Below are 115,343 nucleotides of genomic sequence, written 5' to 3'. Positions count from 1 at the left end.
AAATTTTCTTTTACCTCATCAGCTTTTCTCAGTGGTCTCTTGGTTGTTTTAGCAATCTATGGCAAATTACAACATGTGATCAGTCAACAACTTTACCAAACTGCTACTAATGAGTTTTCACATCTCGGTTTATTGATTGCCATCGTTGTAGTCGTTATTGTTTTACTGCTCTTTTATCTAGCTTCAGTGCTCGTTTTGATCTCACAATATTATCATTTTCAAGTCACTGAAACCGATAATAACTTTGAAATGACACGTGGATTTTTTCAAACTAAAAAAACTAGTCTTTCACGCAAACGGATCCAAGCAGTCATCATTAAACAGACTTTACTGCGAAAATGGTTGCGGATTGCAACGATCCAATTGGTGATTATTTCTAACTCAAGTCAAGGTGATACCGAAAAGAATATCGTTGTCATGCCGGTGATCAGCGTTTCAAAAATAGATGACTTCCTGCAACAATTCTTCGCGGATATCCCCATCACTAAAATTGATTCCAAACCACTGTCGTGGACTTTTTATTATAATCTGCGTAATGCCACGATTTTTACCTTAATAACTACTGGATTAATTATCTGGTTATTGCATAGGCTAATTTGGCCTTGCATGATTTTAATCATCATCGAATTACTTGGCTGGTATATTCCAGCAATTTTAACTAGCCAACGTTCTAAAATAAAAGTCGAGAAAAACTTTTTGATTGCGCAAAATAATCATTTCATGACGAAAAACTTAACATATATACCTAAAAATACTATCCAATTTCTTGAACGCCGAACGAGTATCTGGCTAAAGAAAAAACAATTAGCCGGCTTGACTGTCTATATTCGCTCTGGCAATGCCCAACACAAATTAAAAGTCGATTATATTTCAGCAAATGAGATAGATCTGGTACTTAATTGGTATAAGAATTAATCGCACAAAAAGAGTCCCAATCTCTGATCAAAGTCAGAAATTGAGACTTTTTAATTAACGATTTTTATTTTTCCAAATCAGATAATTGTTTGAAATCTTCATCGCTCAATTGGACGTTACCAGCACTAATATTGTCTTCCAAATGTTCAGTTGAACTTGTACCAGGGATTGGCAGAATATTGTCAGAGCGTTTCAACAACCACGCCAAAGCGATTTGAGCTGGTGTAACGCCGTACTTTTCAGCAATGCCACTCAAAGGACTGTCTGGTTTGGCCAAGTTACCAGTATTTAGTGGGAATCATGGCAAGAACGCAATACCTTGGGTCTTACAATAATCGACGATTGCATCGTCACCTTTGTGATGACCAACATTGTACATATTTTCAACAGCATCGATCTTAGCAACTTTTTGAGCCGCCTTTAATTGTTCAAGCGTTACTTGACTGATACCGATATGCTTGCTCTTACCTTCAACTTGCATCTTCTTCAGTTCACCGACTTGCTCTTCCATTGGATAGTTTTTATCGATCCGGTGCAAAAATAAAAGATCTTCATGATCACGATGGAATTTGCACAATGACAATTCAACTTCTTGACGTAGAAAGGCTGGTGCCCCAAGTGGAATCCATTTTTCAGGACCAGTCCGAACTTGTCCAACTTTGTCAGAAATAAAGATCTTATCGGAATCAGGATATTCCTTTAAAGCTTTGGCTAAATAATTATCAGCATTCCAAGGACCATATGAGTCCGCTGTATCAATAAAGTTAACCCCGAGATCAAATGAGTGTTTGATCATCACAACAGCCTGATCTGGATCTTTATATGGACCTCAGACCCCAGACTCCAGGACCAGTTAGTTTCATCCATTATTAAAAAAACTCTCCTTGCATAAAAAAATCCATGTAAAAATATCGTTACTTTTTACATGGATCAATTCAATGCATTTTGTTTTTTGATACAAACATTTGCTACAAAAGTTATTGAGGAAATAGTTCAACCATCTTCATGTCAACAGTTACTGACACTATCGAAAATAAAGAGACTATTTGCTATCATTGTCACCACGATTAAGGTCAAGTACAGACATAAAGGCTTCTTGCGGTACGGAAACTTTACCAACTTCCTTCATCCGCTTCTTACCAGCCTTTTGCTTGTTCAACAGCTTATCACGACGAGTTCTATCACCACCATAGAGCTTAGCAGTGACATCCTTTCGATAAGCCTTCACGTTTGAACGGGCCACGATCTTATTGCCAATTGCAGCTTGAATTGGAATCTCAAACATTTGACGAGGAATTACTTCTTTCAAACGAGCTACGATGTCACGGCCACGTTTTTGAGCAAAATCTTTATGGACGATGAAACTCAAGGCATCGACCGGTTCGCCGTTCAACAAGATATCCATCTTAACCAATTCACTTGGTTCATAATCATCGACGTCATAATCAAGTGAGGCATAGCCTTTAGTATTTGACTTCAAATCATCGAAGAAATCAAAAATAATTTCTAGCAATGGCAACTTGTAGATCACATTGACTCGATACTTATCCAAATAATCCATCGTTACGAACTCGCCACGTTTTCTTTGGCAAAGTTCCATCACTGGACCAACATAGTCTTCAGGGACCATTATCTCAGCTCTAACGAATGGTTCCCGGATTTCCTTAATGTCAGTTGCATCGGGCAATTCAGCTGGGTTATCAACGATGATCTCCTCACCGTCAGTCTTTGTAACATGATAATCCACCGATGGTGAAGTCGTGATCAAATCAAGATCAAAATCACGTTCCAAACGTTCCTGAACAACATCCATATGCAATAAGCCTAAGAAACCAACCCGGAAACCAAAACCTAGGGCTTGAGAAGTTTCTGGTTCATATTCCAGTGCCGCATCATTTAGTTGCAATTTGTCCAAAGCTTCATGTAAATCTTCATACTTGGCATTATCGACTGGATAAAGTCCAGCGTATACCATTGGTGTACTCTTTCGATAACCAGTCAAAGGTTCGTCAGTTGGATTGTCAGCCAAAGTGACTGTATCACCAACTTGCGTATCCTTAACGGTCTTGATTGAGGCGGTAATATAGCCAACATCACCAGCCATCAAGTAATCACGTGTGACGGCCTTAGGAGACATTACACCGACTTCGGTTACTTCAAAGGTCTTCTTATTACTCATCAATTCAATCGTGTCTCCGACCTTAACAACGCCTTCTCGAACACGTACGTCTAACACAACGCCACGATAGCTGTCATAAACTGAATCAAAGATCAAGGCTTTGAGCGGTTTATCAAGGTCACCTTCTGGAGCTGGCACATCTGAAACGATTCTTTCCAATAATTCATCGACACCAACACCGGTCTTAGCACTCATCATGACAGAAGACTCAGCGTCAATTCCGATCATTTCTTCGATTTCTTCTTTAACAACATCTGGCTGAGCTGATGGCAAATCGATCTTATTGATCACTGGTACGATCTCTAGGTCGTTATCAATGGCTAAATAAGCGTTTGCTAAAGTTTGAGCTTCAACGCCTTGGGCAGCATCAACTACTAATAAAGCTCCTTCACAAGCTGCTAAAGAACGGGAAACCTCATAGGAGAAATCCACGTGTCCTGGCGTATCGATCAGATGAAAGATATAAGTCTTACCATCTTTGGCCTCATACTCAAGCTCAACAGCATTTAATTTAATTGTAATTCCACGTTCACGCTCCAAATCCATATCATCCAAAATTTGGGCTTTCATCTCACGTTTTGAAACGGTTTTGGTTCTTTCCAAAATTCGATCGGCAATCGTTGATTTACCATGATCAATATGCGCTACGATAGAAAAATTACGAATTCTTTTTTGTCTTTCTTTTAACTTATCGAGATCTAAATCCATAAATTATTCCCTTCTATCAGAAATTTTCAGCTCTAAGTTTTTGGTTGGGTCAAACCACTTTTAGAGTTTTTCTCATTCAGTCTATTTTACACTATTGTACGCTCTTGTTCTAGACAACAAAAAAGAAGAAGCCTATGCCTCTTCTTTTTTACTATTCGCCTTTAAAAGCGTCTCTTACTTTATTGAAAAAGTTACTATCTTTTTCTTTAACTTTGTCACCACCAGCAGCTGCAAAGTCCTTCAAAGCACTTCTTTGTTCACTAGAAAGTTTTCTAGGTGTCACAATGTTGACGGTAACTTTTTCATCACCGATACTCTTGCTATTCAAAACTGGAGCACCTTTCCCACGCAATCTAAAGGTCGTTCCGGTTTGAGTTCCACTTGGGACAGTCAAATTGACTGGGCCATGAACTGTATTAACTTTGATTTCGTCTCCTAAAGCTGCTTGTGGGAAACTGATGTTTACTGAAGCGTAGATGGTTGAACCATCACGTCTAAATTCCTTACTTGGTGCAACGTGGAAGACGATGTACAAATCACCATAAGGTCCACCGTTAGTTCCAGCCTCACCTTGACCCTCTAAACGCATTTGTTGGCCATCTTCAACTCCTGCCGGTACAGTAACTTTAAGTTCATGCTTTTCATTTACCTTACCTGAGCCGTGGCAAACGTTACATTTTTCTTTGATTTCTTTACCAGTACCGTTGCAGACATCACAGACAACTCTAGTACGCATACGACCAAGTGGAGTTTGACGATCAACCTCAACATAACCTGAACCGTGACATTTTGAACATGTTTCGGGATGAGTTCCGGGTTTAGCTCCAGAACCACCACAAGTACCACATTCTTCTTCACGATTATAGGAAATATTAGTCTTCTTACCAAAGACACCTTCTTCAAACGTCAAGTCCATACGATACTGTAAGTCTGAACCTTGTCTTGGGGCATTAGGGTTTGAACGAGTAGCACCGCCACCGCCGAAGAATTGGCTAAAGATATCTTCGAAACCACCGAATTGATCTCCAGCTCCTCCTCCGAAGCCGCCAAATCCGCCTTGACCACCATTCATACCGGCAGAACCATATTGATCATATTGAGCACGTTTTTGCGGATCTTTTAATAATTCGTAGGCTGCATTGACTTCCTTAAACTTCTCTTCAGCATCAGGGGCTTTATTCAAGTCAGGATGATACTTCTTAGATAGTTTCCGGAATGCCTTTCTTATTTCGTCATCAGAAGCGTTTTTATCAACGCCAAGTACGTCATATGGATTTTTATCTGCCATTAAATCACCTTTATATAATAAGAGTTAAATCCTATTCCTATTTAACGCTCAAAAGAGCAGCTATGTTTTTACTATACCATAACTGGTTTTAGTAATTAAACCACTGCTCTTTATCACAATTATTTCTTGTCTTTATCAGGATCTACTTCAGAGAAGTCGCCATCAACGGTATTGTCATCGCCTGACTTCTTACCATCAGTTGAGTTGTTGTTACCGTCATTGTTTGCACCGTTAGCTTGTTGAGCCTCTTGTGCTTGTTGATAAAGTTTAACTGATAAGTCTTGAACGATCTTATTCAAGTCATCCCGTTTCTTCTTCATGTCTTCAAGGTCGCCTGAATCTTGAGCTTTCTTCAAAGCATCACGAGCATCTTGGGCTTTCTTGATTTCATCGTCAGAAACTTTACCTTTAACGTCTTTTAGAGTCTTGTCAGTTGCGAATAATGTTTGTTCAACATCGTTCTTAACATCGACTTCTTCCTTACGTTTGTTATCTTCTTCTTCGTGTTCCTTAGCTTCTTTCATCATCTTGTCGATTTCTTCATCGCTCAAGCCTGATGAACTCTTGATAGTGATCTTTTGTTCCTTGTTAGTACCCATATCCTTAGCTGATACGTTAACAATACCGTTCTTATCAATATCGAAAGTAACTTGGATTTGTGGTACGCCACGAGGAGCTGCAGGAATATCTGTTAATTGGAAACGACCCAAAGTCTTGTTGTCAGCAGCCATTGGACGTTCACCTTGAAGAACGTGGATATCAACGGCGCTTTGGTTATCAGCAGCAGTTGAGAAGACTTGTGACTTGCTTGTTGGGATAGTTGTATTTCTATCGATCAACTTAGTGAAGACGCCACCCATTGTTTCGATACCAAGTGATAGTGGTGTAACATCAAGTAGAACAACGTCTTTAACATCACCAGAGATAACACCACCTTGGATAGCAGCACCCAAAGCAACGGCTTCATCAGGGTTGATTGAGTGGTCAGGTGTCTTGCCAGTCCACTTAGCAACTGCATCTTGAACAGCAGGGATACGTGTTGAACCACCATTTAAGATAACTTTGTCAATGTCAGAATTTGTCAAGTTGGCATCCTTCAAAGCATTGTCAACAGGGATCTTAGTTCTTTCAACAAGGTCTGATGTCAATTCGTCAAACTTAGCACGTGTCAAAGTTTCTTCCAAGTGAAGTGGGCCATTAGCACCAGATGAAATAAATGGAAGACTGATTGATGTTTGAGCAACACCTGACAAGTCCTTCTTAGCTTTTTCAGCGGCATCCTTCAAACGTTGTAGAGCCATCTTGTCTTGAGATAGATCAACGCCATTCTTTTCTTTAAATTGAGCAACTAACCAATCGATGATCTTTTGGTCAAAGTCATCACCACCAAGGTGTGTATCACCATTTGTTGAAAGTACTTCGAAGACGCCATCGCCTAATTGAAGTACAGAAACATCAAATGTACCACCACCAAGGTCATAAACAAGGATCTTTTCATCACCCTTGTCATTGTCAAGACCATAAGCAAGAGCAGAAGCTGTTGGTTCGTTAACGATACGTTGAACATTCAAGCCAGCGATCTTACCAGCATCTTTAGTTGCTTGTCTTTGTGAATCATTAAAGTAAGCTGGAACTGTGATAACAGCATCAGTAACTTTTTCACCTAAGTAATCTTCAGAGAACTTCTTGATGTGTTGCAAAATAAATGCTGAGATTTCTTGTGGTGTGTAAGACTTGCCAGCAACTGTTACTTTGTAGCCAGCTTCACCCATGTGACGCTTGATTGATGAAACAGTATCTGGGTTAGTGATTGCTTGACGCTTTGCAACTTCACCAACTTGGATTTCACCATCTTTAAAAGCAACAACAGATGGTGTTGTTCTAGCACCCTCGGGATTTGTAATAATCTTTGGTGAGCCACCTTCAAGAACGGCTACAGCAGAGTTTGTAGTACCTAAATCAATACCAATAACTTTAGACATAAACCTAAACCTCTTTTATTTTTTTAATTAATTAACAAATTTTTTATTGTGCGACAACGACCATTGCAGGACGGAGTACACGATCTTCTAATTTATAACCCTTTTGAAGCACCGAAACGACTGTGTCTTTTGCATGCTTATCATCGGCTGGTACAGTTTGAACAGCTTGACTCAAAGTTGGATCAAACTTCTCACCCTCATTGTCAATCGCCGTTACATGGTTATTTTCTAAGGCTTTGACCATGTGTTCATGTACCATCTCAATGCCCTTCTTCAATTGCTTGCTGGCATCGTCGTCAGCTTCAACTTGAAGCGCACGTTCAAGATTGTCCAAAACGGGAAGAATCTCTGTTGCCAATTTTTGACCGTCATACTTCAGGATGTCAGCGACTTCCTTATTATGACGCTTAGTCATATTTTGCATTTCAGCTTGACTTCTCAAAAGATTATCCTCTAAATCAGAGCTCTTCTGTTTGAGATCAGCAATTTCTTTATCCTTAGGATCAACTTTTTTAGCTGCTTCCTTTTTGGACTTATCTTCAGCTGGTTGCTTTGTTTGGGTTGCTTCTTCTTTAGAAGTCTTCAAATCTTGATCTTTTTCTTTGTCTGCCATTACTTCCTCCTAAAATTTCAAGAATCATCATACCTTGAATAATAATCAATTAGTCGTTTGGCTAATTCTACTCTGAACTCTCCGAGTAAACCAATTAATTGTGAATAATGCATCGTGGTTGGACCTAACAGGGCAATAACCCCTTTACCATGATGACCGACATCGTAATTAGCGGTAATGATACTGTAGTTCTTCAAAGCATCGCTGCCTAATTCACTACCTAACCGCACTCGAATACCGTCATCAGTAATACTTGGATCGATCAACTTCCGCAAGTCATTACTCTGATTGATGATCGAGAACAACGACTGAACTTGCGATAAATCAGCATTATCAGCGTAATTCAAAAGATTCAACTGTCCGTCAACGTAATACTTCTCTGAACCGGCCTTCTTGAAAAGCTGATCCATCATGTCCAACAAACCATCAGTCGAATACATGTATTCCGAAAGTATGGCTGGAACATCATTGTGAAGCATCTGGATAACTTTAGGTAAAGGCTGACCCACTAACTTATCATTGACGATATTGACAATCTTTTCAATTATCGAAGTATCAAAATCATCATCAATTGTATAAATATTATTCTCAACATTATTATCACTTGTGACAATAATAGCCATAAGTTGATGTGGATTCAAAGGCACGATTCTAAATCCTGTTAAGAGGATCGAACTGCTCTCTGGACCTAATGTGATTGCTGTGTAACTGGTCAGATGAGATAAAATTTTGGCAGATTGTTCGATGATATCATCAATCTGGTGATATGTTTTACCAAAATCTTCGTCAATTCTTTTCGCAATATCTGATGGAACGCTTGTTGGTTGAACTAAGTGATCCAGATAATAGCGATATCCCATTGCTGAAGGAATTCTACCCGAAGAAAGATGGGTCTTCTCGAGATAACCTACTTCTTCAAGTACTGCCATTTCGTTTCTGATTGTCGCAGAACTTACATGAAAAGGTAGTTCATTCATCAATGTCTTCGAACCAACCGGCTGGCCGGTATCTGTAAATATGCGCACGACTTCTCTCAAGATTGCATCTTGACGTTGTGATAGCATTATACCGTCCTCCTTTTTAGCACTATTCGTACCTGAGTGCTAACAATGTAAAATATAACAATCTATCCTAATAGTGTCAAGTATGCACGCTCATTTTTCGCAATTATTTCACAAATTATTTTCAACCGTAAATGATTTAGAAAGAAATAGCATCTCATCCCAATAAAAAACCTCTGGTTCAATTTAGAATCAGAGGACCTTTTGATTATTTCAATCAATCTGCAAAGCCTGGATAGAATTGGTTTGATCTAGTTTCAATTGTTTAACAAGACCCTCAGCGTTTTCAAACTTTACTTCGCCACGCAGATATTTTACCCATTCGAGCTCAACTTTTTGGCCATAAATATCTTGATCAAAGTCAAAGATATTCGTCTCGATTGTCACGCCCGTATTTTCTTTAAAGGTGACATTGTATCCCACCGAGGTCATCGCCTGATACCAATGGCCAGCCACTTTAATTCTCGTGGCATAGACGCCAATTTTTGGCACTAACTGTGGACCTGAAATTTCCAAGTTAGCGGTTGGAAAACCTAATTGACGGCCTCGTTGCAAGCCATGGATGATAACCCCTTGATTCTGATAACGGTAACCTAAAAATTGATTAGCTGCGTCAATTTGCCCACTTTCAATGAAACTCTTAATAGATGTCGAGCCGATCTTTTTCCCATCGATCAATTGTTCAGGAACCGTAACTGTTTCAAATCGTCCTTGAGCAAAGTCAGGCAAGGTTTTCATATTAGCACGGTCTTTTTTGCCATACGTATAATCAAAACCTGCTACAACATACTTAGCTTTCAATCCGAGCATATACTGGTCCACAAAGGCCTGGGGCTCTAAATGGGCAAAATCATCGCTGAATTCGACAAAATAAAGTGCATCTACACCTAATTGCTCAACTAATTCAGCTTTTCTGGACATGGTTGATAAATATTTAAAATTTTTCTCATGTTGGTAAACTGTGCGAGGTGAGCGGTCAAAAGTCATTAAGACTGCTGGCAAGTTTTTTTCACGTGCTAAAGCTACACCCGTTTTAATGACCTTTTGATGCCCCAAATGTACACCATCAAAGAAGCCCATTATTAAGACAGTGTCGCTTTTGGGACGTTGCTGTTCCAATAAAGGATGTTTAACGTTTATTATTCGCATTTTTTATCTCTTTTTATTTATTATTCAATAACATTAAATCAGGAATCCACATATCTCTTACTTTATCATACTTGTAAAGGGCTTTCGTAATTCCATTTCGTTGAACTCGCAATTGTTGAGTCTTATCAGCTTCTACTTCTAAAAAGCCGCCATGTAAGACCCTAACTTCCCATTCTTCGTCAGTTAATTCGTGTTGAGGGACATCCTTTAAGACTTGGTCAATTGAACGTAAAAAGCTGTAATCATTATTGTCGAGCATCGTTGAAATTTGGCCAATTGTAAAAGTCTCGTCGAGACTGATCCCGGCACTCTTAACTCGCGTTAACTGCGACATATAAGCCGGCATTTCTAAAAGGTGACCGAATTCCACTGCCAAAGTTCTCACATATGTACCTTTAGAACACTTGACGTGAAACTTTACCGTCTGGTACCCAGTTGTGGGATCAAAAATCGGTTCATCCAAAATATGAAAATCATAAATATGAATCTGTCGCTGGGGACGCTCAACTTCAATGCCAGCACGGGCATATTCGTATAATTTCTTGCCATTGACTCTAACCGCAGAAAACATTGGTGGTATTTGTACTAAATCACCAGTCATTTTTTTAAAGGTCTCATTTAATTGCTCAACACTGAAAGGTTGCACCAGTTTCTTTTCTTCAACAACCTCACCCTCTCGATCTTCAGTCGTAGTTGATTTGCCTAAGGTGATCTGACCAACATATTCCTTAGGTGAACCAGTCAAAGTATTGACTAGTTTAGTAGCCTGTCCCACACAAATTGGTAAGACACCGTCAACAAGTGGATCTAATGTCCCGGTGTGTCCAATTTTTCGCGTGTGCAATAATTTTCTTAATTGATAAACGTAATCAGAACTAGTCTGCCCGATTTCTTTATTTAAAGGAATTACTCCGTCCATAACAATCTCCGTATCTGTCTATTCTCTTCAATAATCTTACTAGTTTTCAACTCAAAAAGGTAGATAAACCAGAATCGATTTATCTACCCATTTTTTAATTAAACATTACCGATTTGCTTCGTCTTGATGCATTTTAGCAATCAACTTATCGATTTTTTCACCATAACGAACTGAATCATCTTGTTTGAATTCTAGTTCAGGAACTTTATACAAAGTTAATTTTTGACCTAATTCACGGCGGATCAAACCGGTAGCTTTGTCCAGACCAGCTTGAGTTTTTTCAACGTCGCTAGCCTTTTCTGAGAGAATGCTGTAATAAATCGTGGCTTGTTGTAAGTCACCTGTCATCTCAACACCAGTTACTGTCACGCCTTGAACTCTTGGATCACGAACACGTTTTAAAAGAATGTCGTTAACTTCTTTTTGAATCTCTTGTTCTACACGACCAATACGATGTTTAACCATATCGTACCTCCTACATTATTTAAAAAACCTATTTAAGTCTTTTTATTCATCACTAGATGATTATATCACATCACGGTCAAAAAAAAGAAAGCCCCATGCTTTATGCATCAGACTTTCTATTTGAATTCAGTAATTATTTAACTGGAACTTCTTCCATGACATAAGCTTCAATTTGATCACCGATCTTAATATCGTTGTAGTTTTCGATTGTGATACCACATTCGAATCCGGAACCAACTTCTTTAACATCGTCTTTGAAACGTTTAAGTGAAGCAAGCTTGCCTTCGTAGATAACAACGCCATCTCGAACGAGTCTGACACCACTATCACGTTGGATCTTACCACTATCAACGTAACAACCAGCAATTGTACCGACCTTAGAAACATTATATGTTTCACGGACTGTCAAGTTACCAGTGATCTTTTCTTCATAAACTGGTTCAAGCATACCCTTCATAGCAGCTTCAACTTCATCGATAGCCTTATAGATAACTCTGTGTAGACGGATATCGACATTCTCATCCTTAGCTTGCGTCTTTGCTTGAGCGGTTGGACGAACGTTGAAACCAATAATGATAGCATTACTTGCAGCGGCCAAGTTAACATCACTTTCAGTAATAGCACCAACAGCTTGATGAATGATATTGACACGAACGCCTTCAACTTCGATCTTTCTCAAACTTCCGGCAATGGCTTCAGCAGAACCTTGAACATCGGCCTTAATAATAACGGCAACTTGTTTAAGTTCTCCTTCTTTCATTGTTTCGAATAAGTTATCAAGTGTAACTGGGTTAGAGTTTTGACGTTCCTTTTCAAGGGCACGACTTGCACGCTCTTCACCAGCAGCACGAGCAGTCTTTTCATCATCGAAGACTACGAACTTATCAGCTGATTCTGGAACATCATTTAGACCTGTGATCTCAACTGGTTCTGAAGGTTTAGCAGCTTTGATCTCTTTACCATTGTAATTAGTCATCGTTCTAACACGACCAAAAGTATTACCAACAACGATTGGATCACCGACATGCAATGTACCTTGTTGAACAAGCAATGTTGCCACTGGTCCACGGCCCTTATCCAATTTAGCTTCAATAACTGTACCAATAGCTTTTTGCTTAGGATTTGCTTTCAATTCCAAGACATCAGATTCAAGCAAGATCATTTCTAGCAATTCATCAATGTTAGTACCCATCTTAGCTGAGATATTAACAAAGATCGTATCCCCACCGTAATCTTCAGGAACCAAGTCATATTTCATCAATTCTTCGGTTACGTGTTGTGGGTTAGCACCTGGCTTATCGATCTTATTGATTGCCACAATAATTGGGTCATTAGCAGCCTTAGCATGGTTGATAGCTTCAATAGTCTGAGGCATAACACCATCGTCAGCAGCAACAACTAGGACAACGATATCAGTGATATCAGCACCACGAGCACGCATATTAGTAAAGGCCGCATGTCCTGGAGTATCCAAGAATGTGATCAATCTGTCTTGAAGACGAACTTGATAAGCACCAATATGTTGTGTGATACCACCGGCTTCACCAGCAGTAACATGAGTATGTCTCAAATGATCAAGCAAGGTTGTCTTACCATGATCAACGTGTCCCATGATAGTAACAACTGGTGGTCTGTGAACAAGATTTTCAGTATTGTTAGCTTCAGCATCGAAGTACTTGTCGATATCGGCAACATCTTCTTCGACTTTTTCTTGAGCATTGATACCGTAATCTGTGGCTAGCAATTCAATGGTATCTTTATCCAAAGACTTGTTTTGGTTGATCATGATCCCCAGCATGAAGAGTTTCTTAACAATTTCAGCTGGTTCTCTATGGATCAACTTACCAATATCTTGAGCGTTCATACCAACTGTATAAACTAATGTTTCTGGTAATGGACGTTCTTTTCTTTGTGGCATTGGCTTCTTAGGTTCGGTACGTTGACGTTGTTGACGCTTGCGTTCTTTCTTCTTCTTACGACTACCAAATGGATTAGCCAGATTAGTCTTATGTCCAAAGTCACGATTATTATTAGTTGGTTTTTGCTTCTTGTATTCTGGTTTTGGAATATCAGTTTGAGCTACAGTTGACTTTGTAGTTTCCTTAGCTTTAGCAGCTGTAGTTTGGTTATTAGGTCTTCTGTTTTGATTATTATTTGCACTGTTGTTGCGTTGGTTATTATTGGCAGAATTATTGTTACGGTTATTGACACGATTTTGGTTAGTGCCATTGTTGTTAGGACGGTGATTGTTCTTTTGAGCATTATCGTTATGATTGCGATTATTGTTAGGACGATTATTGTTATTTCTAGTTGGATGACTAGGAATACGACTAGCATCAGCGATGTTTGTCTTAAATTGTTCTAAGTATTTATTACCAGCACTTTGTCTTGGACGTGGTGCTTGTTGAGTTTGCGTATTAGAACGATCACGTCGATTATTGTTGTTGCGATTGCGGTTGTCACGTGTTTGACTATTGCGATTGTTACTGTTTGCGTTATTACGGTTGTCATTATTACGACCGTGATTGTCGCGCACTTGGTTACTACGTTCGCCATTATGGGTATTGTTGTTTGCGGTAGTGTTATTACGATGGTTATTATTATTGCTGTTTGGACGATTACCATTGGATGTGTGATTGTTGTTACGATGGTCAAAGTGACCTTTACCCTTATTAGTATCTCTTCTTACAGCAGTAATCTTGATTTTGGTCTTGTGTTCACCGGAATTACGATTACTACCTTCATGTCCCTCATTACTTGTGGAAGCTGGCTTTGAAGTTGCAGGTTTAGCAGCTGGTTTAGTAGCATTACTGTTACCTTTCAAGCTGTTCACAATCTTCTTTTCTGCGCCTTCATCGACTGATGACATGTGGTTCTTAACATCAATGCCTAACTTATTGGCGGCATCTAGTACTACTTGATTCTCAACACTATTTTCTTTTGCAATAGTATAAATTCTCTTTTTGACCATCCTATCACTCTCCTTAATTGTCCATTATTTCTTTTAACCTTTTAGCAAATCCAAAATCTGTTATTCCCATAACTTTTCTGTCTTTTCCAATAGCCGTTTTAATTTCATTACTAGTCAATGTATCTATCACAGGTACATTATAATAACTTGCCTTATTGTGCAAATCCTTTTTCGTGCGAGCACTACAATCCTCGGACATAATTACCAATTTAACTTCACCATTACGAATTCCGTTAATGGTCAATTCAGTGCCACTAATAACTTTTCGAGCTCTAACTGCGAGACCTAAAAAACTTAAAAAAGAATTCATTAATGTTTCTTCCCAAGATCCCCAAACAAGTCCATTCGAGCTTTTTGATGATCAACGAATTCAAATAGCTCATCATAAAAATCTGCTGGAACTGCATGTGAGAAAACCTTTTCTAAAGATTTCTTTGATTTAGCAGCTTTAACGGCTTCTGGATCCAGACCAACATAAGCACCGCGACCAGGTTTTTTACCAGTAGGATCAATCGAAATATTGCCTTCTTTATCTTTGACAATTCTGACCATTTCTCTTTTTGGATACATATTATTTGTTAAAATATCTTTTCGCATTGGTATCTTACGAGTTGCCAAATCCATCACCCCTTTTTATTCTTCTGAATCAGAATCAGCTTCCTCGGCAGCTGGATTCTTTGCATCATCTGCATTGGCGGCATTTTCACGTGTCTTCTCAATATCGATCTTACCACTTTCAACGTCAGCTAAGTCAACGTCTTGATCGTTATCATCAACGAATTCAACTTGTGATTCTGGTTTGATATCGATCTTGTAACCAGTCAACTTGGCAGCTAGACGGGCATTTTGTCCCTTTTTACCAATTGCCAAAGACAAATGATAATCAGGTACGATCACGATACATTGCTTCTTATCATCTTCGTCAAATTGAACTGCGATAACTTCAGCTGGATTCAAGGCATTAGCGATGAAATCAACTGGATCGTCGACATAAGGTACGACATCGATATTTTCACCGTTCAATTCATCAACGATTGCTTGAACACGGCTACCCTTTGGTCCAACACAAGTTCCCACTGGATCAACATCTGGATTATCAGACTTAACTGCAATCTTTGTTCTATCTCCAGCTTCACGGGCAATTGAGACGATCTCAACTGTTCCATCATAAATCTCAGGTACTTGTTGTTCAAAGAGACGTTTTACCAAACCGGGATCAGTTCTGGAAACAAAAACTTGTGGTCCCTTAGTAGCATTTTCAACCTTAGTGACGTAAACACGGATACGATCACGTGAATTATATGTCTCACCAGGCATTTGGTCTGATTTTGGCATAACAGTTTCGATCCGACCGTAAGTGATATAAACATAACGACTGTCGCTTCGTTCAACTGTTCCTTGGATAATTTCGTGCTCATATTGGCTATATTCATTATAAATGATATCACGCTCAGCTTCACGAACTCGTTGCATGATGACTTGTTTAGCAGTTTGCGCAGCGATACGGCCGAAGTCTTTTGGTGTTACTTCTTCTTTGATGTGATCGCCAATTTCATAACCCTTGCTCTTCTTTTGAGCTTCTTCTAAGCTGACTTCTAAACGATCATCAGCTACTTCGTCAACTACTTCTTTGACTGCATAAACATGTATATTACCCTTTTTAGCGTCAAATTCAACATCAACGTTTTGGGCTTGGTTGTAATTTCTCTTATAAGCTGCAACCAAAGCGGCTTCGAGTGATTCAATCACATATTCTTTTTTAATACCCTTTTCGCTTTCAAGTGCGTCAAGAGCCTCAACCATTTCTTTACTCATGATTTTCTCCTTAGAATTCGATTGCAAGTCGAATCTTGGCGATATTGTCGCGATTGATTTCTACTTGTTTTTTTAAATTCTTAACTTTAACGATCAAAGTTATTTTATCTTCAGTTACTTCGCTTAATGTACCCTCAAAAGCTTTTTGACCATCTTGTTTTTGATATAAAGAAGCATGCACATAGTCGTCAACATAATCAGCTAAACTAGCATCGTTTTTCAATGGACGTTCAGCCCCTGGTGAAGAAACTTCTAAGTAATAAGCGGGTTCGATAGGATTCAATTCATCCAGCTTTTCACCATATTCCTCACTGATCAGCGCACAGTCATCGATGTTGATGCCACCTTTTTTATCAGCATAAACTCTCAAATACCAGTCTCCACGCTCGTGGACGAATTCTAGATCAACAAGAAAAAAGTTATGTTTATCTAAGATTGGCTGTAAAATGGCTTTTAATTCTTCAACTTTTGTATCCAAGTACATTCCTCCAAAGTAATCGGCAATAAAAAGAGTGAGCATTTCTGCTCACTCATTAATCAATAATTAACTAGTAGTTAATTTAACATATATTACTATTTAAATCAACTTATATCAACTACCGTTAGAATAACGACAATTGATTCTCGTCGGGCATGTCATCCAAAACATGATTTTCAGTCATATATTCTATCACAGTTTTAGAAACTTTACCACGTGTACCAAGGTCTTGCTTCGATAAGAAAGGCTGTTCCTCACGGGCTGCAATGATCTGTTTAGCAACGTTATCACCTAACCCGGGAATTGCATTGAACGGAGCTAAGAGTGTCTTGTCATCGATGATCTTAAATTCAAACGCATCTGACTTTTCAATATCAACCATCTTGATCTTGAAACCACGTTCCAAACATTCGTTAGCTAATTCCAAAACAGTTAACAAGTTCTTTTCCTTAGTTGAAGCGTCCATCCCTTTATCATTGATAGCTTTCATTGAAGCTTTGACCGCCTCTTTACCTGTCGTCATCGCCACGAGATCAAAATCATCAGCTCGGACAGTGAAGTAAGCACTGTAGTAATAAAGTGGATAATGAACCTTAAAGTAGGCAATTCTCAAGGCCATGATAATATAGGCAGTCGCATGGGCACGAGGGAACATGTACTTGATCTTCAAACAAGAATCGATATACCAATCAGGAACTTCGGCATCTTTCATCGCTTGCTTCCAATCGTCAGGAATACCACGTCCCTTACGAACATGCTCCATAATTTGGAAAGCCATTTGCGAATCCATTCCGTAGTGAATCAAATCCATCATGATATTATCACGACAACCAATAACATCTTTTAGCGTAACGACACCTTTGTCGATCAATTTTTCAGCATTACCCAACCAAACGTCGGTACCATGGGAGAGTCCAGAAATTTGCAGCAATTCCGCAAAGGTCGTCGGATGAGTTTTTTCGAGCATCCCCCGCACAAAACGAGTCCCAAATTCGGGAACACCGAGCGTTCCAGTCTTAGAAAAAATCTGTTCTGGCGTGACATCCAAGGAATCAGTACTTCTAAATAATTCCATCACTCCAGGGTCTTTAACTGGCAAAGTCTTAGGATCAATCCCAGATAAATCTTGTAACATACGGATCATCGTCGGATCATCATGTCCCAGGATATCAAGTTTCAAGATATTATCATGAATCGAGTGGAAATCAAAGTGAGTAGTTTTCCACAAAGCACTTTGATCATCAGCGGGATATTGAATCGGCGTGAAATCAAAGATATCCATATAATCTGGCACAACGATAATACCAGCCGGATGTTGACCAGTTGTTCGTTTAACACCTGTTGAACCAATTGCTAACCGTTCTTCTTCTGCATTTCGCAAGTTTTGACCAGTCAACTCTTCATAGTTTTTCACATAACCAAAGGCCGTTCGGTCAGCAATCGTTCCAATTGTACCCGCACGGAAAACATGATCTTCCCCAAACAAAACTTTCGTATAATTGTGAGCTACGGGTTGGTAGTCACCGGAGAAGTTCAAATCGATATCAGGTACCTTATCCCCTTTGAAACCTAAGAAAGTTTCAAAAGGAATATCTTGACCATCTTTTTCTAAATCCGCACCACACTTAGGACATTTCTTGTCTGGCAAGTCGTATCCTGAACCAACTTCACCTTTGGTAAAGAATTCGGAATACTTACATTCTGGACAACGATAATGTGGTGGTAAAGGATTAACTTCAGTAATACCGGTCATTGTGGCCACGAAACTTGAACCAACTGAACCACGGGAACCAACCAAATATCCATCTTTATTGGACTTATAAACTAGGCGTTGAGCAATCAAATAAATAACGGAGAAACCATTACCGATAATACTCTTCAACTCTCGATCCATTCGTTTTTGAACCAATTCTGGCAGCGGATCACCATATAATTCGTGAGCCTTGTTCATTGTCAATTCACGGATCTCATCTTCGGCCCCGTCCATCTTTGGGGTATAAAGTTTGTCTTTAACCGGAGATATCTCTTCGATTGAATCCATGATTTTCTTAGGATTATCGACGATAATCTCTTGTTCAGTGGCTTGATCCATATAACTGAATTCATCAAACATCTCATTAGTCGTCCTAAACTGTACATCAGGCAACTGTGGACGTCTGGCCAATGCATTACTTTTGACCGCCTTGATGACGATGTCTCGATAAACCTTATCGTGCTCATCAATATAATGCACATCACCAGTCGCAACAACTGGCTTCTTTAACTCTTTACCCAGTTTAACGATATTTTTCAAAATCTCTTGCAGAGCTGCTTCATCTTTAATGATCTTGATATCAATCAAATGTTGATACAATGAGCGAGGCATAACTTCCAAATAATCATAGTATTGAGCTAATTCGCGTGTCTCATCGTAACCTTTTTGCATCATGCTAGTGAAAACTTCGCCATTCTCACAAGCCGAACCGACGATAATTCCTTCACGATACTTATTCAACAACCGTCTAGGGACACGAGCTGTTCGATAATAATATTGCGTCATTGAATATGAAACGATTTTGAACATATTCTTCAACCCAGCTTGAGTTTGAGCTAGCAAAATGGCATGACTTGGACGTGCCTGCTTATAAGCTTCATCCCCACCGATATGGTCATTTAACTGTGAAACATTGTCGGTTCCAAATTTATCTTCCAATTCATCGAACAATTTATACATCAAATAACCAGTTGTTTCAGCATCGGAATCAGCCCGGTGATGGTGTTCCAAAACGATATTATAACGTTTGGCCAAAGAATCCAGCTTGTGGTTACGATATTCAGAATGCAAGGTCCGAGACATTTCCAAAGTATCAATAACTGGCATTGACAATCGGTTTCGTCCCATTCTCGTCAAAGCAGCATTCATGAAGCCCATATCGAAAGTAACGTTATGACCGACTAAAATATCATCGCCGATGAAATCCATAAATTCGCCGATAATAACTGATTCATCTGGAGCATTTTCAACCATTTCCGTCGTAATACTAGTCAAATTAGTCGTTACTTCTGAGAGTGGATGACCAGGATTGATAAACTTGTCAAAACGGTCAATTACCTCGCCGTTCTTCATCTTGGTTGCCCCAATTTCAATAATCGAGTCGTATACGGCTGACAGACCAGTCGTTTCCGTATCAAAGATGACGTATTCAGAACCAGCAAGTTTTTGATCTCGTAAGTTGTAGGCAATAGGATTACCTTCGTCAACAAGGTCGATCTCGACTCCATAAGCAATCTTGACCCCGAACTTTTTACCAGCACTGAAAGCTTCTGGAAAGGCCTGCAATGCATGATGATCGGTGATAGCAATCGCTGGCTGCCCCCAGTCGCTAGCCCGTTTGATCAAATCAGTGGCGCTAGGAATAGCGTCCATTTGACTCATATTAGTATGCGCGTGCAATTCGATTCGCTTATTATCCTCTTCAGCGGTATCTTGACGTGATTCATGTTTGATCACATTGATATCTTGCGCCATAATTACTAATTCACGTGAGAAATTATCTTCTTGAACACTACCACGAACTCTGATCCAAGCACCTTTATCTAAGGAGTTAAAGAAGTTTTCATCATCTTCACCGTTAGAAAATTTCTTGATACTAAATGAAGAAGTATAGTCAGTCACTTTCAAAATCAAAAGTGAGCGGCCTGACTTAAGTTTTCGAACATCAATATCAAAGACATAACCTTCAACTACCTTGCCACGGTCCTCTTCAATGATATCGACCATCTGTGTAATTTCTTGATCATCGGGAATCTTGCGACCTACTTTTGAAACATTGCCTGCCGGTTTGGCCGCCTTTTTCTCACTTGCTTCTTTGGCCTTAGCTTGAAATTGCTTAGCTTTTTCAGCATTAGCTGCCTTCATAGCTGCTTCTTTTTCCTGCGACTTGTTTTGATCGATATTAGTTCTGATCTTAAAATCTGGAAAACCTAAACTACTGTATTCTGACTGCAAGCCGTTCATTAAATTGCCGTCGATAATATCAGCCATGAAATCATTCGAAACATCAAAAAATACCTGACCATCTTGCATGTATGGTGGAGTTTGACTGATCCGACTGATGACCATCGGTGAATTGACGCCGCAATCATTTAAAACATAATTCCAATAATCTTTTATGTCTTTTTCTCTCAGCTGAGCTTTTTTGGTACTGATCTCAAAATCGACTTGAGCAATCCCGTCAAAATTAGCCTTGAGAGCTTTTACAAATGTTAAAAATTCATCAAATGGCAAGACATCGTTGAACTCGAAGAAAAAAGTCCAGCGTTTACTATTCTTATGAACTTCCAACTTGGTTAATTTTCCGTCTGCAAATGAAGCCTTCGAACTTAAAAGACTGTCTAACTTGATCTGCTTAACGAGAATTTCAAAAAGTTGTTTTGTATCTGCCATATTCTACCTTTCAAAAAATAAAAAAGGCCTAAGCCTCATTACTGATTCTTAAGCAATATTTTTACTGAATTTACTAATTCATCTTTACTTACTTCAATGGTTTCGCCAGTACTTCTGATCTTCAATTCAACGATACCATCGCCAGCCTTTTTACCAACAGTGATTCTAATTGGCAAACCAATCAAATCGGAATCGGCAAACTTAACACCGGGACGTTCTTTACGGTCATCAAGTAAGACATCATATCCTTGATCTTGAAGCAATGAAACGATTTCATCACTCAACTTGCCTTGAACATCATCATTGTACTTAATAGGAACAACATGGACTTGATAAGGTGCCAAGCTTTCAGGCCAAATAATCCCGTTCTCATCACTATGTTGTTCAACAATGGCTGTCAAAAGACGTGAGATACCAATACCATAACTTCCCATGATGATTGGATTCGACTTACCATTTTCATCCAAGAAGTTAGCACCTAGTGCCTTGGAGAATTTAGTTCCCAATTTGAAGATATGACCAATTTCAATACCACGAGTGAACTTAATATGACCATGTCCATCAGGTGAAACCTCACCCTCTTTAATGACACGGAAGTCTCTAAATTCAGGCATTTCCGTTGTAATATCTTCAAAGTTAGCATTGATAAAATGACGATCCTTCTTATTAGGTCCCACTACAAAGTTAGTCAAACCTACTAGTGAACTATCATACAACACTTGCACATCTTCAGAAATACCCTTAGGTCCAATAAAACCAGGTACACTCTTGAAGACATCAGTTACTTCTTCAGCAGTCGCTTCACGTAAGAAGTCAGCACCTAAATAATTCTTTAACTTAACATCATTAACATCATAGTCGCCACGAATCATGACCATGACCGGCTTTTCGTCGGCGATATAAGCCACAGCCTTCATAATTCTTGCTGGATCGACCTTTAATAACGCTGCTAAAGTGTCAATGGTATGAACGTTAGGTGTATCGACTTCAGACATAGCTTGCTTTTCTTCTTGAGGATTTTCATCCATCTTACTTGCAGCCATTTCCAAGTTAGCTGAATAATCTGATTCATCTGAATAAGCAATCGTATCTTCACCGATGGCCGCAATAGCTGAAAATTCTTTAGAATCAGTTCCACCCATGGCACCAGCATCACCGATAATTGCACGGTAATTCAAACCACACAAATCGAAGATATTTCGATAAGCTTGTTCCATTTGATTAAAGATCACATCGAGTTGCTCTTTGTTAGCTGAGAATGAATATGCATCTTTCATAATGAATTCACGACCACGCAACAAACCATTACGAGGACGATCTTCATCACGATATTTCATTTGCATTTGGTATAAAGAAAGAGGTAATTTCTTGTAACTATTCAAACCTTCCTTAACAACACTTGTGAAAGTTTCCTCATGCGTTGGTCCTAAGATGAAATCACGTTCGTGACGATCTTTAAATTTGAAAAGATTGTCGCCATATGTTGCGTAACGGCCACTTTCTTTCCACAAGTCAGCTGGTAAAATTGCGGGCATGCGCATTTCAGCAACGTCGATCTTTGTCATTTCTTTACGTACGATATTTTCAATTCTTTGAATTACTGACCAAGCAAGTGGCAAGTATGCGTATACACCTGCAGAAACTTGTCTAATGTAACCCGCTCTCAACATCAACTGGTGACTGATGGCCTCAGCATCTGAAGGAGTTTGTTTCAGTGTTGGAATATATAATTTTGATTGTTTCAAGTTCTTTTATCCCCCTATTTTATAAAGAAGCGCTGGATATCATTCCAAGTGACTGCAATCATCAACAAGACCAAAATGCCGACCCCAATCAGTGTAATGACATTTTCGTATTGTTCTGGAATTGGTTTTCGTCTGATTGCTTCAACGATATTCAATAAAATTTTTCCACCATCTAGCGCCGGAATCGGTATCAGGTTGACGATTCCTAAGTTCATTGACAGCATTGATGTAAACAAGATGATGTTGATCAAACCAGTCGAGGCCACTTTTGAAGTCATGGAATAGATTCCGACTGGACCGGACAACTGGTTGATATTAAATCCACCAGAAACCATCTTGCCTAAAGCATGGAAAATGGTCAGTGAAGTACTCCAGCTATAGTTAAAGCCATATTTGATCTTACCTAAAAAGCTCGAATCCAACTTAGCTGTAATACCGATCAGTCCATATTTTTGACCAGACTGTTTGACTGTCTTTGGCGTTAATTTAACTTGTTTAGTACTTGTACCTGATTGCACATCCATGGTTACTTGTTTACCAGGATTGTTTTGAATGCTTTCAGTTAAAGCTGTCCATGAACTAGTTTTTTTACCGTTGACACTCAAAATCTTATCATTAGCTTTTAAACCCGCTTTTTGCGCCACAGAATTACTCTGCACACTGCCAAGTTGATTCGTTCCAGTCGCAACTGAACCCATCATAAAAGCGGCGATAATTGCCGCTACGATCGCTAAGACAAAGTTATTGAATGGACCAGCAAAATTAGTGATCATCCGTTTCCAAACTGAAACAGACTGCAACTGGACGTCACGAGGGGCAATTTGTACCTCTGTCCCATCTTCTTCAACGATTGTTGCATCATGATCAACAGAATACTTTTTGGTGATCGTTTCATCACCATTTTCGTAACCTTCAATTATTAAATCATCGACAAGATCAGCTTTTGAGATTTGAACTGGAACCGCGTTTGCATCGTAAACTTTACTTGAAGTAATTATTTTTGTTACTTTATCATCATCATTTATGACTAATGATGCCATCGTTCCTGGTTGAATCTCAGAATCGTCCTCTTGCGCTCCAGCCATACGGACATAACCACCCAGTGGCAAAAGCCGCAGAGTATAGGTCGTATGATTCTTTCGGTAAGCAACGATTTTGGGCCCCATTCCAACAGAAAATTCCCGAACCAAGATTCCGGATTTTTTTGCAGCATAATAGTGTCCAAATTCATGAACGATCACAAGGATTCCAAAAACGATTATAAATGTAATTATCGCGGTCATTTTAACCTCCACGAGCTGTTTATACTAAACCAAAAATGTGTAACAAAGGTAGCACGATCAACATGCTATCAAAACGATCCAAGATTCCACCATGACCTGGCAAAATGTTCCCTGAATCTTTTACTTTGTAAAATCTCTTATAAGCAGATTCAATCAAATCGCCCATTTGACCCATAATTGAGAGTACAAAGGCAATCATCAACATTGTGACAGTCGAGTACTCTTGTGGGTAAAAGTACATATAAAGGCCTGAGAGAAGCAATGCCATCACGATTCCGGCAATTGTTCCTTCCCAAGTCTTGTTAGGACTAATAGCAGGCCATAACTTATGCTTACCGATTTTTCTACCAAAAGTATAGGCAAAAATATCTGTCGACCAAACGACGATCAAAGCATACATTAGAAGTGCTAAGCCAGCTTGTGAATTTCTGACTGCTGCCAAATAATGGAAACCAGTTCCAATATAAAGCATTGCCACAGTCGAAACGCCAGCATCTTCAAAGTTGAACTTATTCTTAGTCAAAACTGTGATGATCAATAGGATCACCGCAAAGACGTAAAATAAATCCAATCTTGAAAAACTTGCTGGGAACCAGCCACGATAGAATCCATTTGGCACTACTAAAGCTAATGTTCCCAGTACTGTTACCAAGAAATCAATTGAAACGATAATTCGTTTACGCATGATATAAATTTCAAATACACCAACTACAGCTAAAGCTGCAGCAGCTATTTCCAGCCATACTCCACCAGCAAGCAGAATGGGAATAAAGATTGCCAAGGCAATAACAGCTGTGATTACACGTTGTTTCATAATTTTCCCCCAATCGAACTAAACAGATCCATATCGACGGTCTCGTCTGTCAAATTCTTTAATATCCTCAATCAAATTATCAACCGTATAATTAGGCCAATAAGTTTTATCAAAGACCATTTCTGAATAAGCTAACTGCCATAACATAAAGTTGGAGATTCTTTCTTCGCCGCTCGTTCTGATCAAAAGATCCGGATCGGCTAATTCTCCTAATTGATTCGTTAGTAAATGGTTAGCAAACATTTCATCGTCAATTTTATCTGGGTCTATTGAACCATTAACGGCTTCAATTGCCAAATTTTTTGTCGCATGGATAATCTCCGCACGACCACCATAATTAAAAGCAAAGTTGAGAATCATCCCAGTATTATCCTTGGTATCCTCAACTGCTTTTAACACTACATTTTTGGTCCGATCAGGTAAATGGTCCGTAAAGCCCGTCACAACGACCTTAATATTTTCCTTAATCAAGTCCGGCATAAACGTTCCAAAGAAATCAACTGGCAAACGCATCAAAAAGTTAACTTCCTTACTAGGACGACTCCAATTTTCAGTGGAAAAAGCGTAGAGACTCAAAACTTTTACACCGAAATGACTGGCGGCTGTAGCAATCGTCTTCACATTGTTCATACCAGCTTTATGACCGGCAATTCTTGGTTGACCTAATTCCTTAGCCCAACGACCATTGCCATCCATAATAATCGCAATGTGCTTTGGAATCGACATTTCTGGACTCAATTGTTGCTTATTATCCTCTGCCATTGAGATTACCCTTCAGTAATTTCCTTTTCCTTATCGGCAGCCAATTGATCAATTTGTTTGATGGCATCATCAGTAACTTTCTGAACATCTTTTTCAAGATTATGGAATTCATCTTCAGTTACATCGCTAGCCTTTAATTGCTTCTTCAAATCATCCATAGCTTCACGACGAACATTACGGACAGCAATACGGCCGCCTTCTGCTTCTTTACCAACTTGCTTAGCAATCTCTTGACGGCGTTCACCGGTCAACTGTGGGATTACCAAACGAATAACGTTACCGTCATTTGCTGGATTTAGTCCTAAATCAGATGAATTGATAGCATGTTCAATATCATCGAGTGAAGATTTGTCATAAGGTGTGATCAAAAGAACTCGAGCTTCAGGAACATTGATTGAAGCTACTTGGTTCAAAGGAACTTCACTACCATAATATGAAACCATCACCTTGTTCAAAATTGATGCATTAGCTTTACCAGCACGAATATTAGCCAAGTCACGATTCAAAACTTCGATGGACTTACCCATGTTCTCTTTTGCTTTTGAAATAGCTTTATTTGTCATCATTACCACCCTTTATAATTGTTCCGATATTTTCACCTTGAACAACTTTCTTGATGTTTTCTGGTTTGTTCAAGTTAAAGACGATCAATGAAATGTCGTTGTCCATTGACAATGATGAAGCAGTTGTATCCATAACTCCAAGATTCTTATTGATAATATCAAGTTGGGTCAATTCTGAATACTTCTTGGCATTTGGATCTTTCTTAGGATCTGCAGAATAAACACCGTCAACATTATTCTTGGCCATCAAAATAACATCCGCTTCAATTTCAGCTGCACGAAGAACTGAAGTTGTATCAGTTGAGAAGTAAGGATTACCAGTACCACCAGCAAAGATTACGACACGACCCTTTTCAAGATGTCTAACGGCCTTTCTTCTGATGTATGGTTCAGCAACTTGACGCATCTCAATTGATGTTTGCACACGTGTAGGAACACCGATATGTTCAAGACCATCTTGTAAAGCCAAGCCATTCATAACTGTTGCCATCATACCCATGTAGTCAGCTTGGGCACGATCCATACCCATTTCGGCACCGGTTTCACCACGCCAAATGTTACCACCGCCACAAACGATCGCAACTTGTACACCTAGATCATGAACACTCTTAATTTGTTCAGCTATTTGTTTAATAACTGGAGGGTTAATTCCAAATCCCTTTTCTCCGGCCAATGCTTCACCAGAAACTTTTAAAATCACTCTTTTATACTTGATATCAGGCATACGTTCTCTCCTTTAATTTTGCTACTAAATATTTTAACATATTCGATACAGTAAATTTATCTAATCACTATTTTTAAATAAAAATCGCTCGGATACAACCCTTTATACAAGAAAAGGTCGTTTAATTCACAATGAATTAAGCGACCTTTCTTAAAAATTAAACGAATTAATTAGTTATTCATTTGGTTCTTTACTTCTTCAGCAAAGTCTTCTTGTTTCTTTTCGATTCCTTCGCCAACTTCGTAACGAACAAATGATACTAACTTACTGTTCTTAGATTCAACGAATTGTTGAACAGTCATATCTGAATCCTTAACAAATTCTTGGTCAGCCAAACTAATTTCTGACAAGTACTTGTTTACACGGCCTTCAACGATTCTTGGAATAATCTTTTCAGGTTTACCTTCAGCCTTTGTTTCTTCAGTGAAGATTGCCTTTTCATGTTCAAGAACATCGCTAGGAACTTGTTCGCGACTCATGTACTTAGGATTGATAGCAGCAACGTGCATAGCAACATCCTTAGCAGCGTCTTCATCAGAACCTTCAAGAGTAACGATAGCACCGATTAGGCCACCGTTATGTAGGTATGAACCGAAGACTTGTGCATCAGTCTTATCAAGAACTTCGAAACGTCTCAAGCTGATCTTTTCACCGATAACAGCTGTTAAGCCTGTGATAGCATCGTTAATTGATTCGTCACCTAGACTTAAAGCTAAAGCTTCGTCCATAGTCTTTGGTTCGTTTTCAACAATAGCTTTACCAATTGAGTTAACAAGATTGATAAATTTGTCGTTTGATGAAACAAAGTCAGTTTCTGAGTTAACTTCGATAATTGAAGCTTTGTTACCTGAAACTTCGATATGTGTCAAACCTTCAGCAGCAATGTTTCCACTCTTCTTAGCAGCTTTGGCAATACCCTTTTCGCGTAGCAAGTCAACGGCTTTGTCCATGTCTCCATCAGCAGAAACCAATGCCTTCTTAGCATCCATCATACCAACGCTTGTCTTATCACGTAATTCTTTAACTTGAGCAGCAGTAATTTTAGCCATTCGTAAATCCTCCAGTCGTATAAATAAAGCCATCTTACAAAGATGACTCTATTTTACGGATATTATTTTAATTAGTTGTTATCGTTATTGTTTGTAGCGTTTGCCAAATCTTCGATTGACTTGTCATCAGCAGCTTCTGCATCAGCGTTGTCATCTTTCTTATCAGCAAAGTCAGCATCTGAAACAGATTCTTCACCTTGCTTACCTTCGATAATAGCGTCAGCCATCTTAGCAGTAATCAATCTTACGGCACGGATAGCATCATCATTTGAAGGAATGATAACATCGATAGGATCTGGATCTGTGTTTGTATCAACCATAGCTACGATAGGAATGTTAAGTTTCTTAGCTTCGTTAACAGCAATGTTTTCTTTGTGTGGGTCAACGATGAACATAACATCAGGAATTCTTGGCATATCTTCGATACCACCAAGGAATTTTTCAAGCTTAGCTTGTTGCTTTGTAAGTAAAGCAACTTCCTTCTTAGGTAGACGATCAAAAGTACCATCAGTGGCCATAGCCTTGATTTCCTTTAATCTCTTGATACGTTTTTGGATTGTGTTCCAGTTAGTCAAAGTACCACCTAACCAACGGTGGTTTACATAGTATTGGCCGGCACGTGTAGCTTCTTCAGCAACAGCGTCTTGGGCTTGCTTCTTTGTACCAACGAATAGGAAAATTCCGTCATCACCGGCAACAGCCTTCATATAGTTGTAGGCATCGTCGATCATGCGTACTGTTTTTTGTAAATCAATGATGTAAATACCATTTCTTTGTGTAAAGATAAATGGCTTCATCTTAGGGTTCCAACGTCTTGTTTGGTGTCCAAAATGTACACCGGCTTCAAGCAATTGTTTCATAGAAATAACTGACATAAAAAAGTTCCTCCTGGTTTTTACCTCCACTTAAGTCATGTCTGACTGAAACGCTTATGCGCACCATCAATCAAATCGTTAAGTGTGTGTATTCAATACAGGTAAATATTATATGGGAAATTTAATGTGAAATCAAGTAGTCTCGCCAAATTATTCCGTGACTTTTTAATAAAGTTACTTTTTGAGAGCGAGATAATTTCTTGATTGCAATTTCCCGTTTCAAAGCTTGCGACTTGTCAGGCAGTTCTTCCTGATACATCAGTTGAACCGGACGACGAATCTTCGTATACTTAGCGCCCTTACCTGCATTGTGAGTTGCAACGCGTTTTTCAACATTATTGCTGGTACCAGTATAAAATGTTTGGTCGGAACAGAGCAACATATAAACGTAATATTTTTTATTTTCCATTGATTAAAAATTTCGCCTCTTCAGTTAACTGATGATTCTCATTATAGATCACTAAGTCAGGTTCAACTTTTAAGGAAGCTGTTTTAACGGTTTTGATGACATCCAACAGCATCAAATTGGCATTCTTATCCTTGGTTGAGCGAACAAAACGTAGTCGTTTAGGTTGCAATCTTTCTTGGCTCATTATCGTCAATAATTCACTCAACCGTTCCGGCCGATAGACTAAATATGCATGAGAATTCTCTTTTAAAAGCACCTTAATGGTCGAAAGAATATCGGTTAAATTGGCTTTTAGTTCATGGCGAGCCACAGCTAAAACTGGATTCTCTTTAATTGAAGTCTTTTCTGATAATTTAAAATAAGGTGGATTGCAAACAATCGTATCGATCGTATCGTGTGCTAAATATTGCTGAATATTTTTCAAATCATCATTGATCAAATGGACTTGTTCTTCCAAATGATTATCGTCAATACTCTTTTTAGACAAATCAGCCAGTTCTTTTTGAATTTCAACTAGATAGATCTGAGCTGAAGTCTTAGCAGCCAAAGAGAGACCAATTGCACCATTTCCAGAACATAGATCGACAACTTTACCTTTTTTTACCGGCTTAGCGAAATTATAGAGTAAAATAGTATCAAGATTAAAAGAGTACAATTTTTTATCTTGGTTGATTATAATTCCACTGTTAGCAATAACATCTTGCGAATAAATCGACATAACACACCTACTTTGTGGTATTTTAAATAAGTTAAAATTATTTTGGGGAGAATGATATTTCTATGTTTTATAAATTTGCTCGAGTTTTAGTACGAGGATTAGTTTTTCTACTAAATGGCCGATATAACGTTGTGGGTAGAGAAAACCTACCTGATAAGCCATATATCATAGTTGCTCCTCACCGAACTTGGTGGGAACCGATTTTCTTTGCTCTGGTTATTTCACCACGTGACGCAACTTTCATGGCCAAAAAAGAACTCTTCAAGAATCCAATCTTGCGATTTATTTTAGTCCACGCTCATGCCTTTCCAGTTGATCGCGCTCATCCAGGACCTTCCGTTATCAAAACCCCTGTCAAAGCCTTAAAAAATGAAGGTAAAGTTTTGATCATGTTTCCTTCAGGAACCCGCTATTCGGAACAGTTAAAAGGTGGCGCATCGCTAATTGCTAAACTTTCTAAAGCACCACTAGTACCTTTCGTTTATCAAGGGCCATTAACCTTTGGCGGATTATTACGTCATCAAAAGATTACGATTGGAGTTGGACCAGAAATCGACTTCGACTTCAAAGCTAAACTTGACGATGCTCAGACTAAGCAAATCAATGATGATATGGAAAAAGCCTGGGATAAAGTCGACAATGAAATAGATCCAAGTTTTGAATATACTCCACCTGTAAAGAAGAAATAATAATATAGTATAAGATAACAGTTTATCATTTCATAGTAATTGAAGCTTCACGAATGTTGATTTTTTATTTGACATTTGTGGGGCTTTTTTTGGATATAGATTAACTTGAATTTAAATTGAGAATCTACTTGAGTTACCGAAGCACTAATTTTTATCAAGTTAAAAAATGAAACTATCAACTTCTTAAAGAATACCCTTCCCATTTCTACAGAGCAAACTTCTTCGAAAAATTTTTAATTTAAAATACATATCCTAATATCGGATAAAAAATAAGCTGAAAAATATCAATTACGATATTCTTCAGCTTATTTTATTGAAATAATTAATCAAACTTCGCAAATTTAAATGGAATTTTTACCGATATCATGTCGATAAAAAATATTAGTTTGGTCCATCTGATCCAACTGTTGATAAATTGCCTTTTGAGCATCTACCAATGTTGGCGCAGATGTCTGTACCAAATAAAGTCGCCCACCATTACTGTATAACTGATGGTTTTCTTTGCGCACTGCTGCGTAATTTATTGGTAAGGGGAATTTTGTAAATACATCTTTGGAACCTAAACTGCCATAAAGTGGCTTTTCTGGATAACCTTTACTAACGGCAAAGACTCCTAGGTTTAAGCCTGAATCCATCCAGTCGATAGTCGTAATTTTCTGATGTTGGATAATTTGGAGGATTATCTGTGACAAATCAGTTTTTAAACGGGGCAAGACGACTTCGGTCTCGGGGTCACCAAAACGAGCATTAAATTCAATTACTTTAATACCAGTCTTCGTCAGAATCAAACCGGCATAGATAATACCTGTGTACTTGATTCCTTGTTGATACATTTCTTTGACAAACGGCTTGATAACTGTTTGGATGGCTGTTTGTTCGACCTCGTCAGAAATATTAGCAACAGGACAAACTGCCCCCATCCCACCAGTATTTGGACCTTTGTCACCCTCAAAAATCTTTTTGTAATCTTGGGCTAAAGGCATTGGATAAAAACGCTTATGGTCGACAAAGGCCATCAGTGAAAATTCTTCACCATCAAGGTATTCTTCAATCACAACTTTGGAGGTATTGAATTTGTGCGTTGCCAACAAGCTTTCAACTTTTTCAAAAGCATCCTCTCTATTTGGTGAAATATAAACACCTTTTCCGGCAGCTAAGCCATCCGCCTTAATTACGATGGGAAAAGTTTGCTGTTCCAAATACGTCTTAGCTTCCACTACATCGGTAAATTCACGATAAGCAGCCGTTGGTATCTTGGCATCAGCCATCAGTTTTTTGGTAAATGATTTTGACCCTTCGATTTGAGCACCTTTTTTATTAGGACCAAAAATCTTCAGTTTCTGGTTCTTAAAAAAGTCAACGATTCCATTGACCAAAGGTTCTTCTGGTCCGACAATCGTATAATCGATATCGTTAGTTTGGGCAAAATTAGCTAAATGGCTAAACTCATCCTCATTAATAGCAATGGTCTTGATCCCATTTAAGGTCATTCCGTCATTTCCTGGCGCACAGAAAACTGTATTTTCATCATTCTTTTGGAGTGCTTGGCAGATGGCATCTTCACGTGCACCTGAACCGACAACAAGTATTTTCATTAAAAGACCTCTCTTCTAGTGTTTGAAATGTCTTCTACCAGTGAAGACCATGGCAATACCAAACTTATCAGCCATATCGATTGAATCCTGATCCTTGATCGAACCACCTGGTTGAACGATGGCGGTAATTCCATGTTCAGCAGCATATTGCACACAGTCATCCATGGGGAAGAAAGCATCTGAAGCCATGATCAATGGTGTATGTTCATCAGCTTGTTCTTCTTGTTCGATAGCAATTTTGACTGAGCCAATACGATTCATTTGTCCGGCACCGATTCCCAAAGTCTTGTCAGTGGTTGAAATGACGATGGCATTACTCTTGACGTGTTTAACAACTTGTTGGCCAAACAACAGTGCTTTCATTTCTTCATCAGTTGGCGCCTTTTTAGTGACAACTTTGAATTCATCGATGCTATCAACGGTCGTATCACGTTCTTGAACTAACAGACCACCCATAACTGAAACATATTCATGTTTTTGAGCATCTTTAGCTTTAGAAAAATCAAGTGTCAAAAGACGGATGTTTTTCTTAGCTTCGAGGATCTCTAAGGCCTCAGGACTGAAACTTGGGGCAATCACGATTTCTAAGAAAATCTTGTGCATTTCTTCAGCAATTTCCTTAGTGACTTCACGATTGACAGCCACGATTCCCCCAAAGATCGACATTGTGTCAGCTGTATAAGCTTTACGCCAGGCTTGATAAATCGACTCGTCATCAACCCCAACACCACATGGATTCATATGTTTCAAGGCTGCTACACAAGGTTGCTTGAAGTCAGCTACGATTCTTAAGGCTGCGTCTGCGTCTTTAATGTTGTTGAATGATAATTCCTTACCGTGTAATTGCTTAGCTGAAGCAATTGAGTAGGCAGAAGGAATTGCACTTTGATAGAAAGCCGCTTTTTGATGAGAATTTTCACCATAGCGTAATTCTTGATGATAATCGTATCCTAAAACTTCAACATCTGGGAACTCGTCACCATTCAGATCAGTCAAATAATGGGCAATGATACTGTCATATTCAGCTGTATGACGGAAGGCTTTGGCTGCCAAACGACGTCTTAATCCAGCATCGTCAGAATCAGCTTGGATACTTTCCAAAACAGTTTCATAATCATTAGCATCAATCACCACGTAGACGCTCTTGAAATTCTTCGAAGCAGAACGAATCATTGATGGTCCGCCGATATCAATTTGTTCGATTGCTTGAGCTGGTGTGACATCAGCTTTAGAGATTGTTTCTTTGAAAGGATATAAATTAACACAAACTAAGTCGATCGTTTGAATGTCGAGTTTTTCCAATGTTTTCATATGTTCGGGATTGTCACGTTTAGCCAAAAGTCCAGCATGAACTACGGGATGTAAAGTTTTTACCCGACCATCAAGAATTTCAGGGAATTTCGTTACTTCGTCAATTTCAGTAACTTTGACGTTATTTTCTTGCAACTTTTTATATGTACCACCAGTTGAGATGATTTCAAAGTCATTGGCGATTAATCCTTTAGCAAATTCAACGACACCTGTCTTGTCAGAAACACTGATCAAAGCTCTTTTCATTTTTTATCTACCCCATTATTTTTATTTAGTAGTTCAAGTATCACTTGACGATACAATTGATGTTCAGTTTGATGAATTCTCATTTCTAACGTTGCTTCTGTATCATTTTGTAAACGAATAACTTTGGCTTGCTTGATGATGGGACCTGTATCGACTCCTTCATCAATGTAATGGATCGTGACGCCAGTTACTGCATCGCCTGACTCAAAGGCTCGTTCAATAGCTTCTAAACCTGAGAATTTGGGCAGCAAGGATGGATGAATATTGATAATCCGATTAGGATAAGCTCCCAACAGAACTGGTGTGACGACACGCATATAACCCGCCAGTAAAATATAGTCCAGATGATAAGGTTTCAGATTCTCAACAATAGCTTGTTCATAAGCTTTTCGGTCCGGAAAATCACTGAGACGATTGACAAAAACTGGAATTTGATATTTTTGAGCTCGATTGATGACTTGAGCTTGCGGTTGATCACAGACCAGTACTTCGATTTCCAAACCAGCGTTCTTTAATTGCTGCGAACTAGCAATTGCTTCAAAGTTGCTTCCATTTCCAGAGGCGAAAATGGCTACTTTCATAGCTGATCCCCTTTCAAAAGTAAACTTTCACTCTCTTTCGGCACTACTTCACCGATCGTATATGCAATAGTTTCCTTTTCATTCAATAATTCAAGCACTTCAAGTTCTTTAGAAGCATCTACGGCCAAAACCATCCCAATTCCCATATTGAAAATATGGTACATATCGGCTAACTCGAGTTGACCATACTTTTGAATAGCGGAAAATACTGGTAATTGTGGCCAAATATCAACATTGATCATGGCCGCCAGGTTTTGTGGCAGCATTCGAGGGACATTTTCGTAAAAACCACCGCCTGTAATATGTGAAATACCTTTTATCAACCGTTCTTTTAACAGTGGCACAATGTCTTGCACGTAGATTTTTGTTGGTGTCAACAATAATTCGCCTAAATTCTGTTCGGGACATTCAGGCAAAATAGTATCAGTTGAAAAGTCATGATCTTGGAAAAAAATCTTTCGAACTAAGGAGTAACCATTCGAATGAATTCCAGTTGAACTTAAACCAATCAAAACATCCCCAGCTTGAAGATTTTCTTTTTTCAACAAATCATCTCGTTCGCAAATACCGACCGAAAATCCGGCGATGTCATAATCATTTTCACCATAAACTCCTGGCATTTCAGCGGTCTCACCACCAATTAAGTTGGCATTGGCTTGATTACAGCCGTCAATCACGCCTTTGAGGATTTCTTCTATCTTATGGTCGATTTTGCCAGTTGAAAGATAATCTAAGAAATATTGCGGGATGGCACCTTGGGCGAGAATGTCATTAACACACATGGCGACACAATCGATTCCGATGGTATCCCACTTCTTCGCTAAATTGGTTAACAATAACTTCGTTCCCACACCATCATTACCTGAGACTAGCACGGGGTGTTGATAACCTTCAGGAATTTCATAAATACCTCCAAAATTCCCAATATTACTATTACGCGTATTTTGCTTTACAAACTTGGAGATTTGATAGCCAGAATTAATATCGACTCCAGCATCTTGATAGGGATTTGACATGGCGAACCTCCTTATTTTTTCGACTCATAATCGTAAAGATAGGTTGGATAATCACCGTTGAAATATGACATATCTAACCCGGAATACGGTGCGTCAGCATTTAAACCAATTGCGTCGATCAAGCCATCCTCACTCAAAAATTTCAGTGAATCAGAACCAAACATTTGATTCATTTCAGCAATTGATTTGTGAGCAGCAATCAATTCACTCTTCTCTTGAATATCGATTCCGTAAAAACAAGGATGCATGAATCTTGGTGAAGCGATTCGCAGATGAACTTCAGTCGCTCCGGCATCTTTCAACAATTGAACGATGTAGGCACAAGTGGTCCCGCGGACAATGGAATCATCGACTAGAATGACCCTTTTACCTTGAACTACCCCTTTAACGGCGGCTAATTTTTGACGAACACTCTTCTCACGCAACTCTTTAGTAGGTTGAATAAACTCACGTCCCATATACTGGTTCTTGATCAGACCCATTTCATATGGCAAGCCACTTGCTTCCGCATAACCACTGGCAGCTGAGAGTGAAGAGTTAGGTACTCCCACCACAATGTCGCCATTTGCTGGAGCTTCTTTAGCTAAGTTAGCTCCCATACGCTTGCGGGCTGAATGAACGTTGATTCCCAGGATATCGGAATCAGGTCGTGCAAAGTAGATAAATTCCATCGAACAAATTGCTAATTGCGTCTTGGTAGTCCAGTTATCAATCGACATCCCCTCACTATTGATGGTAATCAATTCACCTGGTTGAACGTTATGAACCAAAGTTGCTCCGACTGCATCTAAAGCACAAGTCTCACTGGCAACAACATAAGCTCCGTTCTCCAAACGACCGATCGACAAAGGACGAAAGCCATGTGAATCTAAAGCGACGATCATCGAATCTTTTGTTAACAATAAATATGCGAATCCACCTTGAATCTTGTTCAAAGCCTCGATAATTCTTTCATGCAAAGTTGGGGCATTAGAAACTTTAATCAAATGTACTAGCACTTCTGAATCCGAACTTGATTTAAAAATATGTCCCTTGGCTTCAAGCTCTTTTTTCAACGTATCAGCATTGGTTAAATTACCGTTGTGAGCCAAAGCCATTTGACTATCCGTGAAATCAAACAATAGTGGTTGGACATTTTCAATCTTATTTTCACCAGCGGTAGAATAACGAACATGCCCAATGGCGGAATTCCCAACTAGCGAATTGAGATATTCTGGTTTAGAAAAAACTTGGGTCAACAATCCTAAATTACGATAAATACGTAACTTATTCCCATCATTAGCGACGATTCCCGCACCTTCTTGTCCACGATGCTGTAAACTATGGAGTCCTAGATAGGTCAAATAATTAGCATTTTCAGCGCCCCAGACACCAAAGACACCACATTCTTCATTTAAACTCTTTACTTCATTAAGCACTCAAGTTCCTCCTTCCAATCTTGCTCAACCGATAATCCATCGAGAACAATATCTTCTTCCGCCGTCTTGACTTTAAATTCAGATGTCTTGGTCACAGTTCCTAATAACTCAATCTTTGTCTGCATCAGTTTTTCAAAGTTTTCGCGGTCAGCTGGTTTGACAGTTACGATGAAACGACCTTGAGTTTCTGAAAACATCTGTGCATTTGATAATGACGTTTCGACTGCAAAACCAAAATTCGTATTAAAAGCTGATTCTGACAACGCTGCTGCCAAACCACCTTCAGACAAGTCGTGACAACTTTGCAATAATTTCTCTTGAATAGCTTGACGAATCAATTCTTGGTCCAACAATTCCTGGTCTAAATCTAAACTACGTAAATCACCTTTGATTTCACCAGCTTGTAACATTTGTAATTCACTACCGTGATAGTCATCGCCAGTTTGGCCAACTAGGTAGATCAAGTCATCAGCATTTTTGAAAGCGACTGTCGTTACATCAGCAATATCTGTAATCAAGCCAACCATTCCGACCATTGGGCTAGGATAGATAGCTTGCTCATTGAACTCGTTATAAAGTGAGACGTTACCAGAAATTACGGGTGTATTGATTTTTTCACAAGCACTGGCAATTCCTTCAACACTCTTATCCAATTCATAAAAAGCTTCAGGATCTTCAGGATTACCATAGTTCAAACAATCTGTGATTCCGATTGGTAAACCACCACTAGCAACGATATTTCGAGCCGCTTCCATAACGGTGATTTGTCCACCGATAAAGGGATTTAAATACACATACTTTGAATTACTATCATTAGTCATTGCGATAGCTTTTTTTGTATTGCGAATTCTGATTACTCCAGCATCGCTCCCAGGCTTAACTAACGTATTAGCTCTAACTTGCGAGTCGTAAGTTTGATAGAAATATTTCTTGCTGGCAATATTAGGACGTTTCATAATCGCCTGCCAAGTATCTTTTAAAGAGGTAATTTCGGGAAGGAATTGATAGTCTGCTTGCTCGATCATCCGTTGTGGCTTAACTTCTTGACGATCATATTCAGGAACATCTTCGGTTAAACTATCGACTGGGATATCGGTAACTAATTGATCATGATGATAAATCTTATACTGATGGTCAGTAGTTACGCGACCGATCACGACAGCATCTAACTCAAAATGCTTAAAGAAATTCAAAACTTCATCTTGATGCTCTGGTTTAACACAGAGAACCATTCGTTCTTGCGACTCTGAGAGCATCATTTCATAAGCTGACATCTCTGTTTCTCGTTGCGGCACATTATCAAGATTCAAAACCAAACCTGAGCCAGCTTTAGAGGCCATTTCGGCTGTCGAAGAAACTAGACCGGCTGCACCCATATCTTGAATCCCCAAAATCCAGTCGGAATGCTGTTCAATAATTTCCACACAAGCATCCATCAAAAGTTTTTCGATGAAAGGATTACCAACTTGAACCGCTGAACGTTGAGTATTATTTTCATCAGTAAATTCATCTGAAGCAAAAGTTGCCCCATGGATTCCATCACGCCCGGTTTTGGCACCAACGTAGACGATCAAATTTTCTGCCCCACTGGCCGTACCAGGCTTGAAATCAGTGTTATTCAACAAACCGACACACATGGCGTTGACCAACGGATTATGAGCATAACAATCTTCAAAGGCAATCTCGCCACCAACTGTTGGTAGACCGATACAATTGCCATAGCCACTAATTCCAGCAACTACTTCATTGACTAAATGCTTAGTTTTTCCATTATCAAGTGGTCCAAACTTTAAACTGTTCAATAAAGCAATCGGTTGTGCACCCATGGAGAAAATGTCACGAATAATTCCACCGACACCAGTGGCGGCACCTTGATATGGTTCAACTGCTGAAGGATGATTATGACTTTCAGCTTTAAAAACGACAGCTTGATTGTCACCGATATCTAAAATACCAGCATCTTCACCAGGACCAGCTAGCACGCGCTCGCTCTTATTTGGCATCTTTCTTAAAACTTTTTTCGAATTCTTGTAAGAACAATGTTCACTCCACATTACGGAATACAATCCAGTTTCGGTGTAATTTGGCAAACGTTGTAAAATTTCTTCACTGATCAATTGGTATTCAGCATCGGTCAAACCCCATTGTTGATACAATTTATCAGTTTTGATTTGTTCTGGTGTAGGTTCAGTCATTAATTATTCACCTTTACTTGATAATTGATTATTGATTGAAACAATTTTTTACCATCTGCCGAGCCAAGAATTTCCTCCATAGCTCGTTCAGGATGCGGCATCATCCCTAAAACATTCTTTTCTTTATTAGTCACGCCGGCAATTTGATTGACGCTGCCATTAACATTGTCAAGATATTGAAAGGCGATTTGATCATTGGCTTTTAATTCTTGGAGCGTAGCTTGATCACAGTAATAACGGCCTTCACCATGTGCTACTGGCACTTGAATAATTTCATCAGCCTGATAGGCATTAGTGAACGCTGTTTGAGAATTGACAACTTTTAAAGGTACCGTTTCACAGATAAAACGTCCCTGTTCATTTTTAATCAAGGCTCCTGGCAATAAACCTAGCTCAGTCAAAATTTGAAAACCATTGCAGATACCTAAAACTATTTTCCCTGCTTCCGCAAATCGGACGATCTCTTTTACGATTGGAGCATTAACGGCAATAGCACCACTACGCAGATAATCACCGTATGAAAAGCCTCCAGGTATCAAGACCCCATCAAAGCCTGCCAAACTTTCGGCTCGATAATCAACTAATTCAACTGTTTCCTTGATACCATCTTTAATCGCATAGTAGAGGTCTAAATCACAGTTTGATCCTGGAAAATTGATTACGGCAAATTTCATTATTTCGCCTCCGTAATTTCGTAACGATACGTTTCCACATTAGGATTTGCCAACAGATCATCACAGATTGCGTCGACATATTTTTCTAAATCAGGGTAGTTATCGTCAAAACTCAATTCAAAGTACTTGCCCATATGAACTTCTTGAACTTTTTGATAGCCCATGGAGTGAACTGCTGATTTGATGGCTTCCCCTTGCGCATCTAAGACAGAGGTTTTGAGTGTCACGTATACTTTTACTAATTTCATCGTAATCTCCTATTTATCTTGTAGTCGGTCTAGGACTACTTGGTAAGTTTCAACTAAATTGCCTTCGTGCTTTCTGAAAACATCTTTATCCATTGAATGATGACTAGACTTATCCCAAATTCGGCAATTATCAGGGGAAAATTCATCGACGAGAATTATTTCACCTTGATAAAGTCCAAATTCCAGTTTGAAATCGACTAATTCAAAACCAGCACCATCGAAGAATGGAATCAACAATTGATTGATTTTTAAGGCTTGTTCTTTGATGTAATCCAATTGATTTTGATCAGCAATCTTCAAAGCTTTGATCTGAGATTCATTGATGAATGGATCATCCAGTGCATCGCTCTTGTAATAAAATTCAATGATTGGTTCGTTCAAATGTTGACCAGCTTCAACTTGAAACTTCTTTACTAACGAACCTGAAGTAATATTTCTTAAAACAACTTCCAAAGGAAAGACAGTTGTCTTCTTAACTAACTGTTCATGATCAGAGAGATTCTTTACCAAATGGGTCTTGATGCCATTTTCGATCAGATAATTGAAAACTAGCTGGGAAATTTGGCAATCGAGTACGCCTTTTCCGGGAAGAATTTCCTTTTTCTTACCATTGAGTGCGGTCGCTTGATCTTTATAAACGATCAATACCTCATCTTCTTGTTGTGCTTGATAAACATTCTTAGCTTTTCCTGTATAAAGCAACTTAGCTTCTGTCATTATTATTTACACATCCCAGATTGAATTATTTTCAATAGCAGTTTTGATCTGCTCTAGGTCATCGCTTAATATCGTGATATGACCCATTTTCCGGTTCTCTTTAATTTCATCTTTGCCATAGTCATGAAAATGCCATTCTGGGTGTTTAACTAGTTCATTCTTCGCCTTAGTTAAATGTTGACCCAAGAGATTGACCATGGCTGCTGGCTTCAGCAATTCGACTTTCGGCATAGCTAAATTGCAGACTCCCCGAATATGTGCATCAAATTGTGAAATATTGCATGATTCGATGGTTAAATGCCCTGAGTTATGAGGTCTAGGGGCAATCTCATTAACAAAAACCTCATCTTGATCCGAAATGAAAAACTCGATACACATCGTGCCAACTAATTCCAATCCCTTGGCTAAAGTTTCACCGACTTGATAAATGTGTTGAGCAGATTTCTCACTGATGGCAGCGGGACAAGTACTTAAGTGTAAAATATTATGTCGATGAATATTCTCGATGATGGGAAAAATAGCTGTCTCTTGTCGGCTGTTAGCGGAAACGACTACCGAAACTTCTTTTTTTAGGTTGATTTTTTTCTCCAACATACAAGGACCAGTAGCTAATAATTCTTCGATCTGGGCGTAATCAACATTCTGGGCATCGTCAATCAACAATTGGCCTTTGCCATCATAGCCGCCACGAATGGTTTTTAAAATAACGGGCGTACCTAATTTTTCAATTCCACGGTGATATTCGAAAATATTTTCGATCACGACATGCGGTACAACTTTAAAACCGCTATTTTCAATAAAATCTTTTTCTGAAACTCGATTTTGCGTCACGCTCAATGCCTTGATACCTTGCGGTACTTGGGTGTACTTCTTGACTTCATTAATAGCTGTCGCATCGACGTTTTCAAACTCATACGTCAAAACGTCGCACTTCTTAGCTAACTCGACCAATTTTTCTAAATCATCATATTCAGCTACGATTTGTTCATCTGACACTTGTGCGGCTGAACAATTGGGCTGCGGGTCCAAGATAATGACCTTATAGCCCATTTCTTTGGCTGAAAAAGACATCATTTGACCTAATTGTCCACCACCGATAATTCCAATCGTGGAACCTGGTAAAATTGCTTTATCCAAGATTATTCCCACTTTCTACTGACTTATCATGCATGGCTTTGACGTATGCGGATAAGTTTTTTTGATATGTTTGATTATTTAAAGCACAAATCTTAGTTGCTAAAATTGCGGCATTTTTGGCTCCGGCTTCACCAATCGAAACTGTTGCAACGGGAACGCCAGCAGGCATTTGAACAATCGACAATAAAGAATCGATTCCTTTTAGATACTTAGATGGCACGGGAACACCGATCACTGGCAAGCTTGTTGAAGAAGCTATCATTCCTGGCAAGTGGGCAGCACCACCAGCTCCAGCTATGATTACTTGAAAATGTTTATCAGCCTGATTGGCAAAATCTAACATCTCATGCGGCATCCTGTGTGCCGAAATAACTTTTGTTTCAAAACTAACACCCAACTCATTCAAAACATCAATCGTGTTCTGCATGACTTTCAGGTCAGAAATTGATCCCATAACTATTGCTACATCGTGCATTTCTTTTTCCACCTTTCTGCTCTGGTAACCAAATTCTATCAAGGAATCATTTTTCTTTCAATGCTAAAAACGCATTTTATTCTTATTTTTTTAATTATTGTTCGTATTTTACGTTTTCATACAGTTTTTTATATATTTAAAAATTAAATAGTTCGTATTTTAAAGACATGTTTATTTTTTGGCAAAAAAAATAAGCGATATGCATATTAAAATATACATATCGCTCAAATGATCTGACTATTTATTATTCTTTTGTGAATTCTTCATAGTATTCATTAATTGATTAAGCTTCTTTTGTGAAGGCTTTTGGCCCATTTGAGCCATCATTTGTCTGATCATATCTGCACTGATTGGCGGATTGTCTTGGAAGTATTTCTTCATGTACCATCTAGCGATGAAGAAACCGCCGACTAGACCGACTAGTAAAGCTATCACGCCAACGACTATTGTTGTACCCATTTATGTTCTCACCCTTTCCATACACTTATTAATATTACAAAAAAAGTTAACTAATTGAAAGCCTAATCGTCACGCAATCCTTTTTTTCGTTGAATTTCGCGAACTTTTTCTGGAGTGACTTCTTTTCCGTCTTTATCGTAAACTTGCAGCATTTCGATTTGTGACTTGAAAGCAGCCCGAAAGTTCTTCAAATATTCCTTTCGCAATTGGGCTTGTTGGTCCTCTTCTTCTTTGGTAATCGTACCGTTTTTGGCCTTGTGGGCTAATTCATTGATCTTTTTAAGTAATTCGTCTTGTTCTTTCATTTTTCATTACTCCCCAATACAATCGAACACTTGTTTGAACTTGTATTCAAATTTTGATACAATCTATTTAAGATATTAACAATGAGGTGTTCTAATGTCAAAAGCTGAAGGCTCTAAACAGTCACAAATTTTACAATGCATTTATGATTATTTAGATGAACATGGATATCCGCCCACTGTCAGAGAAATCTGCGAAGCTGTAGATTTGTCATCAACATCAACGGTCCATGGTCATCTCTCACGTCTTGAGAAAAAAGGTTACATCCAACGTGACCCTACCAAACCTCGCGCTATTGAATTAACTGGCGCAGGTTTGAACTCGATTGGCGTCAAATCAAAACAGATTCCGATCTTGGGTGCCGTTGCTGCTGGTCAACCAATTACCGCAGAACGTAACCCTGATGGATACTTCCCTATCCCACCAGACTTAAATCGTGATTCTGGCGAATTGTTCATGCTAGAGATCCACGGAGAAAGTATGATCAACGCTGGTATCTATGATGGCGATCATGTAATCGTCCACGAACAAAGTTCAGCTAACAATGGTGAGATCATCATTGCCATGACGGAAGACATCGAAGCTACATGTAAGAGATTCTACCAAGAGAATGGTCACTATCGCTTACAACCGGAAAATGACACAATGGACCCAATTATTCTAGATTCAGTCGAAATTCTTGGTAAAGTTGTGGGCTTATATCGTTCACAAATCTTCTAATCCAAATAGAGAATTGATATTCCCAATTCCTAACTAAAGAAATTCCAGTTGTTAACTAACTAGTTAACTGACTGGGATTTTTTTAATCAAGATTCAAATTCACTGACTTCAAAGCTTCCTCCACCACAAACATGACGCTTTCACTCTGTTGTAGGCGTTGTCTTACTTGAAGAAAATCTTGCTCACGGATGATTTTTTCAAAAGCAACGAATTCTTGATACATTCGATGAGGATAAACTTTATTATCGACATGTTCAACTAATTGTTTTTGATTGTCGTAAATATCAAATGACTCTAATCGATTAGTGGGACCGTTGACAATAATCGACCCTAGACTTCCTTGAAGGCTAGTTTGACGCTTAGGGACGACAGAATCTTTCGCACCAATAGCAACTGCCTTACAATTGTCGTAGTCCATCAAAAGAATCCCAGAAGTATCAACACCTCGAGCAATATTGGGCAGATATTTGACTTGTTTAGGACGCCCTAATAAACCGACAATGAAATGGATATTATAGATATTTAAGTCTAACAGTGCGCCGCCACCTTTTTTAGCATCAAACGCCGGTAAGATCTGTCCCGCTAAAAAATCGTCGTAACGAGTGGAATACTGCGAATAATTGCTTTCAATCAATTTCATATCACCGATCTGTGGTAATTTCTGCTTTAAATCAAGATAATTTTGCAAATATTGATTGGTGATCGCCTCTAACAAAAATAACTGCTTATCTTGGGCGATTTGCTTGAGAATTTCAAACTCTGACAATTTTACCGTAAAGGGCTTTTCAACGATGACATTCTTGCCATGTTCCAAAGCTTTTTTAGCAAAACTGAAGTGTAAAAAATTCGGTACCGCAATATAGACTGTATCGAACCCTCCATCTGCTAAAGCTGTATCAAAATCGGTGTAAATTGCGCCAATGTGATATTTAAGCTTCAATTGATGCAACACGTCCAAACTTCTTTGCGTCCCTATCAATGCAGTTAATTCGGTATCAGGCAAGTCCTTAGTGATGGTCAAAAAATCATGCACGATGTTCCCTGACCCAATAATTGCTAATTTCATTCGTAGAGTGCTCCTCGTTGTTTTAATTTTTAATCCATTAAAACACCTTCAGAAATCTTTTAGGGGCAAATATACTAAATGGTAATTGAAATTAAAAAAATTCCTAAGAAAAAACCGTCTTCTCAAATTTGAGAAAACGGTTTTTAAAGCTCAAGTATTAATTAGATGTCACGACGACGTTCTTTAATACGAGCAGCCTTACCTGTACGAGCACGTAAGTAGTAAAGCTTGCTACGACGTACACGACCATGTCTGATAACTTCAATTTGTTCTACACGAGGTGTGTTTAGCGGGAATGTTCTTTCAACACCAACACCGTTACTCATCTTACGAACAGTATAAGTAGCACTGATACCAGTACCATGCTTCTTAATAACGACACCTTCGAATAATTGGATACGTTCGCGGCTACCTTCAACAACCTTAGCATGGACACGAACAGTGTCACCACTACGGAAGTCAGGAATGTCAGAACGTAATTGTTCTTTTGTAATATCTTGAATCAATTTATTCATAAATAATTTCTCCCTACCGACACTCTTATATATCCATTGATACACAGCGGAATATCGTTAATATGTGTGTTCAAACACTCTTAATATGATACTTTATTTAAAGCTACTTGTAAACTAGTTATTTTGACGAATTTTACGCAACAGCTGTTGTTCTTCTTCAGTCAGCTGCGCATGTTCTAATAAATCAGGCCGACGTTCTAACGTCTTCTTCAAGGCTTTCGTTAGCCGCCAGAGACGAATTTTTTCATGATCCCCACTGGTTAACACTTCGGGAACCTTTTTGCCCCTAAAGTCTGCTGGACGTGAATATTGCGGATATTCCAAAAGATTATTAGAAAACGATTCTTCTTCCGCTGAAAATGAATTGCCTAATACGCCCGGCACAAAACGTAAAGTGGCATCGATCATGCTCATTGTGGGTAATTCGCCACCAGTCAAAATATAGTCGCCAATCGAAACTTCATCAGTAACTAAATCCTTGACCCGCTCATCAAAACCTTCATAATGACCACAGATAAAAACTAATTGCTCTTCTTTAGCAAAGTCTTGAGCCATCTTCGTGTTAAAAGTCTTTCCTGCTGGATCTAACAAGATGACGCGTTTCTTACCTGGTTTTTTCTTTTCGACGTAATCCATGGCATCATAGATCGGCTGGGCCTGCAACAACATCCCTGCCCCGCCACCATAAGGTGCATCGTCAACATGATTTTGTTTATTCGTAGTAAAGTCACGAAAATCGACCACGTCAATATTAACTAATTCTTTAGCTTGAGCTTTGCCGATCAACGATTCATCTAAAGCTTGAAACATTTTTGGAAAAATACTTAAAATTGTAATATCCATTAGTCTATCAACCCATCTGGTATTTCCACTTTGACAATGCCTGCATCAAGATCAACATCTTTGATTACATCATCAATGTATGGCAATAAAATCTCTTTATATTTAGGCCCTTTAACTACCCAAACATCATTTGAACCTAGCTCGATAATTTCAGTAATCTTACCGACTTCACCTAAATCTTTGTCAATCACCGTCAAACCAATGATTTGCTTGTAAAGAAATTCGCCTTCATTGAGAGTAGGAACCTCTTCACCGTCCGCAAATAACTCTGATTTAACATATTTTTCAACATCATTAATATTATCGTAGCCCTTCAATTTGACTAAGATAAAACTCTTATGAGGTCGCGATGACTCGACAGTAAATTCCAAAGTTTGACCCTGACTCTTCAAATAAAGTTTTGCACCGGCTTTGAAACGGTCTTCTGGGAAATCGGTAATAGGAATAACTCGCAACTCGCCTTTGATACCATGGGTATTGACGATCGTACCAACTCGATATAATTCTTCAGCCATTTTTCCTCCGTGTATTAAAATAGGACCATGACAATGTCTGGTCCCATCAAAAATTACTATTTTGTGAATTTGCTTTCGTGGAACTTTTGCATAATTCCGTGTTGTTTCAACAAGTGACGAACAGTATCTGAAGGTTGTGCACCTTTGTTTAACCATTCAACGATCTTGTCGTCATCTAACTTAATTTCTTCTGGTTGTGAGATTGGGTTGTAGTAACCAACTTGTTCGATAAAGCGGCCATCACGTGGTGAACGTGAATCTGCAACTACTAATCTATAAAATGGGCGTAATTTTGAACCCATGCGTTTCATTCTGATCTTAACTGACATATGTTTGTTTCCTCCTAAATACTTAACTTTGTTAGTATACACAAAAAAATAAGAGCTGTAAAGTTTTTTTCTTTACAGTTCTTATTTTTTTAAACAACGTAGTTCTTAGCAACCCATTCGTTCGTTGCAACTCGACAGTAATCTACGCCAGCATAATTCTTCACTTGGTCTGTGTACCAGGGAGTATTATTAGCCAAACCACGGTTTTCAATGACTCTGGTCTTGCCATTTGCATCAAAAGCTACTAGCGGAACGAAATTACCATTCTTGTTATCAACGGTAATGACACCACGAGCTGAAACGCCAGCATTATTAGTGGTGTTACCGTAAACTGAATGATAAGCTTGCAAATTATTGTAATACAGACTGATCAAATCATTGAATTGATTCATGTCGTAACCAAAGCGTACAAAGTATTCATCTGGGTCAACATGATTAGTTTGATGCCACATCTGGGCAGTTTGTTTGTGCGACAAAACCGTCTTACCAGGAATATCAGCTAGATGATACTGAATCAATTTTGAGGCAATGTAGTAAGCATCGTTAGCAACTGATCTAGCAAAGGCATCTTTTGAAGAAGAATGACACAATTCAACTTGAATAAATTTCGAATTAGCAATTGGTCCGGCTCCCCAAACCATATAGTCTGTGTTGTGGATCTGGATAATATTGCCGGCATCGACAAAAGCGTGAACATAAGCTTGATATTGTTGCCAATGATTATTGAAAGATTGTTCTTCAGCATGGGCTGAGTCTCCATCGACAGCAGTATCATGCACCACTACCCCTTCGGGCTTACCGACACCATTTTCATAACCATACCAATTATTAAAGGTTCCTTCACGATAGGTCACCGAAACTGGCTCGATTTTATTGCTGACAATATAATCATTGATTGCAGAAGCCGAAACTTCTTGACCTGTAAAGATTAAACTAATCATCCCTAAACAAAAAAGCATTATTCCAAAAATAATTGATTTTTTTTGCATTATTTAAGTCCCCTATTTCCTATAACTTACATTTTATAGTATAACGCAATAATTCCCGATTATCGTTTCAATTCCGTTACATAATTTTTATCCCTCAAGAATGATGAATTTCATTGAAAAACAAACATTTCTCCATACAAAAAGTCCAGTGAAGAACCCTCGATAAGTGGTAACTTCACTGGACTATTGAGTTAAAAAAGTAATTATGATTTAAAACGTTTGATTTTCTTGAGACGTTTTTTCTTATTCTTCTTATTGCGACGAACCATTGATTTCATAGCCATCTTACCTAGACGACCTTGAACACCATTGCCCATCAATTGTTCCATTCCCGCCATATTACCTTTACTCATCTTATTCATCATATCACGGGATTGTTTGAACTGTTTGATCATTCGGTTGACGTTTTGAACGCTTTGTCCAGAACCAGCCGCAATCCGACGACGCCGAGAAGGATTCAACAGATCAGGATCTTCTCGTTCAGCCGGCGTCATAGAATAAACGATTGCCTTCAAATGAGCAATATCTTTTTCACTAATATTGATATTAGCTAATTGTGGATTATTGGCCATGCCTGGAATCATCTTCATAATTTCATCCAAAGGACCCATCTTTTGTACTTGATCCATTTGGTCGATAAAATCATTGAAGTCAAAACTATTTTCACGAATTTTTTCAGCTACTTCTTGGGCTTGTTTTTCATCGTAATCAGTCTGTGCTTTTTCGATCAGAGTTAACATATCACCCATTCCGAGGATACGGTTAGCCATTCGGTCTGGATGGAAGACATCTAACTGATCGAGTTTTTCACCTTGACCGATAAACTTGATAGGTTTACCAGTAACATCACGAATTGAAAGGGCAGCACCACCACGGGTATCACCATCCAACTTAGTCAAAACAACACCGGTAATATCTAGTTGTTCGTCAAATCCATGAGCAACTTTAGCTGCAACTTGACCCGTCATTGAGTCAGCGACAAAGAGGATTTCATCAGGATGGGCTAATTCCTTGATCCTTTGCAACTCGTCCATCAACTGCTCGTCAATTTCTAATCGTCCAGCGGTATCAATAATGACATAATCATTTTTATTCTCTTCAGCAACTTTTAGACCATTTTTAACAATATCAACTGGATCATGATCTGTTCCTTCATCATAAACTGGTACGTCAAGCTGTTGTCCAATCGTCTTCAATTGTTCAATCGCAGCAGGACGATAAACGTCTCCAGCAATGAAGAGTGGACGTGCCTTTTCAGTATTCTTGAGTCGGTTAGCTAATTTTCCGGCTGTCGTAGTTTTACCAGCACCTTGCAAACCAACCATCATAATAATCGTTGGAATATGCTTGGACTTATTCAATGGAACTGCTTCTTGTCCCATGATCTTAGTTAATTCTTCATCAACGATTTTGACAACTTGTTGCGAAGGCGTCAAACTTTCCATTACTTCAGCGCCTAATGCACGTTCTCTCACCGACTTGACGAATTTCTTAACTACGTCGAAGTTAACATCCGCTTCTAGTAAGGCCATTCTTACTTCACGCATTACTTTACGAATATCTTCATCGGAAAGTTTACCCTTACCTCTCAGTGAAGAGAAAACTTTGTTTAAACGTTCGCTTAATCCTTCAAAAGCCATACTCTACTCCTACATTTCATTTATTTTAGAAATTCTTCTTACTAATCCTAATAATTCCTTATCATTGGCATACTTTTTCTGAACTAACTGATCGAGCTGTTCGGAAATGTCATCGATTTCTTTGGTCTTCTCAATCAAGCCAAGTTCTTTCTCAAATGATTCTAACAAATTGACTGAACGATGCAAGTTATCTAAAACCGCTTGGCGAGAAACTTGTAGTTGCTCGGCAATTTCACTCAAAGAAAAATCTTCGACATAGTACAAATCTAAATAGCGACTCTGCTTTTTAGTCAACAACGAATGATAAAAATTATAGAGCAAGTTTACTCGGGTCGTTTCATCGATATCCATCTTTATTTATTGGATTCTCCTACGATCAATTCCTTGAAGAGCCCATAGACAAACTTCTCTGGATCAAAGTCCCGTAAGTCATCCATTTGTTCACCTAGACCAACCAATTTGACCGGAATATGTAATTCATTACGGATAGCCAAGACGACCCCACCTTGCGAGCTACCATCAAGTTTTGTCAAAACAATTCCAGAGACATCGGTTGTTTCATTAAATTGTTTAGCTTGACTCAAGGCATTTTGACCAGTCGAACCGTCGAGTACTAACAATACTTCTTGCGGTGCATCTGGCAATTCACGGGTAATAACACGTTTAATCTTTTCCAACTCCCGCATCAAACCTTCTTTATTTTGCAAACGACCAGCAGTATCAACTAGTAAGATATCGAAGTCTTCATTGATGGCTCTTTGAACAGCATCATAAACTACCGAAGCTGGATCGGTATGAGCTTTACTAGCTTGAACAGCCACACCATCACGTTTACCCCACTCTTGCAGTTGTTCGATGGCGCCCGCTCTAAAGGTATCGCCAGCGGCTAATAGGACCTTTTTACCAGCTTGTTCATAACGATGAGCTAGTTTACCGATAGTTGTAGTCTTACCAGCACCATTGACACCGACAAAGAGAAAAATTGTTGGCGTGTTGTCGCTACTGAATTTCAAGGCATTATCTTCGTCTTTACCTTCTTCACCGTACATATCAACTAACTTCTGGACAATAACTTTTGAAACATCAGATTTCTTCTTGGCATTCTCTAACTTAACTTCCTCACGCAATTCGTCAGAAATTCTAAGAGCTGTTTCGTAACCAACATCAGACTCAATCAACAATTCTTCCAAATCATCAAAGAAATCCTCATCGACACTTCTAAAATTAGCCAAAAAATGATTTAAACGTGAACTGAAAGAATTACGACTTTTTTTGAGGCCTTCGTCGTATTCTTTCACATCATCTTTGGGTTCATCAGTTTCAACTTCTTCTGAAACCTCTGGTGCTTCTTCATTTGCTGGCTGAGAAGCCTCTGCAGTAGCATCAGGTTCAATCGTTTTTGTCTCAGTTGTTTGACTCTTTTGTACTTCAGGTTCGGCAGATTTTTCAGTAGTTGCCGTATTTGAGGGTGCAACGGTTTCTTTATCATCAGTCGCTTTTTCTTCATGAGCCAAGTCTTTTGCTGGTTCTGTTGTATCCGTCTCAACGGCTGATTCTTCTGTAGTATCAGCTACTGATTGATTACTATCAGTAACTTCTGGTTCAGCTTGTTGGTCAGTTTCTTCAGTTGGCTCTGAAGTTTCGGTTGATGTTTGAGCTTCAGTTGACTTCTCTTCAACAGCCTCTTGGTCTGATTCCGTAGCTTCTTTTTGTCCTTCTTCAGGAGTTGTTTTCTTTGGTTCCTCTTTTGAATCATCATTACCTGAGAAAGCTTTTTTAATACGGTCAAATAATCCCATAAGTTAACTCCTATTCTTTGACTTCAACTGATAGCATCCGAGATACCCCAGACTCTTCCATCGTCACACCATACAAGCGATTGACATTCATCATCGTTCCCTTACGGTGCGTGATAACGATAAATTCAGTATTGTCATCATATTCATTTAAGTAATTTGCAAAACGATAAACATTTGCGTCATCAAGTGAAGCTTCGACCTCATCAAGAATACAGAATGGTACAGGTTTTACTTTGATTATTGCAAATAACAAGGTGATGGCGGTTAAGGCTTTTTCGCCACCTGATAATAAGCTCAAGTGCTGGAATTTCTTCCCTGGTGGCTGGGCGATAATTTCAATCCCTGTTTCCAAAAGATTATCTGGTTCCGTCAAGACTAACTTAGCTCGACCACCAGCAAACATTTCTGGAAAAATCTCTTCAAAGGCTGCTGCAACCTCATCAAAAGTTTTCTTGAAACGAGTTGTAACTTCTTTGTCCATCTCCGTCATCGTATCAAGTAACTGAGTTCGTGCTTGAAGCAGGTCATTTTGTTGTTGCGTGAGAAATTCATAACGATCTTTGACCTTATCGTACTCTTCAATTGCTGACAAGTTGACCGTACCCAATTCTTCAATACCCATTTTTAGCAAACGAGCTTCCTTTTGAAGTTCGTCAGGATCGTAGTCTGCTTGTTTCAGAGCTAACAATGAAGCTTCATATGTCAATTGATAATCTTTCGAGAGAATATCCAAACGGCTATCAATCTGGTTGGACAGCTTAGTATTTTTGATGGCCAAAGTTTCTTGCTCATCTGAGGCACTCTTTTGTAGGTCAAAATTCCGTTGGGCTTTGGAATTTAATTCAGTAGCCAAACTCTGTTGTTGCTCACGCTCAGCTTTCAAGTCGGAAACTTGTTTTTGCAAACTGGTAATATCTTGTTGCAATTGAACGATTTTTTGCTTAACTTCCGAACTGTTCAAGTCTAATTGACTCTTCTCGGAATCAAGCGTCTGCAATTGTTCTTTGATGTTTTCAATTTGCTTAGTTTCTGAATCCACTAAAGCTTTTAGGTCCTGATTTTGACTAGCTTGATTGGCATGATTACTCTTAACCACAGCCAATTGCGTCTGCAAGTCCTGCTCACGCTTAGTAATTGATTGCAATTCGGCATCAAAATCGGTTAAAAGTTTTTGCTTTTGATCAATTTGAGCCTGCGTCTGCTCAATACTTTGACTAATTTTCTCGGCCGCAGCTTTTTGAGCAGTTAAATTAGTTTGAAGTTCCTTTTGCTCAGTTTGGTTCTTAGATAAATTATACTTGATAACATCTAAGCGTTCACTGAAATGCTTGGCTTCATTTTGAGAAGTCGAGATTTGGTTCTCCAATTGACTCTTAGCTTGATTGAATTGGGAAAGCTTCTCATCGACAACTTTCTTTTCAGCATTTACTTTGGTCAATTGATTACGTAGATCCTGAACCGTCGTTTGTTTTTGATCCAGCAACAATTCTTGCTTCGACAATTCACTACTCAAAGTTTGCAATTCATCTTTTCTGGTCAACAAACTAGAGTTGACTCGACGTTGCTGACCACCAGTCAAAGAACCACCCGCATTAACCACGTTACCATCTAAAGTAACTACTCGGTATTTGCGATTAACGGCTGCTGATATTTGCGTTGCCACATTGATATCTTTAGCAATCAACAGATTTCCTAAGATATTCTTGACGATACTTTCAACTTTAGAATCATATTGGACTAAATCACTAGCGACTCCAACAAAACCGACGATTGCTTGCGCTTTGTTCAAATCATTAGCATAAATATTCCGTGGCTGAATAACGCTCAAAGGTAAGAAAGTTGCTCGACCGCCCCGGCTTTGACGCAAATAACCAATAGCTTGTTTAGCGGACGTTTCATCTTCAGTAACAATCGACTGCAATTGGTTGCTGACAACCGTCTCAATAGCTAATTGATATTCTTTAGGGACTGTAATCAATTCTGCTACGGCACCAATGATTCCTGAAATCTGCTGCTTATTATTCAAAACATTCTTAGCACCTTCAAAAAATCCAGCATGCTCTTGTTCCATATTTTCCAAAACACGTTTGCGAGCCTTAATTTCTTGTAAGCTCTCTAGCACTTTTAGGTAATTATTATTCTCTTTTTTACCATTTTCTGTAATTTGATCGACCAGTTGTGTCAATTCTTGACTACGGTGAATCAGAGATTGATTGTCATCGACCAGCTTTTTGATCTGTTGCTCAATGGAATCATTGTCTTGATTAGAATCATTCAAATTTGCCGTAACTTGTGTCAATTGGGATTGTTGTTCCTTGATCGTATTATCAATTCGCTCCAATTGGCGTTGTGAAAACTTCTGCTCATTATTGTTAGAAACCTGATCTTGCAAGTAATTAACATAATCATTTCGTAAATCATTAATATTTTGTTGTAAATCGGCTGGTGTTTTCTGTTTTAATTGCTGAATCTCATTTAGTTGATCTTCATATTGCTTGATCTGTTGCTTACATTCGTCCAACTTTTGATTCGATTCCACTAGTTTTGAACGATTTTTAGTTTGACTCGCTTGCAGATTTTCTAATTGCAAATTGAGCGACTGTTTGTTTGACGTATTGAAGCCGTTACGTTCATCAGCCACTGCCACTTTACCGTTATAAATTTCCAAAGTCTTTGTCGACTCAGTTAACTTAGTTTGTGTATCATCGATCTGACTCGTTAATTCGTGAACTTTTTGATTATTAGCTTCAACTTGTTGATTAGCTTGTTTAACTTGTTGAGAAATATTTTGTAAGCTAAGTTTAACTTCCCGCAAATTTTTCTCGATTTGATGCTTTTGCGCCGATAAATTCTTGATCTCTATCGTCAAGATTTTTTGGTAAATACTGTCATACTGGGCTTTTTGTGCTTTATAGTCCCGGGCAATACTGGCTTGCTTTTTCAGTGGCTCAACTTGTTTAGATAGTTCAGAGACAATATCTGACACCCGATGCAAATTGTCAGTCGTTTCAGTCATTTTCGTCTCAGCTTGTTGCTTCTTTTGCTTAAATAAAGCTACCCCGGCTGATTCTTCGATGATGCTGCGACGTTCGACTGGTTTACTATTGAAAATTTCCTCAACTCGTCCTTGGGAAATAATCGAGAATGATTGCTTGCCCATTCCTGAATCCATAAATAGTTCAGTAATGTCTCGCAACCGGCATTGCTTATTATTGATTAAAAATTCAGTATCACCATTGCGAAATAAACGTCGACAAATAATGATGTCATCTTGCGACGATTTTAGTTCGTGATTATGATTATCAAACTCTAAGACTACTTCAGCCCGATTCATCTGTGCACGCGTGGCACTACCAGCAAAAATCACATCGACCATCTTGTCTCCGCGTAAACTCTTGGCTGATTGTTCACCCATTACCCAACGAATGGCTTCTGTAATATTCGATTTTCCACTCCCGTTGGGTCCAACAATTCCAGTAATTCCACTGGTGAAATCAATTTTTGTTTTATCAGCAAAAGATTTAAACCCATTGATCGTTAATGATTTTAATGGCATAAACTCAAAACTCCTATAATTCTTCTAACGCTCTCTTAGCTGCCATTTGTTCAGCATGCTTCTTACTGTATCCCAAACCTTTGGACAGAATTTTACCGTCGGCGATCAATTCTACCTTAAACTTCTTATCATGGTCGGGACCTTCTTCATCGATCACTTTGTAATCAATCTCAACTTCACCAGACTCTTGTAACTTTTCTTGTAAGTGAGTCTTAAAATCAGTATCTTCTGAAAATTCACCAGAATCAATATGTGGATAAACGATCTTCTTTAAAAAGTCATTGACCACTTGATTGCCTTGATCGAGGTATAGTGCACCATTAAAGGCTTCAAAGATATCTTCTAACAGCGTATGTCTTTGACGGGCACCTTGCTTTTCTTCACCTTTACCGATCAACAAATACTTGTCGATTTGAATTTCCTTGGCAAAACGAGCAAAACTATCAGTCCGAACAATATCAGACCTTAAGCGTGTCAATTTACCTTCAGGTAAATTAGGATATTTTTCAAAGAGGTAACGAGAAATATTGATTTCTAGGACTGCATCGCCTAAAAACTCCAAACGTTCATAGTCCCCAATTCCCAGCTCTTTATGTTCATTATCAAAAGAAGAATGAGTCATTGCTCGTTCAACTAAATGTTTGTCGTTAAATTTAATTCCATAACTTTTATCTAGAAATTCTAAGAATTTTGGATCTAACATAGCTAATCCCCTTTCCAATAATACTAATTATACTAAACTTTTATGTTAAAAATTGGCTGGATAAAAAAAAAAGACCTGGTGGCCTTATTTTTGATGTGATGAAATATAATTTACCGCTTCACCAACAGTTGTGATTTTTTCTGCATCGTCATCTGGAATCTCTGAACCAAATTCATCTTCAAGTTCTAGGACAAATTCAACAAGGTCAATCGAGTCTGCGTCTAGATCCTTTGTAAAGGATGTTTCTTTAGTAATAGTAGATGCATCAACCTCAAATTTATCAGCAATCAATGCGACGATTTTTTCAAAAACTTCTTGTTCTGTCATGGAGTTCTCCTTATTCTTCACTCATTTTCTCAAAATACTTGTTGGCTTTATTAATTGTATCGTTAGATAACATATCATAAATTTGTTTAACGGTATAATAGACCGTCTTACTATCAGCGGCACCATGGGCTTTGATCACTGGTGACTTCAAGCCCAATAAAACAGCTCCGCCAGCTTGAGAAGTGTCAAACATTTTTCTAAGACCCTTCAAAGATGGCGCAACGATAGCTGCACCCATTTTAGTAAAGATACCGTTATTTAGCAAGGCATCTTTTAGTTGATGTAACAAAATTGTGGCCGTACCTTCAGTCGCCTTCAAAGCCGCATTACCAGTGAAACCATCAGTGACGATCACATCAGCCACACCAGCTAAAATATCGCCAGATTCCACGTTCCCGATAAAGTTGATCCCCTCAGTTTTTTTCAACAACTGATAAGCCTCTTTGTGCAAAGTGTCACCTTTATCGTATTCAGAGCCATTATTCAAAAGTGCCACACGCGGTTCAGCAATTTTTTTCACATCATGAGTATAGATCGATCCCATAACAGCCCATTGTTGTAAGTAACTAGCTTTAGCTTCGGCATTAGCACCAACATCTAACATATTGACGCCTAAAGTTGAATTAGTTACTGGCAAGGTAGGCATTAAAGCTGGACGTGAAACTTGCTTGATCCGACCTACGATAAAAATTCCCGCTGCTAACAAAGCTCCAGTATTGCCTAATGAGAACAGAGCGTCATTTTCACCATCTTTAACTGATTTGGCAGCCAAAACCATCGAAGCTTTCTTCTTAGAGCGAATCGCCTTAACTGGTTCATCCGTTCCTAGAATCTGTTCATCAGTGTTAACGATCGTAATACGCTCGTCATTTTTGAGAAACTTACGGATACTATCTTCTTTTCCATACAAGACGAATTCTAGATCCTTCCACTCATCACGAGCTTGTTCGATCCCTTCGACGATAACTTGAGGTGCATTGTCGCCACCCATAGCATCTACAGCAATTTTCATTTCGTTCCCTCACTAATCAAAATTATTTAATTGTTCATATTCATTATCAATAAACTTCTTTAGATTCAAAGTTTCTTGACTATTGATCAACTGCTCATCTTCAAATAGATGACTGGCTTCTTCTTGAGCAATCTCTAGAATATTAAAATCATTGATAGGATTACCGACCTTAAATTCAGGCAAGCCTGATTGTCGATTTCCTAACAAGTCTCCGGCACCACGCATTTTCAGATCTTCTTCCGCCAGAACAAAGCCATCATTAGTTGAAGTCAAAATCTTCATTCTTTCGGCAGCCGATTCATTCTTGGGATCTGCAATTAAAATACAATAAGATTGTTTATCTCCACGTCCCACACGACCACGTAACTGATGCAATTGTGACAGCCCAAAACGGTTGGCATCGTATATTACCATTACTGTGGCATTAGGTACATCAACTCCAACCTCAATCACAGTAGTTGAAACTAAGACATCGATCTTTTTATTCGAAAAGTCATTCATTACCGATTCTTTTTGATCATTTGGCATTTGTCCATGCAGAATCCCAATCTGATACTTCTGACCAAATAACTCATTGAATTTATCATAAATCAATTCAGCATTTTTTAAATCCATCGACTCTGATTCGGAAATTAATGGCGTGACGACATAGACCTGTGCGCCAGTGGCCAATTCTTTTTGCACGAATTGATACATCTGTTCGATTTTTTGACTCCGAATCCAGTAGGTCTCGATTTTTTTACGTCCCGCAGGCAATTGGTCAATTCTCGAAACATCCATATCCCCATACGTAGTAATAGCCAAAGTTCTGGGAATTGGCGTGGCTGTCATTGCTAAAACATCAGGATTTTGCCCCTTTTGGCGCAACGCCTTTCTTTGGTTGACTCCGAACCGATGCTGCTCATCAATCACGATCAAGCCCAAATTTTTAAAGTTTACACTCTCCTGGATCAAGGCATGCGTACCTACTATTACATTGGTCTTGCCTTTTTTAATATCATCCGCAATAAAATCATGTTCTTTTTTGGTCAAAGAACCTGTTAACAATGCTGTTTTAATTTTCAATGGCACCAATAACCGACTAATTTTATCAAAATGTTGTTGAGCCAAGATTTCTGTTGGTGCCATTATAGCGGTCTGATAACCTGCTGTGACAGCGGCCAACATGGCAATTACTGACACAATAGTTTTACCAGAACCCACATCACCTTGCAACAATCGGTTCATATGATGGCTGGAAGACATATCTTCCAAAATTTCTTTGACCACTCGGTTTTGAGCTTTAGTCAATTCAAACGGCAAATTAGAAATGAACTGATCAATGAATTTTTGATCGTATTGTTCGCTGATTCCCACATTTGTCTGATCGTCGTGACGCTTAATACTCTGTAAACCGCATTGAAACAAGAAGAACTCGCGAAATTTTGCACTGCGTCTCGCCTGGTCACTTTGTTCTTGAGATTGGGGAAAATGCATTCCTGCAACGATTTTTTCATCATCCAAAAGCTTATATTTGGTTCGCAAATATAGCGGAATAATCGTTTCGATTTGATCATGATATTGCTCAAAAGCAACCTTAATCAAATTAATCAGCGTTTTCTGATGAATGTGTTTATTGGCTGAATAAACTGAGTCCACAGAATTATCGTTCACGCCGATTACCTTCATCCCCGTCAAAGAACGCCGATTCTCGTTCCATTTTCCATAAACCGCCACATCTTGTCCAGTCTCAAACTTATCCTTCAACCAAGGCTGATTGAAAAAAGTCACCATGATCGACTCACTATCGACTAAGATCCTAACATTCAAACGATTCTTCTTATAGCCAAATCGGGCGACTACTGGCTCACTAGCGACAACACCTTTTAAGAGGATTTTTTCTTGATCAAGCGCCTCATCAATTGACTTAGCTTGCATATCTTCATAGCGAAAAGGAAAGTAAAACAGCAAGTCATAAACATTATTAATATTTAATGACTGTAACGCTTGTAATTTTTTGGGCCCAACACCTGGCAACTGTGCCAAAGAAACTTTCCGTAGATCCATCAAAAATCACTCTCCTTTTTCTAAAAAATATCTGAAAAGTTAAAGAGGCCATGACAAAACGAAAAGTTTCATCACTGCCTCCTTGAATTAATTTATTTATTCAACTGAGATCAAGTATGGATAAACCGGTTGATCCCCTTGATGAATTTCTGTCTCTAAGTCAGCATATTTATCGTCTAGATAATCAGCAATCTTGTGTGCATCATCATCATTACCATCAGCTCCAACAAGGATCGTGATCACTTCGCTATCTTCATCGATCATCTCATCAAGCATTTGTTCGGTAGTAGCAATGATATCTTCGTTATCGACCACGATTTTACCATCGACAATTCCCATGTAGTGACCCTTGACGATCTTCAATCCGTCAATTTCGGTATTGCGGATTGCTTGAGTAACTTGACCACTCTTGACCGTATCAAGTGAATCTTCCATGTTTGCTTCATTTTCTTCTAATTCTGCTTCAGGGTTGAACGAAAGCATGGCTGTCATTCCTTGAGAAATCGTCTTTGAACCAACAATTGCAACTGGAATATCGACTAAATCAACTGCCTGCTTTGCAGCCATAATAATATTGCCATTATTTGGCAAGACCAAAGCTCGTTTGGCATTAGATTGATTGATAGCATCAACAATGTCGTTAGTAGATGGATTCATAGTCTGACCACCACTGATAACATGAGTTACGCCCAAACTCTTGAATAGATCACTGAGTCCTTGACCAGAAGAAACTGCAATCACTGCATAATCGATTGGTTCTTGAGCAGCTGGTTGTTCAGTTGGTTGATTTTCATCAACAATTGTTTCGTGCTGAAGTCTCATGTTATCGATCTTGATCTTAACCAAAGCCCCATACTTACGTCCTGCAGCCCATACCTTGTATGGATAATTAGTATGAACATGAACTTTGACCACTTCATCGTCAGCTACGCAAATTAGGGAATCGCCTAGACCATCCAAATAACTGCGTAATTTTTCGTTATCGAACTTCTCGTCAGTAGTTGGGTTCTTACCTAGTTCAACCATCATTTCTGTACAGTAACCATTCTTAATATCATCGGTATTGAATTGGCCTTGGACTGATTGATGATGTGAAGCGTTGACCATTTCTGTCATATCACGTTCGTCAGGGATATACTCCTCATCGCCGCTTTGACCAGTCAAGCCTTCCAAAAAGCCTTCATAGATAAAGACCAAGCCTTGACCACCAGAGTCAACAACGCCGACCTCTTTTAAAACTGGCAAAAGTGATGGCGTCTTTTCAAGCCCAACCTTAGCACCAGAAACGACTGCTTTCATAACTTCTGCAATGTCGTCAGTACTTTGGACTTGTTTCATACCAGCTTCTGCACCAAACCTTGCAACCGTAAGGATGGTCCCTTCAACTGGTTTCATTACTGCCTTATAAGCCGTTTTTACACCATCATCGAATGCCTTAGCCAAATCTAGTGCCGTCAAAGTATCCTTATCTTCGATACTCTTTGAAAAGCCACGAAAGATTTGTGAAGTAATAACACCTGAATTACCACGGGCACCCATTAAGAGGCCCTTAGCGAGTGCTTTTCCTAATGTTCCAACATGATCACTCTCAGATTCATTAACAGCTTTAAAACCGCTCTGAATCGTCAAACTCATATTAGTTCCGGTATCGCCATCTGGGACCGGAAAGACATTCAATGAGTTAACAAACTTAGCATTCTTTTCAAGACGATGCGAAGCAACTCGCACCATATCCGAAAATTCTTTTTTGGTAATTAGTTCTTTGCTCAAAAGTTTCCCCTCCAACCAGCTTTACCTATTCGACGTCGTCCAAGACTTTGATGCCTTGAACATAGACATTAACAGTGCCAGCTGGCGTTCCAAGCATTGTTTCTAGGTTATATTTTACTTTTTCTTTTAAATTTTTTGCCACTTCGGAAATCTTGATTCCATATCCGACGATTATGTAGACATCAACAGCCAGTTTACCATCTTCTTGATGAATAACTATACCTCTAGAAAAGTCTTCACGGTTCAAAATTGTATTCATACCGTCACGAAATTGGTTCTTGCTTGCCATACCTACGATTCCGTAGATATCAGATGCAGCACCACCAACGATTGTGGCAACAGTATTGGTTGAAACATCAATTTCACCATGTTTTGTTTTAATTGTAACTGCCATCTCTGGATCCTCCTATTCATGGACCGAATCTATCATAAACAATAAAATTCTATCATAGCAACATTTGTAATTAAAGAATTAAACAACATTAAAGCAGATTTATCCCGAAATACTCTATTGATTTCAATTCTTAGTTATGGTAAATTAGTCAGGTGATATTTTAAAGAAAAAACATGTAGCCAAAGGAGGTCGGTCCCATGGCAAAAGATATTATTACAGGCCGTAAAACAGTGTTCGGTAACAAACGTTCACACGCTCTTAACCAATCAAAACGTTCTTGGAAGCCAAACTTGCAAAAAGTTCGTATTATGGTTGACGGTAAGCCTAAACGTGTTTGGGTTTCAGCTAGAGCTTTGAAATCAGGAAAAGTTACTCGTGTATAATTATCACTTAATTATCTAAAAGAGACTAACAATTATATGTTAGTCTCTTTTATTTTACAACTAAAAAGAAATGGAGGAAATAATGAGTACATTCATCGTTGGACGATCAAGTCACAAGGAAACCGAGTTCATCGCAGCTTTTCAAGCAGCAAAGCCTGGTGACACCTTACAACTAATGCCTGGAAATTATTTCAAAAAAGCTGACCTCCAATACTTTAATATTAATCAAAACATTAACATCACTGGTTTAGGACAAAATAAAGAAGAAGTTGTTTTAAATTGTAATTTAAATATCGGTAATCAGGCTGTGGTTCTGTTAAAAAACTTAACTATCCACTTCAGCAACCTAGCTGACAATGCTGTGGCAATTTATGATCAGGCTAGATTATATGGTCAAGCAATCACAATTCATCGAGATTCTCTTGACAATTGGGACGCTGTTTATTGTCAAAACTCTGGGATTTCTTTAACAGATTCTCAGATTAAGACGAGCACAAAAACGCGTGCTGTCGGCCTTTCTTTAGAGAATAGTCAATTTTATGCTGAGAATACGATGATTGACTGGCTATTTCAAAAAAATTCTCAGGCCTATTTAAAACATGCAACCATTAAGCAATTGCTAAGTCTACGCCATCACTCACAAACCTATTTTAGTGATTTGATTATCGACTCTGGGTCAAGAATGAATATCGCCTTAAAAAGTTATTCAAGCTTGACGGGAATAAAGCTCCAATTTACGACTCCGAAGCCTCAGATTAATATCTTTGAAAGTCAACTGACCGTCAAAGATACCTCCCCTAAAGTTGATGATATAATTTTTAAATTCGACGCTGCTTCCAAAGTCCACGTCAGTGGTCGCATCCCTAAAAACCATTTATTTAGGAAATAGCTGTATACTAATTTGAACAATAAAATCCCGCTATAAATGATTTTTAGTCATTAATAGCGGGATTATTTTATCTATTTTTTTACAATGAGTTTGTCACACACCAATTAAGTGTAGTTTCATACGTTCCAGCAGGAATATTCTTATTCTTCTTAATACTCAATAACAATCCTTTGTCTTTTACCCAATTTATTGGCATGACTTCTTCTCCGTCATTTGATTTAAAAATATTGACAATATTGTCGTTTTCCAAACTGTGGCTGACACCCGAATTGTCTATGAAGACCAAATTTCCAGGAAAATCTCCAATTTCTTTGTTACTTAGTGGAGCAGCTTGCAGGGAAATGGTAACTGACTGCTTGTTAGCCCGAGAATCTTTCACATCCAAAATATCTTGTGCGGCATCGGGAGTCTCACGCCCCTTCAATAAATCTTGATCGACAAAGGGATGCATTGTACCGTATGAGATATCTTGCGGATGAATAGTTATTTCGCCTTCGTCAACCTCATCATCAAAATTTATATTGTTCTGTTTACCGGTCGCTTTGTCGACATACACTGGTTCCCAAGCTGAATCATAAAATCCTATTCCATCAAAGGTCGGAGTAAATGAATGCGATTTATCCATGCCTTCTGGAATCTTGCCATCAAAAGTCAACTTAAAGTCATTTTGAGAAGTACTGACACTAGTGCTTTCCTTCAAAAGAATATTACTGATTGTTAAAATTTGTTTAGTAGCATCATTTGGATCATCAGTGATATTGATATATTCAGGATCAATGAACTCGCCACCTGAAACATTTGATGAGACCCCTTCTAAATAGGCGTTCGTAATACTCATACCTTTGGGAATCGAAACTTCATATTTACCATCTTGTACCTGGCCTAATGAATCTCCTTCTTCGTAATTTACTCGCAGATTACTGCTGTATTTAACCATATCACCTTCACTGGTGTGGTTAATTGTATAGACGTTTCCCTCTGCATCAATTTCATCTTTACCTGGATCAGTCATATTATTAACAGTGTTATTCATAGAGACGACAGGAGCTTTTATAGGTTCAACTATACTAGGTCTAATATAGTAACTACCGATTCGAGTCCGATATGTGGCATGTTTGCTTGAACCCAAAATCGGCTTTTTGGTCATATAACCCAATTCGATATCCACAAAAACATAATTATCCTGTAAATAGCCTTCTACAAAGAAATTATGCTCAAACTTCAAGGATTTCTGATCCATCTTTGAAAGATCAACTGTTTGGTTAAGATCAGTAGTGTAATCAATTAAGTTTGATTCTCTAGTCTTAAGGAATATACCTTTATTGCCATTTTTTGTCCAAACATTCCACGTTATCTTGACGTTTCCATCCAATGAAGCAATGTTTTTATTTTTCAATTCATTTCTAGCATAATTTATATTATCCGCTAATACTCTTGTGGCTATATCATCATTCAACCACATTTTAACTTTAGAACCTGGGAAAAGCTGAACGGATGAACCTACGGTTCCCTTAATATCTGCCTGATAAACAGTCAAATATGGATTTGCATTCGTTCCTTGGTCAGTTTTAACCGTGGCTGATACCATAACTGGGTACCACGAGTTACCGGAAGGGTAAATAGCCTCAGGAATCGATCCCCCACCTATTCCAACGGGCTTATATGTATTAACGAAGATGAGCCCAGATTTAGTAGCATTGTTAACATCAGAAAGTTTGTCACCCATCTTATTCGTTTTACTTTTACCACCAGCCGCTACCGTATATTTAGTCGAGTTCTTATCAGTATTTTCGTAGAGTGTAAAACTGACAAGATCCTGAGTGGCAATTGAACCATCTGCTTTATAGACAGTAATATATGTACTATTTGCCGCATTTGTATCATTGTAATAACTTCTAACTAAATAAGAAACATTTGCTTGCAAATAATATGTCCCAGTGGAATCTAAATCTCCAGTTGCTAAATTCGATCTTGGTGTAATAACCAATGGGGAATTCAAACTATCTAATAACTCTGGTGATTCCGATTGAGACTGGTTAGCTTGTTTAAAGGGCGACGATAAATCTGGAACAAAATTTTGATCTTCTTCGGCCTTTTGTTGACTGGCCATAACAACCTTTTTAGCTTCCTCGGATTTGGGACCGTTGGTACTGTCAGTTGCTGTGGTTTTGATCTGATTGTTATTTAATCCAGCTTGAACAACTTGTGGCGATATTGAAGACCATGATACTGTAAAAAGACTCAAAGCAGTAATTAAAACTATAAATTTTTGTAGCTTTTTACGTATGATCATCTTAGCTTCCTCCTGTTTAATCGAAAGAAGTTCCTAAAGGATATCTGGTCAAAGCAAGATTTTTTATTCGTTATCTATTTAACCGCTGATTTTTAACTGAAGATGATTTGCTATCCTTTTGTATCTTTCATGATTTTTATTGAATATTTCTCGTCTTCATCGTTGTTTCTATCTCAAAATTATTTCGGTATTTTGAATCCGTAGTATCAATTGTTGATCCATGGAATATCCTCCTTAAATTGATAGAAATACTGTTCCTAGGCTCTGTAAGCGATTTCTTCACTCTGATTATCTTATATTTATATAGTGATTGTATTCACATTTACTAAAATATTTTTATATGATTTGAATTTTCCTTATTGCAACAACGTTTATGGAGGGTTTATTTCAAATAATATTTTCGATATTTATTTAAAAAAGTTGATTAAAATAAATTGTACAAAAAAAATAAGCCACATTATCTATCAAATCGTCAATTAACGACTTGTTGAGATAATGCGACTTATTTTTTATCACAACTTTGAATTACGGCAACTACGCCGCTCTCAAAACTAAAGTTTATTGAATCAGTTACGAACTCATTACTGGCCCAACTAATGGGATGATCTGCATTGAAATCATGCAATTGATACTTTGCATCATAGAGATTCAAATGCGTCACTGGACTTAAATTAACAAATGCAATATATTTCATTCCATTTTCGTGAAAAACGTTATAACTACCAGGTTTAAAAAATCTAATAGTATTCGTTGCAGACTTGAAATATAGCTTATCATAAAAACTAAAAAATCTTGGATCAAATGGCAAGAAGAGGTTAACTAAAAAGTGATCAATCCTACCTCCAGTTGCGCCATAAACATAATACTCCTGTGCATCAAAATGTTCCTTAGCGGTTAATAAACAAAGCTCGGAATCTGTATCGTCTTTTTCTGGAGGAAATTTTTCAAACACGGGAACATTCTTCCTCAGTTGACGTTGTTCGGCCTGATCAATCGAGTCAAAGTCTCCAACAGCAATATCTGGTACAACTCCGTGTTCGAGTAAGTAGAAACTGCCTCGGTCAGCACCAACCCAAGGTCCAGGAATGGCCTTGATGCTTTGGCTCAATTCTTTAGGATATTCGCTAACCGGACCACCTAGTAAGACATTTACCCGTTTCATTGTTTAGCATCCAAAGCAGTTGAACGTAAGCCATCAATACGGTCTTTTAAGCCGGTTTGACCATTAAACAGATAAGATCCGGCGACAAAAATGTCTGCACCTGCTTTAGCACATTGTGCAATCGTATCAGGATTGATTCCACCGTCGACTTCAATGTCAAAATTATCATCCGCAGCAGTTTGTCTCAATTGATCCAAACGTTGAATCTTCTTTGTCATTCCAGGAATAAAGGCTTGACCACCAAAGCCAGGATTGACAGTCATAACTAAGATACGGTCAATGATAGGAAACAATTCTTTGACAGTTTCTAGAGGCGTGCCCGGATTGATGACTACTCCAGCCTTTGCTCCACAACTTTTGACTAATTCGATTGACCGATAAATATGACGAGTACTCTCAGCGTGAATCAAAACAGTGCTAGCTCCAGCCTCGATCACTGGTTTCACATAGAAGTCAGGATTATCCATCATCATATGAATATCAAGTGGTTTATCAGTAACTCGGTGCATCCCTTCAACCACGGCAGGACTAAAGGACATATTGGGAACAAAATTACCGTCCATCATATCAATATGAAAAACGTCAGCACCGGCGGCTTCAGCGGCTTTAACATCTCTTTCTAAGTTCATAATATCTGCAGATAAAATTGATGGTGCAATTTTTACAGTCATTTAAATCAGCTCCTCAATATCTTTTTTTATAAGAATTTATTTCATTCAAAAAGTAAAGATAATTGTCATAACGACTCTTCATTATCTCACCTTCTGCTAACGCTTCTTTGACAGCACAGTTGGGCTCATTAATATGACGACAACCACGAAATTGACAATTGACACTGTATTTCACAAACTCAGGAAATAAATTAGGCAATTCTTCAGGAGTGATCTCCAACAAATCAAGCGATGAGAATCCCGGCGTATCAGCAACCAACCCCAAAGCAATGTTAAAGAGCGACACTTGCCGAGTAGTATGTTTCCCACGATTCAACGTTTGAGAGATCTCAGCTGTTGCTAATCCCAATTCGGTATCAATATGATTCAGCAAGGTTGACTTTCCGGCACCAGATTGACCAGTAAAAACCGTGACTTTGTCTTTGAAGGTACTTTCAAGAGCCTTAACTTGATGATCATTATAGCTATCTTGATCATCAAAAACCTGATAGCCAGCTCGGTGATAACCTGCCAAGATTTCTTTTAAAGCTTGGTACTTTTCAGAATTCAAAAGATCAGCTTTTGTCAAAAAGATCAAAGGTTCGATTTCATTATGCTCAATATTAAGTAAAATCTTATCCAAAAGATTACTCGAAAAGTTTGGCTCCGCAGCTGAAGTCACTACGATAGCTTGATCAATGTTACTGATTGGCGGCCGCACTAGACTGTTCTCTCGAGGTAAAATTTCCAAAATATACCCTAGGTCACCAGTGTCGTCATATTTAACTTTGTCACCAACTAGCGGTTTGATCTTGCGCTTACGAAAGTTTCCTCGTGCCCGTGTTCTAATCAGCTGTTCGCTCTCATCATCTAAAACGTCGTAGAAGCCACTGATCGACTTAATAATTCTACCTATTCGTCCCATACATCACCCATTGACCGAACCGCCTAACACAGTCTTATTATCACGTTCAACTATATAAGCTCCGGTCTGTCCGTCTTTTAAATTAAAACTCAATGTCACCGGAGTATCGTTAGTTATAGTCATTGTCCGGTAAGCATTGGTAATACTATGTGTGGCATCTGAAATATATATCGTGACATTATTATTGCCACTGCTGTCGTACGGAATCGTTATATCTTTAGTAACTGTTTTGGTTCCTGACGTACTACTGTTACTGTTATTGCTTGAATCATCACTAGTGCTACTTGACTTGTCAGGGTCAGCTCCTTTAGAAATGACAACTGATAAGGTACCACCTTGACTAATTGTACTATTGGCAGCAGGATCTTGACTAATCAAAATGCCTTCTGCAATATCATCAGAATACTGGTAATTTGTCTCTAAGGTCAAACCAGCTTCTGAAGCATAATCTTGAATACTCTTTAGATTATAGCCAGTTAAATCTCGAACTTTGACCATCTTTGGTTTGACGGTTTTAACTTTAGCGACTGTTAAAGTCAAAGCCTTATTCTTGGTGACAACTTTTTTGCCACTAGGAATACTTTGATCCAAAATCGTACCGGATTGATAAGCGTTTGTAGCCTTGTATTTAACTTTGACATTGAAGCCGCGCTTCTTCAAATTATCAGACACATCTTCGTATTGCTTACCAATCAGTTTTGGCATCTTATAGTAAGTCGCACCTAAGCTGATAACCAAATTGACCTTAGCACCATTCTTCAACTTCAATCCTTTAGTTGGAATTGACTTGATCACATGCCCTGCTTCCACATCATCGTTATTTTCCTTAGAAATATCGCCTTCGGTCAAATTAGAACTCTTTAACATCACGTTGGCTTGTTTCAACGTCAAATTGTACAGATCAGGAACCGTCGTCTCCTGATTGCTCTTGATGACCATAGCAATTATGAATAACAACAAAACTATCGGCAAGATCGATAGCAATAAGATCCGTCTTTGTTTCTTCGACATTCGTTTGGAATTTTTTTCTGGTGTTGCTGATTTTTCACTTTTTGAATCAAGCGGCTCCATCACCCGAGTCTCTTCCAAGTTATCAATCGGCGTTGGAATAAACTTGGGCTCTTTGGCCCGCTCCGGCATCAAACAAGTATTAAGATCATCCCGCATTTCTCTGACTGACTGATAACGTTGATCAGGGTCCTTGGCGGTTGCCTTTAAAACAACATTTTCCAACGGTTGTGGAATATCGGGATCAATCTTTTTCAAATCAGGCATTTCTTCTTTAGAATGCTTTAATGCCACGGTAACGGCTGTATCACCAGTAAATGGAACATGTTTCGTCAACAATTCAAATAGAATTATCCCTAAAGCATAAATATCTGATAAGACTGTAGCTGAACGTCCTTTGATCTGTTCTGGCGACATGTAATGAACTGAACCTAATAGTGAGTTAGTTCTCGTAATTGAACGTTCACTCAATGCTAAAGCAATTCCAAAGTCAGATACCTTCACTTGAATCGGATCTTTCTTTTCATCGACCAAAATATTTTCTGGCTTCAAATCACGATGAATAATTCCATGTTCGTGAGCGTCAGAAACAGCCATACAGATCTGTTTCATAATATCGACTACCTCACGGTAAGGAATTGGAAAGTGAGTTCTGATATATTTTTTCAAATTTGGACCATCGACGTATTCGATGACGATGAACTGGACACCATTATCATTTCCAACGTCTAAAACATTAACAATATTCGGATTCGACAGACCACTAGTTGCCTTGGCTTCACGCCCAAATCTCCTTTTAACCGATTCATCATCTTGAAGATCATACCGCAAAGCTTTAACTGCAACTTTCCGGTTCAAAAGCGTGTCATTGGCCAAATAAACATTGGCCATTCCGCCTTCGCCAAGCGTACCTAGGATCTCATAACGACCGCCTACTAGGTAACCTTTCTCCATCTAGTGATTACCTCCATCTTTTCCAGTAGAAAAGAGTAAGGCGGTAATATTATCTCTTCCACCCGCAGCATTCGCCTTGTCGATCAGAACATGACATTTCGCTTCCAAATCAATTTTTTTAGCCAAAACGTCTTTGATTTCATTTTCAGGCACCATATTGGTTAAACCGTCGGTGCACAACAAAATTATTGAATGATCGACTAAGTCAAAATCCTTCACTCGAGGCTGCACAGTCTGTGAAACCCCCAGTGTCTGCGTAATAATATTTTTTTGAGGATGATTTTCAGCCTCTTCAGGACTGATCTGTCCAGTTTCTAACAATTCGTGGACTAATGAATGATCGACGCTCAATTGCTTCAGCTCACCGTCTGTATAAATATAACAACGGGAATCGCCAACGTTAACGACCATCATCTTGGTGCCGATAAAGAAAACGCCGACCATGGTTGTCCCCATTCCATTCAAATCATCAAATTGGTTGGAGACAGAAATGATTCGATCGTTTTCCTTACTCAATTCGCGAATGATCCATTCACGTAATTGATCGATATCATCAACGTCAGATTCTTCAAAGTTGTGTCCTAAATGGGATACAGCCATATCAGAAGCTACATCGCCACCACGGTGTCCACCCATACCGTCAGCGACGATTCCGAAGACGATATCTTTTTTATTTTTGAAAACATTTACGTAATCTTGGTTGTTTTCTCTGAGTTTTCCAACATCAGTTAATAACGCATATTCCATCAGTTTGAACCTTACCTCTTTAATTTTTTCTAACGAAAGTAGCTATGAAGAAACCATCTGTAAAGTAATCGCTTGGTAGGACTTTTAGCATGCCGTCTTTGACTGATTTATCAAGATTTGCAGTATGCTTAACTGGTACTAACTCAAAGTTCTTATGAGCAGCCAAAAACTTTTCAACTACTTGTTCATTTTCTTCATTGTCGAAGGTACAAGTACTAAAGACCATCTTACCATTGACTTCCAATAAGTCGACCAAACTGTCGAGAATCTGGAGTTGAACTCTTTGTAAATTCATTAAGTCTTCTGGTTGACGGAAATAACGCAACTCTGGTTTTCTTCTGATCAAGCCTAGACCTGAACATGGGGCATCGACTAAAATTCTATCGAAAGTTGTATTCAAAATATCTTTAGCTTTACGCGCATCAACTGCCCCTGTACTGATTATATCTGAATAGCCCATGCGTTGTGCGTTTTCTCGAATCAATTTAGTCTTATGCTTATGTATGTCTAAGGCATAGACCTCACCTTCACCTGCCGTTAGATAACTTGCAATGTGAGTCGTTTTTCCACCTGGAGCTGCACATGCATCGAGTACACGACTATTAGGCTGTAAATCCAAAGCAGGAGCTACTAACATCGAACTTTCATCTTGAATGGTATACAATCCAGCCTTGAACTGAGGGGTATCGACCAGATTGCCATGTTCGCAAACTAACCCTACTGGAGAAATTTTACTTGGTTCAACGTCAAATCCTGCTGCCTGCAACTCTTTTTGTAATGCCGCAACGGTTGTTTTATTGGTATTAACCCGAATCGAAACACTCGAAGCTTGATTGATCGTCTCAAGTACAGCTTTCGTTTGCTTTACTCCCAATTGTTCATCAAAAAGTTCCACTAGCCAACGTGGGACACTGTAAAGCTTGCTGAGATCATAAACCGTCTCTTTGCCAGGCATCGCTTTTGCACCGTGACGTTGAAAGTTTCTCAACACGGCATTTACTAAATTAGCAGCACCTTGATTAGCACGCTTTTTGGCAATTTCTGTCGATTCATTCAAGATTGCATGAGGTGGAATCTTGTCCAAATAACACATTTGATAAATTGCCGTTTGTAACAACAAATTCAACCATAGATCGAGTTTTTTATCTTTGATATATGGCTCCAATTGATATTCCAAAACATACTTATGTTGAATGACGCCATAAACGATATTGGTCATCAAGCGACTATCAGCGTCTGTTAATTCAGACTTCTTCAAAAGATTATTAATTTCAATATTTGAGTAAGCTTTATTTTGGAATACTCGGGTTAGTGCTTCGACTGCTAATTCACGAGGATTATTTTTCATCTATTATTTGTTGTCCTTTTTCTAAATTCTTGCCTAAACCATTCATATAGTTAGCAATATCCATCATTTTTTTGCCTGCTGGTTGGATCTTTTTAATACTAAGCCCTTGCCCGTCGCCACAAACAATTACTAACCGTTTCTTTCCTAAATCATAAACTGTACCTATTGCTTGATGAGAATCAATTTTTTCAACCGTAGTCTGATAAATCTTTGTTCTCTGATTGTTGATCATCGTCCAAGCGCCTGGGTCAGGACTCAAAGCTCTGATTTGATTAAAGACTGCTTCAGCCGGCTTTGTAAAATCAATTTTTTCTTGCTCTTTAGAAATATTGGGCGAGAATACAACTTTTTTGGGATCTTGTTTAATGGGGTGAATATCGCCACTAAGAATCTTAGGAATTGTATCTAGTAAAAGTTCTCGTCCGACAATTGCCATTTTATCGAACAGCGTCCCATTATCGTCCTCTGGAGTGATTGCCAGCTTTTCTTGGCTAATGATATCTCCAGCATCCATGCCTTTGACCATGTACATAATGGTAATTCCAGTCTCTTTATCGCCATTGAGTAAGGACCATTGGATAGGGGCGCCACCACGATACTTGGGTAATAGTGAACCATGAACGTTGATAGCTGCAACCTTAGCTGATTCCAAAAAACTGGTTGGTAAGAATTGTCCATAAGCAGCGGTGATGATCAAATCGGCCTTTAAAGCTTTCAATTCTTCAACTTCAGGACTACCTGGCAATTTAACTGGTTGGTAAAGTTTGATGTTTTCATCCTCAGCCACGAGCTTAACTGGACTCTTTTGCAGTTTTTGCTTTCTACCCACTGGCTTATCGGGCTGGGTAACTGCAGCAATTACCTCATAGCCTTCCTTCAGCAAGCCCTTCAAGACTGTCGCTGAAAACTCTGGTGTACCTAAGAAAATTATTTTTGTCATTCAATCACCCTCATTAATCAATATGTTGTGGTTCGTTGTCAATTGCAACTGTGAAACCTTTTTTGGCATCAGCTTGGGTCTCATTCAATATTTCCAAAAGCCTCTGATGCAATTGCGGTTCATGTTTATATTTTACAATAATTTGATAATAATACTTGTTTTGTTTGCGAGAAATCATCGTGGGACTTGGTCCTAACAAAATTGCATCTTTCGATAAGACGCTCTGAAGCTGTTTTTTCAGCCAATAACTTTGCTTGAGCGTCTGTCCTTCATCCTTATTAGCCACACTGATCAGCGTTGTAAAATAATATGGCGTGTAATTCGACTGATGACGCAGATACATCTCTTGTTTGAAAAATGTCTCATAATCTTGCTTGGCGGCATCCTTGATGGCGTAATGATCCGGATTAAAAGTCTGAATAATCACGTGACCGACTTTTTGAGCCCGACCAGCCCGACCGCTGACCTGAGTCAATAGTTGAAAGGTACGCTCACTAGCTCGAAAGTCTGCCAAACTCAAAGTAGTATCAGCATTAATAACTCCAACCAAGGTCACGTCTGGAAAGTCCAGGCCTTTGGCAATCATCTGGGTACCTAACAAGATATCCGCTTGATGATGACCAAACTGACTTAAAATTTTTGCATGAGCACCCTTTCTTCTAGTCGTATCGACATCCATGCGCAACACTTTAGCCTCTGGGAAAAGGTCATTTAATTGTTGTTCAATATTCTGAGTTCCCGTACCGTAAAAACCAATTCGCTTACTGTGACAATTAGGACAGATTTTAGGAACTGGTTCTTCATGTCCACAATAATGGCATTTCATTTTTCCCAGATCCTTATGATAAGTTAGTGAAACATCGCAATTTGGACATTTCAATACAAAACCGCACTCTCGACACATCATGAATGATGAGTAACCACGACGATTTAAAAGGATAATTGCCTGTTCATGTCGCGATAATGTTTCATGCAAGGCTTGAGTCAAATCAGGTGAAAAGTCACCTTTGATTGCTGAATTTTTGGCATCACGCATATCAACGATCTTAACTTTAGGTAAGGTTTGATTATTGATCCGTTTTTTCATTCTAATAAGCTGATATACACCCTTTTGGGCTCTAGCCCGCGACTCTAAGCTAGGTGTGGCACTCCCCAACACGACTGGACATTTATTGACATTTGCACGCCAAAGAGCCACATCCCTGGCATGATAACGAGGATTGTCATCTTGTTTATAACTAGCTTCATGTTCCTCATCAATAATGATCAAACCAATTTTATCTAAAGGCGCAAAGACAGCACTTCTAGCTCCGACAACCACTTTAACTTGATGATTCTCAATTCTGGTCCACTCATCGTAACGTTCGCCATTGGACAAACCACTGTGTAAAACTGCTACTTGATCGCCAAAGCGACCTACGACCCGGTTAACCATTTGCGGAGTCAAAGATATTTCCGGCACGAGCATCAAAGCTGTCTTCTGAGATTCAATCGCCTTTTCAATCGTTTGTAAGTATACTTCGGTCTTGCCACTACCAGTAACGCCTTCAATCAAAAAGGTTGTTGGCTTTTCTTGGACAATAGCATGGTCGATTGCATTAACTGCTTCGGTTTGTTCATCTGTCAAAGCTAATTTAGTTGTTTTTTCAGGGGCAATCCCGACTGGTTTACGTAATTTGGTCAATTCGACGATTTTAACTAAGCCATTCTTTTCGGCCGTCTTTACAGCTGCACGGGAGATACCATAATTTTTTTCTAAATCGCTAAATTCAATTGGCAACTCGACCTTTTGAGAAATCAAAAAATCGAGTAATTTAATTTGGGCTTTGGCGTTAGCCCGCAGTTTACTCTTGGCTTCATGTAACTGAATCACATTCAGATCCGTCGTGATTGCTTGACGTTTGACTTGAGCCGCCTGATTCTCAACCACATATTGAATATCGACCAGCTGTTTTTTCCGTAATTTATTAATGACCTTAATAGTCTCTGCATCGATCTGATTGGTAATCTCTAAGCTAGCTTGGCCTTTCAATAAATCAGAAACTTCAGGATCATTGGTTTTCAAAGGCACGACAAATTGACGATATTTAGCCCGCATGACGCTAGGCAACATCGTTTGCAGGCAAGAAATTTGAAAGGAATATGTCCGATCGGCTAGCCAGGACGATAAAGCTAACATTTCCTGAGATAGGACCGGTTTTAGATCGATCACGCGGGTAATCGGCTTGAGTTTACCCTGAAAATCACTGTCAGATTTAACTTTCATTACAAAACCTTGAATTTGTCTTTTACCACGGCCAAAAGGAACTTCAACTCGCATCCCCGGCACAACTACATCAGTCAAAGCAGTGGGAATTGAATATTCGAATGGTCGATTAGTCTGCATCGTTGGAACATCAACAATTATCTCTGCTACTGACATCTTAAAACCACCTATTTGCAAAATTGTTTGTTTTTAAATAAAAAAGCCCCCACTAATTCGAAAATCAGTGAAGGAATAATTTATTAGTTTTCGTCTTTTTTCTCTTCTTCAACCTTTTCGGCTTCTTTTTCAAGCAAAATTGAATTTGGATCGATTTCAATTTTATCGTCAGCAATTTCTTCAAAAGCGCGACCAACAGTTCTTGGTGATTCGTAATGGTTCAATAGTTCAATATCGCCATTTTCTAGTTGGTGTGCACGTTTAGCAGCTAATACTGCTAGTGAATAGCGAGAATCAACTCGATCTAAAAGTTTATCAATTGATGGATAAATAATCATAAATTATCAATCTCCTATTATTTTTTTGTATTGGTCAATTACACGTGCCACTCTCAAGTGTTCACTTCTAATTATACCTTCAATTTTTTCAACTGCATTAGGTATTTTATCATTAACGACGGCATAGTCATAGCTTGTCATCATTTTAATTTCTTTTTTGGCCTTTTCCATGCGTTTGTCGATCGTCTTTTCATCGTCAGTACCACGATGAGTAATCCGGTCTCTCAAACTAGTCAAATCAGGTGGTGTTAGGAAAATAAATACGCCATCAGGCATCTTTTCACGAACTTGCATAGCTCCGTTAACTTCGATCTCTAATAAGACGTCGATTCCAGCATCAAGTTTTTGATTGACATATTTTAATGGTGTGCCGTAATAATGGTCAACATATTTAGCATATTCCAACATGCCACCATTTCTTATTTCTTCTTCAAACTCATCGTTGGTTCGGAAATAATAATCGACTCCGTCGACCTCGCCAGGGCGCATTTGACGAGTAGTCATCGAAACAGAATAATCAAATTTAATTGATGAATTCTTCAACATCGCTTTTCTAACAGTTCCTTTACCTACTCCAGATGGACCTGATAAAACGATTAACATTCCCCTTTTTGACATAATTAAATTATCCCTACTATCTATATAATATGATATCTATCATGCAATAAAATCAGCCGTTTTTCAAGAGTCACGCATGAGGTCGAAAAAAATTATTAAGAATTCTGTAAATAAAGTTGCTCTTTCGAACGCTTGTTCGTATAATGTAGATACAAACAAGTGTTCGGGGGCTTAAAAATGCAAGCAAAACAACTACACAATCGTTTCACTAACAATTTAATCAGCAATACCACAAATTTCCTTAATAATAATTTCGATTTTAACCTTAAAGTTACACCTAAAACTCTAGTAAAACAAATGCCTTTAATGCAATTAGAACTTTTCGCAGAACAAAGTTTTCACAACAATTATTCTGTCGTTATTACAATGTTAAACGACAAGCAGCTTCAAGGCAAATTTATTTCACAAGTTAATCAAAATAAATACGTTTTTAAGTTGAACAAAGCACTTTTCGAGATCGTCATGCTCGATCAAATCAAGTCAATCAACTTAGTCTAGCCGCTTTTGTTCGCCTTGGGCTAATTCTAATAATTCTTTAGCATGCTTTCTAGTCAAATCAGTCACCTTTGTTCCAGCTAACATCAGTGAAATAGCATCCACACGTTGGAGATCGTTTAGTAACGAAACCTTAGTCTCGGTTTTGTCCTTTACGGTCTCTTTTTTGATTTCAAATTGACGATCGCTCATCGCCGCTACTTGTGGCAAATGCGTGATACAAAGAACTTGCAGCGACTGCGCCACTTTGTAAATTTTATCGCCAATCGCCTGTGCCACTCGGCCACTGACTCCAGTATCAATTTCATCAAAAACGATTGTTTCAACATTCATCTTTTCAGCAATAATGGCTTCAAAAGCTAAGATCACACGCGACAATTCACCACCAGAGGCAACTTTTACTAACGGTTTAAAGTCTTCACCAATATTAGTTTTCAGATCGAAATGAATTTGATCGATTCCTTGAATTGATAAATTATCTTCCTCGAGTGACGTAAAACTAACTCCGAAGCGGGCATTTGGCATGTATAAGTCATTCAACTGGTGATTGATCGCCTTTTCTAACATCGTCGCTGTCTGGTGACGTTGTTTGGAAAGAGCCTTGCCCAAATCTTCCAATTTGGTATGCAAATCAGCGATTTCTTTTTCCAATTTAGCTTCCGTTGTATCATCAATATCAATCTCTTGCAATTCAGCGTGAGCCTTTTGACCGAATTCAATTACTTCATCTAAAGTAGGACCATATTTTTTCTTAAGACCATCTAAGGTAATTAGACGTTTTTGAATATCATCCAAGCGGTTCTCGTCAAAGTCCAAACTCTCTAATTGGTCAGCAATCGTTGCCGCATTGTCTTGGAGCTGATAATAAGCACCATTGACTGAATCGTAGAGTTCTTTGTAAGACTGATCGTAATCCATAATATCTTCTAGTTGGTCACGAACATTTCCCAAAGCATCGACTACGCCAGTGTTATTCTGGGACAATCCTTGATAACTCTCCTGCAAAGCTGAACTGATCTTTTCAAAATTGGCCAATTGATTCTTTTCGTCTTCAAGCTGGTCATCTTCACCGGCTGATAATTGAGCACTGTCGATCTCTTCAATCTGAAACTTCAACATATCGATTCTCTGAACCAAATTTTGCGAATTCTTTTGGATTGTTCTTAAACGAGCACGTTTGTCTTGATAGTTTTCGTACAACTTTTGATATTGCATTAAATCATTTTGAAATTGTTCGTCAGCGAAACGATCCAAGATATTAATGTGATTGTCTTCATCTAATAGTTCTTGTTGTTGATTTTGACCATGAATCTCGACTAAAAAGCGACCGATTTGTCGCAAGACGTTAGTTTTGACTAATTCATTATTGATTCGACAAACATTACGTCCCTTACGGTTGATCTCACGTTTGATAATCAACTGGTTGTCTTCGTGACGAATGCCATACTCGTCCAAAATTGCAAAAAGAGGACTACTTGATTTCACCTCAAATAGTCCCTGCACATTTAATTGCTCTTGTCCGGTTCTAATAAAATCGATTGATGATCGACTACCAACTAATAATCCTAACGCATCGATAATAATTGATTTACCAGCACCAGTCTCACCAGTTAAGGCCGTCATTCCGTCATGAAAATCAATCTGCAATTTATTAATAATTGCAAAATTATTGATGATTAATTTTTTTAGCATTATTTCACCTATTTATTAAGACTTGAGTATGCCTGTTCCATCGTCTTAGCAATGGAAACATTTTCTAAAATTTCACCAGCTTGTTCTTGGGCTGGCTTTTGAATATGCATCAAGAATTCAATATTGCCTTCGCCACCTTTGATTGGTGAAAAGTCGAGTCCTGACACAATAAATCCAGCATTTTTAGCAAAATCAGTGATCTTTTCCAGAACCATTTGGTGAACTTTGTGATCTCGAACGATTCCGTGTTTACCTACATTTTCTGGACCAGCTTCAAATTGAGGCTTGATCAAACAAACAGCATCGGCTCCTGGCAAAATAATATTGAACATTGGTGGCAAAATTAATTCAAGAGAAATAAATGACACATCAGTCATCGCAAATTGAGGCAAACCTTCATGAAAGTCTTCTGGTTTACTATAACGGAAATTAACTCGTTCCATCACAACGACCCGCTCGTCTTGACGCAATTTCCAAGCTAACTGATTGTATCCTACATCTAGGGCATAAACCTTTGTAGCCCCATTTTGTAAAGCCACATCAGTAAAACCACCAGTTGATGAACCGATATCAAGACAGATTCGATCTTTCAAGTCGATATCAAAAGACTTCAAAGCTTTTTCCAGCTTATAGCCTCCACGACTGACATATTTACTATGAGCATTTTTAGCCAAGTGAAAGACTGTCTCTGGATCAACCTTTTCACCGGGTTTATCGAAACGCAAATTATCTTGATTGTAAACTTCACCAGCCATGATCGAACGCTTAGCTTGTTCTCTTGATTCAAATAAATTCTGTTCAACTAATAAAACATCAATTCTCTTTTTTGCCAATATGTGTCACCTATTCTTTAAAATAATCCAAAAAGCTTACTAATAAGTTTTTATCAAATTCTGTTTCTTTTAAGACAGCGTTTAATGCATCTTTAGTCAACTCTGAAAGCTTAGTTTCAGTGGCTTCTTTTCCAATTAAATTAGGAAAAGTATTCTTATTAACGTCTTCGCCATCGTCAGCGTCATTGAGATCATCTTTGAGTTGGAAAGCCAATCCAATATCATTTGCGTATTGAACTAAGTTCTTAGACAGGTCATGTCCGGCACAAAAAGCTCCGATCGTCACGGCAGCGGTAATTAAATCAGCCGTCTTTTCCTTATGTAAAGTTGTCAACTGTGATTCAGTCAATTGCTTGTCTTCCATAGTGATATCAGTCATTTGACCAGCTACCATTCCCATTGGACCAGCATTGTGAGCCAAAATTCTGACTGCAGCCATACGTTTATCGGTACTTAAGTCAGACTTAGCAATCCAATAAAAAGCTTGAGTCAAAAGACCATCACCGGCTAAAACCGCTGGGCCGACACCAAATTTCTTATGATTAGCCAACTTACCACGCCGATAATCACTATCGTCCATCTCTGGCAGATCATCGTGAATCAAAGAATATGTATGAATCAATTCCACAGCGCCGGCAATATCAAAGAATTTTGGCAAATCAGCCAGCTTTATACCAGAAGAGTATGCGGTGGCCAATAATAACATCGGACGAACTCGTTTGCCACCTGCATCCAATGAATACAGCATTGCCTCTCGCAAAGTCTCTTGCTTGATCTCGGTATTTAACTTATCGTTTAAAAATTTATTGAAGTCAGGTAGGACTTGGGCTGAAAATTCGTTAAATTTTTTAATTTCCATAAATTATTTATTTTCCTCGGATTGATCATCTTTCATGGCAACTTCTTGGCCATCTTTAGTCATGATCTTAGTAACGGTAGCTTCAGCATCACTCAAGGTTTTCTCTAAATCTTTACTAAGCGTAACGCCTTTTTTAAACTTCTCCATTGCTTCTTCCAATGGCACATTGCCAGCTTCAAGGTCAGCAACTATTTTTTCTAAATCAGCTAAATTATCTTCAAAAGTTTTTTTGTCAGCCATTTTTATCCTCGCTTACTTCTTTGGTTATTAACTTAACATGTCCGTGTTCGACCTTCAAATCTACTGGTTTACCAACTTGATAATCCTGCACATCACGCAAGACTTGACCAGTTTCATTGGTTGCAATCGCATAACCACGACTCAAAGTCTTTAAAGGACTAAGTGAATCTAAGGCTACTACCTGTTTGTTAAATAAATTACGATTTCGATTGATAATTTTATTAACATTGTTGATTAAAATCTGATAATTACGATTTACTTGATTTGAATAACTATAGATTTTCTCACGTGGAGAAACTTGGACTAAGCGATTGGCATCATTGATCAAACGGCTTTTAGAATTATTGACATTGTTATTGATATTATTGTGCAATTTATCTTTCAAATAATCGACCTTTTGTAAGTAAACTGCATAGATTCGCTCAGGATGCTGTAAAAAGACGTTCTGAGACAGAGTTTTGAGTCGTTGCTGATAACTCATCAAGATATTATTTTGAGCGCCATACAGTCTTGTACGAAGATCTTGAAGGTGTTGCAGCACTTCACTCAAGACTGGGGTAGCTAATTCTGCAGCAGCGGTCGGTGTAGCAGCTCTTAAATCGGCCACAAGATCTGCAATTGTCGTATCAGTTTCATGACCGACAGAACTAATGACGGGAATTTGACTGTCAACGATTGCCCGAGCGACGATCTCCTCATTGAATGGCCACAAGTCTTCGATAGACCCACCACCACGACCGATGATCATCGTATCAAAATTTCCAGCTTGATTGATTTTTTGAATCTGTTCGACGATCGTTTCCGCAGCCCCTTCCCCTTGAACTTGAGCAGGGTATAAAACTAGTTGAACGATTGGAAAACGTCGGCTAACGGTGGTCATAATATCATGAATCACCGCTCCAGACTCACTAGTCACTACTGCGATCCGACGGGGAAATTGTGGGATCGTTTTTTTAGGTAAATCAAAAACGCCTTCGGCAGCTAGTTTCTTTTTCAACTGTTCAAATGCAGCATACAAAGCACCTAAACCAGCGGGCTCCATTGAGTCAACATAGATCTGGTAAGAACCACTTGGTTCATACAAAGAGATCCGGCCTTGAACAAGGACTTGCATCCCTTCTTCGGGCTGAAATTTGACCTTTTCAAAACTACTTTTGAACATAATTGCTGAAATCTTAGCTTTTTCGTCTTTCAAAGAAAAGTATTGATGGGCATGAGGACGCAATCGAAAATTAGAAATCTCCCCCACCAAATAGACGTGGCCCAAATAAGGGTCCACGTCAAATTTTCTTTTCAAATATTGGCTCAAAGCTGTAACCGTTAAATATTGTTCACTATCCATTGGCCCTGCCTTCGGCTAATTCGATCACTTGATCTACCAATGCTGTGATTGTCATTGGACCAACACCACCGGGTACAGGTGTCATCATACTTACCTTAGCCTTGACGTCATCAAAATCAACATCTCCACAAAGCTTTCCAAATTCATCACGATCCATTCCAACATCGATCACAATTGCTTGATCTTTGACGTAATCAGCTGTGATAAATTTAGCTTTTCCAATAGCAACGACGAGCACATCAGCCTTACTTGTAATTTCTTTTAGGTTCTTAGTATGTGAATGAGTGATCGTTACAGTGGCATTACGATCTAACATTAAAGCAGCAGTTGGTTTTCCAACAATATTGCTACGACCAACGATTACAACGTTTTTCCCATCAAGCTCAACGTTGTAGTGGTCTAGCATCATCAAAATTCCTGAAGCAGTGGCTGGTTTGGTTAGTGGTGTTCCAATCCAGAGATTGCCGACACTGATCGGTGTAAATCCATCGACGTCTTTGTGTGGGTCAATCGCTTCAATGACCTTATCTTCATCAATATGATCTGGGACAGGCAATTGCACGATGAAACCGTCAATTGCTGGATCATGGTTCAGTTCGTCGATCTTGGCTAACAATTCTTGTTCGGTAACTTCAGTTGGGAAATGGATCAATTGGAAATCAATTCCAAGTTTTTCCGCACGGCGTTTTTTGTTTCGCACATAAACGGCGCTGGCACTATTATCGCCAACTAAGATCACGGCTAATCCAGGTGTAATACCTTTAGCCTTCAATTGGTCTACCCGTTGGGTCATTGTTTCATCTAAAGCGGCTGCTACTTTTTTACCTTCTAATAATTTCACACTAATTACCATAAAAAGGCTGGTAAATTTACCAGCCTTTACCCTTCTACAAAATTAGATAAAATCCCATTAACAAAGGACTTAGAGTCCTTGTCGCCAAAGTCGCCAGCAATTTCGATAGCTTCGTCAATTGCGACTTTCTTTGGTACTTCTAAACTGTTTTCCATTTCAAATAGACCGACACGCAAAATTGCTCGATCAATTCGAGACAAACGTTGCACCGTCCATTTATTCTTCAAATATTTGGCGATTTGTGAATCGAGTTCTGCTTGGTGTTCTACGGCACCAGAAACTAAGAATGTCAAATAATCAGGGACTGTCTCGTCATTTAAATCACATAATTGCATGGTAGATGCGATTGCAAGTTCGGGAGTCTCCTGAGTCGTTTCAATGGAAAATAGTGATTGAACTGCTAGTTCTCTGATCTTATGTCTACTTATCACTAGTATTATTCCTTTTCGTCTGTTGTTACACGGTCTATTTCGCCAGTTTCTCTTTTTGCGATCAAACCGACAACATGCACATTAATTTCACTTAAATCTAAATCGGTCATGAATTCAAGTTGTTCAATGGCTGATTTTTGGATCTCCAAGGACACCTTTGGAATCGATACGCCGTATTCAAGATATACATATACATCGGCCGATATTTTATCTTCATCAAATGAAACATCAACACCCTTACCATGGTTGATCCGTCCAAAGAGTGAATCTATCCGACTTGAAATAGTTCCACGCATTTCATAGACGCCATCGACTTGGTTGGTTGCAATTCCCAAGAGGATCTCAATAACTTGATGTGATATTTCAACATTACCGTTTATTTTTCCACTATCTTGTTGTAGAGAAACATATTTTTGTTCAGCCATAAACTTATCTCCATAATCAGTTATTAATTAGCACGTGAAATGTAAGTACCATCTTGTGTATTAACAGTTAACATGTCGCCTTCGTTAACGAAGAAAGGTACTTGCACAACTAATCCTGTTTCCATTGTAGCTGGTTTTGAACCACCTGATTGTGTATCACCTTTGATTGAAGCTTCAGTTTCGACAACTTTAAGATCAACTGTGTTAGGTACATCAACCCCAAGTGTTTCACCGTTGTACATCATAATATTAACTTCCATGTTTTCCTTCAAGTATTTCAATTCATCTTGAATTTGTTCTGCAGGAATAGTTAATTGTTCGTAAGTTGTAGTATCCATGAAGACGTGGTTTTCACCATCGGCATATAGATATTGCATCTTTTTATTTTCAATGTTGGCTTTTTCAACCTTAGCAGTTGATCTGAAAGTCATTTCTTGAACAGCACCGGTTCTCAAGTTCTTTAACTTTGAACGAACAAAGGCGCTACCTTTACCTGGCTTAACATGTTGAAATTCAATAACACGCCAAATCCCATCTTTTACTTCAATTGTTAAACCATTTTTAAAATCATTTACTGAAATAGCCATTTTTTTCTCCCTTGATTAATTCACTGTTTTTGCCAATTAAAAAACACTATACATTATCTTACCAATATTTACTGGTTAATGGCAATAACTCAACCTTATTATATAAAAAAAAGAGGAACATTGTCCTCTTTTTTATCAATATTTTAGTATACTGAAACTTTTCTCTTGTCTTTGCCAAGTCTTTCGAACTTAACAACGCCATCTGTAAGAGCGAACAATGTATCGTCGCCACCACGTCCAACGTTTGTACCTGGGTGAATCTTTGTACCACGTTGTCTGTAAATAATTGAACCAGCTTTGATAGCTTGGCCATCAGCACGTTTTGCACCTAATCTACGACCTGCAGAGTTACGGCCGTTACTTGTTGATCCACCACCCTTATGGTGAGAGAAAAATTGTAAATTCATCTTAAGCATGAAGTTTACCTCCTAATCAAGATCTATCTTATTTTTTTGTACTTGAACTTCAATGTTTTTGGAATAACTATTTTCAATATCTTTAAGAATCCAAAATAGATTATCCAATAACAAGGCAGTATCATGTGATATCGCTTTGTCAAATTGGCATCCGAGATGCCCACCGTTTACTTCATCCATGACAACTTGAGGTTTAACCTCAGTCAGTTTTTCCAGATTATTGATTGTTCCAATTGTCACCGCCGATACTGCGGCACAAACTAAATCTTGACCATAAGGGCCCGAATCAGCATGTCCTTTAATTAAAAAGGAATCAATCTTCTGATCTGAATTCTGGTGAAAACTTGCTTTAATCATGATTAAGCCTTGATACTGTCGATAAGTACCTTTGTATATGGTTGACGGTGACCAGTCTTTGTATGTGAATGCTTCTTAGGTTTGTACTTGTAAGTAACAACTTTCTTTTCCTTACCTTGTTTTTCAACCTTACCAGAAACACTAGCGCCTGAAACTACAGGGCTACCAATCTTAATGTTGTCGCCGTCAGAAACTAAGATTACATCATCAAATGTAACTGCGTCCCCTTCTTTGACATCAAGCTTTTCAACATAAATTGAAGCATTTTCTTCAACTTTATATTGCTTACCACCAGTTTTAATAATTGCGTACATAAGCGTACACTCCCTTCTAAGACTCGCCAATCAGGTGCACTAAGCTTAAACCCGATTTTGAGCGGTTGTAGATGCAATAGTGATTGCAACTTATAAAATATAGCAAATTTTACTTGCTTTTTCAACTCTTCTTAGGACTTTTTTTGCTGAAAAACCGACTCTTTGGCCAGGAGCAATAACTTAACCCTAGAAAACCTAACAAACTGATCAATAATGAAACGATTCCAACTACATTATAGCCTGACTGAATCTCAATAATATTCTTGTTCGGTTGCGTCTTTAAACTGATTGTCTGACGAGCTGACTTGAAAACTTTCACCGCCTCATTATTGAGCTGAACGTTAAAGGCGTCATAATTTTGGATTGGCAAGTCCAGAATAGAAGTCCCGGTATCGTAATATTGAAGCCAATAATTATTAGGCTTAGTATGGTATGAAACTTTCACCGGTTCATGGTCTACTAAAACAATATTACGGCCATTAGCCGCTTGATCATGGTAATTCACAATGAACTTTTGATAATCAAAATTCTGGGCCGCTGTTAAATTAGTCTGAGGGTGAATTTGAGCTGCTTGATTGATCGTCAAGAAAATCATCGCACCGATTGTTACGACCATGAGAATTAATTTGATCAAACTTGGAAATTCTTGGAAAACCAAAATAACTATCCGACATATTAAAATTATGAGAAATAATTCCAAAATAATTTGTGCTGAAAAAATCAATCGAGAGTAATCTAAATCAAACTTCGGCAACTTGATCAGTGAAATCACAGTTAGGGGGATCATTTCTAAGATCATTATCTTATAACTGAAACGGCTCTTAAGGAAAGTCACGATAACGACTAATAGTAGCAAAAAAGCTATTCCTATCAACAAATACACTTGTACTGCTGGTAAATTAAGCCGTTGGAACCACTGTTGATAATCGATATTTTTAATCGGCGTCTGTACTAGGGGCCTAGACAGTTGAACTTGCAGCATGGGTCCCACAAATCCGACTGAAATTAAGACTGACATCCCTAAAACGATCAAAGAATTCAACGCCAATTTTCGCCAATATTTCCAGCTGTGAGTCGATTTTTTAAATAGTACTAGGAAGTATATGGGTAGTATGGTTAAAACGACCACAATCGCCATATAAGGTGCTGTCAAGAAAGTTAATCCACAACCCCAAGTCAATGTTTGCCAACGCTGATTCTTAAAAAACAAATTTACTCCGTAATAAACCATCGGTAGAAAAATCAAGACCAGATAGTTCTCAATCCGCTGCTGATGAAAGATCAAATTGAAACGGCCAATTGAAAAAGTATAAAAAACAGCAAAGAATAGAGCCTCAAACGTGTTATTGGCAAATTTGTTCATATAAAAATATGCACTCAATAATGTCAAAAAAGTTATCAGCCCAAAATAGACGATAAAACCAAAATAAGTGTCCAGACTGACCAATAACCACCCTGGCAGCAAACTCAGCCAAGGACTGAATAAATTGATCTGTGAACCCGAATGATTCCAATAGTCAAAATTTATCGGTGAAGTGAAGACGTTACCCAAACTTTTCAAATGGACGAGATTAAAAATCGTTGTCTGGCTGAAATCGATATGTTGTAAAAAAATAATGCTATAAAAAATACTCAACCCTAAAAATAAAAGACCTAAAATAATATTTTTCCCAGAAAGCTTTGGCATGGGTAACTCCTTTAAAATCAAAACTATGATTTCATTATACTAAAAAAGGACTGCGTAGATTAATTCTCACACAATCCTATGACGAAATATTCAATTTTTTATCTACGCTAAGGTAGTTATAACTAATCTTCCTAAGATCAGAAAGAAGAAAATCGTTGCGATGACATATTTGCCCCGTGGCAAATTCCAGTTTTTGATAATTCTGGTAATCAACGCTAAGGCAACGATTAAACTAATACCGATCAAAATCCCCATTAAATTACTAATAATTGCCTGTTGTGTTAAAAAGGCTGCAACAACATCAACTAGAATGAAAGCAATTGTAATAATAAACGAAAACTTTCTTCTCAAATCTCCACCTCTAAAATTCCAGCACAATAATACGCTTAAACTTTATACACTCCGACGAGTATTGTAAATGTTAATTATCGGCTTTGCAAGAGAGGATTTATATTAAATAATTAAGTTCACTGTTATATAGGCATTTATTTTTTTATAATTTATAAGATTGCCAAGGTAACCCTTCCGGAATACGATGATCGATAACCGAAACGCTCTTTAAATCGTCAGCATCACTCTCTAAAACTAATCGGTCCTGATCAAAGAGTGGCCATTCATACTTGATTGCTTCGGAATATGGTTTACCAGTGTTAATAAATTCTAACAATAATTCCAACAGATATTCACGATTCTTACGATAGTCAATATTCAGTTGAGCTTCTGGCAAATTCAGGTACTTAATTAAGCCGCCGTGATGACCTTCGAAAACACTTTCGGAATTGCAGTAAACTTCAGCCGCTGGTTGTGAGGCCAAAAGATCTGCTAAGCGTCTTGCTGGTAAACGATACATGGCTGTACCAAGCATTTGTACGAAGTCATTCTTGGAAAAAGTCTCTGGCAGAAGTTGCTTTTTTAAGACCTCGGCATTTTTACCAAACAAATCTGGGATTATTTCCTCTTCCAAATGATTGATACCAAACTTCTTATAATCACCCAACTCATTAGTTCCAGCTGAAATAATTGTCTTAAAATGTGTCCGCGACAGACGTTGCAATAACTTATCAGACCAATCTTGACTGATCAAATCATCATCTATCACAGGACCAAACCAATTAGTTGCTGTATGATCAGCGACGAGTTTACTTTGGACTAGTTGCAGACCATCATCGGTCAGATTGAAAAGATCCTTGCTAGTCTTGATTTTATTAGTCTGACATATCCGTTCGATCACTTTTTGGGCCGTCTTTAAATCACGGATCGTCTGTACTCCTCCGGAAAAGAGCATGATCTTTTGAATCCGATCAAGCATCGGCGAATTAGATGCCATTAACGCTGAAATCGACTTAGCACCAGCGGACAAGCCAGCTAAGGAAACATTATTGACATCTCCCCCAAAACTTTGGGCATTGTCTAAGACCCACTGGATGGCTAATAACTGATCAGATAAACCGACGTTAGTATCCCCACCATCGATTACCCCCCAACCAAAAAGGCCTAAACGATAATTAGGAGTTACGTGGACGACGGGCTGTTGATCTAGCCAAGTCATTTGCGGCTGATAGTTGCCACCCCGTAAGAAGCCGCCGCCATAGAGTTCGATCACAATTGGGAACTTACCGTCGACATCAGGGGTACTGATATTTAAGTTTAAACAGTTCTCGCCAAAACGGACTTGATTATTTTGCTCAAGCGCCTCATCTTGCATGGGCTGAATACCATGATGAACTGCATAATGCATTTTATTGACTTCATTTGATCCAAATTTAGCCATCGAGAATTCTTCAGCACGTTTAAAACGGCGTCCGTATCCAAACGGAATTCCTAAGAAATCCAGATGATGGCCGCTCATAATGCCATGAAATGTCCCAGTAGTTGTTTTTATTATCTTCTTCATTTAAAATAAACCCCCAATGAACAAAATATCAATTTAGATAATATTTTAAACTAATGATATGAATGCACAAGATTTTTATGTAAACATTTTTACAAGAATTTTATATAAATTTATTCATAATTTTCCTTGTTTACTAAAATGACATTGTATATAATTTCAGAGATATGTTTTTTAAGGGAGAGAAATATATGGTATTAACAGATGCACAAAAACGTGCTAACGAAAAATGGCACAAAAATCACCGCGAACGCGCTAATTATATTGCCATGCGTTCTTCAGCAAGAAGTTTTATCCGTAAAAAGTCAACTTTAGATGATCTGAAAGAATTACAAAAGATCATTGATAACCGACGCAAGGAACTGATTCAACCCTAAAATAATTTTATTATGCCAAAAGTAATATTTTTGTAACAATTGTAATAATTCTGTTATAATAAGAACTGAGGTAAGGGGTGGAAGCCTTACCTAATAGGTGTTCTGTCCAGATTCTGATGACATTAAAAGCTGCTGTTATTTCGGAGATGAAGATTATGAAAATAGTAGAATTTATCAAATCGTTAATAAAGGCCGAAAAAACCAACACTTCCACAAAAGATAGAGAAATTTTGGCTGAACTTGAAGGCGAAAATAAAGCCTTTATTTCTAGCAAATGATGTCATTTTAGTAAATTATTATTAGGGATGGTTCACTTATTTAAAAGTGAACCTTTTTTCTTGCACAAATTATCTTTTTTGGATTGACAGCCTGCAACACCTTTCACTATAATAATACAAGTGATGTCACAGTGGCTCAGTTGGATAGAGCAACGGTCTTCTAAACCGTAGGTCGTGAGTTCGAATCTCACCTGTGACACTAAAATATGAATAAGTCGATAATTACTGATAAGTCAGTCGTTATCGGCTTTTTTGTTGGGAAAATCGTTTCAAAAAAAATATTAATTAATTTCAATTTTCTCGTTGCAACTTTAAGTACTTTTCTCTATAATAGTACGAGTGATGTCACAGTGGCTCAGTTGGATAGAGCAACGGTCTTCTAAACCGTAGGTCGTGAGTTCGAATCTCACCTGTGACATTTTTTTATTGCCTTAGAATCACTATTAGCTCATGATTATTGATAAATCAACGATCGTGGGCTTTTTTTGTACTTAATTCTTGTTTCTTTAGCTCACCTAATACTATAAAATAAAAAGCCAATTCCACAAAAGGAATTGACTCTTATTAATTATTATTGTTGAGGATAAAAACGCAACTCTCGTTGCAAATTCAATATAACATCTCTTAAGCCAGAAATCTATTTTTAACGACAGTTGTAAAAAAACTGTATTCTAAATTACATTCCTGTTAAAAAATGATAATTGACTATACTATGCAACCATCTTCAACAATTTATTCATAGCTTCTTCAATTGACTTACCGCATGCAGAAACCCGTTTGTTTTTCTTATCATATACGGTAAACAATTGACGTTTCGTGTCTAAAGTAACTTTATATCTCATATTGCTTACCTCCAATTAATTATGATTCTTAATCATACTCGGATTATAAATAAAATCAAGGAAAATACCCAAACTTTTTTATTTTCGTATCATGATATAGTTCGTAAACTTTTTATTTGTTTCCCAATGAAGTCAACTAATTTATTGTAAGAAACAAGGCAAATACATTAGTTAGTTGAGACTAATTTCTAAATGTTCTGACTTGTAAATCAGACTTCTTTAACGAAGCATAAAAATATCCCTATTTTCATATTTTTAAAGGATGCAATAATAAAAATATTATTATATTTAGAACTAACTAATTTTTCAGCCGATTGTTCGCATTTTGGGCAAAAAAAAACTACTCCTGAAGAGTAGTCTAACTTTTAAAAGAATAATTCTTTACAAGCATTGGAAATAGCAATCTTCACATGCTCGTAGGTCAATCCGCCTTGAATGTAGATGATATATGGAGCCCGCATTGGTCCATCACAAGAAAATTCGATACTTGCACCTGATACAAACGTCCCTGCGGCCATAATAACTTGGTCCTCATATCCCGACATAGCACTAGGAACAGGGGAAACATTTGAATCAATTGGTGAGAATTTTTGAACAACTCGTGCGAATTGTACCATCTTGTCGGGATCGCCAAATTCAATCGTTTGAATCAAATCTGTACGATCATCATTCCACTTAGGCGATACGTTCAATCCCAATTTTTCAAAGATGGCTGCTTCAAAAATTGCTCCCTTGATGGCATTTCCAGTCACTCTAGGTGCTAGGAAGAATCCTTGGAACATTTCAGCCTGACGATCGATTGTAGCCCCTTCTGAGGCTCCGATACCAGGTGCGGTCAGACGATAACTTGCTAATTCAACTAATTCTTTTTTGCCGACGATATAGCCACCGACTTTAGCCAAGCCACCACCAGCATTCTTAATCAAAGAACCGGCCATTAAGTCTGCGCCGACGTCAGTTGGTTCGATTTCCTCGGAAAATTCACCATAACAATTATCGACAAAAACGGTTGCCTTCGAGACGGTTCTGATCTGCTTAATGATCTCTGCAATCTCTTTAACAGTCAAACTCTTACGTGTCGAATAACCACGTGATCTTTGGATGGCAATCACTTTTGGCTTTTGTTCAGTTATCTTTTGTTTCATCAACTCATAATCGACCTTATCGCCAGCCATTTTTACAAAATCAAATCCAATTTGATAGTCGATCAATGAGCCTTTTTTATTGCCAGCAGTCCCGATGACTTCTTGCATCGTATCGTAAGGTTCACCGGTCACATACAAGAGATTGTCTCCCGGACGCAAAAGTCCAAACAAGGCTGTAGCCAAGGTATGTGTTCCGGAAACAAATTGTGGCCGAACTAAAGCAGCTTCAGTATGAAAGACATCAGCATAAACAGCTTCTAGTTGATCACGGCCACGATCATCGTCACCATAACCAGTTGTCCCTAGTAGACTCGACTCATCGATACTTTCCTTGCGAAAAGCTGCCAGGACTTTGTTTTGATTGTCCAAGACTTGCTCATCGATTTGGGCCAATTTAGGTGCAATTTGCGCATCGACGTCTGCAATCACTTGTTTTAATTTATCTGGAAATTCTGCATTCCATTTAGACATTTTTTCCCTCCATGAAATCTCGTATTTTCCCCTCAATTACCGTTTGATAATCTGGTTCATCACTAATATTATACCAATCTACCGACATTTGATTACGGAAATATGTCAACTGACGTTTGGCAAAGTGTCGAGAATTCTTCTTCAGTTCCGTTAAACAGCTCTCTAAATCAGATTCTTTTGCAAAGTAAGGAAACAACTCTTTATAGCCGATTCCATTCTTAGCTTGTAAAAAGCTATCCCGGTGCTGATAAACATATCGTGCTTCTTCCAAAAGTCCCAGCTCCACCATCTTATCTACCCTAGAATCGATCCTTTGGTAGAGTTTCTGGCGATCGTCTGTCAAACCAACCAAATAAAAGTCAGCCCAAGTATGTCCATTCTCTTGGTCAACGATAGAACGACCAGTGGTCAATTTCACTTCAATTGCCCGGATCAAACGTCTGGAATTATCAATATCAATTTGTTCATAAGCTCTTTTATCTGTACCTTTTAAAATTGCTTGAAGTTTTTCAATTTCTCCGGCTTGTTCCAGTGCCATCAATTTTTGACGAATATTCTGGTCAATTTTTTCATCACCACCGAGGTTTAGATTATTGATCAACGAACTCAAATAAAAACCAGTTCCCCCAACTACTAATGGTAATTTCTGTTCCGCTGAAAGTTGAGTAATGATACTCCGAGCTTTCGTTTGAAAATCTTTTACGGTATAGCGTTGAGAGGGATCGCAGATATCGACCAAATGATGTGGGACCGCCTGCAATTCTGCTGGAGAATCCTTAGCTGTGCCAATATCTAAATGACGATAAATCTGCATGGAATCTCCAGAAATGATTTCCCCTTGAAATTTTTGGGCTAATTTTAAACCCAGGGCACTCTTACCTACGGCGGTGGGTCCTACAATTGCAACAACTTTTATCAAAAAATTACCTCTCTTAGACAGTCTTTTATAGATATTTTAATCGAAATAAGCCATAATGAGAATTAAAGACAGGAGGAATATTATTATGGCAAAAAAACAAAAACATTTTCGTTTTGTTAAAGGGTTCCTTGTTGGTTCACTAACAACTGCTACCGCAGTTTATGGTGCATTGCATGCTTTTCAAAAAAAGGTCATTGAACCTGAAAACGATGAAAACGAAAGAATCGAATCCAACCGCAGACGTGCTAACCGTAAGAGTCTACAAGCACATCAAGGCTAATCCACTTAACTATTATATATAATAAAAAATGCTGTGTCAGAATAATCTCTGCACAGCATTTTTTTAAATTTTAGTAGTCTTCTTAGTCTTACCTTCCCAGTCGTTGAAACGGTCAGACAACCACTTAACGTCAGTAAAGCCCCACTTCTTTTGTAACTTAAGAGCTGCACGAACGCACATATTTTTATTGTCACTATATAAGTAAACCGGAAGATCTGGTCTCAATTCACCCTCATTGTACTTTAATTGTGAATATGGCAAATTTCTGGCACCTAAAATATGTTTAGCGTCAAAGGCATTTTTCTCTCTTAAATCAACAATTTGAGCTTTGCGCATCGATTCCTCAAATGTCTTTTGGTCGAGTGCTCCACCCATACTACGGCCTTTAAGCATGTAATATAGCCAAGAACCGACCCAATAGATTAAAAATCCGATTACAATAACATACAAAACTGCATTTAAAACTTGCATCAACAAAACCCCTAATCAACTTTAATCAATGAAGCAGCACCGATAACTCCGGCACCATTACCTAAACTAGCCAACTTCAACTCAGTTGTATCTCTGATTGTTGGGAATAAGTTAGTACGAAGCGCCTTTTCAACCTTAGCACGTAGGAATTCACCAGCAGCAGAAACTCCACCACCAATGACGATGTACTTAGGATTCAAAGTATTAGCGATGTTTCCAAGCACAAATCCAAGTGATTCGCAAACATAATCGGCAACCATCAAAGCTAAATCATCATTTTCTTTAGCTAGATCGAAAACATCTTTAGCGGAGATATCTTGACCATCATCAAGCATGGCCTTCAATTGTGAGTTGCCAGCGTATTCTGAAGCACGGTCTCTAGCCACACGAACGATACCAGTAGCTGAAGCGATTGTTTCCAAACAGCCTCTCTTACCACAAGTACATAAGAAACCATTAGGATCAACGGTAACGTGACCGATTTCACCTGCAGCACCATTAGCACCTTGAACTAATTTTCCATTAGTGATGATACCACCACCAACACCAGTTCCAAGTGTTACAAAGACAACGTCATTTGCGTTGTTACCAGCACCTTGCCATCTTTCGCCAAGTGCAGCAACGTTAGCATCGTTTTCGATTACAACTGGTAAGCCAGTACCCTTTTGAATATCACGCACTGGATAAACTTCATTAGTCCAGTTAAGGTTAAAAGCACCTTTGATTGTTCCTTTTTGGTGGTCAATTGTACCAGGTGAACCTAGTCCAATACCGTCAAATTGGTCTGGAGTCATGTCATACATCTTGATATGGTGATTGATTGAATCAATGATATCAGGAATGATCAATTGTCCATCAGATAGAATATTGGTTTCAATACTCCATTTTTGTTGAATCTCACCTTTATCAGTAAGAATAGCAAATTTAATTGTTGTACCACCAAGGTCAACACCGATTAACTTTTTCTCTGTCACTTTGATCTGTCCTTTTCTTCTTCTTTTTTCTCTTCTTTTCTGTGTTCCCGTTTTAAGACCATTTGAACACGAATAAAAGTCTGTTTATCAATTAATCCGCCTTCGTACAAGCGCTTTACTTCACTCGACATCAGCTCGATGTCCCAAATCCTTTTACCAACATGGACAAAAGTTCCAAAGCGTTTCAAAAGCTGCTGGACATCATAGAGAGTTCTAAAGCTCATATTATCCAATAAACATCATACCCTTTGCATACATAAGATAAGAAACAACTATAGTTATCACTATGACTAAAATTCGATAGATCATCTTCGGACGATTACTATTTGGCAAACCACAGGCATAGCCCAAAAGAATCCCTCCTAATGCGCCACCGAGATGACCCCAGATATTAATCCCAGATATGGTTAGATCCATGATCAAATTGATAACGATCAATCCTAAAAAGCTTTTACCCAGTTCATATAAGAAACGATTTTCTCGATAAATCAAGGCCAAAGACAAAAATACCCCAAACATCCCAAACAAGGAAGTACTTGCCCCAGCGGAGATAGCATTATCAGCTCCAAAAGCAAAACTGGCTAAGTTACCGATAATCCCGCTCACCATGTAGATCACAAGAAAGCGCCAATGACCAACGACTGGTTCTAGGATTCGACCGACATAGAATAGTGTAAACCCATTCATCAGAATATGGAAGATACCAATATGTAAAAATATTGGTGCAATCAGTCGCCACCACTGACCATCTCTAATCAAAACGTTGGCTTCTGCTCCCAAATAGATCAAGGTCTGGGTATTTTGTGAACCGCCACTAAAAGTCTCAACCAGATAAACGAAAACCGTTAAGATCAATAATGACCAAGCCATATACGAGCTTTTAAATTCATCGAGCCTATTCATTTGGTTCACCTGTAGAGACTAAAACCTCATCAATTTGCTTGTCTAGCACATAGATGGGCCAAAGTGTCTCTTGATAGAATTGCTTGGATAGAGCTAAGGAAATTGTCTTCGTTGGATACTTAGCTAGGTAGCGATCAAAATAGCCGGCTCCAAACCCTAAGCGATCATTATTTTTCGAATATGCCAAACCAGGAACGATCAAGAGATCCGGTGGGTCCATGATGTTGTTTTCATAATCCTTCGGTTCTCTAATCCCAAAATTTGATTCAACCAATTCCGTGTCCTTGGTATATTTGACGAAAGTCATCGAATAATCATCGAATGTTTTAGGAATATATACATCTTTTCCCATTTCAAAACATTGATTAATGATTGGAAATGTTGGTATTTCGTTATTCATACTCAAAGTAATCCCAATACTTGGAGTATTTTGGAAATCCAAATTATCAAATAATTGTCGATAGAGATCGTTGATCTCTTTTTGTGCTTTATCAGATTTCATAAAGTCACTGACGAGATCGATTTGTTGCTTTCTAAAACTGACCTTATCCAACTGATCACTCCCTTAGTAAAAAAAACAACAGGGGTTTTAACCTGTTGTTTATTTTGTTTCGCGGTGCAATGTAACAGTACGTTCGCGTGGACAATATTTCTTAAGTTCAAGACGATCGGGATTGTTACGTTTGCTCTTGCTTGTTAGATATGTACGTTCATGACATGAAGTACATTCCATTGTTATATTAACTCTCATATTGGAACATCCTTTCATAAAAACTTAACTAAATTCAACTAATTAAATATATCATTTTTTACGCTATATTAAAAGGCTTAATTTAGATTATTTCTGGCCTGTCATCTTGTAATAATCAGTATAAATTTGATGTGCCAACAAATTAGGGTAACTACCATTCTCACTGGTTAGATTTGGAAAGACGATTGCCATAGCAACATTTGGATCATCATAAGGTCCAAAACTGACCAAACTAGTTGTGATTGTTTCTGGTGGATCACTCGATGGATTATCAGGGTCGTAATAGAATGATTGGGCAGTACCAGTCTTAGCAGCAACAGCTGGTGATAAATCTTTCAACTTAGTTGCAGTTGTCCAATAACCACTTCCGTGAACTGCGGCATACATACCTTTTCGTACAACGTTCAATTCATCTTGGGTGAAGCCAACTTTATTTAAGACTTGTGGTTGAGTTACTGAAGTTAAAGCACCCTTCGTTCCATCATCCTTTGTCTTTTGAATGGACTGTACGATATAAGGCTTCATACGGTAACCGCCGTTTGCAATTGTTGAAATATATTGAGCCATTTCAATCAACGTATAAGCATCGTAGTTTCCGTACGACAAGTCAAGTGCAGAACCAGTTTTCAAACTGCCATCACTATTACGGGTTGAACCTTCGATACCGGTTGTTTCACCAGAAATATCGATTCCGGTTTTAACTCCGAGTCCAAATTGATTGAAGTAACCACGTAACTTCGAGAAAATATCCGAGTTCATTGTAATTTGTTTATTTGGAACATAGGTAGCTTTGGCTTCCTTCAAGGCCAAGTTCATCATATAAATATTAGATGAATATTGAAGCGCATGGATAGCATCCAAACTACCGAACGTGCCTGCTGGATAAACAGACTTCTTAACCGGTGTACCTGGTAGATAAATAGGATCATCAGCTTGAGTATTGTTCTCTGGACTAATAACACCATCCATCATTGCACCTAAAACAGTCGCACCTTTGACAGCAGAACCCATAACGAAGGTCCGGTTGATAACACCTAGAGCATCTTCAGTTGTTTTACCAGTCTTCGGATTATTGTGAATTCCAGCCATGGCTAAAACTGCTCCGGTCTTAGGATTCAAGACAACCGCATAAGCACCGTCAGAATATTGGGTGATACCAGCAGACTTGGCTGCATTGTACTGTTCCTCAAGATCAGCTTGAACTTTCTTTTGGAAACTCGAATCAATGGTCAAATTAAGATTGCCACCCTTTTGACCTTTATAAAGAATGGTGCTCTTCTTAATTTGATTGTTGGAACCAATTTGAACTTGGCGTTGACTCTTAGTACCAGAAAGAATCGATTCATAATTTTTTTCCAAATAACTTGTACCAACTCGGTCATTTCTTGAATAACCAGAAGCTAACATTGAGTTGATCTCATCATCTGGGATACCTTGTTGTTCAGTCGAGACGCCACCAATAATACTGGCAATCGATTTACCTTGAGGGTAATCACGATTCCAATTGCTACCGATACTAATACCAGGAAGTTCAGTCAAATGCTCACTAACTTCAGCAATTTCCCGTGCACTTAGATTTTTATCTTTTAAGAACACTGTTGAAAGTGAATAAGCTGAACTCATTTTCTTAAATAAAGAAGCTCTTTGAAGATCTTTATCAGATAAATGTATCCCTTGAGCCTGAACATATTTAACTTCGTTTGAATATATCTTATTGGGAGTGAGTGCATCACCATTTGAATCCACTCGATAAGACTTAGGCATTTGCTTAGCTACCTTGGCTGACTTATTCGGAGCTGCCAAGATATAATCTGCTTTATCACGTTCAGTCAAATCATCTGGCGTAATAGCTATGTACTTAGTCAATCGGTTAGCAATCGTATATATATCACTCGATTTAACTGAACCACTCTTTGTGTAAGTAATTGCATTAGAAGTCGAATTGCCGACTAGCAATCTTCCCTTTGAGTCGTAGATCATTCCACGTGGCACACTGCCTGTCATTACTGTCTTATCTGTTCTGTCAACTTCAGCTGTGAACTTACCACCATAAACGATCTGGAGATAAGCCAACTGTCCGACCAAGGTTGCGAATAGGACAAAGACAATAAAAAAAAGCAGGTTTAGTCGAAATGGAATAGTAGACTTAGCTTGACTACCTGTTCTTTTCTTTATTATATCCAGTATTCTTCTCATATCTATCCTTCAAAAAGCAAATAATTATTCATTCGATTTAAAGATGTACTTGGGGCCATCCAAATCTGGGTCATATTCTACTAATAAGTCATAGCGAGCAAAGAACCATGTATCGCTGTCCGTAATATAATAGCTGATTCCATGCACAACCGTATCGGCCACTGGATCAACTGGTTTTTCTTTACGCATTGCAATTGAAAAGCCTTCGTGGACCATTGTTTTGCCGTAGACCTTACCGTAAAAGTGTACACCATCACCGGGTTGTAATCCTAATTCATCTTCAAACCATTTTGTTGCTCTGTCAGTTAGTTCTATTTCCATGCTGCCCACCTCAATTTTTTAATTAAGATAAACATAGCAGAAAACAATACTATTCGGCAACTGCAACGTCTTTAACTGTAACATCGTAACTGCCAACTGGTGTTTCAATGGTTACCTTTTCACCAGTATGTTTACCAATCAAAGCTTTGGCAATTGGAGATTCGTTAGAAATCTTACCATTATCAGGATCTGATTCAGATGCCCCGACGATTGTATAGACGTCAGGTTCTTCACCATCTTCTTGTACCGTAACGGTCTTTCCAATTGAAATTTCATCATTGGCAACTTTATCTACATCAATAACATCAGCATATTGGATACGTTCTGTTACTTCAGAAATCTTTGATTCAATAACACTTTGTTCGTCTTTAGCAGCTGAATATTCAGAATTTTCTGAAAGATCACCGAATCCACGAGCAATCTTAATTCGATTGATTACTTCGGGACGTTTTACCTTTTTCAATTCTTCAAGCTGATCCTTCAAATCTTGTAGACCAGCAGCTGTCATAGGGTAATTTCTATCTGCCATTTCCTAATACCTCTTTCAAAATTCATTGTTTATTATTTTTTAATTTCAAAATGTCATCTAATCAATAACGACTAGATGACATTCTTTTATATTACTAATTATATACTATTGACCTGTTTCTGCATATCGACTGTTATGTTCTTCCAAAGTATGTGAGTAAGTGATCTTACCAGTCTTCAAATTAGCAAAGAAGTAGAGATAATCTTGATCACGGTCAGATGGGTTCAAGGTAGCTTCAATTGAATCCAAACTTGGAGTATTGAACGGTCCAGGACCATATCCTTCATTCTTATACAAATTGTAAGGCGATTTGACACTAGTATCTTTGTTGGTCAATTTTGTCTTATGAGTATTCAAAGCATACATTACAGAAATATCAGATTGCAATGGCATATTAATTGCCAGACGGTTATAAAATACACCGGCAATCTTCTTACGGTTAGTCGTATCCAAACCTTCACGTTCAACTAAGGAAGCGATAGTCAGAACTTCTTGGACAGTATAACCCTTTTCTTTGATAGTTGAGAAATATGGTTCCATCTTTTCATTTTCATTTTCAACCATCTGGTTAACTAGTTCCTTCAAAGTCATACCCTTATAAACGCTATACGTAGCTGGGAATAAATAACCCTCTAAATGATAACGAACGTTCTTTTTAGCCATCGTGGAATCGAGCAATTGAGGATATTTCTTTTGAAGTTGTTTCAAGTAAGCTTGATCTTTCATTAATTTTAAGAAATCAGACTTCTTGAACTTCAAAGTTTTCTTAGTCCCGCTTTGAATAGCATCACCGATTTGATCGATCGTTACACCTTCACGAACTAAGACTGTATCTCCAGATGATGATGCTGGAGGAGTGGCACTACCGCCCTTTTGCAATTGCTTGACGACATCACTAACGCCCCAAGACTGCTTGAATCTATAATATCCGGCTTGAAAATCGGTGTAATTTTGAGCTTTGATGTAGAAATTAAAGACGGCCGCACTCTTAATGACCTTATCTTTTTCTAGAGTCTTCGCAATCTCTTTGCTTGAAGAACCGATGGGAATCTTAACCACCACTTCATCTTTACTATTGGCATTGTATGGTTGCAATGAACTATTTACATAATTGAAACCGATAATTCCAACGACAACTGCTAAAACAGCAATAACCCCAACGATCCAGTATGCAATGTGGTTTGCAACGGTTCTTTCTTCGGCCCGAGTTTTCACTTTATCGTCAGACTCTTGTCTCAACGCTTGTTTTTTTTCATCCTTTTGGCTCAAGACACAGCCTCCCGAGTTAATTTATTAGATTATACCATTAGTTGTGATACTTAAGGCATAATTATCTAATTTCTACATTAAATTTTTGTACTAAATTATCTTTAATCAGTGAGAATACTTTTTCAACTTCATCATCTGTCAGAGTATCGTTAGGATTTTGGAAAACCAAGTGATAACCAAGTGACTTATGATTTAGTTTAATATTTTTGCCTTCATAGACATCAAATATATTAACATCTTTCAGGTACTTCCCGCCATGGGCAAAAATTTCGGAAATGATTTGTCCGTTTTCAACATTCTTTTCAACCAAAATAGCTAAATCACGACTAATGGCAGGATATTTTGGCGCACTTTGAGCTTGAACAACTCGCTTGTCTAAGTCAAACAACTTATCGACATTCAATTCAAATACATAAGTTTCAGCAATTGCATGATCTGCTTGATAATTAGGATGCAATTTTCCAAGGAAACCAACTACTTGGTCATTGATTAGAATTTTAGCGGTTTGTCCAGGGTGCATGTTGGGATATTCAGTTGTAGCGACAAATTGAACCTCCGCATCAGCATTAACAAAACGCAAGACTTCTTCAACGATACCTTTGACATAGTAAAAATCGACGGCTTGTGCAGTCGTATTCCAAGCATCCGCCACGACATTTCCACTGATTGCGCCTGACAAATAAGTCACTTCGTTAGGACGGTCTTGTCCAGTTGGCCGGTCAAAAATACGAGCGTGTTCAAAAATCTGTAAGTCATCATTCTTACGTGCTTGATTATAACTGATATTGTGCACTAATCCAGGAATCAAACTGTTTCTCAAGTATTCATGATCTTCAGTCATTGGGTGCAATAGTTTAGTATATTCGCTCTTGATAACGTTAAAATCTTCAACTTCTTGTTTACTCAACAAAGAGTAGTTGATCACTTCATCCAAGCCTTCACCTAACAAAACATCACGTAATTCATTGGCTAACTCACGTTTAGCATCGTAGCCACCTTTAGTTTCCATACCTGCTGGCAGTGTATTAGGTAAATTCTCGTAACCGTAAATTCGGTTTACTTCTTCGACTAAATCAGCTTCAATACTCATATCCCAACGACGTGTAGGAATCGTAACGGTTAAAGCGTCACCAGCAACTTCAACGCCAAAGCCGAGACGATCGAGAATCTTGACGATTTCATCAGTTGATAATTCTAAGCCCATCAAGTGATTGATGTGATTAATACTACCTTTGATCACAGTTGGTTCTGCCTTTGTATAGTTACCAACAACGGTTTCAGAAATTTTTTCGACAGTAGTTGTTTGGTCAAGCAATTGGGCAACACGTGTCAAAGCCTCTTCAACGATTCCATTATCAACGCCCTTTTCAAAGCGGTTTGAAGCATCGCCACGGAGGTCATGTCTTTGGGCACTCTTTCTGACACTGGCGCCGTCAAAAACTCCAGCCGCAATTAAAACATTTTGCGTATTTTCATCAACGGCAACTTCAGCACTTGTTTGAACTCCAGCTAAATCTAGTATCTGCTGATCAGCTACAACTACTAAGTCATTGTGAGTCAATTTCTTTTCGCCGTCAGCTAATTTTAAAACATCTCCGTCATTGGCAAATTTAACAGTTAAGTTTTTGGCAGCTAGTTTATCCAAGTCATAAGCTTGAATTGGTTGACCATATTCGATCATTACATAGTTGGCAACATCGATCACTGAGTTCACCGGACGAATATTTTGATTCCACAATCTTCTCTGCATCCACAATGGACTGTGAGTTACCTTGACATTCTTTAATTCACGCAATAAATAATCGGGAACAAGATCTTTTTCAGCAACATCAACTGAAACTTCAGCAACATCGCCGACTTTTTCAGTATTTAATTCAGGTTGCTTGAATGAAGGCTTTTCGTCATAAGTAGCACCAATTTCCCAAGCGGCACCACGCATACCTAAGGTATCAGCGCGATTAGGTGTGATATCGATATCGATCATCTGATCTTTCAAGCCTAATAAATCATAGACGGGCGTTCCTGGTGTTTGTGGATCATCAAATACGTAGATTCCATTTTCAAATTCCTTTGGCATGTATTGCGCTGGAACCCCTACTTCATCAAGACCACAGATCATACCGTTAGATTCTTGACCACGTAGCTTGCCACGTTTGATTTTTACTCCACCTGGTAAATGAGCCCCGTGCAAGGCAACAATTACATATTGACCTTCAGCAACATTCGGAGCACCGCAGACGATTTGAATGTCCTCTGACTCACCAACATCGACTTGGCAAACTTTTAAATGGTCAGAATCAGGATGAGGGACGACACTGGTAATGTGACCGACTACTAAGTTAGTTAATTCTTCACCTAACTTTACGGGACCAGATTCAATCCCAGTCAAAGAGATTTTGTTAGCCATTTCTTCAACCGTATGGTCGACAGTGATGTATTCTTTTAACCAATTTACAGAAATCTTCATTATCTTAATTTACTCCTTTGAATTGTTCTAGGAATCTTACGTCATTTAGGTAGAAGTCACGAATATCGTTAACTCCATATTTGAGCATGGCAAAACGTTCTGGGCCAAGGCCAAAAGCCATTCCACTGTATTCATTAGGATCAATACCAGACATCTTCAAAACGTTTGGATGAGTTAAACCAGCACCCAAAACTTCGATCCAACCAGTATATTTACAAATTCGGCATCCTTGTCCACCACAGTTGAAACAAGATACGTCAACTTCAACGGAAGGTTCAGTAAATGGGAAATAACTAGGACGGAAACGAATCTCACGGTCTGGGCCAAAGACATGGCGACAGAGTGCGTCTAATGTACCTTTCAAATCGGCCATGCTGACATTTTTATCAACAACTAGACCTTCGATTTGATGGAATTGATGTGAGTGGGTTGCATCATCATCGTCACGACGGTAAACAACACCTGGTGAAACCATCTTTAAAGGACCCTTTGAAAAGTCATGTACTTCCATATCACGGCCTTCTTGAGCTGAAGTTTGAGTTCTCATCAATAATTCATTTGATAAATAAAAGGTATCTTGCATATCACGGGCAGGATGGTTCTTGGGGATATTAAGACGTTCAAAGTTGTAATGATCCTCTTCAACTTCATAACCACTGGCAACTTCATAACCTAAGCCAATGAAAAATTGTTCGATATCTTCAATCGTTTGATTCAAGATATGTTTAGTCCCTTGTGTCCGCTTAGTTGCAGGAAGCGTTACATCAACTGTCTCGTCTTCCAATTTCTTTGCAATCAACTTCTGATTCAACTCAGCCATTTTTTCTTCGATTGCAGCTTGAATATCTTTTTTAACATTATTAGCTAAAGTACCGATCTCAGGGCGCTCTTCAGCTGGAACATCTTTCATACCTCGTAAAGCTTTGGTGATTGGCCCCTTTTTACCTAAGAGATTAACTCTCAAGTCATTCAATTCTTGGAGCTTTTCAGCTCGCTTGGCTTCATCAATACCGTTTTCTCTTAAGTTCTTTAACGTATCGTTTAATGACATTGTTGTCTTTCCTCTCATATAAGTTACTTGAATTTAGTTTGATTTTGCTCTGATTGAGTTTTTTCTTTATAGATAGCGGCTACCACTATTCTGATGCAGTTAAAACGGGGTGTGCTCGATGTCTAAGCGTCGAGGTTCGCCCTCTACAAAAAAAGGTCCTCATCCCTAAAAAAAGGGACGAGGACTCGCGGTACCACCCTAGTTCATGTTAAATAAACATGCACTCAAGCGGTTATATAGTAACCAACTAAAAAACTCAGAAAGTGAATTCGCTGTTTCATTCATCAAGCCTATTTCAGTGAACGGCTCTTCCTGTCATGAACTTCACAGTTACTCTTTTTCATCAAAGTTTAATTCCTATTCATATATAAATGATTATACAAAAACTTTAAACTTTCGCAAGTCTTAAAGCGTTTGTAGACCATACATTAAAACTCCGGCCGCAACGGCTACATTAAGTGATTCGGCTTTGCCAAGGATAGGTATATAAATATTTTCGTCTGTTTCATTTAAAACTTCTTGAGTAACGCCATGGGCTTCGTTTCCCATGATCAATGCAAAGGAATCGCTCTTCTCTAGCTTGGTATATGGTTTAGCTTGAGCATTGACTTCGGAACCATAGATCTTTAGGCCTGACTGTTTGGCTTGACTGATAGCCTGGTTAATATCCATTCGATAAATTGGCAAGTGAAATTGGCTGCCTTGCATTGAACGTTGAACTTTTGGTTGATAAAAATCAGCCGTATCCAAACTGGTGATCACACCATCATAACCTGCTGCATCAGCAGTCCGGACGATTGTTCCCACGTTTCCTGGATCTTGCACGTCATCTAACATTACCCATTTGCCAGTAAATTCTTGGAAATCATCTGCAGTTTTAACTTTAATAACGGCAAAGATTCCTTGTGGAGTCTTGGTTTCTGACAATTCATTGGCGACATCTTCGGAAATTGTCACAGCGATATCATGATATTTTTTTACTAAACGGTCATCTTCATATTTTTCAGTAACCAATAATTTTACAAAGTCTTGTTCATATTGATCAGCTTCACGGACTAAGTGGAAACCTTCAATCATGTACGTACCAGTTTTACGAATATTTTTGGTTGCTGACAATTTCTTCAGTTGTTTGATCTCATCATTTTTCTTCGACTCAATATATTTCATATCATCCATCCCTCTTGTTCTATAATATAGATATTAACACATTCAAAGATTTGAGGTGAAAACTCATGAAGCATCTTTCCATTAATGTTGACGGTCTCGTTCAAGGGGTCGGCTTTCGTTATTCGACTTTTCAAGTAGCTCAAGAATTGGAAGTTACTGGCACGGTTAAGAATGAATTGGACGGTTCAGTTTCGATTGAAGCTGAGGCCGATGAAAAAGTTCTGTATATTTTTCTTGATCGGGTAAAATCTTCGCCATCACCCTTTGGAAAAGTAACCAAAATGGACTATACTTTTTCTGACGACTTACAACATTACACAAAATTTACCGTGATTGGTTGAAACGTCAAATGAGTTAACGTATATTACTGTGTATACGATTAAAAGGGTGGTTTATTTAAGTGAATAAAAAATATGTCAAATATCTATCGGTACTATCACTCGTCCTAGTACTGACACTAGTTTTGACGGGTTGTGCACAAGGTTCAGCTAATTTACATGCGCCAACTAGTGGGCCATATGGCTTCATCTACAAGTGGCTGGGAGTTCCTTTCCAAAACTTGATTTTAAAGACGGCTCAAGTTGTCGGTGGAAAAAATGCTTACGCTTGGGGAATCATGATTATCTCCTTCGTCGTTCGTTTACTGTTAGTTCCACTTTCTTTGAACCAACAATACAAATCGACAACGCAACAAGAAAAAATGCGAGCAATTCAACCTCAATTGAAGTTGATTCAAGATGCACAAAAGAAATCAAAAGATCAAGCTGCTCAAACTAAGATCAGTGGTCTGATGATGGATGTTTATAAACAAAATAACATGAGTTTGACTGGTGGACTGGGATGTTTACCATTGCTACTACAAATGCCAATCTTGATTGGTATTTATCAAGCGGTGCAATATTCAAAACAAATTGGTGCCGCAACCTTCTTGTCGATTCCACTAGGAAAACCAAGTATGATGATTGCTATCATTGCAACTATTTTCTACTTAGTTCAAGGCTGGATGTCGTTGCAGATCGTCCCACAAGAACAAAGAAAACAAATGCAAACGATGCTTTTAATGAATCCAATGATGACTTTCTTCATTTCTTTGGTCTCAACGGCAGCACTAGCACTTTACTTCCTAGTTGGTGGTGTGGTTATTGTCATTCAACAATTGATCACTAACTACATCATTACACCAAGGATCAGAAAGAGAACTGATGAAGAGTTAGCCAAGAATCCTGTTAAAGTGGTTGTTACTAAGGAAATGCTCGATGATATCTTAAACAATTCCGATGGTTCCACAACTTCAACTGCCAGTGCTACTCCAACTGCTGACCGTAAAAAAGCTAATGAAATACACAAGAATATTCGTGAATTGAACAAAGGTAAACAAAAACGTAACCGTACACCTGATGATAAATAGAATTTTTCACTTAGTTTAATAAAAGGGCGGTAATCTTGAACACAATTAATTGTTCAAAGATTACCGCCTTTTTAATTTAGATTTGAATTCGTTCTTGTCGATGAATCATCAGTTTGGGAAGGTTCTTTGGCTGGCACCGTGTCCGACTGTTTAGGGTCCTGAGGGTTACCAATCGAACTTGGTTTAACTGGTAAGACCCGTCCATCATGAAAGACCGTCCAATCTTTTTTGGCTATCGTCACATGCCCGTCACTTTCAAACAGGCGCACCCAATAGACCACTTGATCGTCGCCAGTTCTCACCGTATTATCGGTACTCGAAGTGGCATCTCGCATATAATCATACAACATCCCTTTTGGAGCGGGACCATTTTGCTTTTTAACTAAAGCAATCGCCTGTTGAACGTTAGTTACTGGCTTCAAATTAGTCTTTTTCTTAGTGGGACGATTATTTACTTTTTTGCCGAAGTTTTTAAAACTCGCTTGCACATCAGTATCCTTTAGATTAGTTGATTTAGCGACCGATAAATTACTTAAACTATAAGCCAACTTATTAGCGGTATTTTTATAACAATACAAGCCAATGCGTTCAAAGGCAGTTGGATCGACTCCACTGAACAGATCCTTGAAAGTTTTCGTACTGTTGGAGTCGAGACTGATATTGTCATGATTGGAATCAATAGTGGTTCTTTGTGGTGAGATCAATTCAAATTTATTTCCGGAAAAATTGACCTTTTTACTAGTCCGATTGATTACTTTCAGATCAACTCGATGTGAATCACTACTCCTGAAAAATTCAAAAGTCATTTCTGACTTTTCTGAATCGCTTAAATTGGCATAATCAACACTAATAGGGCTCTTTGACTCCGCTTGGTCGTTTTTGTCTTTCGTTACTTTGTTACAGCCGGTTAAGAAAAATAGAGCAGCGAAGACTAAAATTGCTAATTTCTTGATATGCATGACTTCCCCCTAAAAAAATTTAAAAAGACGTATTTTCTACAGAATACCAAAAAAGAAGCAGCCTGGCTAAGAGGCTACTTCTTTTCTTTGTTATTGTTATTTTTTTCATCAGCATCATCTTCACTAACAGGTGGCACCAATGGCAATTCGATCTTGAAAACAGTCCCTGAACCAACGACACTCTCGACTTCCAAACTGCCGTGGTAGATCTCGATCAATCTTTTAGCAATAGAAAGGCCTAAACCGTTCCCTCCACGCTTTCGAGACCGAGCCTTGTCAACTCTATAAAATCGATTGAAAATACGTTTCAGGTCGTTTTTAGCTATTCCTAGGCCATAATCCTGGACAACTACTTCTAACAATGCTGAATTAGTTGAAGCGGAGAAATTAATTTCTTTCCGATCAGCTGAATATTTGAAGGCATTATCTAATAAAATGACCAAAACTTGCTCTAAGTGATTGCGATAGATTTTAACTTCACTGCCAGCTCTGATGTCATCATCAAAGTTGATCACGAAGTCTGGATGCAACATTTTGAAATCGTTAGCCACTTGAGTAAACAGTGGTTTGACCTCAGTTGTCTGCTCCAAATAAGCACTGTCGATCTGTTCTACTCGAGTCAAATCAAGCATTTCTTGAATCAACGACTGCATACGTTTTAACTCTTGCAACGAAGAATTGATTGAATCATTCAAAACCTCAGGATCATCTTTCCCCCAACGTTGCAACATGCTCAAATGACCTTCCAAAACAGCCACCGGAGTCCGCAACTCATGAGAAACATCTTCGACGAACTCTTTTTGCTGGTTAGTGTAAGCCTGCATTCGGTCCAGCATTTTGTTGATATTGATCGTTAAATCATAAATTTCATCGTTACGTTTACGGATCTTGATTCTGGAGTCAGAATCGGGCTTTTTATTCAAATCATCGATTGTGTGATTGATTCTCTTCAAATCATTCAAGACTAAAGTGACAGCATAAAAGCTGACCAAAACACCCAAGATAAAGACACCCACACCGCCGAGGATTAATTTAGTGGTGAAGGAATGAATTTCACTGACAGAAGCCACACTTTGAACTGTTCTCATTGCTAAAATGCCGACCACAATATAGGCCAACAAAATCACGAAAGAAATTAAGGCAGTCCATTTAAATCTAATTGAGATTCTCATCGACGCATCACGTACCCTTTACCACGCACAGTTGAGATATAACTTGGTGCGCCAGCACGATCGATTTTATTACGCAAATATTTAATATAAACGTCCACGACGTTAGTCTCAGTTGAAGAACCAGTTCCCCAAACACGCTCTAGTAAGTCATCACGGCTTAGAACAGTCCCAACATTTTCCATCAAGGCACTCAATAAATCGTACTCACGGCGAGTCAAGTCGATCACTTCGCCATTGCGCTTCAAAGTTTGAGTTGTCTTGTCGATCACTAAGTTCTTATACTTCAAAACTTGGTCGTTATTTCTAGTAACATCAATATCTAAATCAATTCGTCTGAGCAAAGCCCGGATACGAGCCAATAATTCTTCGATTGCAAATGGCTTAACAATGTAATCATCTGCCCCGTGATCAAGTCCTGATACCCGATCAATAATTGAATCACGCGCTGTCATCATGATGATCGGCGTATTTTTTTCTTGACGAATGCGACGGCAAACTTCGATACCGTTTAACTCTGGCAACATCAAATCAAGCAAGATCAAATCCCAATCTTCTGATAATGCATCATCGAGGCCGGTTCTACCATCACGTTCAACTGTTACTTCGTAGTTCTCATGTTGAAGTTCAAGCTGAACAAATTTTGCCATGTTCTCTTCGTCTTCAATAACAAGTATTTTAGCCATACGTATCTCCTATTTGTAGATTATTAAATTATCTTTAATTATAGCTTAATCATTAATTTGTGTATGTCACGTTGTTGGCAATGCATTAATGATTTTAACATATAGCAAAAATTAAAAGAAGACAAGCTTTAATTTATTTTTTTTTGAAACAAAATTTTTTCCACAATAAAAGCCCTCACATCACGACCGTGAAATGAGAGCTTTGATAAAACAATCACGTGTTTATTGTTCTTCATACCATGTATAGTGGAAAATACCTGGTTTATCGTTTCTTTCGTATGTGTGAGCACCAAAGTAATCTCTTTGGGCTTGAATCAAGTTGGCTGGCAATACTTCGGAACGATATTGATCGTAATATGAAATAGCTGCCATGAATCCAGAAACTGGAATACCAGCTTGAACAGCATAACTAACCACGTCACGAACATCAGCTTGATATTCTTCAACGATTTGCTTGAAGTAATCATTTAAGAGCAAGTTATCAAGCTTAGGATCAACATCGTAAGCGTCAGTGATCTTTTGTAAGAATTGAGCTCTGATGATACAACCAGCACGCCAGATTTGGGCAATCTTACCGTAGTTAAGATCCCAGTCGTACTTGTCTGAAGCGGCCTTCATTTGAGCAAAACCTTGAGCATAACTGATGAGTTTACTGAAGTACAATGCTTTACGAATCTTAGCAACTAATTCATCAGCATTCTTGATTTCTGGTGTCTTAGTTGGAGCTGGCAAAACCTTGCTTGCTTTTACACGTTCGTCCTTATAAGCCGAAACATAACGTGAATAAACTGATTCAGTGATCAATGATTGGGGAACGCCTAATTCCAAGGCACTTTGTGAGCTCCACTTACCAGTACCCTTGTTACCGGCTTTATCAAGGATCTTATTGACGATGTAGTCGTCTGAACCTTCATCATCTTTACGTGTCAAAATCTTAGCTGTGATATCGATCAAGTAACTTGATAATTCACCTTTATTCCAGTCATTAAAGATGTCAGCAATCTTGTTAACGTCGTTGTTATACAAGTGTTTCAACAAGTTGTAACTTTCAGCGATCAATTCCATATCGCCATATTCGATACCATTGTGGACCATTTTGACATAGTGACCGGCACCATTTGGTCCGATATAAGTAACACAAGGTGCACCGTCTTCATCAGCTTTAGCTGAAATTTGTTCCAAAATAGGAGCAACTAGGTCATAAGCTTCCTTTTGACCACCTGGCATCAATGAAGGACCCTCCAAAGCACCAAGTTCACCACCGGAAACACCCATACCGATAAAGTTGATTCCTGACTTATCTAAGCGGGCATTACGTTCCATAGTATCTTCGAAAAATGTATTACCACCATCGATCAAAACATCACCTTTATCAAGTAAAGGCAATAATTGTTCGATGACTGCATCAGTACCAGCACCAGCCTTGACCATCATCATGATTCGACGAGGTTTTTCTAGTGAGTCTACAAAATCCTCAATTGTATAACTTGGTACTAATTTCTTATCTGGATGCTCTTCTACGACTGCTTTGGTCTTTGAACCTGTACGGTTATAGATAGCAACTTCATATCCACGGCTTTCAATATTTAGAGCAAGATTCTTGCCCATAACTGCCATACCGATAACACCAATTTGTGGTTTTGCCATTAATAATTACCTCCGATTTTTGTTCACATACTAATACTACCAAAAAAATAAAAAAGGAGTATATAAAAGCTACTCCTCTTCGTCATTATTTTTAAATAAATCTTTTAATTTAGCAAATTCAGGATTCACGTGTTCTTCCTCTTTTTGCTTGTTAAAATCATCTTCTGAGATGACTTCCCAATTCTTGCCCGAAGGCATGATATTATCTTTGGTCTCCTTTTCAGTCAAAACTTTTTGAGGAATATTCAATAAGATATTGTCGATGATCGATTCATAAATGTTGATTGTTGGATTATCATCGTCGATGGGAATAATAACGTTGTCGTCCTCTAGTTCCTCAGTGTCAACGCCATCAATATTATAAGCCTCGTTGATCCGGATATCGATTGGCAATTCTACAGGCAAAAGGCTGCGCGTTGATGGAACTTTCAAGGTTGTTTTAACTTTGACGTCTGAGATCACTAATCCATTGTCATTGAACAGTTGTCCCTTGACTTCAACAGGTGTGGCGTCTAAAACGTCGTCTGAACGTTTTTTTAATTCAGCAGTTAAATCGAGTTTTTCTTCAAATTCAAAAGGTTTGTCTTTGTAGCGACGAACATCTTGAACATCCCAATTTAGCATTAATTTACCCCTTTCATATAAGGTATTCTTCCAAAATTTTCTTCTTGCCCAGTAACTAGCTGATAAATTTGATCAGCTCTAATCTCTAAGGCAAGTTGTTTGCTTTCATTTTTTCCTATTCGAGTTATTAAAGGCGTAGCGGATTTTTTGAGACTATTCAAATATTTTTGTCCAGTTTTATTAAATCCTAATACTCTCAAATAAGAATCATTATACAAATTATTAATCTCTTGGCTTTTAACGTTTAGCAATACATATATCAGCAAACGTCTAAGTCGTGCCATAGTATAGCGTTTTGACTTCACATGTTCAAGAAATTGAGTGAAATTTCCACTGTTAACAATTTCTTTTTTTAGCTTAAATTCTAATCCTTCCACCATTTGGTAGATATCGTGCAATTCTTCAATTGATGAGTTGATGATTTGATAGCGCAAATATGGGAAAAAGTCATCCCAAGTTGGTAATGGTTGTTGACAAAGAGTTTGCCTGGTCAATTCTGGGACAAGGGATGCGACGTTTTTTCCGACTGCCAAATTATGGCGGACCTTGGTGGCGCTAAAGTCGCTTTTTTGTCGCAAAACTGTCTCCACTGCAATTGGCCAATTATTGGCTTTAATAGTTTGAACGTAATTGAGACCAAGCAACTGATTGGGCAATTTTTGAACATCAATTCCTAGAGACTGGTAATAAGCCGTCAAGTTCGTAGCAAAGTTCTGCGAATAATCTTGCTTGAAATCACCGGAGCTTGCTTGCATCTTTTCCGCCAATAAGTCAAAATCTACACTCTGTTCGGTTCCAAAGACTAAGTTAGTAATACCAGCTAAATGCAAAATTTTTACTGCTCCTTGGGCAAATAAATCGGCCGGTTCCACTGCGTAACCCATGGGCAATTCGAGCACTAAATCGACTCCTAGTTCGATCGCCAGTTTGGCACGTTGCCACTTATCTAAAATGGCAAAATCACCCCGTTGAACAAAATTGCCCGACATCACGGCAATTAATACATCAGGGTGATATTTTTGTTTGACCGCATCAATGAACAATTTATGACCATTGTGAAACGGATTAAATTCAGCTACTACACCGTAAACTTTCATCACTTGTGTCCTTCTATTTCTCTGCGGCAAAAAACCAACGGGTTGAATCTGGTTGCACACTTGATTCACCAAAATCAGCAGTAACAGAGACGTTCTTAAAACCAATATCGGTCAAAATATTAGTAAAAGTCTCAATCGGATAAGTCCGCTCTTTATGAAGTTCAGTATTAACTGAATAGCCCTTGATCTTCTCGTTCCAATTGAAGAAAGTCAATTCATGTTCAATACTGTGGGGATATTCACCCTCATAACTGTTCCACATAAAAGCCGAATCTTCGGTTCGATGGTTGAACATATAACCAGGAAAGACTTGGTCCATTTGATAGAGCGAATGGGCATCGAATAAATACTTACCACCTTGGTTCAAGTGTTCAAAGGCTTGATTAAAGGCAATTGCCAATTCATCTTCATCTTGCAAATAGCAGATCGAATCATCAAAACAAGTGATCAAGTCAAACTTATCAAAATCATACAAGTCTAACATATTGCTCTGTTCAAAAGGAATCTGCTTGTTAGCTGCTTGTGCTTTTTCTTCAGCTAATTTGAGCATTTCTTCTGAAAGGTCAGTTCCAGTAACTTGAAATTGGTCAGCCAAAAGAATCGTCAAATCACCTGTTCCACATGCAACGTCTAACAGCTTTTCTTGCTTGCTAGCAGCTTGGTTCTTAACGTACAAAGCCCACTTGGCATAGAGTGAATCATCCATCAACTCGCTGTAAACTTTGGCAAAAGTATTATAAATCATTATTCAGTTACCAAATTTGAAATATCAACTTCTGGAGCATCTGACCAGAGTTTTTCAAGATTGTAGAAATCACGTTGTTCTGAAGTAAAAACGTGAATAATCACATCATGAAGGTCGATTAAAACCCATTCTGAATTACGGTTACCCTCAACATGGCCAATTTCAACGTTATTTTCGCCAGCCTTATCCAAAACTGATTGCACGATCGCGTCGACTTGACGTTGTGAAGAAGCATCCATGATCACAAAATAGTCCGCCATAATACTTACTTCACTGATATTTAAAACTTTAATGTCATTAGCATGCTTTTCGTCAGCTGCTTTGACAGCAATTTCCATTATTTTCTTTGAATCCAAATTATAAATCTCCTTTATTGATCCAGTAATTGTAACTTGAAAAAGTTGCTGGATAGATTGTTTTATTAGCATCAACTAAATGTTGAATCGTATGTTTTAATTCATAAGCGACTGCGGTATCAAGCGACTTTTCAGCACAAGCTCTAGCTTGAGCAATTCCGGAAAAGTCTCTTTGCGGTTCGATATAGTCAGCTACAAAGACACATTTGTCCTCTTGAGTCATATTAACAGCTCCCACTGTATGACGTCTGATAGCGTTTAAAACTACTTCATCATAGATTCCTAATTCATCTTTGACAATTTCAGCGCCAACGATACCATGCCAAATCGCATTGTTATAGTTAGCCAGATCAGGGTCCAAATGATGGCTCTTGATCGTATCGAGGAACTCTTGGTCATCACGTTCCTTAGCGAAGTCATGCAATAAGCCAGCCAAGCCAGCTCTTTCAACATCTCCGTTATATTCAGCCGCCAGACCACGTGCCACCTTTTCTACTCGTAAACAATGTGTAAATCGAAAATCACTTAAAGATTCCTTCATGAAATCAACTAACTTATCTCGATCTAAACCAGGTTTAATGTCTTCATATTTAAATTCAGTCACGATAAAGCCTCCTGTCTTGAATGTACCAAGCTACGTCATCAGGTACTAGATATTTGATCGATTGACCTGCTTGGACGCGCTGGCGAATCATACTGGAACTAATCTCTAGCTCAGGTGTATTCACCCAAAGTATAGGATAGTTTGACTTTTTCTCAAAACCTTTTCGACAAACTCCAACAAAATGGACCATCTGTACTAATTCATCGATATGTGACCACTTCGGTAAATTCTCAACCATGTCACCACCAATGATGAAATAATACTCAGTGTTGGGATTCAATTCCTTAAGCAACTTGATCGTGTCATATGTATAACTGACGCCACCACGACGAATATCAGTCAAATCTAGGTCAAAATGCAAATTATCGCGAATGGCTAATTTGATCATTTCGATTCGATCATCAACATCAATATCTGGAATAGTCTTTTTGACACCCCGATGAGGCGGAATCTTATCTGGTAAAAATAACACCTTATCCAGGCAAAGCTGCTCGTAAACTTGTTCAGCAATCACTAAGTGACCTAAGTGAACCGGGTTAAATGTACCACCAAGAATACCGATATGCCGCTTGGGTAGATTGCTATGAAAATCCAATTTTGCTTTAGTTAATAATTGTTTTTGAGTATTCATATCTTCATCACTTAAAATTACATTTTTTCTAATTCAAGAGAATATTTACGGTTCTTGATCTTTGAAGCTTTCTTGTAAAAAATCATCTTTGAACCAATCGTTTGAATTGGCACAATATTGCTATCAAATTCGTTGACAGCATCAATCATATCTTGTGGTTCCACCATCGTATTTTGTAATAGGGAAACCTTGATCAATTCATCTTTTTCAATCAAAAGTTCAAATTGATTCAAGAGGTTTTCAGTAATGCCTTCACGACCGACTTGTAAGACTGGCTTCATTGTTGCTGCCTGACTTCTCAAGTAACGGTTCTTTTTTCCTTTAATAATCATTAATTTCTCCTTAAATAATTGCGTTGCGGATCGAGACTCTAACTCCATCCGGAACATAAGCTTTAACTTTCGTCCCTGCGGGCACAGTTAACCAACCTAATCCATAAATAACAATGTCTGATTTTTCATGGGCTGAGAAAATCTGGCTCTTGAATTCTGGGAACTCTTTTACATCAGTTGGAGGTGTTAAAATATCGCCCAGATGTTTTTGATAGAAATCATCGGCGTTGATCGTCTTAGTTCTGTGGAGTGGTAAGCCTTGAGTGACATAAAATGTTGCATTGGTTCTCTCATTGAGAAAATCAAAGCGAGCTAAACCAGCCACAAAGATCGTCTGTCCATCACGTAATTGAAATGTTGCTGGGCGCAATGGTTT

Annotated in this window: 118 protein-coding genes, 2 tRNA genes, 1 pseudogene and 1 other annotated feature (2 of these 122 cut by a window edge); of the genes and pseudogenes, 13 read left to right on the top strand and 108 right to left on the bottom strand. The window is 38.4% G+C overall.

Translation table 11 applies throughout. The annotated features are described in order from the left end of the window. On the top strand, window positions 1-915 hold the 3' portion of the coding sequence (locus tag ACYT32_RS02860; protein WP_395264371.1) for a PH domain-containing protein. It extends 510 nt beyond the left edge of the window; only the last 915 of its 1,425 coding nucleotides appear in the window; its start codon lies off the left edge, out of view; it ends in the stop codon at window positions 913-915. Window positions 916-979: 64 nt separating this feature from the next. Here the strand turns inward: ACYT32_RS02860 and ACYT32_RS02855 are convergent. The 25 genes and pseudogenes from ACYT32_RS02855 to ACYT32_RS02735 form a co-directional block, all read right to left on the bottom strand. Further along, window positions 980-1,778, bottom strand: a pseudogene (locus ACYT32_RS02855) (aldo/keto reductase); the annotation flags it as partial. 179 nt (window positions 1,779-1,957) lie between these two features. After that, window positions 1,958-3,802: a translation elongation factor 4 gene (lepA, locus tag ACYT32_RS02850; RefSeq protein WP_395264370.1), complete on the bottom strand. Its 1,845-nt coding sequence runs from the start codon at window positions 3,800-3,802 to the stop codon at window positions 1,958-1,960. 151 nt (window positions 3,803-3,953) lie between these two features. After that, entirely contained in the window at window positions 3,954-5,090 is a 1,137-nt protein-coding gene (dnaJ, locus tag ACYT32_RS02845) for a molecular chaperone DnaJ (protein ID WP_395264368.1), read from the bottom strand. 119 nt (window positions 5,091-5,209) lie between these two features. Next, entirely contained in the window at window positions 5,210-7,072 is a 1,863-nt protein-coding gene (gene dnaK, locus ACYT32_RS02840; protein WP_395264367.1) for a molecular chaperone DnaK, read from the bottom strand. Window positions 7,073-7,115: 43 nt separating this feature from the next. Further along, complete coding sequence (gene grpE / locus ACYT32_RS02835; RefSeq protein WP_395264366.1) at window positions 7,116-7,685, bottom strand: nucleotide exchange factor GrpE; 570 nt, start codon at window positions 7,683-7,685, stop codon at window positions 7,116-7,118. Between the two features lie 17 nt (window positions 7,686-7,702). Further along, window positions 7,703-8,749 carry a heat-inducible transcriptional repressor HrcA gene (gene hrcA, locus ACYT32_RS02830; protein ID WP_395264365.1) on the bottom strand — a complete coding sequence of 349 codons (1,047 nt, stop codon included), beginning with the start codon at window positions 8,747-8,749 and terminating at the stop codon, window positions 7,703-7,705. Window positions 8,750-8,959: 210 nt separating this feature from the next. Next, window positions 8,960-9,895: a riboflavin biosynthesis protein RibF gene (gene ribF / locus ACYT32_RS02825; RefSeq protein ID WP_395264364.1), complete on the bottom strand. Its 936-nt coding sequence runs from the start codon at window positions 9,893-9,895 to the stop codon at window positions 8,960-8,962. 13 nt (window positions 9,896-9,908) lie between these two features. After that, on the bottom strand, window positions 9,909-10,814 hold the full coding sequence (gene truB / locus ACYT32_RS02820) for a tRNA pseudouridine(55) synthase TruB (protein ID WP_395264363.1): 906 nt from the start codon (window positions 10,812-10,814) through the stop codon (window positions 9,909-9,911). Between the two features lie 105 nt (window positions 10,815-10,919). Next, window positions 10,920-11,279 (bottom strand): 30S ribosome-binding factor RbfA, encoded by a 360-nt coding sequence (gene rbfA, locus ACYT32_RS02815; RefSeq protein ID WP_395264362.1) that lies wholly within the window; start codon window positions 11,277-11,279, stop codon window positions 10,920-10,922. A gap of 133 nt (window positions 11,280-11,412) precedes the next feature. Then, a complete protein-coding gene (gene infB, locus ACYT32_RS02810) occupies window positions 11,413-14,250 on the bottom strand; it encodes a translation initiation factor IF-2 (protein WP_395264361.1) in 2,838 nt (945 codons plus the stop codon). 13 nt (window positions 14,251-14,263) lie between these two features. After that, complete coding sequence (locus tag ACYT32_RS02805; RefSeq protein ID WP_395264360.1) at window positions 14,264-14,560, bottom strand: L7Ae/L30e/S12e/Gadd45 family ribosomal protein; 297 nt, start codon at window positions 14,558-14,560, stop codon at window positions 14,264-14,266. Then, window positions 14,560-14,868, bottom strand: a complete 309-nt coding sequence (gene rnpM / locus ACYT32_RS02800) for an RNase P modulator RnpM (protein ID WP_395264359.1) — start codon at window positions 14,866-14,868, stop codon at window positions 14,560-14,562. Before rnpM ends, ACYT32_RS02805 begins: the two co-directional genes overlap by 1 nt. Window positions 14,869-14,883: 15 nt before the next feature. Beyond that, window positions 14,884-16,065, bottom strand: coding sequence for a transcription termination factor NusA (gene nusA / locus ACYT32_RS02795; protein ID WP_395264358.1), 1,182 nt, complete (start codon window positions 16,063-16,065; stop codon window positions 14,884-14,886). Between the two features lie 10 nt (window positions 16,066-16,075). After that, on the bottom strand, window positions 16,076-16,549 hold the full coding sequence (gene rimP / locus ACYT32_RS02790; protein ID WP_395264478.1) for a ribosome maturation factor RimP: 474 nt from the start codon (window positions 16,547-16,549) through the stop codon (window positions 16,076-16,078). Window positions 16,550-16,667: 118 nt separating this feature from the next. After that, the gene (locus tag ACYT32_RS02785; RefSeq protein ID WP_461793352.1) at window positions 16,668-20,969 is read right to left on the bottom strand and encodes a PolC-type DNA polymerase III; all 4,302 of its coding nucleotides are present in this window, start codon (window positions 20,967-20,969) and stop codon (window positions 16,668-16,670) included. Between the two features lie 38 nt (window positions 20,970-21,007). Continuing rightward, the gene (locus ACYT32_RS02780) at window positions 21,008-22,714 is read right to left on the bottom strand and encodes a proline--tRNA ligase (protein ID WP_395264356.1); all 1,707 of its coding nucleotides are present in this window, start codon (window positions 22,712-22,714) and stop codon (window positions 21,008-21,010) included. A 14-nt stretch (window positions 22,715-22,728) separates the two neighbouring features. Then, window positions 22,729-23,997 carry an RIP metalloprotease RseP gene (rseP, locus tag ACYT32_RS02775; protein ID WP_395264355.1) on the bottom strand — a complete coding sequence of 423 codons (1,269 nt, stop codon included), beginning with the start codon at window positions 23,995-23,997 and terminating at the stop codon, window positions 22,729-22,731. A gap of 19 nt (window positions 23,998-24,016) precedes the next feature. Next, window positions 24,017-24,811, bottom strand: coding sequence for a phosphatidate cytidylyltransferase (locus ACYT32_RS02770; RefSeq protein WP_395264354.1), 795 nt, complete (start codon window positions 24,809-24,811; stop codon window positions 24,017-24,019). A gap of 18 nt (window positions 24,812-24,829) precedes the next feature. Beyond that, a complete protein-coding gene (locus ACYT32_RS02765; protein WP_395264477.1) occupies window positions 24,830-25,579 on the bottom strand; it encodes an isoprenyl transferase in 750 nt (249 codons plus the stop codon). After that, the gene (frr, locus tag ACYT32_RS02760) at window positions 25,579-26,136 is read right to left on the bottom strand and encodes a ribosome recycling factor (protein ID WP_395264475.1); all 558 of its coding nucleotides are present in this window, start codon (window positions 26,134-26,136) and stop codon (window positions 25,579-25,581) included. Before frr ends, ACYT32_RS02765 begins: the two co-directional genes overlap by 1 nt. After that, entirely contained in the window at window positions 26,126-26,860 is a 735-nt protein-coding gene (pyrH, locus tag ACYT32_RS02755) for a UMP kinase (protein WP_395264353.1), read from the bottom strand. Before pyrH ends, frr begins: the two co-directional genes overlap by 11 nt. Before the next feature lie 170 nt (window positions 26,861-27,030). Then, window positions 27,031-27,909 carry a translation elongation factor Ts gene (gene tsf / locus ACYT32_RS02750; RefSeq protein ID WP_395264352.1) on the bottom strand — a complete coding sequence of 293 codons (879 nt, stop codon included), beginning with the start codon at window positions 27,907-27,909 and terminating at the stop codon, window positions 27,031-27,033. A 71-nt stretch (window positions 27,910-27,980) separates the two neighbouring features. Then, window positions 27,981-28,784 carry a 30S ribosomal protein S2 gene (gene rpsB / locus ACYT32_RS02745; RefSeq protein WP_395264351.1) on the bottom strand — a complete coding sequence of 268 codons (804 nt, stop codon included), beginning with the start codon at window positions 28,782-28,784 and terminating at the stop codon, window positions 27,981-27,983. 121 nt (window positions 28,785-28,905) lie between these two features. After that, window positions 28,906-29,193, bottom strand: coding sequence for a GIY-YIG nuclease family protein (locus tag ACYT32_RS02740; RefSeq protein ID WP_395264350.1), 288 nt, complete (start codon window positions 29,191-29,193; stop codon window positions 28,906-28,908). Next, on the bottom strand, window positions 29,183-29,911 hold the full coding sequence (locus tag ACYT32_RS02735) for a tRNA1(Val) (adenine(37)-N6)-methyltransferase (RefSeq protein ID WP_395264348.1): 729 nt from the start codon (window positions 29,909-29,911) through the stop codon (window positions 29,183-29,185). Before ACYT32_RS02735 ends, ACYT32_RS02740 begins: the two co-directional genes overlap by 11 nt. Window positions 29,912-29,973: 62 nt before the next feature. Between ACYT32_RS02735 and ACYT32_RS02730 the strand changes: the two genes are divergently transcribed. After that, complete coding sequence (locus ACYT32_RS02730; protein ID WP_395264347.1) at window positions 29,974-30,600, top strand: lysophospholipid acyltransferase family protein; 627 nt, start codon at window positions 29,974-29,976, stop codon at window positions 30,598-30,600. 341 nt (window positions 30,601-30,941) lie between these two features. Here ACYT32_RS02730 and purD read toward each other — a convergent pair whose 3' ends face one another. The 13 genes from purD to ACYT32_RS02665 form a co-directional block, all read right to left on the bottom strand. Then, complete coding sequence (gene purD / locus ACYT32_RS02725) at window positions 30,942-32,195, bottom strand: phosphoribosylamine--glycine ligase (RefSeq protein ID WP_395264346.1); 1,254 nt, start codon at window positions 32,193-32,195, stop codon at window positions 30,942-30,944. 15 nt (window positions 32,196-32,210) lie between these two features. After that, window positions 32,211-33,752 (bottom strand): bifunctional phosphoribosylaminoimidazolecarboxamide formyltransferase/IMP cyclohydrolase, encoded by a 1,542-nt coding sequence (gene purH / locus ACYT32_RS02720; protein ID WP_395264345.1) that lies wholly within the window; start codon window positions 33,750-33,752, stop codon window positions 32,211-32,213. Then, window positions 33,749-34,333 (bottom strand): phosphoribosylglycinamide formyltransferase, encoded by a 585-nt coding sequence (gene purN / locus ACYT32_RS02715; protein ID WP_395264344.1) that lies wholly within the window; start codon window positions 34,331-34,333, stop codon window positions 33,749-33,751. Before purN ends, purH begins: the two co-directional genes overlap by 4 nt. After that, window positions 34,330-35,349 carry a phosphoribosylformylglycinamidine cyclo-ligase gene (gene purM / locus ACYT32_RS02710; RefSeq protein WP_395264343.1) on the bottom strand — a complete coding sequence of 340 codons (1,020 nt, stop codon included), beginning with the start codon at window positions 35,347-35,349 and terminating at the stop codon, window positions 34,330-34,332. Before purM ends, purN begins: the two co-directional genes overlap by 4 nt. 11 nt (window positions 35,350-35,360) lie before the next feature. Beyond that, window positions 35,361-36,767: an amidophosphoribosyltransferase gene (gene purF / locus ACYT32_RS02705; protein ID WP_395264342.1), complete on the bottom strand. Its 1,407-nt coding sequence runs from the start codon at window positions 36,765-36,767 to the stop codon at window positions 35,361-35,363. Continuing rightward, entirely contained in the window at window positions 36,752-38,962 is a 2,211-nt protein-coding gene (gene purL, locus ACYT32_RS02700; protein WP_395264341.1) for a phosphoribosylformylglycinamidine synthase subunit PurL, read from the bottom strand. Before purL ends, purF begins: the two co-directional genes overlap by 16 nt. Beyond that, window positions 38,962-39,636: a phosphoribosylformylglycinamidine synthase subunit PurQ gene (gene purQ / locus ACYT32_RS02695; protein ID WP_395264340.1), complete on the bottom strand. Its 675-nt coding sequence runs from the start codon at window positions 39,634-39,636 to the stop codon at window positions 38,962-38,964. Before purQ ends, purL begins: the two co-directional genes overlap by 1 nt. After that, complete coding sequence (gene purS / locus ACYT32_RS02690) at window positions 39,636-39,884, bottom strand: phosphoribosylformylglycinamidine synthase subunit PurS (RefSeq protein ID WP_395264339.1); 249 nt, start codon at window positions 39,882-39,884, stop codon at window positions 39,636-39,638. The genes purQ and purS overlap by 1 nt, the downstream gene beginning before the upstream one ends. Before the next feature lie 9 nt (window positions 39,885-39,893). Beyond that, window positions 39,894-40,601 (bottom strand): phosphoribosylaminoimidazolesuccinocarboxamide synthase, encoded by a 708-nt coding sequence (purC, locus tag ACYT32_RS02685; protein WP_395264338.1) that lies wholly within the window; start codon window positions 40,599-40,601, stop codon window positions 39,894-39,896. 6 nt (window positions 40,602-40,607) lie between these two features. Continuing rightward, complete coding sequence (gene purK, locus ACYT32_RS02680; protein WP_395264337.1) at window positions 40,608-41,738, bottom strand: 5-(carboxyamino)imidazole ribonucleotide synthase; 1,131 nt, start codon at window positions 41,736-41,738, stop codon at window positions 40,608-40,610. Beyond that, window positions 41,731-42,213 (bottom strand): 5-(carboxyamino)imidazole ribonucleotide mutase, encoded by a 483-nt coding sequence (purE, locus tag ACYT32_RS02675; protein WP_395264336.1) that lies wholly within the window; start codon window positions 42,211-42,213, stop codon window positions 41,731-41,733. The genes purK and purE overlap by 8 nt, the downstream gene beginning before the upstream one ends. Window positions 42,214-42,450: 237 nt before the next feature. Then, complete coding sequence (locus ACYT32_RS02670) at window positions 42,451-42,672, bottom strand: YneF family protein (RefSeq protein ID WP_395264335.1); 222 nt, start codon at window positions 42,670-42,672, stop codon at window positions 42,451-42,453. A 62-nt stretch (window positions 42,673-42,734) separates the two neighbouring features. Next, complete coding sequence (locus ACYT32_RS02665; RefSeq protein WP_395264334.1) at window positions 42,735-42,977, bottom strand: DUF896 domain-containing protein; 243 nt, start codon at window positions 42,975-42,977, stop codon at window positions 42,735-42,737. 94 nt (window positions 42,978-43,071) lie between these two features. Between ACYT32_RS02665 and lexA the strand changes: the two genes are divergently transcribed. Next, window positions 43,072-43,695: a transcriptional repressor LexA gene (gene lexA / locus ACYT32_RS02660; protein WP_395264333.1), complete on the top strand. Its 624-nt coding sequence runs from the start codon at window positions 43,072-43,074 to the stop codon at window positions 43,693-43,695. An 82-nt stretch (window positions 43,696-43,777) separates the two neighbouring features. Here the strand turns inward: lexA and ACYT32_RS02655 are convergent, their stop codons facing one another. The 16 genes from ACYT32_RS02655 to ACYT32_RS02580 all read right to left on the bottom strand — a co-directional run bounded on the left by ACYT32_RS02655 (window position 43,778) and on the right by ACYT32_RS02580 (window position 61,199). Continuing rightward, window positions 43,778-44,761 carry a Gfo/Idh/MocA family protein gene (locus ACYT32_RS02655; RefSeq protein WP_395264332.1) on the bottom strand — a complete coding sequence of 328 codons (984 nt, stop codon included), beginning with the start codon at window positions 44,759-44,761 and terminating at the stop codon, window positions 43,778-43,780. 161 nt (window positions 44,762-44,922) lie between these two features. Next, window positions 44,923-45,276, bottom strand: coding sequence for a 50S ribosomal protein L19 (gene rplS / locus ACYT32_RS02650; protein WP_395264331.1), 354 nt, complete (start codon window positions 45,274-45,276; stop codon window positions 44,923-44,925). Between the two features lie 114 nt (window positions 45,277-45,390). Continuing rightward, window positions 45,391-46,119 (bottom strand): tRNA (guanosine(37)-N1)-methyltransferase TrmD, encoded by a 729-nt coding sequence (trmD, locus tag ACYT32_RS02645; protein WP_395264330.1) that lies wholly within the window; start codon window positions 46,117-46,119, stop codon window positions 45,391-45,393. Further along, a complete protein-coding gene (gene rimM, locus ACYT32_RS02640; protein WP_395264328.1) occupies window positions 46,119-46,634 on the bottom strand; it encodes a ribosome maturation factor RimM in 516 nt (171 codons plus the stop codon). Before rimM ends, trmD begins: the two co-directional genes overlap by 1 nt. 56 nt (window positions 46,635-46,690) lie before the next feature. Beyond that, the gene (gene rpsP / locus ACYT32_RS02635; protein WP_010019451.1) at window positions 46,691-46,963 is read right to left on the bottom strand and encodes a 30S ribosomal protein S16; all 273 of its coding nucleotides are present in this window, start codon (window positions 46,961-46,963) and stop codon (window positions 46,691-46,693) included. An 89-nt stretch (window positions 46,964-47,052) separates the two neighbouring features. Continuing rightward, entirely contained in the window at window positions 47,053-47,952 is a 900-nt protein-coding gene (locus ACYT32_RS02630) for a peptidoglycan recognition protein family protein (RefSeq protein WP_395264326.1), read from the bottom strand. A 203-nt stretch (window positions 47,953-48,155) separates the two neighbouring features. After that, complete coding sequence (gene ffh, locus ACYT32_RS02625) at window positions 48,156-49,592, bottom strand: signal recognition particle protein (protein WP_395264325.1); 1,437 nt, start codon at window positions 49,590-49,592, stop codon at window positions 48,156-48,158. 9 nt (window positions 49,593-49,601) lie between these two features. Further along, window positions 49,602-49,943, bottom strand: coding sequence for a YlxM family DNA-binding protein (ylxM, locus tag ACYT32_RS02620; RefSeq protein WP_395264324.1), 342 nt, complete (start codon window positions 49,941-49,943; stop codon window positions 49,602-49,604). Between the two features lie 2 nt (window positions 49,944-49,945). Continuing rightward, window positions 49,946-51,391, bottom strand: a complete 1,446-nt coding sequence (ftsY, locus tag ACYT32_RS02615) for a signal recognition particle-docking protein FtsY (protein ID WP_395264322.1) — start codon at window positions 51,389-51,391, stop codon at window positions 49,946-49,948. A 10-nt stretch (window positions 51,392-51,401) separates the two neighbouring features. Then, a complete protein-coding gene (gene smc / locus ACYT32_RS02610; RefSeq protein ID WP_395264320.1) occupies window positions 51,402-54,947 on the bottom strand; it encodes a chromosome segregation protein SMC in 3,546 nt (1,181 codons plus the stop codon). 13 nt (window positions 54,948-54,960) lie between these two features. After that, window positions 54,961-55,650 (bottom strand): ribonuclease III, encoded by a 690-nt coding sequence (gene rnc / locus ACYT32_RS02605; RefSeq protein ID WP_395264319.1) that lies wholly within the window; start codon window positions 55,648-55,650, stop codon window positions 54,961-54,963. Window positions 55,651-55,734: 84 nt separating this feature from the next. Continuing rightward, window positions 55,735-55,977, bottom strand: a complete 243-nt coding sequence (acpP, locus tag ACYT32_RS02600; protein ID WP_395264317.1) for an acyl carrier protein — start codon at window positions 55,975-55,977, stop codon at window positions 55,735-55,737. A gap of 10 nt (window positions 55,978-55,987) precedes the next feature. Further along, window positions 55,988-56,989, bottom strand: a complete 1,002-nt coding sequence (gene plsX / locus ACYT32_RS02595; RefSeq protein WP_395264316.1) for a phosphate acyltransferase PlsX — start codon at window positions 56,987-56,989, stop codon at window positions 55,988-55,990. A 12-nt stretch (window positions 56,990-57,001) separates the two neighbouring features. Beyond that, window positions 57,002-59,035, bottom strand: a complete 2,034-nt coding sequence (gene recG, locus ACYT32_RS02590) for an ATP-dependent DNA helicase RecG (RefSeq protein ID WP_395264315.1) — start codon at window positions 59,033-59,035, stop codon at window positions 57,002-57,004. Window positions 59,036-59,131: 96 nt separating this feature from the next. Continuing rightward, on the bottom strand, window positions 59,132-60,766 hold the full coding sequence (locus ACYT32_RS02585; protein ID WP_395264474.1) for a DAK2 domain-containing protein: 1,635 nt from the start codon (window positions 60,764-60,766) through the stop codon (window positions 59,132-59,134). A gap of 64 nt (window positions 60,767-60,830) precedes the next feature. Then, window positions 60,831-61,199, bottom strand: coding sequence for an Asp23/Gls24 family envelope stress response protein (locus tag ACYT32_RS02580; protein ID WP_395264314.1), 369 nt, complete (start codon window positions 61,197-61,199; stop codon window positions 60,831-60,833). A gap of 197 nt (window positions 61,200-61,396) precedes the next feature. On the opposite strand from ACYT32_RS02580, the gene rpmB reads away from it, so the two are divergent. After that, entirely contained in the window at window positions 61,397-61,582 is a 186-nt protein-coding gene (gene rpmB / locus ACYT32_RS02575) for a 50S ribosomal protein L28 (RefSeq protein ID WP_010019437.1), read from the top strand. 82 nt (window positions 61,583-61,664) lie between these two features. After that, the gene (locus ACYT32_RS02570) at window positions 61,665-62,471 is read left to right on the top strand and encodes a hypothetical protein (protein WP_395264313.1); all 807 of its coding nucleotides are present in this window, start codon (window positions 61,665-61,667) and stop codon (window positions 62,469-62,471) included. A gap of 79 nt (window positions 62,472-62,550) precedes the next feature. Here ACYT32_RS02570 and ACYT32_RS02565 read toward each other — a convergent pair whose 3' ends face one another. The 11 genes from ACYT32_RS02565 to gmk form a co-directional block, all read right to left on the bottom strand. Then, window positions 62,551-64,764 carry a hypothetical protein gene (locus ACYT32_RS02565; RefSeq protein ID WP_395264312.1) on the bottom strand — a complete coding sequence of 738 codons (2,214 nt, stop codon included), beginning with the start codon at window positions 64,762-64,764 and terminating at the stop codon, window positions 62,551-62,553. A gap of 502 nt (window positions 64,765-65,266) precedes the next feature. Next, window positions 65,267-65,926 carry a thiamine diphosphokinase gene (locus ACYT32_RS02560; protein ID WP_395264311.1) on the bottom strand — a complete coding sequence of 220 codons (660 nt, stop codon included), beginning with the start codon at window positions 65,924-65,926 and terminating at the stop codon, window positions 65,267-65,269. Beyond that, window positions 65,923-66,597 carry a ribulose-phosphate 3-epimerase gene (gene rpe, locus ACYT32_RS02555; protein ID WP_395264310.1) on the bottom strand — a complete coding sequence of 225 codons (675 nt, stop codon included), beginning with the start codon at window positions 66,595-66,597 and terminating at the stop codon, window positions 65,923-65,925. Before rpe ends, ACYT32_RS02560 begins: the two co-directional genes overlap by 4 nt. Window positions 66,598-66,610: 13 nt before the next feature. Continuing rightward, a complete protein-coding gene (gene rsgA, locus ACYT32_RS02550; RefSeq protein WP_395264308.1) occupies window positions 66,611-67,501 on the bottom strand; it encodes a ribosome small subunit-dependent GTPase A in 891 nt (296 codons plus the stop codon). A 3-nt stretch (window positions 67,502-67,504) separates the two neighbouring features. After that, on the bottom strand, window positions 67,505-69,463 hold the full coding sequence (gene pknB, locus ACYT32_RS02545; RefSeq protein ID WP_395264307.1) for a Stk1 family PASTA domain-containing Ser/Thr kinase: 1,959 nt from the start codon (window positions 69,461-69,463) through the stop codon (window positions 67,505-67,507). Beyond that, on the bottom strand, window positions 69,464-70,210 hold the full coding sequence (locus ACYT32_RS02540) for a Stp1/IreP family PP2C-type Ser/Thr phosphatase (RefSeq protein ID WP_395264306.1): 747 nt from the start codon (window positions 70,208-70,210) through the stop codon (window positions 69,464-69,466). A 19-nt stretch (window positions 70,211-70,229) separates the two neighbouring features. Then, the gene (rsmB, locus tag ACYT32_RS02535) at window positions 70,230-71,558 is read right to left on the bottom strand and encodes a 16S rRNA (cytosine(967)-C(5))-methyltransferase RsmB (RefSeq protein ID WP_395264305.1); all 1,329 of its coding nucleotides are present in this window, start codon (window positions 71,556-71,558) and stop codon (window positions 70,230-70,232) included. Beyond that, complete coding sequence (gene fmt / locus ACYT32_RS02530; protein ID WP_395264304.1) at window positions 71,548-72,498, bottom strand: methionyl-tRNA formyltransferase; 951 nt, start codon at window positions 72,496-72,498, stop codon at window positions 71,548-71,550. Before fmt ends, rsmB begins: the two co-directional genes overlap by 11 nt. A gap of 13 nt (window positions 72,499-72,511) precedes the next feature. Continuing rightward, a complete protein-coding gene (priA, locus tag ACYT32_RS02525) occupies window positions 72,512-74,920 on the bottom strand; it encodes a primosomal protein N' (RefSeq protein WP_395264303.1) in 2,409 nt (802 codons plus the stop codon). A gap of 83 nt (window positions 74,921-75,003) precedes the next feature. Then, entirely contained in the window at window positions 75,004-75,258 is a 255-nt protein-coding gene (gene rpoZ / locus ACYT32_RS02520) for a DNA-directed RNA polymerase subunit omega (protein ID WP_395264301.1), read from the bottom strand. Window positions 75,259-75,264: 6 nt separating this feature from the next. Then, window positions 75,265-75,876 (bottom strand): guanylate kinase, encoded by a 612-nt coding sequence (gene gmk / locus ACYT32_RS02515; RefSeq protein WP_395264299.1) that lies wholly within the window; start codon window positions 75,874-75,876, stop codon window positions 75,265-75,267. 177 nt (window positions 75,877-76,053) lie between these two features. On the opposite strand from gmk, the gene ACYT32_RS02510 reads away from it, so the two are divergent. Beyond that, the gene (locus tag ACYT32_RS02510) at window positions 76,054-76,374 is read left to right on the top strand and encodes a hypothetical protein (protein WP_395264297.1); all 321 of its coding nucleotides are present in this window, start codon (window positions 76,054-76,056) and stop codon (window positions 76,372-76,374) included. On the opposite strand, the gene recN is transcribed toward ACYT32_RS02510, so the two are convergent. The 15 genes from recN to ACYT32_RS02435 all read right to left on the bottom strand — a co-directional run bounded on the left by recN (window position 76,366) and on the right by ACYT32_RS02435 (window position 88,301). Then, entirely contained in the window at window positions 76,366-78,063 is a 1,698-nt protein-coding gene (gene recN / locus ACYT32_RS02505) for a DNA repair protein RecN (protein ID WP_395264295.1), read from the bottom strand. The two genes, ACYT32_RS02510 and recN, sit on opposite strands and share 9 nt — an antisense overlap. An 8-nt stretch (window positions 78,064-78,071) precedes the next feature. Then, the gene (locus tag ACYT32_RS02500) at window positions 78,072-78,896 is read right to left on the bottom strand and encodes a TlyA family RNA methyltransferase (RefSeq protein ID WP_395264293.1); all 825 of its coding nucleotides are present in this window, start codon (window positions 78,894-78,896) and stop codon (window positions 78,072-78,074) included. Between the two features lie 10 nt (window positions 78,897-78,906). Further along, window positions 78,907-79,755, bottom strand: a complete 849-nt coding sequence (locus ACYT32_RS02495) for a polyprenyl synthetase family protein (protein ID WP_395264292.1) — start codon at window positions 79,753-79,755, stop codon at window positions 78,907-78,909. A 3-nt stretch (window positions 79,756-79,758) separates the two neighbouring features. Continuing rightward, entirely contained in the window at window positions 79,759-79,995 is a 237-nt protein-coding gene (locus tag ACYT32_RS02490; protein WP_395264291.1) for an exodeoxyribonuclease VII small subunit, read from the bottom strand. Beyond that, a complete protein-coding gene (xseA, locus tag ACYT32_RS02485) occupies window positions 79,988-81,337 on the bottom strand; it encodes an exodeoxyribonuclease VII large subunit (protein ID WP_395264290.1) in 1,350 nt (449 codons plus the stop codon). Before xseA ends, ACYT32_RS02490 begins: the two co-directional genes overlap by 8 nt. Beyond that, complete coding sequence (locus ACYT32_RS02480) at window positions 81,330-82,190, bottom strand: bifunctional 5,10-methylenetetrahydrofolate dehydrogenase/5,10-methenyltetrahydrofolate cyclohydrolase (RefSeq protein ID WP_395264289.1); 861 nt, start codon at window positions 82,188-82,190, stop codon at window positions 81,330-81,332. The genes xseA and ACYT32_RS02480 overlap by 8 nt, the downstream gene beginning before the upstream one ends. A gap of 26 nt (window positions 82,191-82,216) precedes the next feature. Then, window positions 82,217-82,621 (bottom strand): transcription antitermination factor NusB, encoded by a 405-nt coding sequence (nusB, locus tag ACYT32_RS02475; protein ID WP_395264288.1) that lies wholly within the window; start codon window positions 82,619-82,621, stop codon window positions 82,217-82,219. Window positions 82,622-82,626: 5 nt separating this feature from the next. Next, window positions 82,627-83,046 (bottom strand): Asp23/Gls24 family envelope stress response protein, encoded by a 420-nt coding sequence (locus tag ACYT32_RS02470; RefSeq protein ID WP_395264287.1) that lies wholly within the window; start codon window positions 83,044-83,046, stop codon window positions 82,627-82,629. A 23-nt stretch (window positions 83,047-83,069) separates the two neighbouring features. Beyond that, entirely contained in the window at window positions 83,070-83,633 is a 564-nt protein-coding gene (gene efp / locus ACYT32_RS02465) for an elongation factor P (RefSeq protein ID WP_395264286.1), read from the bottom strand. A 143-nt stretch (window positions 83,634-83,776) separates the two neighbouring features. Beyond that, window positions 83,777-84,049, bottom strand: a complete 273-nt coding sequence (gene rpmA, locus ACYT32_RS02460; protein ID WP_395264285.1) for a 50S ribosomal protein L27 — start codon at window positions 84,047-84,049, stop codon at window positions 83,777-83,779. A gap of 12 nt (window positions 84,050-84,061) precedes the next feature. Next, window positions 84,062-84,406 (bottom strand): ribosomal-processing cysteine protease Prp, encoded by a 345-nt coding sequence (locus ACYT32_RS02455; RefSeq protein WP_395264283.1) that lies wholly within the window; start codon window positions 84,404-84,406, stop codon window positions 84,062-84,064. A 2-nt stretch (window positions 84,407-84,408) separates the two neighbouring features. Beyond that, entirely contained in the window at window positions 84,409-84,720 is a 312-nt protein-coding gene (gene rplU / locus ACYT32_RS02450) for a 50S ribosomal protein L21 (protein WP_395264281.1), read from the bottom strand. Between the two features lie 9 nt (window positions 84,721-84,729). Then, window positions 84,730-84,797, bottom strand: a sequence feature (ribosomal protein L21 leader region). A 44-nt stretch (window positions 84,798-84,841) separates the two neighbouring features. Further along, a complete protein-coding gene (locus tag ACYT32_RS02445) occupies window positions 84,842-86,407 on the bottom strand; it encodes a hypothetical protein (RefSeq protein ID WP_395264279.1) in 1,566 nt (521 codons plus the stop codon). A gap of 102 nt (window positions 86,408-86,509) precedes the next feature. Next, a complete protein-coding gene (locus tag ACYT32_RS02440; RefSeq protein ID WP_395264277.1) occupies window positions 86,510-86,758 on the bottom strand; it encodes a hypothetical protein in 249 nt (82 codons plus the stop codon). A 142-nt stretch (window positions 86,759-86,900) separates the two neighbouring features. Then, a complete protein-coding gene (locus ACYT32_RS02435; protein ID WP_395264275.1) occupies window positions 86,901-88,301 on the bottom strand; it encodes a carboxylesterase family protein in 1,401 nt (466 codons plus the stop codon). Window positions 88,302-88,489: 188 nt separating this feature from the next. On the opposite strand from ACYT32_RS02435, the gene ACYT32_RS02430 reads away from it, so the two are divergent. The 4 genes from ACYT32_RS02430 (at window position 88,490) to ACYT32_RS02415 (ending at window position 89,371) form a co-directional block, all read left to right on the top strand. Continuing rightward, the gene (locus ACYT32_RS02430) at window positions 88,490-88,675 is read left to right on the top strand and encodes a hypothetical protein (protein WP_395264273.1); all 186 of its coding nucleotides are present in this window, start codon (window positions 88,490-88,492) and stop codon (window positions 88,673-88,675) included. Between the two features lie 155 nt (window positions 88,676-88,830). After that, the gene (locus ACYT32_RS02425; RefSeq protein ID WP_395264271.1) at window positions 88,831-88,953 is read left to right on the top strand and encodes a hypothetical protein; all 123 of its coding nucleotides are present in this window, start codon (window positions 88,831-88,833) and stop codon (window positions 88,951-88,953) included. A 125-nt stretch (window positions 88,954-89,078) separates the two neighbouring features. Then, window positions 89,079-89,152: transfer RNA gene (locus tag ACYT32_RS02420), tRNA-Arg, on the top strand. A 145-nt stretch (window positions 89,153-89,297) separates the two neighbouring features. Beyond that, a tRNA-Arg gene (locus ACYT32_RS02415) sits at window positions 89,298-89,371 on the top strand. Between the two features lie 292 nt (window positions 89,372-89,663). Here ACYT32_RS02415 and ACYT32_RS02410 read toward each other — a convergent pair. The 3 genes from ACYT32_RS02410 to miaA form a co-directional block, all read right to left on the bottom strand. Next, window positions 89,664-89,795, bottom strand: coding sequence for a hypothetical protein (locus ACYT32_RS02410; RefSeq protein WP_395264269.1), 132 nt, complete (start codon window positions 89,793-89,795; stop codon window positions 89,664-89,666). 365 nt (window positions 89,796-90,160) lie between these two features. Next, a complete protein-coding gene (locus tag ACYT32_RS02405; RefSeq protein ID WP_395264267.1) occupies window positions 90,161-91,411 on the bottom strand; it encodes a methionine gamma-lyase family protein in 1,251 nt (416 codons plus the stop codon). Further along, on the bottom strand, window positions 91,404-92,330 hold the full coding sequence (miaA, locus tag ACYT32_RS02400; RefSeq protein WP_395264265.1) for a tRNA (adenosine(37)-N6)-dimethylallyltransferase MiaA: 927 nt from the start codon (window positions 92,328-92,330) through the stop codon (window positions 91,404-91,406). The genes ACYT32_RS02405 and miaA overlap by 8 nt, the downstream gene beginning before the upstream one ends. Window positions 92,331-92,415: 85 nt before the next feature. Between miaA and ACYT32_RS02395 the strand changes: the two genes are divergently transcribed. Continuing rightward, entirely contained in the window at window positions 92,416-92,610 is a 195-nt protein-coding gene (locus ACYT32_RS02395; protein ID WP_395264263.1) for a DUF3042 family protein, read from the top strand. A 63-nt stretch (window positions 92,611-92,673) separates the two neighbouring features. On the opposite strand, the gene ACYT32_RS02390 is transcribed toward ACYT32_RS02395, so the two are convergent. The 13 genes from ACYT32_RS02390 to ACYT32_RS02330 all read right to left on the bottom strand — a co-directional run bounded on the left by ACYT32_RS02390 (window position 92,674) and on the right by ACYT32_RS02330 (window position 104,709). Next, on the bottom strand, window positions 92,674-93,081 hold the full coding sequence (locus ACYT32_RS02390) for a rhodanese-like domain-containing protein (RefSeq protein ID WP_395264262.1): 408 nt from the start codon (window positions 93,079-93,081) through the stop codon (window positions 92,674-92,676). An 11-nt stretch (window positions 93,082-93,092) separates the two neighbouring features. Beyond that, a complete protein-coding gene (locus ACYT32_RS02385; protein ID WP_395264260.1) occupies window positions 93,093-94,055 on the bottom strand; it encodes an ROK family glucokinase in 963 nt (320 codons plus the stop codon). Continuing rightward, window positions 94,052-94,279 carry a YqgQ family protein gene (locus tag ACYT32_RS02380; protein ID WP_395264258.1) on the bottom strand — a complete coding sequence of 76 codons (228 nt, stop codon included), beginning with the start codon at window positions 94,277-94,279 and terminating at the stop codon, window positions 94,052-94,054. The genes ACYT32_RS02385 and ACYT32_RS02380 overlap by 4 nt, the downstream gene beginning before the upstream one ends. A 1-nt stretch (window position 94,280) precedes the next feature. Next, a complete protein-coding gene (locus tag ACYT32_RS02375) occupies window positions 94,281-94,958 on the bottom strand; it encodes a rhomboid family intramembrane serine protease (RefSeq protein WP_395264256.1) in 678 nt (225 codons plus the stop codon). Continuing rightward, a complete protein-coding gene (locus tag ACYT32_RS02370) occupies window positions 94,951-95,511 on the bottom strand; it encodes a 5-formyltetrahydrofolate cyclo-ligase (protein WP_395264254.1) in 561 nt (186 codons plus the stop codon). Before ACYT32_RS02370 ends, ACYT32_RS02375 begins: the two co-directional genes overlap by 8 nt. Before the next feature lie 48 nt (window positions 95,512-95,559). Then, entirely contained in the window at window positions 95,560-95,709 is a 150-nt protein-coding gene (gene rpmG, locus ACYT32_RS02365; RefSeq protein WP_010019383.1) for a 50S ribosomal protein L33, read from the bottom strand. Window positions 95,710-95,796: 87 nt separating this feature from the next. Next, on the bottom strand, window positions 95,797-97,893 hold the full coding sequence (locus tag ACYT32_RS02360; RefSeq protein WP_395264473.1) for a peptidoglycan D,D-transpeptidase FtsI family protein: 2,097 nt from the start codon (window positions 97,891-97,893) through the stop codon (window positions 95,797-95,799). Window positions 97,894-97,929: 36 nt separating this feature from the next. Further along, entirely contained in the window at window positions 97,930-98,226 is a 297-nt protein-coding gene (locus ACYT32_RS02355) for a HesB/YadR/YfhF family protein (protein ID WP_395264251.1), read from the bottom strand. Window positions 98,227-98,275: 49 nt separating this feature from the next. After that, entirely contained in the window at window positions 98,276-98,755 is a 480-nt protein-coding gene (gene greA / locus ACYT32_RS02350) for a transcription elongation factor GreA (RefSeq protein WP_395264249.1), read from the bottom strand. Window positions 98,756-98,860: 105 nt separating this feature from the next. Next, on the bottom strand, window positions 98,861-100,024 hold the full coding sequence (mltG, locus tag ACYT32_RS02345) for an endolytic transglycosylase MltG (protein ID WP_395264247.1): 1,164 nt from the start codon (window positions 100,022-100,024) through the stop codon (window positions 98,861-98,863). Between the two features lie 61 nt (window positions 100,025-100,085). After that, the gene (gene pheT / locus ACYT32_RS02340) at window positions 100,086-102,491 is read right to left on the bottom strand and encodes a phenylalanine--tRNA ligase subunit beta (RefSeq protein ID WP_395264245.1); all 2,406 of its coding nucleotides are present in this window, start codon (window positions 102,489-102,491) and stop codon (window positions 100,086-100,088) included. A gap of 4 nt (window positions 102,492-102,495) precedes the next feature. Next, complete coding sequence (gene pheS, locus ACYT32_RS02335; protein WP_395264243.1) at window positions 102,496-103,542, bottom strand: phenylalanine--tRNA ligase subunit alpha; 1,047 nt, start codon at window positions 103,540-103,542, stop codon at window positions 102,496-102,498. A 405-nt stretch (window positions 103,543-103,947) separates the two neighbouring features. Beyond that, window positions 103,948-104,709: a TrmH family RNA methyltransferase gene (locus tag ACYT32_RS02330; protein ID WP_395264241.1), complete on the bottom strand. Its 762-nt coding sequence runs from the start codon at window positions 104,707-104,709 to the stop codon at window positions 103,948-103,950. 65 nt (window positions 104,710-104,774) lie between these two features. Here ACYT32_RS02330 and ACYT32_RS02325 point away from each other — a divergent pair, with 65 nt between their 5' ends. Together ACYT32_RS02325 and yidC are read left to right on the top strand one after the other, a co-directional pair. Then, window positions 104,775-105,050, top strand: a complete 276-nt coding sequence (locus ACYT32_RS02325; protein ID WP_395264239.1) for an acylphosphatase — start codon at window positions 104,775-104,777, stop codon at window positions 105,048-105,050. Window positions 105,051-105,109: 59 nt separating this feature from the next. After that, window positions 105,110-106,117 carry a membrane protein insertase YidC gene (gene yidC, locus ACYT32_RS02320; protein ID WP_395264237.1) on the top strand — a complete coding sequence of 336 codons (1,008 nt, stop codon included), beginning with the start codon at window positions 105,110-105,112 and terminating at the stop codon, window positions 106,115-106,117. Between the two features lie 71 nt (window positions 106,118-106,188). Here yidC and ACYT32_RS02315 read toward each other — a convergent pair whose 3' ends face one another. The 12 genes from ACYT32_RS02315 to yqeH form a co-directional block, all read right to left on the bottom strand. Beyond that, a complete protein-coding gene (locus ACYT32_RS02315; protein WP_395264235.1) occupies window positions 106,189-107,076 on the bottom strand; it encodes a hypothetical protein in 888 nt (295 codons plus the stop codon). A gap of 74 nt (window positions 107,077-107,150) precedes the next feature. Then, entirely contained in the window at window positions 107,151-108,248 is a 1,098-nt protein-coding gene (locus ACYT32_RS02310) for a sensor histidine kinase (protein WP_395264233.1), read from the bottom strand. After that, on the bottom strand, window positions 108,245-108,931 hold the full coding sequence (locus ACYT32_RS02305; RefSeq protein ID WP_395264231.1) for a response regulator transcription factor: 687 nt from the start codon (window positions 108,929-108,931) through the stop codon (window positions 108,245-108,247). Before ACYT32_RS02305 ends, ACYT32_RS02310 begins: the two co-directional genes overlap by 4 nt. Window positions 108,932-109,153: 222 nt before the next feature. After that, window positions 109,154-110,578, bottom strand: a complete 1,425-nt coding sequence (gene gndA, locus ACYT32_RS02300; protein WP_395264230.1) for an NADP-dependent phosphogluconate dehydrogenase — start codon at window positions 110,576-110,578, stop codon at window positions 109,154-109,156. 69 nt (window positions 110,579-110,647) lie between these two features. After that, window positions 110,648-111,202 carry a YceD family protein gene (locus tag ACYT32_RS02295; protein WP_395264229.1) on the bottom strand — a complete coding sequence of 185 codons (555 nt, stop codon included), beginning with the start codon at window positions 111,200-111,202 and terminating at the stop codon, window positions 110,648-110,650. Continuing rightward, window positions 111,202-112,299 carry a nucleotidyltransferase gene (locus ACYT32_RS02290; protein WP_395264228.1) on the bottom strand — a complete coding sequence of 366 codons (1,098 nt, stop codon included), beginning with the start codon at window positions 112,297-112,299 and terminating at the stop codon, window positions 111,202-111,204. Before ACYT32_RS02290 ends, ACYT32_RS02295 begins: the two co-directional genes overlap by 1 nt. Window positions 112,300-112,312: 13 nt before the next feature. Continuing rightward, entirely contained in the window at window positions 112,313-113,044 is a 732-nt protein-coding gene (locus tag ACYT32_RS02285; RefSeq protein WP_395264227.1) for a class I SAM-dependent DNA methyltransferase, read from the bottom strand. Continuing rightward, the gene (gene rsfS, locus ACYT32_RS02280; protein ID WP_395264226.1) at window positions 113,044-113,400 is read right to left on the bottom strand and encodes a ribosome silencing factor; all 357 of its coding nucleotides are present in this window, start codon (window positions 113,398-113,400) and stop codon (window positions 113,044-113,046) included. The genes ACYT32_RS02285 and rsfS overlap by 1 nt, the downstream gene beginning before the upstream one ends. Window position 113,401: 1 nt before the next feature. Continuing rightward, window positions 113,402-114,004: a bis(5'-nucleosyl)-tetraphosphatase (symmetrical) YqeK gene (gene yqeK / locus ACYT32_RS02275; protein ID WP_395264225.1), complete on the bottom strand. Its 603-nt coding sequence runs from the start codon at window positions 114,002-114,004 to the stop codon at window positions 113,402-113,404. Next, on the bottom strand, window positions 113,997-114,635 hold the full coding sequence (locus tag ACYT32_RS02270) for a nicotinate-nucleotide adenylyltransferase (protein ID WP_395264224.1): 639 nt from the start codon (window positions 114,633-114,635) through the stop codon (window positions 113,997-113,999). Before ACYT32_RS02270 ends, yqeK begins: the two co-directional genes overlap by 8 nt. A 17-nt stretch (window positions 114,636-114,652) precedes the next feature. Continuing rightward, complete coding sequence (locus tag ACYT32_RS02265) at window positions 114,653-114,967, bottom strand: YhbY family RNA-binding protein (RefSeq protein WP_395264223.1); 315 nt, start codon at window positions 114,965-114,967, stop codon at window positions 114,653-114,655. Between the two features lie 10 nt (window positions 114,968-114,977). After that, window positions 114,978-115,343, bottom strand: partial view of a ribosome biogenesis GTPase YqeH gene (yqeH, locus tag ACYT32_RS02260; RefSeq protein WP_395264222.1) — the end only. 759 nt of this gene lie beyond the right edge of the window; only the last 366 of its 1,125 coding nucleotides appear in the window; its start codon lies beyond the right edge, outside the window; the stop codon is at window positions 114,978-114,980.

It is taken from the genome of Companilactobacillus sp. FL22-3 (genome assembly GCF_054881455.1).
This window is presented reverse-complemented; position numbering and strand designations above follow the sequence as displayed.

Excerpts from the sequence above, each read along its gene's own strand:
- ACYT32_RS02395 (WP_395264263.1), top strand. The coding sequence starts at position 92,416 with ATGGCAAAAAAACAAAAACATTTTCGTTTTGTTAAAGGGTTCCTTGTT.
- ylxM (WP_395264324.1), bottom strand. The coding sequence starts at position 49,943 with ATGGATATCGATGAAACGACCCGAGTAAACTTGCTCTATAATTTTTAT.
- infB (WP_395264361.1), bottom strand. The coding sequence starts at position 14,250 with ATGGTCAAAAAGAGAATTTATACTATTGCAAAAGAAAATAGTGTTGAG.
- ACYT32_RS02805 (WP_395264360.1), bottom strand. The coding sequence starts at position 14,560 with ATGAATTCTTTTTTAAGTTTTTTAGGTCTCGCAGTTAGAGCTCGAAAA.
- ACYT32_RS02405 (WP_395264267.1), bottom strand. The coding sequence starts at position 91,411 with ATGTCTAAATGGAATGCAGAATTTCCAGATAAATTAAAACAAGTGATT.
- priA (WP_395264303.1), bottom strand. The coding sequence starts at position 74,920 with ATGTCAGTAGCAGAGATAATTGTTGATGTTCCAACGATGCAGACTAAT.
- ACYT32_RS02410 (WP_395264269.1), bottom strand. The coding sequence starts at position 89,795 with ATGAGATATAAAGTTACTTTAGACACGAAACGTCAATTGTTTACCGTA.
- rseP (WP_395264355.1), bottom strand. The coding sequence starts at position 23,997 with ATGACCGCGATAATTACATTTATAATCGTTTTTGGAATCCTTGTGATC.
- purD (WP_395264346.1), bottom strand. The coding sequence starts at position 32,195 with ATGAAAATACTTGTTGTCGGTTCAGGTGCACGTGAAGATGCCATCTGC.
- rimP (WP_395264478.1), bottom strand. The coding sequence starts at position 16,549 with ATGTACTTGGATACAAAAGTTGAAGAATTAAAAGCCATTTTACAGCCA.
- trmD (WP_395264330.1), bottom strand. The coding sequence starts at position 46,119 with ATGGATATTACAATTTTAAGTATTTTTCCAAAAATGTTTCAAGCTTTA.
- ACYT32_RS02580 (WP_395264314.1), bottom strand. The coding sequence starts at position 61,199 with ATGGCAGTTACAATTAAAACAAAACATGGTGAAATTGATGTTTCAACC.
- dnaK (WP_395264367.1), bottom strand. The coding sequence starts at position 7,072 with ATGTCTAAAGTTATTGGTATTGATTTAGGTACTACAAACTCTGCTGTA.
- recN (WP_395264295.1), bottom strand. The coding sequence starts at position 78,063 with ATGCTAAAAAAATTAATCATCAATAATTTTGCAATTATTAATAAATTG.
- ACYT32_RS02785 (WP_461793352.1), bottom strand. The coding sequence starts at position 20,969 with ATGGCAGATACAAAACAACTTTTTGAAATTCTCGTTAAGCAGATCAAG.
- rpe (WP_395264310.1), bottom strand. The coding sequence starts at position 66,597 with ATGACTGTAAAAATTGCACCATCAATTTTATCTGCAGATATTATGAAC.
- ACYT32_RS02730 (WP_395264347.1), top strand. The coding sequence starts at position 29,974 with ATGTTTTATAAATTTGCTCGAGTTTTAGTACGAGGATTAGTTTTTCTA.
- ACYT32_RS02735 (WP_395264348.1), bottom strand. The coding sequence starts at position 29,911 with ATGTCGATTTATTCGCAAGATGTTATTGCTAACAGTGGAATTATAATC.
- rnc (WP_395264319.1), bottom strand. The coding sequence starts at position 55,650 with ATGTTAGATCCAAAATTCTTAGAATTTCTAGATAAAAGTTATGGAATT.
- rpmG (WP_010019383.1), bottom strand. The coding sequence starts at position 95,709 with ATGAGAGTTAATATAACAATGGAATGTACTTCATGTCATGAACGTACA.
- plsX (WP_395264316.1), bottom strand. The coding sequence starts at position 56,989 with ATGAAAATTGCTGTAGATGCTATGGGTGGCGACAATGCACCTCAAGTT.
- ACYT32_RS02655 (WP_395264332.1), bottom strand. The coding sequence starts at position 44,761 with ATGAAATTAGCAATTATTGGGTCAGGGAACATCGTGCATGATTTTTTG.
- ACYT32_RS02355 (WP_395264251.1), bottom strand. The coding sequence starts at position 98,226 with ATGGAAATAGAACTAACTGACAGAGCAACAAAATGGTTTGAAGATGAA.
- rplU (WP_395264281.1), bottom strand. The coding sequence starts at position 84,720 with ATGTACGCAATTATTAAAACTGGTGGTAAGCAATATAAAGTTGAAGAA.
- gndA (WP_395264230.1), bottom strand. The coding sequence starts at position 110,578 with ATGGCAAAACCACAAATTGGTGTTATCGGTATGGCAGTTATGGGCAAG.
- ACYT32_RS02670 (WP_395264335.1), bottom strand. The coding sequence starts at position 42,672 with ATGGGTACAACAATAGTCGTTGGCGTGATAGCTTTACTAGTCGGTCTA.
- ACYT32_RS02480 (WP_395264289.1), bottom strand. The coding sequence starts at position 82,190 with ATGGTAATTAGTGTGAAATTATTAGAAGGTAAAAAAGTAGCAGCCGCT.
- smc (WP_395264320.1), bottom strand. The coding sequence starts at position 54,947 with ATGCCATTAAAATCATTAACGATCAATGGGTTTAAATCTTTTGCTGAT.
- dnaJ (WP_395264368.1), bottom strand. The coding sequence starts at position 5,090 with ATGGCAGATAAAAATCCATATGACGTACTTGGCGTTGATAAAAACGCT.
- greA (WP_395264249.1), bottom strand. The coding sequence starts at position 98,755 with ATGGCAGATAGAAATTACCCTATGACAGCTGCTGGTCTACAAGATTTG.
- xseA (WP_395264290.1), bottom strand. The coding sequence starts at position 81,337 with ATGGATAGTGAACAATATTTAACGGTTACAGCTTTGAGCCAATATTTG.
- ACYT32_RS02770 (WP_395264354.1), bottom strand. The coding sequence starts at position 24,811 with ATGAAACAACGTGTAATCACAGCTGTTATTGCCTTGGCAATCTTTATT.
- purS (WP_395264339.1), bottom strand. The coding sequence starts at position 39,884 with ATGAAATTAGTAAAAGTATACGTGACACTCAAAACCTCTGTCTTAGAT.
- gmk (WP_395264299.1), bottom strand. The coding sequence starts at position 75,876 with ATGTCAAAAAGGGGAATGTTAATCGTTTTATCAGGTCCATCTGGAGTA.
- ACYT32_RS02315 (WP_395264235.1), bottom strand. The coding sequence starts at position 107,076 with ATGCATATCAAGAAATTAGCAATTTTAGTCTTCGCTGCTCTATTTTTC.
- ACYT32_RS02330 (WP_395264241.1), bottom strand. The coding sequence starts at position 104,709 with ATGAAATATATTGAGTCGAAGAAAAATGATGAGATCAAACAACTGAAG.
- rpmB (WP_010019437.1), top strand. The coding sequence starts at position 61,397 with ATGGCAAAAGATATTATTACAGGCCGTAAAACAGTGTTCGGTAACAAA.
- purM (WP_395264343.1), bottom strand. The coding sequence starts at position 35,349 with ATGTCAAATCCCTATCAAGATGCTGGAGTCGATATTAATTCTGGCTAT.
- ACYT32_RS02270 (WP_395264224.1), bottom strand. The coding sequence starts at position 114,635 with ATGAATACTCAAAAACAATTATTAACTAAAGCAAAATTGGATTTTCAT.
- ACYT32_RS02495 (WP_395264292.1), bottom strand. The coding sequence starts at position 79,755 with ATGGAAATTAAAAAATTTAACGAATTTTCAGCCCAAGTCCTACCTGAC.
- pheT (WP_395264245.1), bottom strand. The coding sequence starts at position 102,491 with ATGAAGATTTCTGTAAATTGGTTAAAAGAATACATCACTGTCGACCAT.
- purC (WP_395264338.1), bottom strand. The coding sequence starts at position 40,601 with ATGACAGAAGCTAAGTTGCTTTATACAGGAAAAGCTAAGAATGTTTAT.
- ACYT32_RS02630 (WP_395264326.1), bottom strand. The coding sequence starts at position 47,952 with ATGCAAAAAAAATCAATTATTTTTGGAATAATGCTTTTTTGTTTAGGG.
- ACYT32_RS02570 (WP_395264313.1), top strand. The coding sequence starts at position 61,665 with ATGAGTACATTCATCGTTGGACGATCAAGTCACAAGGAAACCGAGTTC.
- ACYT32_RS02425 (WP_395264271.1), top strand. The coding sequence starts at position 88,831 with ATGAAAATAGTAGAATTTATCAAATCGTTAATAAAGGCCGAAAAAACC.
- lepA (WP_395264370.1), bottom strand. The coding sequence starts at position 3,802 with ATGGATTTAGATCTCGATAAGTTAAAAGAAAGACAAAAAAGAATTCGT.
- ACYT32_RS02490 (WP_395264291.1), bottom strand. The coding sequence starts at position 79,995 with ATGGCTGACAAAAAAACTTTTGAAGATAATTTAGCTGATTTAGAAAAA.
- ribF (WP_395264364.1), bottom strand. The coding sequence starts at position 9,895 with ATGCGAATAATAAACGTTAAACATCCTTTATTGGAACAGCAACGTCCC.
- frr (WP_395264475.1), bottom strand. The coding sequence starts at position 26,136 with ATGACAAATAAAGCTATTTCAAAAGCAAAAGAGAACATGGGTAAGTCC.
- nusA (WP_395264358.1), bottom strand. The coding sequence starts at position 16,065 with ATGAGTAAAGAAATGGTTGAGGCTCTTGACGCACTTGAAAGCGAAAAG.
- ACYT32_RS02290 (WP_395264228.1), bottom strand. The coding sequence starts at position 112,299 with ATGAAAGTTTACGGTGTAGTAGCTGAATTTAATCCGTTTCACAATGGT.
- ACYT32_RS02305 (WP_395264231.1), bottom strand. The coding sequence starts at position 108,931 with ATGGCTAAAATACTTGTTATTGAAGACGAAGAGAACATGGCAAAATTT.
- pknB (WP_395264307.1), bottom strand. The coding sequence starts at position 69,463 with ATGGAGAAAGGTTACCTAGTAGGCGGTCGTTATGAGATCCTAGGTACG.
- ACYT32_RS02390 (WP_395264262.1), bottom strand. The coding sequence starts at position 93,081 with ATGCAAGTTTTAAATGCAGTTTTGTATGTTATTGTAATCGGATTTTTA.
- ACYT32_RS02740 (WP_395264350.1), bottom strand. The coding sequence starts at position 29,193 with ATGGAAAATAAAAAATATTACGTTTATATGTTGCTCTGTTCCGACCAA.
- ACYT32_RS02265 (WP_395264223.1), bottom strand. The coding sequence starts at position 114,967 with ATGATTATTAAAGGAAAAAAGAACCGTTACTTGAGAAGTCAGGCAGCA.
- lexA (WP_395264333.1), top strand. The coding sequence starts at position 43,072 with ATGTCAAAAGCTGAAGGCTCTAAACAGTCACAAATTTTACAATGCATT.
- ACYT32_RS02510 (WP_395264297.1), top strand. The coding sequence starts at position 76,054 with ATGCAAGCAAAACAACTACACAATCGTTTCACTAACAATTTAATCAGC.
- ACYT32_RS02565 (WP_395264312.1), bottom strand. The coding sequence starts at position 64,764 with ATGATCATACGTAAAAAGCTACAAAAATTTATAGTTTTAATTACTGCT.
- ACYT32_RS02310 (WP_395264233.1), bottom strand. The coding sequence starts at position 108,248 with ATGAGAATCTCAATTAGATTTAAATGGACTGCCTTAATTTCTTTCGTG.
- tsf (WP_395264352.1), bottom strand. The coding sequence starts at position 27,909 with ATGGCTAAAATTACTGCTGCTCAAGTTAAAGAATTACGTGATAAGACA.
- ACYT32_RS02435 (WP_395264275.1), bottom strand. The coding sequence starts at position 88,301 with ATGAAGAAGATAATAAAAACAACTACTGGGACATTTCATGGCATTATG.
- rpmA (WP_395264285.1), bottom strand. The coding sequence starts at position 84,049 with ATGCTTAAGATGAATTTACAATTTTTCTCTCACCATAAGGGTGGTGGA.
- ftsY (WP_395264322.1), bottom strand. The coding sequence starts at position 51,391 with ATGGGATTATTTGACCGTATTAAAAAAGCTTTCTCAGGTAATGATGAT.
- rpoZ (WP_395264301.1), bottom strand. The coding sequence starts at position 75,258 with ATGATTATTTATCCATCAATTGATAAACTTTTAGATCGAGTTGATTCT.
- ACYT32_RS02585 (WP_395264474.1), bottom strand. The coding sequence starts at position 60,766 with ATGGTGCGAGTTGCTTCGCATCGTCTTGAAAAGAATGCTAAGTTTGTT.
- grpE (WP_395264366.1), bottom strand. The coding sequence starts at position 7,685 with ATGGCAGACAAAGAAAAAGATCAAGATTTGAAGACTTCTAAAGAAGAA.
- ACYT32_RS02325 (WP_395264239.1), top strand. The coding sequence starts at position 104,775 with ATGAAGCATCTTTCCATTAATGTTGACGGTCTCGTTCAAGGGGTCGGC.
- acpP (WP_395264317.1), bottom strand. The coding sequence starts at position 55,977 with ATGACAGAACAAGAAGTTTTTGAAAAAATCGTCGCATTGATTGCTGAT.
- ACYT32_RS02560 (WP_395264311.1), bottom strand. The coding sequence starts at position 65,926 with ATGAAACGGGTAAATGTCTTACTAGGTGGTCCGGTTAGCGAATATCCT.
- efp (WP_395264286.1), bottom strand. The coding sequence starts at position 83,633 with ATGGCTATTTCAGTAAATGATTTTAAAAATGGTTTAACAATTGAAGTA.
- purN (WP_395264344.1), bottom strand. The coding sequence starts at position 34,333 with ATGAAAGTAGCCATTTTCGCCTCTGGAAATGGAAGCAACTTTGAAGCA.
- rsmB (WP_395264305.1), bottom strand. The coding sequence starts at position 71,558 with ATGAAAAATAATCCTCGTGAATTAGCAGTCGAAGCACTAACCCGAGTA.
- purE (WP_395264336.1), bottom strand. The coding sequence starts at position 42,213 with ATGCACGATGTAGCAATAGTTATGGGATCAATTTCTGACCTGAAAGTC.
- fmt (WP_395264304.1), bottom strand. The coding sequence starts at position 72,498 with ATGACAAAAATAATTTTCTTAGGTACACCAGAGTTTTCAGCGACAGTC.
- pheS (WP_395264243.1), bottom strand. The coding sequence starts at position 103,542 with ATGTCATTAAACGATACGTTAAAGAACTTAAGAGAAAACGGTATTGAT.
- hrcA (WP_395264365.1), bottom strand. The coding sequence starts at position 8,749 with ATGCTATCACAACGTCAAGATGCAATCTTGAGAGAAGTCGTGCGCATA.
- purQ (WP_395264340.1), bottom strand. The coding sequence starts at position 39,636 with ATGAAATTTGCCGTAATCAATTTTCCAGGATCAAACTGTGATTTAGAC.
- purH (WP_395264345.1), bottom strand. The coding sequence starts at position 33,752 with ATGAAAAGAGCTTTGATCAGTGTTTCTGACAAGACAGGTGTCGTTGAA.
- rimM (WP_395264328.1), bottom strand. The coding sequence starts at position 46,634 with ATGGCTGAAGAATTATATCGAGTTGGTACGATCGTCAATACCCATGGT.
- ACYT32_RS02455 (WP_395264283.1), bottom strand. The coding sequence starts at position 84,406 with ATGATTAAAGCAAGTTTTCACCAGAATTCAGATCAGAAGATTGATTCC.
- ACYT32_RS02375 (WP_395264256.1), bottom strand. The coding sequence starts at position 94,958 with ATGAATAGGCTCGATGAATTTAAAAGCTCGTATATGGCTTGGTCATTA.
- rplS (WP_395264331.1), bottom strand. The coding sequence starts at position 45,276 with ATGAATAAATTGATTCAAGATATTACAAAAGAACAATTACGTTCTGAC.
- ACYT32_RS02445 (WP_395264279.1), bottom strand. The coding sequence starts at position 86,407 with ATGCCAAAGCTTTCTGGGAAAAATATTATTTTAGGTCTTTTATTTTTA.
- ACYT32_RS02665 (WP_395264334.1), bottom strand. The coding sequence starts at position 42,977 with ATGAAAGAACAAGACGAATTACTTAAAAAGATCAATGAATTAGCCCAC.
- ACYT32_RS02285 (WP_395264227.1), bottom strand. The coding sequence starts at position 113,044 with ATGATTTATAATACTTTTGCCAAAGTTTACAGCGAGTTGATGGATGAT.
- ACYT32_RS02295 (WP_395264229.1), bottom strand. The coding sequence starts at position 111,202 with ATGCTAAATTGGGATGTTCAAGATGTTCGTCGCTACAAAGACAAACCT.
- ffh (WP_395264325.1), bottom strand. The coding sequence starts at position 49,592 with ATGGCTTTTGAAGGATTAAGCGAACGTTTAAACAAAGTTTTCTCTTCA.
- purL (WP_395264341.1), bottom strand. The coding sequence starts at position 38,962 with ATGACTGAACCTACACCAGAACAAATCAAAACTGATAAATTGTATCAA.
- ACYT32_RS02430 (WP_395264273.1), top strand. The coding sequence starts at position 88,490 with ATGGTATTAACAGATGCACAAAAACGTGCTAACGAAAAATGGCACAAA.
- pyrH (WP_395264353.1), bottom strand. The coding sequence starts at position 26,860 with ATGCCTGATATCAAGTATAAAAGAGTGATTTTAAAAGTTTCTGGTGAA.
- recG (WP_395264315.1), bottom strand. The coding sequence starts at position 59,035 with ATGGATCTACGGAAAGTTTCTTTGGCACAGTTGCCAGGTGTTGGGCCC.
- ACYT32_RS02470 (WP_395264287.1), bottom strand. The coding sequence starts at position 83,046 with ATGGCTGAACAAAAATATGTTTCTCTACAACAAGATAGTGGAAAAATA.
- ACYT32_RS02380 (WP_395264258.1), bottom strand. The coding sequence starts at position 94,279 with ATGAGCTTTAGAACTCTCTATGATGTCCAGCAGCTTTTGAAACGCTTT.
- ACYT32_RS02540 (WP_395264306.1), bottom strand. The coding sequence starts at position 70,210 with ATGGAATATGCGTTATTAACTGATGTTGGAAAACTCAGAGAAAACAAC.
- rsgA (WP_395264308.1), bottom strand. The coding sequence starts at position 67,501 with ATGGGACGAATAGGTAGAATTATTAAGTCGATCAGTGGCTTCTACGAC.
- rpsB (WP_395264351.1), bottom strand. The coding sequence starts at position 28,784 with ATGTCAGTTATTTCTATGAAACAATTGCTTGAAGCCGGTGTACATTTT.
- truB (WP_395264363.1), bottom strand. The coding sequence starts at position 10,814 with ATGGACGGAGTAATTCCTTTAAATAAAGAAATCGGGCAGACTAGTTCT.
- rbfA (WP_395264362.1), bottom strand. The coding sequence starts at position 11,279 with ATGGTTAAACATCGTATTGGTCGTGTAGAACAAGAGATTCAAAAAGAA.
- rpsP (WP_010019451.1), bottom strand. The coding sequence starts at position 46,963 with ATGTCAGTTAAGATCAGAATGAAACGCATGGGTTCAAAATTACGCCCA.